This is a genomic window from Bradyrhizobium sp. BLXBL-03, from assembly GCF_051853015.1.
Classification (GTDB): domain Bacteria; phylum Pseudomonadota; class Alphaproteobacteria; order Rhizobiales; family Xanthobacteraceae; genus Bradyrhizobium; species Bradyrhizobium manausense.
This window is the reverse complement of record NZ_CP182470.1, coordinates 4,392,226-4,504,611: the sequence shown is the minus strand read 5'-3', so window position 1 is coordinate 4,504,611 and position 112,386 is coordinate 4,392,226. Positions and strand designations below refer to the sequence as shown.

At 64.1% G+C, this 112,386-nt stretch carries 106 protein-coding genes and 2 tRNA genes (2 of these 108 cut by a window edge); 45 read left to right on the top strand and 63 right to left on the bottom strand.

Annotation, left to right across the window (positions count from 1 at the left end):
- The 6 genes from ACNJX9_RS21705 to ACNJX9_RS21680 all read right to left on the bottom strand — a co-directional run.
- Positions 1 to 565, bottom strand: the 5' portion of a protein-coding gene (locus ACNJX9_RS21705) for an MBL fold metallo-hydrolase (protein ID WP_439404099.1). 233 nt of this gene lie to the left of the window's left edge; the window shows 565 of its 798 coding nt (coding positions 1-565); the start codon lies at positions 563 to 565; the stop codon falls past the left edge of the window.
- Between the two features lie 13 nt (positions 566 to 578).
- Complete coding sequence (locus tag ACNJX9_RS21700; RefSeq protein WP_439410099.1) at positions 579 to 1,355, bottom strand: TatD family hydrolase; 777 nt, start codon at positions 1,353 to 1,355, stop codon at positions 579 to 581.
- Positions 1,356 to 1,363: 8 nt separating this feature from the next.
- Positions 1,364 to 3,316, bottom strand: a complete 1,953-nt coding sequence (gene metG, locus ACNJX9_RS21695; RefSeq protein ID WP_439404098.1) for a methionine--tRNA ligase — start codon at positions 3,314 to 3,316, stop codon at positions 1,364 to 1,366.
- Between the two features lie 108 nt (positions 3,317 to 3,424).
- A complete protein-coding gene (locus ACNJX9_RS21690) occupies positions 3,425 to 4,471 on the bottom strand; it encodes a DNA polymerase III subunit delta' (RefSeq protein WP_439404097.1) in 1,047 nt (348 codons plus the stop codon).
- Complete coding sequence (tmk, locus tag ACNJX9_RS21685) at positions 4,468 to 5,154, bottom strand: dTMP kinase (RefSeq protein ID WP_439404096.1); 687 nt, start codon at positions 5,152 to 5,154, stop codon at positions 4,468 to 4,470. Before tmk ends, ACNJX9_RS21690 begins: the two co-directional genes overlap by 4 nt.
- A 2-nt stretch (positions 5,155 to 5,156) precedes the next feature.
- Positions 5,157 to 6,419 (bottom strand): D-alanyl-D-alanine carboxypeptidase family protein, encoded by a 1,263-nt coding sequence (locus ACNJX9_RS21680; protein WP_439404095.1) that lies wholly within the window; start codon positions 6,417 to 6,419, stop codon positions 5,157 to 5,159.
- 153 nt (positions 6,420 to 6,572) lie between these two features.
- Between ACNJX9_RS21680 and ACNJX9_RS21675 the strand changes: the two genes are divergently transcribed.
- Positions 6,573 to 7,547: an alpha/beta fold hydrolase gene (locus ACNJX9_RS21675; protein WP_439404094.1), complete on the top strand. Its 975-nt coding sequence runs from the start codon at positions 6,573 to 6,575 to the stop codon at positions 7,545 to 7,547.
- Here the strand turns inward: ACNJX9_RS21675 and ACNJX9_RS21670 are convergent.
- Complete coding sequence (locus ACNJX9_RS21670; protein WP_057755071.1) at positions 7,544 to 8,446, bottom strand: septal ring lytic transglycosylase RlpA family protein; 903 nt, start codon at positions 8,444 to 8,446, stop codon at positions 7,544 to 7,546. The genes ACNJX9_RS21675 and ACNJX9_RS21670 overlap by 4 nt on opposite strands.
- An 848-nt stretch (positions 8,447 to 9,294) precedes the next feature.
- Between ACNJX9_RS21670 and ACNJX9_RS21665 the strand changes: the two genes are divergently transcribed.
- Positions 9,295 to 9,423 (top strand): hypothetical protein, encoded by a 129-nt coding sequence (locus ACNJX9_RS21665; protein WP_271597404.1) that lies wholly within the window; start codon positions 9,295 to 9,297, stop codon positions 9,421 to 9,423.
- 26 nt (positions 9,424 to 9,449) lie between these two features.
- Here the strand turns inward: ACNJX9_RS21665 and ACNJX9_RS21660 are convergent, their stop codons facing one another.
- Positions 9,450 to 9,740 carry a hypothetical protein gene (locus ACNJX9_RS21660; protein ID WP_057755077.1) on the bottom strand — a complete coding sequence of 97 codons (291 nt, stop codon included), beginning with the start codon at positions 9,738 to 9,740 and terminating at the stop codon, positions 9,450 to 9,452.
- 137 nt (positions 9,741 to 9,877) lie between these two features.
- Between ACNJX9_RS21660 and ACNJX9_RS21655 the strand changes: the two genes are divergently transcribed.
- Entirely contained in the window at positions 9,878 to 10,456 is a 579-nt protein-coding gene (locus tag ACNJX9_RS21655) for a TIGR00645 family protein (protein ID WP_057755080.1), read from the top strand.
- A gap of 14 nt (positions 10,457 to 10,470) precedes the next feature.
- Here ACNJX9_RS21655 and ACNJX9_RS21650 read toward each other — a convergent pair whose 3' ends face one another.
- The 3 genes from ACNJX9_RS21650 to ACNJX9_RS21640 form a co-directional block, all read right to left on the bottom strand.
- On the bottom strand, positions 10,471 to 10,797 hold the full coding sequence (locus ACNJX9_RS21650; protein ID WP_057756665.1) for a DUF1476 domain-containing protein: 327 nt from the start codon (positions 10,795 to 10,797) through the stop codon (positions 10,471 to 10,473).
- 308 nt (positions 10,798 to 11,105) lie between these two features.
- The gene (locus ACNJX9_RS21645) at positions 11,106 to 11,297 is read right to left on the bottom strand and encodes a hypothetical protein (RefSeq protein ID WP_057756667.1); all 192 of its coding nucleotides are present in this window, start codon (positions 11,295 to 11,297) and stop codon (positions 11,106 to 11,108) included.
- A gap of 204 nt (positions 11,298 to 11,501) precedes the next feature.
- Complete coding sequence (locus ACNJX9_RS21640; protein WP_439404093.1) at positions 11,502 to 12,065, bottom strand: TetR/AcrR family transcriptional regulator; 564 nt, start codon at positions 12,063 to 12,065, stop codon at positions 11,502 to 11,504.
- Between the two features lie 116 nt (positions 12,066 to 12,181).
- Between ACNJX9_RS21640 and ACNJX9_RS21635 the strand changes: the two genes are divergently transcribed.
- On the top strand, positions 12,182 to 12,844 hold the full coding sequence (locus ACNJX9_RS21635) for a glutathione S-transferase (protein WP_439404092.1): 663 nt from the start codon (positions 12,182 to 12,184) through the stop codon (positions 12,842 to 12,844).
- 31 nt (positions 12,845 to 12,875) lie between these two features.
- Here the strand turns inward: ACNJX9_RS21635 and ACNJX9_RS21630 are convergent, their stop codons facing one another.
- A complete protein-coding gene (locus ACNJX9_RS21630; protein WP_439404091.1) occupies positions 12,876 to 14,969 on the bottom strand; it encodes an adenylate/guanylate cyclase domain-containing protein in 2,094 nt (697 codons plus the stop codon).
- 295 nt (positions 14,970 to 15,264) lie between these two features.
- On the opposite strand from ACNJX9_RS21630, the gene ACNJX9_RS21625 reads away from it, so the two are divergent.
- The 4 genes from ACNJX9_RS21625 to ACNJX9_RS21610 are packed head-to-tail and all read left to right on the top strand — an operon-like array spanning position 15,265 to position 17,796.
- Positions 15,265 to 15,570 (top strand): BufA1 family periplasmic bufferin-type metallophore, encoded by a 306-nt coding sequence (locus ACNJX9_RS21625; RefSeq protein WP_057755090.1) that lies wholly within the window; start codon positions 15,265 to 15,267, stop codon positions 15,568 to 15,570.
- 39 nt (positions 15,571 to 15,609) lie between these two features.
- Positions 15,610 to 16,512 carry an MNIO family bufferin maturase gene (bufB, locus tag ACNJX9_RS21620; RefSeq protein ID WP_439404090.1) on the top strand — a complete coding sequence of 301 codons (903 nt, stop codon included), beginning with the start codon at positions 15,610 to 15,612 and terminating at the stop codon, positions 16,510 to 16,512.
- Positions 16,502 to 17,287, top strand: a complete 786-nt coding sequence (locus tag ACNJX9_RS21615) for an HvfC/BufC N-terminal domain-containing protein (protein WP_439404089.1) — start codon at positions 16,502 to 16,504, stop codon at positions 17,285 to 17,287. Before bufB ends, ACNJX9_RS21615 begins: the two co-directional genes overlap by 11 nt.
- Positions 17,284 to 17,796 carry a DoxX family protein gene (locus ACNJX9_RS21610; protein WP_057755096.1) on the top strand — a complete coding sequence of 171 codons (513 nt, stop codon included), beginning with the start codon at positions 17,284 to 17,286 and terminating at the stop codon, positions 17,794 to 17,796. The genes ACNJX9_RS21615 and ACNJX9_RS21610 overlap by 4 nt, the downstream gene beginning before the upstream one ends.
- A 112-nt stretch (positions 17,797 to 17,908) precedes the next feature.
- Here the strand turns inward: ACNJX9_RS21610 and ACNJX9_RS21605 are convergent, their stop codons facing one another.
- Both ACNJX9_RS21605 and ACNJX9_RS21600 read right to left on the bottom strand, forming a co-directional pair.
- Positions 17,909 to 19,045 carry a patatin-like phospholipase family protein gene (locus tag ACNJX9_RS21605; protein ID WP_057755099.1) on the bottom strand — a complete coding sequence of 379 codons (1,137 nt, stop codon included), beginning with the start codon at positions 19,043 to 19,045 and terminating at the stop codon, positions 17,909 to 17,911.
- A gap of 70 nt (positions 19,046 to 19,115) precedes the next feature.
- Positions 19,116 to 19,940, bottom strand: a complete 825-nt coding sequence (locus ACNJX9_RS21600; protein WP_057755103.1) for a 3-hydroxybutyrate dehydrogenase — start codon at positions 19,938 to 19,940, stop codon at positions 19,116 to 19,118.
- A 191-nt stretch (positions 19,941 to 20,131) separates the two neighbouring features.
- Here ACNJX9_RS21600 and ACNJX9_RS21595 point away from each other — a divergent pair, with 191 nt between their 5' ends.
- Positions 20,132 to 21,019 (top strand): LysR family transcriptional regulator, encoded by an 888-nt coding sequence (locus ACNJX9_RS21595; protein WP_057755106.1) that lies wholly within the window; start codon positions 20,132 to 20,134, stop codon positions 21,017 to 21,019.
- Between the two features lie 40 nt (positions 21,020 to 21,059).
- On the opposite strand, the gene ACNJX9_RS21590 is transcribed toward ACNJX9_RS21595, so the two are convergent.
- Positions 21,060 to 21,776 (bottom strand): peroxiredoxin-like family protein, encoded by a 717-nt coding sequence (locus ACNJX9_RS21590; RefSeq protein ID WP_439404088.1) that lies wholly within the window; start codon positions 21,774 to 21,776, stop codon positions 21,060 to 21,062.
- 261 nt (positions 21,777 to 22,037) lie between these two features.
- Between ACNJX9_RS21590 and ACNJX9_RS21585 the strand changes: the two genes are divergently transcribed.
- Positions 22,038 to 22,520, top strand: a complete 483-nt coding sequence (locus ACNJX9_RS21585) for a cupin domain-containing protein (RefSeq protein ID WP_057755109.1) — start codon at positions 22,038 to 22,040, stop codon at positions 22,518 to 22,520.
- Positions 22,521 to 22,622: 102 nt separating this feature from the next.
- A complete protein-coding gene (locus ACNJX9_RS21580) occupies positions 22,623 to 23,828 on the top strand; it encodes an MFS transporter (RefSeq protein ID WP_439404087.1) in 1,206 nt (401 codons plus the stop codon).
- 29 nt (positions 23,829 to 23,857) lie between these two features.
- On the opposite strand, the gene ACNJX9_RS21575 is transcribed toward ACNJX9_RS21580, so the two are convergent.
- From ACNJX9_RS21575 to ACNJX9_RS21550, 6 genes are all read right to left on the bottom strand, one after another.
- Positions 23,858 to 24,328 (bottom strand): hypothetical protein, encoded by a 471-nt coding sequence (locus ACNJX9_RS21575; RefSeq protein ID WP_439404086.1) that lies wholly within the window; start codon positions 24,326 to 24,328, stop codon positions 23,858 to 23,860.
- Positions 24,312 to 25,229, bottom strand: coding sequence for a DUF2950 domain-containing protein (locus tag ACNJX9_RS21570; protein WP_439404085.1), 918 nt, complete (start codon positions 25,227 to 25,229; stop codon positions 24,312 to 24,314). The genes ACNJX9_RS21575 and ACNJX9_RS21570 overlap by 17 nt, the downstream gene beginning before the upstream one ends.
- Positions 25,226 to 26,938, bottom strand: a complete 1,713-nt coding sequence (locus tag ACNJX9_RS21565) for a DUF3300 domain-containing protein (RefSeq protein ID WP_439410098.1) — start codon at positions 26,936 to 26,938, stop codon at positions 25,226 to 25,228. Before ACNJX9_RS21565 ends, ACNJX9_RS21570 begins: the two co-directional genes overlap by 4 nt.
- 129 nt (positions 26,939 to 27,067) lie before the next feature.
- The gene (locus ACNJX9_RS21560; protein ID WP_439404084.1) at positions 27,068 to 28,948 is read right to left on the bottom strand and encodes a sensor histidine kinase; all 1,881 of its coding nucleotides are present in this window, start codon (positions 28,946 to 28,948) and stop codon (positions 27,068 to 27,070) included.
- 97 nt (positions 28,949 to 29,045) lie between these two features.
- Positions 29,046 to 30,278 carry an HlyD family secretion protein gene (locus tag ACNJX9_RS21555; RefSeq protein WP_057755120.1) on the bottom strand — a complete coding sequence of 411 codons (1,233 nt, stop codon included), beginning with the start codon at positions 30,276 to 30,278 and terminating at the stop codon, positions 29,046 to 29,048.
- Positions 30,271 to 30,681 (bottom strand): hypothetical protein, encoded by a 411-nt coding sequence (locus ACNJX9_RS21550; protein ID WP_057756676.1) that lies wholly within the window; start codon positions 30,679 to 30,681, stop codon positions 30,271 to 30,273. The genes ACNJX9_RS21555 and ACNJX9_RS21550 overlap by 8 nt, the downstream gene beginning before the upstream one ends.
- Positions 30,682 to 30,840: 159 nt before the next feature.
- Between ACNJX9_RS21550 and ACNJX9_RS21545 the strand changes: the two genes are divergently transcribed.
- Together ACNJX9_RS21545 and ppk2 are read left to right on the top strand one after the other, a co-directional pair.
- A complete protein-coding gene (locus tag ACNJX9_RS21545) occupies positions 30,841 to 31,293 on the top strand; it encodes a hypothetical protein (protein WP_439404083.1) in 453 nt (150 codons plus the stop codon).
- Positions 31,294 to 31,321: 28 nt separating this feature from the next.
- Positions 31,322 to 32,122 (top strand): polyphosphate kinase 2, encoded by an 801-nt coding sequence (gene ppk2 / locus ACNJX9_RS21540; protein ID WP_439404082.1) that lies wholly within the window; start codon positions 31,322 to 31,324, stop codon positions 32,120 to 32,122.
- 71 nt (positions 32,123 to 32,193) lie between these two features.
- Here ppk2 and ACNJX9_RS21535 read toward each other — a convergent pair whose 3' ends face one another.
- The 5 genes from ACNJX9_RS21535 to ACNJX9_RS21515 form a co-directional block, all read right to left on the bottom strand.
- Positions 32,194 to 32,628, bottom strand: a complete 435-nt coding sequence (locus ACNJX9_RS21535) for a hypothetical protein (protein ID WP_057755128.1) — start codon at positions 32,626 to 32,628, stop codon at positions 32,194 to 32,196.
- A 30-nt stretch (positions 32,629 to 32,658) separates the two neighbouring features.
- Complete coding sequence (locus ACNJX9_RS21530) at positions 32,659 to 34,359, bottom strand: aspartate:alanine exchanger family transporter (RefSeq protein ID WP_057755131.1); 1,701 nt, start codon at positions 34,357 to 34,359, stop codon at positions 32,659 to 32,661.
- Positions 34,360 to 34,376: 17 nt separating this feature from the next.
- A complete protein-coding gene (locus tag ACNJX9_RS21525) occupies positions 34,377 to 37,130 on the bottom strand; it encodes a decarboxylase (RefSeq protein ID WP_439404081.1) in 2,754 nt (917 codons plus the stop codon).
- Between the two features lie 133 nt (positions 37,131 to 37,263).
- Complete coding sequence (locus tag ACNJX9_RS21520) at positions 37,264 to 38,967, bottom strand: SulP family inorganic anion transporter (RefSeq protein ID WP_439404080.1); 1,704 nt, start codon at positions 38,965 to 38,967, stop codon at positions 37,264 to 37,266.
- Positions 38,964 to 39,644 carry a YoaK family protein gene (locus ACNJX9_RS21515; RefSeq protein ID WP_439404079.1) on the bottom strand — a complete coding sequence of 227 codons (681 nt, stop codon included), beginning with the start codon at positions 39,642 to 39,644 and terminating at the stop codon, positions 38,964 to 38,966. Before ACNJX9_RS21515 ends, ACNJX9_RS21520 begins: the two co-directional genes overlap by 4 nt.
- 133 nt (positions 39,645 to 39,777) lie before the next feature.
- Between ACNJX9_RS21515 and ACNJX9_RS21510 the strand changes: the two genes are divergently transcribed.
- Genes ACNJX9_RS21510 through ACNJX9_RS21500 form a run of 3 tightly spaced genes read left to right on the top strand, consistent with a single transcriptional unit; the run spans position 39,778 to position 42,946 of the window.
- The gene (locus ACNJX9_RS21510) at positions 39,778 to 41,466 is read left to right on the top strand and encodes an aspartate:alanine exchanger family transporter (protein WP_439404078.1); all 1,689 of its coding nucleotides are present in this window, start codon (positions 39,778 to 39,780) and stop codon (positions 41,464 to 41,466) included.
- Positions 41,467 to 41,510: 44 nt separating this feature from the next.
- Complete coding sequence (locus ACNJX9_RS21505; protein ID WP_439410097.1) at positions 41,511 to 42,362, top strand: dienelactone hydrolase family protein; 852 nt, start codon at positions 41,511 to 41,513, stop codon at positions 42,360 to 42,362.
- Between the two features lie 8 nt (positions 42,363 to 42,370).
- Positions 42,371 to 42,946 carry an invasion associated locus B family protein gene (locus ACNJX9_RS21500; protein ID WP_439404077.1) on the top strand — a complete coding sequence of 192 codons (576 nt, stop codon included), beginning with the start codon at positions 42,371 to 42,373 and terminating at the stop codon, positions 42,944 to 42,946.
- Between the two features lie 13 nt (positions 42,947 to 42,959).
- Here ACNJX9_RS21500 and ACNJX9_RS21495 read toward each other — a convergent pair whose 3' ends face one another.
- Positions 42,960 to 43,400 carry a response regulator gene (locus ACNJX9_RS21495; protein ID WP_439404076.1) on the bottom strand — a complete coding sequence of 147 codons (441 nt, stop codon included), beginning with the start codon at positions 43,398 to 43,400 and terminating at the stop codon, positions 42,960 to 42,962.
- 57 nt (positions 43,401 to 43,457) lie between these two features.
- Positions 43,458 to 44,081 carry a response regulator transcription factor gene (locus ACNJX9_RS21490; protein ID WP_439404075.1) on the bottom strand — a complete coding sequence of 208 codons (624 nt, stop codon included), beginning with the start codon at positions 44,079 to 44,081 and terminating at the stop codon, positions 43,458 to 43,460.
- A gap of 302 nt (positions 44,082 to 44,383) precedes the next feature.
- Here ACNJX9_RS21490 and ACNJX9_RS21485 point away from each other — a divergent pair, with 302 nt between their 5' ends.
- Positions 44,384 to 45,067 (top strand): helix-turn-helix domain-containing protein, encoded by a 684-nt coding sequence (locus tag ACNJX9_RS21485; protein WP_057755158.1) that lies wholly within the window; start codon positions 44,384 to 44,386, stop codon positions 45,065 to 45,067.
- Here ACNJX9_RS21485 and ACNJX9_RS21480 read toward each other — a convergent pair.
- From ACNJX9_RS21480 to ACNJX9_RS21470, 3 genes are all read right to left on the bottom strand, one after another.
- Complete coding sequence (locus ACNJX9_RS21480) at positions 45,056 to 45,772, bottom strand: MarC family protein (RefSeq protein WP_439404074.1); 717 nt, start codon at positions 45,770 to 45,772, stop codon at positions 45,056 to 45,058. The genes ACNJX9_RS21485 and ACNJX9_RS21480 overlap by 12 nt on opposite strands.
- A gap of 74 nt (positions 45,773 to 45,846) precedes the next feature.
- Positions 45,847 to 46,311, bottom strand: a complete 465-nt coding sequence (locus ACNJX9_RS21475; protein ID WP_057755165.1) for a potassium channel family protein — start codon at positions 46,309 to 46,311, stop codon at positions 45,847 to 45,849.
- Between the two features lie 129 nt (positions 46,312 to 46,440).
- Positions 46,441 to 47,532, bottom strand: a complete 1,092-nt coding sequence (locus tag ACNJX9_RS21470; RefSeq protein WP_439404073.1) for an AI-2E family transporter — start codon at positions 47,530 to 47,532, stop codon at positions 46,441 to 46,443.
- Between the two features lie 157 nt (positions 47,533 to 47,689).
- Between ACNJX9_RS21470 and ACNJX9_RS21465 the strand changes: the two genes are divergently transcribed.
- Complete coding sequence (locus ACNJX9_RS21465; protein WP_439404072.1) at positions 47,690 to 48,202, top strand: GNAT family N-acetyltransferase; 513 nt, start codon at positions 47,690 to 47,692, stop codon at positions 48,200 to 48,202.
- 65 nt (positions 48,203 to 48,267) lie between these two features.
- Here the strand turns inward: ACNJX9_RS21465 and ACNJX9_RS21460 are convergent.
- Positions 48,268 to 48,377 (bottom strand) — tRNA-OTHER (locus ACNJX9_RS21460).
- Between the two features lie 27 nt (positions 48,378 to 48,404).
- Positions 48,405 to 48,734 (bottom strand): hypothetical protein, encoded by a 330-nt coding sequence (locus ACNJX9_RS21455; RefSeq protein WP_439404071.1) that lies wholly within the window; start codon positions 48,732 to 48,734, stop codon positions 48,405 to 48,407.
- Between the two features lie 859 nt (positions 48,735 to 49,593).
- On the opposite strand from ACNJX9_RS21455, the gene ACNJX9_RS21450 reads away from it, so the two are divergent.
- Complete coding sequence (locus ACNJX9_RS21450; RefSeq protein ID WP_439404070.1) at positions 49,594 to 50,115, top strand: hypothetical protein; 522 nt, start codon at positions 49,594 to 49,596, stop codon at positions 50,113 to 50,115.
- Positions 50,116 to 50,310: 195 nt separating this feature from the next.
- Here ACNJX9_RS21450 and ACNJX9_RS21445 read toward each other — a convergent pair.
- From ACNJX9_RS21445 to pncA, 7 genes are all read right to left on the bottom strand, one after another.
- A tRNA-Ser gene (locus ACNJX9_RS21445) sits at positions 50,311 to 50,400 on the bottom strand.
- 338 nt (positions 50,401 to 50,738) lie between these two features.
- Positions 50,739 to 51,065, bottom strand: coding sequence for a hypothetical protein (locus ACNJX9_RS21440; RefSeq protein WP_057755178.1), 327 nt, complete (start codon positions 51,063 to 51,065; stop codon positions 50,739 to 50,741).
- 236 nt (positions 51,066 to 51,301) lie between these two features.
- The gene (ilvD, locus tag ACNJX9_RS21435; protein ID WP_439404069.1) at positions 51,302 to 53,152 is read right to left on the bottom strand and encodes a dihydroxy-acid dehydratase; all 1,851 of its coding nucleotides are present in this window, start codon (positions 53,150 to 53,152) and stop codon (positions 51,302 to 51,304) included.
- 519 nt (positions 53,153 to 53,671) lie between these two features.
- On the bottom strand, positions 53,672 to 54,949 hold the full coding sequence (locus ACNJX9_RS21430) for a DUF1236 domain-containing protein (RefSeq protein ID WP_439404068.1): 1,278 nt from the start codon (positions 54,947 to 54,949) through the stop codon (positions 53,672 to 53,674).
- A 76-nt stretch (positions 54,950 to 55,025) separates the two neighbouring features.
- A complete protein-coding gene (locus tag ACNJX9_RS21425) occupies positions 55,026 to 57,089 on the bottom strand; it encodes an NAD(+) synthase (RefSeq protein WP_439404067.1) in 2,064 nt (687 codons plus the stop codon).
- A gap of 130 nt (positions 57,090 to 57,219) precedes the next feature.
- A complete protein-coding gene (locus tag ACNJX9_RS21420; RefSeq protein WP_439404066.1) occupies positions 57,220 to 58,338 on the bottom strand; it encodes an alpha/beta fold hydrolase in 1,119 nt (372 codons plus the stop codon).
- Between the two features lie 13 nt (positions 58,339 to 58,351).
- Positions 58,352 to 58,978: a bifunctional nicotinamidase/pyrazinamidase gene (pncA, locus tag ACNJX9_RS21415; RefSeq protein ID WP_439404065.1), complete on the bottom strand. Its 627-nt coding sequence runs from the start codon at positions 58,976 to 58,978 to the stop codon at positions 58,352 to 58,354.
- A gap of 245 nt (positions 58,979 to 59,223) precedes the next feature.
- On the opposite strand from pncA, the gene glk reads away from it, so the two are divergent.
- The 3 genes from glk (at position 59,224) to ACNJX9_RS21400 (ending at position 60,840) form a co-directional block, all read left to right on the top strand.
- Positions 59,224 to 60,192, top strand: coding sequence for a glucokinase (glk, locus tag ACNJX9_RS21410; protein WP_439410096.1), 969 nt, complete (start codon positions 59,224 to 59,226; stop codon positions 60,190 to 60,192).
- 143 nt (positions 60,193 to 60,335) lie between these two features.
- Positions 60,336 to 60,539, top strand: coding sequence for a hypothetical protein (locus ACNJX9_RS21405; protein ID WP_057755196.1), 204 nt, complete (start codon positions 60,336 to 60,338; stop codon positions 60,537 to 60,539).
- 145 nt (positions 60,540 to 60,684) lie between these two features.
- Entirely contained in the window at positions 60,685 to 60,840 is a 156-nt protein-coding gene (locus ACNJX9_RS21400) for a hypothetical protein (RefSeq protein WP_271601281.1), read from the top strand.
- Between the two features lie 83 nt (positions 60,841 to 60,923).
- Here ACNJX9_RS21400 and ACNJX9_RS21395 read toward each other — a convergent pair whose 3' ends face one another.
- Positions 60,924 to 61,301 (bottom strand): response regulator, encoded by a 378-nt coding sequence (locus ACNJX9_RS21395; protein WP_237862328.1) that lies wholly within the window; start codon positions 61,299 to 61,301, stop codon positions 60,924 to 60,926.
- Between the two features lie 124 nt (positions 61,302 to 61,425).
- The gene (locus ACNJX9_RS21390; protein WP_439404064.1) at positions 61,426 to 62,244 is read right to left on the bottom strand and encodes a Spy/CpxP family protein refolding chaperone; all 819 of its coding nucleotides are present in this window, start codon (positions 62,242 to 62,244) and stop codon (positions 61,426 to 61,428) included.
- Positions 62,245 to 62,721: 477 nt separating this feature from the next.
- On the opposite strand from ACNJX9_RS21390, the gene ACNJX9_RS21385 reads away from it, so the two are divergent.
- From ACNJX9_RS21385 to ACNJX9_RS21360, 6 genes are all read left to right on the top strand, one after another.
- Entirely contained in the window at positions 62,722 to 64,062 is a 1,341-nt protein-coding gene (locus ACNJX9_RS21385) for an ABC transporter substrate-binding protein (protein ID WP_439404063.1), read from the top strand.
- 145 nt (positions 64,063 to 64,207) lie between these two features.
- Positions 64,208 to 65,146, top strand: a complete 939-nt coding sequence (locus ACNJX9_RS21380; protein WP_057755210.1) for a carbohydrate ABC transporter permease — start codon at positions 64,208 to 64,210, stop codon at positions 65,144 to 65,146.
- Positions 65,146 to 66,057, top strand: a complete 912-nt coding sequence (locus tag ACNJX9_RS21375; protein ID WP_057755213.1) for a carbohydrate ABC transporter permease — start codon at positions 65,146 to 65,148, stop codon at positions 66,055 to 66,057. Before ACNJX9_RS21380 ends, ACNJX9_RS21375 begins: the two co-directional genes overlap by 1 nt.
- Positions 66,058 to 66,077: 20 nt before the next feature.
- Positions 66,078 to 67,178: an ABC transporter ATP-binding protein gene (locus tag ACNJX9_RS21370; protein WP_271618868.1), complete on the top strand. Its 1,101-nt coding sequence runs from the start codon at positions 66,078 to 66,080 to the stop codon at positions 67,176 to 67,178.
- Between the two features lie 35 nt (positions 67,179 to 67,213).
- On the top strand, positions 67,214 to 68,203 hold the full coding sequence (locus ACNJX9_RS21365) for a hydroxyacid dehydrogenase (protein WP_439404062.1): 990 nt from the start codon (positions 67,214 to 67,216) through the stop codon (positions 68,201 to 68,203).
- A 170-nt stretch (positions 68,204 to 68,373) separates the two neighbouring features.
- On the top strand, positions 68,374 to 68,862 hold the full coding sequence (locus ACNJX9_RS21360; protein WP_057755222.1) for a hypothetical protein: 489 nt from the start codon (positions 68,374 to 68,376) through the stop codon (positions 68,860 to 68,862).
- Here the strand turns inward: ACNJX9_RS21360 and ACNJX9_RS21355 are convergent, their stop codons facing one another.
- Positions 68,863 to 69,360: a DUF1993 domain-containing protein gene (locus ACNJX9_RS21355; protein ID WP_057756686.1), complete on the bottom strand. Its 498-nt coding sequence runs from the start codon at positions 69,358 to 69,360 to the stop codon at positions 68,863 to 68,865.
- Between the two features lie 98 nt (positions 69,361 to 69,458).
- Here ACNJX9_RS21355 and ACNJX9_RS21350 point away from each other — a divergent pair, with 98 nt between their 5' ends.
- From ACNJX9_RS21350 to ACNJX9_RS21335, 4 genes are all read left to right on the top strand, one after another.
- On the top strand, positions 69,459 to 70,280 hold the full coding sequence (locus ACNJX9_RS21350; RefSeq protein WP_439404061.1) for a transporter substrate-binding domain-containing protein: 822 nt from the start codon (positions 69,459 to 69,461) through the stop codon (positions 70,278 to 70,280).
- Between the two features lies 1 nt (position 70,281).
- Complete coding sequence (locus ACNJX9_RS21345; RefSeq protein WP_439404060.1) at positions 70,282 to 70,782, top strand: hypothetical protein; 501 nt, start codon at positions 70,282 to 70,284, stop codon at positions 70,780 to 70,782.
- A 155-nt stretch (positions 70,783 to 70,937) separates the two neighbouring features.
- Positions 70,938 to 71,834, top strand: a complete 897-nt coding sequence (locus tag ACNJX9_RS21340; protein ID WP_439404059.1) for a DUF2147 domain-containing protein — start codon at positions 70,938 to 70,940, stop codon at positions 71,832 to 71,834.
- A 177-nt stretch (positions 71,835 to 72,011) separates the two neighbouring features.
- Entirely contained in the window at positions 72,012 to 72,368 is a 357-nt protein-coding gene (locus tag ACNJX9_RS21335; RefSeq protein ID WP_271620172.1) for a hypothetical protein, read from the top strand.
- 10 nt (positions 72,369 to 72,378) lie between these two features.
- Here the strand turns inward: ACNJX9_RS21335 and ACNJX9_RS21330 are convergent, their stop codons facing one another.
- Positions 72,379 to 72,783, bottom strand: coding sequence for a (R)-mandelonitrile lyase (locus tag ACNJX9_RS21330; RefSeq protein WP_057755231.1), 405 nt, complete (start codon positions 72,781 to 72,783; stop codon positions 72,379 to 72,381).
- Positions 72,784 to 72,801: 18 nt separating this feature from the next.
- Positions 72,802 to 73,500: a ribonuclease activity regulator RraA gene (locus ACNJX9_RS21325; RefSeq protein WP_057755234.1), complete on the bottom strand. Its 699-nt coding sequence runs from the start codon at positions 73,498 to 73,500 to the stop codon at positions 72,802 to 72,804.
- A gap of 247 nt (positions 73,501 to 73,747) precedes the next feature.
- On the opposite strand from ACNJX9_RS21325, the gene pxpB reads away from it, so the two are divergent.
- Genes pxpB through ACNJX9_RS21310 form a run of 3 tightly spaced genes read left to right on the top strand, consistent with a single transcriptional unit; the run spans position 73,748 to position 76,312 of the window.
- Positions 73,748 to 74,479, top strand: a complete 732-nt coding sequence (pxpB, locus tag ACNJX9_RS21320) for a 5-oxoprolinase subunit PxpB (RefSeq protein ID WP_439404058.1) — start codon at positions 73,748 to 73,750, stop codon at positions 74,477 to 74,479.
- A complete protein-coding gene (locus tag ACNJX9_RS21315; RefSeq protein ID WP_439404057.1) occupies positions 74,476 to 75,513 on the top strand; it encodes a biotin-dependent carboxyltransferase family protein in 1,038 nt (345 codons plus the stop codon). The genes pxpB and ACNJX9_RS21315 overlap by 4 nt, the downstream gene beginning before the upstream one ends.
- Positions 75,514 to 75,544: 31 nt before the next feature.
- Entirely contained in the window at positions 75,545 to 76,312 is a 768-nt protein-coding gene (locus ACNJX9_RS21310; RefSeq protein WP_057755242.1) for a LamB/YcsF family protein, read from the top strand.
- Positions 76,313 to 76,834: 522 nt separating this feature from the next.
- On the opposite strand, the gene ACNJX9_RS21305 is transcribed toward ACNJX9_RS21310, so the two are convergent.
- The 4 genes from ACNJX9_RS21305 to ACNJX9_RS21290 form a co-directional block, all read right to left on the bottom strand.
- Positions 76,835 to 78,442 (bottom strand): sulfite reductase subunit alpha, encoded by a 1,608-nt coding sequence (locus tag ACNJX9_RS21305; protein WP_439404056.1) that lies wholly within the window; start codon positions 78,440 to 78,442, stop codon positions 76,835 to 76,837.
- Positions 78,439 to 80,217 (bottom strand): NirA family protein, encoded by a 1,779-nt coding sequence (locus ACNJX9_RS21300; protein WP_439404055.1) that lies wholly within the window; start codon positions 80,215 to 80,217, stop codon positions 78,439 to 78,441. Before ACNJX9_RS21300 ends, ACNJX9_RS21305 begins: the two co-directional genes overlap by 4 nt.
- Positions 80,218 to 80,552: 335 nt before the next feature.
- Positions 80,553 to 81,716 carry a CmpA/NrtA family ABC transporter substrate-binding protein gene (locus ACNJX9_RS21295; RefSeq protein WP_439404054.1) on the bottom strand — a complete coding sequence of 388 codons (1,164 nt, stop codon included), beginning with the start codon at positions 81,714 to 81,716 and terminating at the stop codon, positions 80,553 to 80,555.
- On the bottom strand, positions 81,713 to 82,303 hold the full coding sequence (locus ACNJX9_RS21290; RefSeq protein WP_057755252.1) for an ANTAR domain-containing response regulator: 591 nt from the start codon (positions 82,301 to 82,303) through the stop codon (positions 81,713 to 81,715). Before ACNJX9_RS21290 ends, ACNJX9_RS21295 begins: the two co-directional genes overlap by 4 nt.
- Before the next feature lie 111 nt (positions 82,304 to 82,414).
- On the opposite strand from ACNJX9_RS21290, the gene rimO reads away from it, so the two are divergent.
- Positions 82,415 to 83,740, top strand: coding sequence for a 30S ribosomal protein S12 methylthiotransferase RimO (gene rimO, locus ACNJX9_RS21285; protein WP_439404053.1), 1,326 nt, complete (start codon positions 82,415 to 82,417; stop codon positions 83,738 to 83,740).
- 145 nt (positions 83,741 to 83,885) lie between these two features.
- Here rimO and ACNJX9_RS21280 read toward each other — a convergent pair whose 3' ends face one another.
- Entirely contained in the window at positions 83,886 to 84,827 is a 942-nt protein-coding gene (locus ACNJX9_RS21280; RefSeq protein WP_439404052.1) for a hypothetical protein, read from the bottom strand.
- A gap of 125 nt (positions 84,828 to 84,952) precedes the next feature.
- On the opposite strand from ACNJX9_RS21280, the gene ACNJX9_RS21275 reads away from it, so the two are divergent.
- The 3 genes from ACNJX9_RS21275 to ACNJX9_RS21265 all read left to right on the top strand — a co-directional run bounded on the left by ACNJX9_RS21275 (position 84,953) and on the right by ACNJX9_RS21265 (position 88,302).
- Complete coding sequence (locus ACNJX9_RS21275; protein ID WP_439404051.1) at positions 84,953 to 86,101, top strand: tetratricopeptide repeat protein; 1,149 nt, start codon at positions 84,953 to 84,955, stop codon at positions 86,099 to 86,101.
- A gap of 106 nt (positions 86,102 to 86,207) precedes the next feature.
- Positions 86,208 to 86,849, top strand: a complete 642-nt coding sequence (locus tag ACNJX9_RS21270; RefSeq protein ID WP_439404050.1) for a hypothetical protein — start codon at positions 86,208 to 86,210, stop codon at positions 86,847 to 86,849.
- Between the two features lie 256 nt (positions 86,850 to 87,105).
- Positions 87,106 to 88,302 (top strand): acetylornithine transaminase, encoded by a 1,197-nt coding sequence (locus ACNJX9_RS21265; protein ID WP_439404049.1) that lies wholly within the window; start codon positions 87,106 to 87,108, stop codon positions 88,300 to 88,302.
- A gap of 92 nt (positions 88,303 to 88,394) precedes the next feature.
- On the opposite strand, the gene ACNJX9_RS21260 is transcribed toward ACNJX9_RS21265, so the two are convergent.
- The 3 genes from ACNJX9_RS21260 to pcsA all read right to left on the bottom strand — a co-directional run bounded on the left by ACNJX9_RS21260 (position 88,395) and on the right by pcsA (position 90,895).
- On the bottom strand, positions 88,395 to 89,369 hold the full coding sequence (locus ACNJX9_RS21260) for a quinone oxidoreductase family protein (RefSeq protein WP_057755270.1): 975 nt from the start codon (positions 89,367 to 89,369) through the stop codon (positions 88,395 to 88,397).
- Positions 89,370 to 89,444: 75 nt separating this feature from the next.
- On the bottom strand, positions 89,445 to 90,173 hold the full coding sequence (locus ACNJX9_RS21255; RefSeq protein WP_271601255.1) for a TerC family protein: 729 nt from the start codon (positions 90,171 to 90,173) through the stop codon (positions 89,445 to 89,447).
- Positions 90,170 to 90,895, bottom strand: coding sequence for a phosphatidylcholine synthase (pcsA, locus tag ACNJX9_RS21250; protein ID WP_057756694.1), 726 nt, complete (start codon positions 90,893 to 90,895; stop codon positions 90,170 to 90,172). The genes ACNJX9_RS21255 and pcsA overlap by 4 nt, the downstream gene beginning before the upstream one ends.
- Before the next feature lie 140 nt (positions 90,896 to 91,035).
- Here pcsA and ACNJX9_RS21245 point away from each other — a divergent pair, with 140 nt between their 5' ends.
- A complete protein-coding gene (locus ACNJX9_RS21245) occupies positions 91,036 to 92,220 on the top strand; it encodes a UbiH/UbiF family hydroxylase (RefSeq protein ID WP_439404048.1) in 1,185 nt (394 codons plus the stop codon).
- 18 nt (positions 92,221 to 92,238) lie between these two features.
- Here ACNJX9_RS21245 and ACNJX9_RS21240 read toward each other — a convergent pair whose 3' ends face one another.
- Positions 92,239 to 93,192 (bottom strand): AEC family transporter, encoded by a 954-nt coding sequence (locus ACNJX9_RS21240; RefSeq protein WP_439404047.1) that lies wholly within the window; start codon positions 93,190 to 93,192, stop codon positions 92,239 to 92,241.
- Positions 93,193 to 93,299: 107 nt separating this feature from the next.
- Between ACNJX9_RS21240 and hspQ the strand changes: the two genes are divergently transcribed.
- Positions 93,300 to 93,632, top strand: coding sequence for a heat shock protein HspQ (gene hspQ / locus ACNJX9_RS21235; RefSeq protein WP_057755286.1), 333 nt, complete (start codon positions 93,300 to 93,302; stop codon positions 93,630 to 93,632).
- 95 nt (positions 93,633 to 93,727) lie between these two features.
- Here the strand turns inward: hspQ and ACNJX9_RS21230 are convergent, their stop codons facing one another.
- Positions 93,728 to 94,549 carry an invasion associated locus B family protein gene (locus ACNJX9_RS21230; protein ID WP_057755288.1) on the bottom strand — a complete coding sequence of 274 codons (822 nt, stop codon included), beginning with the start codon at positions 94,547 to 94,549 and terminating at the stop codon, positions 93,728 to 93,730.
- A gap of 259 nt (positions 94,550 to 94,808) precedes the next feature.
- Between ACNJX9_RS21230 and ACNJX9_RS21225 the strand changes: the two genes are divergently transcribed.
- The 3 genes from ACNJX9_RS21225 (at position 94,809) to ACNJX9_RS21215 (ending at position 99,469) form a co-directional block, all read left to right on the top strand.
- Positions 94,809 to 96,653, top strand: coding sequence for an extracellular solute-binding protein (locus tag ACNJX9_RS21225; protein ID WP_439404046.1), 1,845 nt, complete (start codon positions 94,809 to 94,811; stop codon positions 96,651 to 96,653).
- Between the two features lie 4 nt (positions 96,654 to 96,657).
- Entirely contained in the window at positions 96,658 to 98,160 is a 1,503-nt protein-coding gene (locus tag ACNJX9_RS21220) for an AMP-binding protein (RefSeq protein WP_439404045.1), read from the top strand.
- An 85-nt stretch (positions 98,161 to 98,245) separates the two neighbouring features.
- A complete protein-coding gene (locus ACNJX9_RS21215; RefSeq protein ID WP_439404044.1) occupies positions 98,246 to 99,469 on the top strand; it encodes a GGDEF domain-containing protein in 1,224 nt (407 codons plus the stop codon).
- A 189-nt stretch (positions 99,470 to 99,658) separates the two neighbouring features.
- Here ACNJX9_RS21215 and ACNJX9_RS21210 read toward each other — a convergent pair whose 3' ends face one another.
- The 4 genes from ACNJX9_RS21210 to ACNJX9_RS21195 form a co-directional block, all read right to left on the bottom strand.
- A complete protein-coding gene (locus tag ACNJX9_RS21210; protein WP_439404043.1) occupies positions 99,659 to 99,829 on the bottom strand; it encodes a hypothetical protein in 171 nt (56 codons plus the stop codon).
- Positions 99,830 to 100,164: 335 nt separating this feature from the next.
- A complete protein-coding gene (locus ACNJX9_RS21205; RefSeq protein ID WP_439410095.1) occupies positions 100,165 to 101,295 on the bottom strand; it encodes an acyl-CoA desaturase in 1,131 nt (376 codons plus the stop codon).
- 297 nt (positions 101,296 to 101,592) lie between these two features.
- The gene (gene mfd / locus ACNJX9_RS21200; protein ID WP_439404042.1) at positions 101,593 to 105,111 is read right to left on the bottom strand and encodes a transcription-repair coupling factor; all 3,519 of its coding nucleotides are present in this window, start codon (positions 105,109 to 105,111) and stop codon (positions 101,593 to 101,595) included.
- Positions 105,108 to 105,398 carry a succinate dehydrogenase assembly factor 2 gene (locus ACNJX9_RS21195; protein WP_057755405.1) on the bottom strand — a complete coding sequence of 97 codons (291 nt, stop codon included), beginning with the start codon at positions 105,396 to 105,398 and terminating at the stop codon, positions 105,108 to 105,110. Before ACNJX9_RS21195 ends, mfd begins: the two co-directional genes overlap by 4 nt.
- A 257-nt stretch (positions 105,399 to 105,655) precedes the next feature.
- On the opposite strand from ACNJX9_RS21195, the gene recG reads away from it, so the two are divergent.
- On the top strand, positions 105,656 to 107,764 hold the full coding sequence (gene recG / locus ACNJX9_RS21190; RefSeq protein ID WP_439404041.1) for an ATP-dependent DNA helicase RecG: 2,109 nt from the start codon (positions 105,656 to 105,658) through the stop codon (positions 107,762 to 107,764).
- Here recG and panE read toward each other — a convergent pair.
- From panE to glmS, 4 genes are all read right to left on the bottom strand, one after another.
- Positions 107,761 to 108,690, bottom strand: a complete 930-nt coding sequence (panE, locus tag ACNJX9_RS21185; protein WP_439404040.1) for a 2-dehydropantoate 2-reductase — start codon at positions 108,688 to 108,690, stop codon at positions 107,761 to 107,763. The two genes, recG and panE, sit on opposite strands and share 4 nt — an antisense overlap.
- Positions 108,691 to 108,749: 59 nt before the next feature.
- Positions 108,750 to 109,604: a DUF1932 domain-containing protein gene (locus ACNJX9_RS21180; RefSeq protein WP_439404039.1), complete on the bottom strand. Its 855-nt coding sequence runs from the start codon at positions 109,602 to 109,604 to the stop codon at positions 108,750 to 108,752.
- A gap of 108 nt (positions 109,605 to 109,712) precedes the next feature.
- Positions 109,713 to 110,483, bottom strand: coding sequence for a DUF502 domain-containing protein (locus ACNJX9_RS21175; RefSeq protein WP_439404038.1), 771 nt, complete (start codon positions 110,481 to 110,483; stop codon positions 109,713 to 109,715).
- 79 nt (positions 110,484 to 110,562) lie between these two features.
- Positions 110,563 to 112,386: the 3' portion of a glutamine--fructose-6-phosphate transaminase (isomerizing) gene (gene glmS / locus ACNJX9_RS21170; RefSeq protein ID WP_439404037.1), read on the bottom strand. 3 nt of this gene lie beyond the right edge of the window; only the last 1,824 of its 1,827 coding nucleotides appear in the window; its start codon lies off the right edge, out of view; its stop codon occupies positions 110,563 to 110,565.

Sequence of the window (112,386 nt, the reverse complement as noted above, 5' to 3'; positions counted from 1 at the left end):
CGCGTGGGATGTCATTGAGGTCCGGCGTGTAAGCGGCATCGCCGATACGATAGCCGAGCGCAGGAATGTTGCCGTGCTGGACCAGGAAGGCCGTCATCGTCACGGCGCCGCCCTTCCCAAGAATAGTCTGGCTCTCGCCCGCCTCGATCGAATGCCGTGTCAGGATCGGCGGGTAGTCGCTGCCCTCCGGCGAAATGAAGCAATAGGAGAACCGCGCCATGATGTCCTTGGCGGTCGACTGGTTGAAATAGGTCGGGATGCGGCGGCGCATGTGCATGACGACCGAGCGCAGATCGTCCATGCCATGGGTCTGGTCGGCGTGCTCGTGGGTGAGGAACACCGCGTCGATGTGGTCGACGTTGGTCGAGAGCAGTTGCTCGCGCAGGTCCGGCGAGGTGTCGATCACGATCCGCGTCGTGCCATGCTCGGACTTCCGCTCGACCAGCAGTGAGCAGCGGCGGCGGCGATTCTTCGGATTGGTCGGATCGCATGCGCCCCAGCCGAGGGCGGGACGCGGAACACCGGCGGAGGAGCCGCAGCCCAGGATCGTCAGCGTCAGCGTCATGCGGCTCAGAACCTCAAGCTTTCACCTTGGAGAACAGGCGGAAGAAATTGTCGGTGGTCTGGCGAGAAATCTCGTCCAACGACACCCCGCGCGTTTCGGCCAGAACCTTGGCGACCTCGACCACATAGGCCGGCTCGTTGCGCTTGCCCCGGAACTTGCCCGGCGCAAGGTAGGGCGAGTCTGTTTCAACCAGAATACGGTCAGCAGGCAGTTCGGCCGCAAGCGCGCGCAGCGTATCCGACTTCTTGAAGGTCAAGATGCCCGTGAAGCCGATATAGAGCCCGAGCGACACCGCCTTCAGTGCCAGCTCACGCCCGCCGGTGTAACAATGCAGCACGGCGCGAAACGATCCCTTGGCCGCCTCCTCTTCCAAGATGCGGGCGCAGTCCTCGTCCGCCTCGCGGGTATGGATCACCAGCGGCAGGCGCGTGGCGCGCGCGGCGGCGATATGGGCACGAAAGCCCCTTGCCTGCGCCGCGGGCGACCCGTCGTCGTAGAAATAGTCGAGCCCGGCTTCGCCGAGCGCGACCACCTTGGGATGCCGTGTCAGCTCAATCAGCTCGTCCGGCGAGATGCCGTCTTCCTCATCCGCGTTGTGCGGATGGGTGCCGACCGAGCAATAGACGTCGTCATAACGCTCGGCGATGGCGAGAAGCTGATCGAGCTTTCGCACCCGTGTCGAGATCGTGACCATGCGGCCGATCCCAGCCGCGCGGGCACGCGACACGATGCCGTCGATATCCTCCGCAAAGTCCGGGAAATCCAGATGGCAGTGACTGTCGACCAGCATCATGCGCCTCAGGCCGCCGGATCGATGTAGCGCGGGAAAGCCGGCGTCGGCGCTGGCAGCGTGGTGCCGGGCGCGATCCGCTTCTCGCCGCCGAGCATCGCGAAATTGCGCTCAGCCGCCGGGATACCGAGGCTGTCGAGCAGCAACCCCGATGCGGTCGGCATCGCCGGCTGGGCCAGGATCGCGATCTGACGCACGACTTCCGCGGTGACGTAGAGCACCGTCTTCTGCCGGACAGGATCGGTCTTGGCGAGTGCCCATGGTGCCTCACCCGCGAAATAGCGGTTGGCTTCCGCGACCACAGCCCACACGGCGTTGAGCCAGTGATGGATCTGCTGTGTCGCCATGGCTTCGCGCGATGCGGCAATCATGCCATCGGCCATCGCCAGGATCGCCTTATCGTTGTCGCTTAACGCGCCGGGCTCCGGCAGCACGCCGCCGAGCTGTTTGGCGATCATCGACAGCGAGCGCTGCGCGAGGTTGCCGAGATCGTTGGCGAGGTCGGCATTGATGCGCGCGACGATGGCCTCGTGGTTGTAGTTGCCATCCTGGCCATAGGAGACCTCGCGCAGGAAGAAATAGCGCATCTGGTCGACGCCGTACTGGTCGGCGAGATTGAACGGGTCGACGACGTTGCCGACCGACTTCGACATCTTCTCACCCCTGTTGAACAGGAAGCCATGGGCATAGACCCGCTTCGGCAGCGCAAGGCCGGCCGACATCAGGAAAGCCGGCCAGTACACTGCGTGGAAGCGGATGATGTCCTTGCCGATGATATGCACGTCGGCCGGCCAGTAGCGCCAGTTCTTATCGCTTTCGTCAGGGAAGCCTACGCCAGTGATGTAGTTGGTCAGCGCGTCGACCCAGACATACATCACATGCTCTTCGTTGCCGGGCACCTTCACGCCCCAGTCGAAGGTGGTGCGCGAGATCGAGAGATCGCGCAGGCCACCCTTCACGAAACTCACCACCTCGTTGCGGCGCGCATCCGGGCCGATGAATTCGGGATGGTCCGCGTAAAGCTTCAGCAGCTTGTCCTGATAGGCCGACAGGCGGAAGAAATAGCTCTTCTCCTCGACCCATTCGACCGGCGTGCCTTGCGGCCCGAGGCGTACGCCATCGTCGTTCAGGCGTGTCTCGTCCTCGGCGTAATAGGCCTCATCACGCACCGAGTACCAGCCCGAATAGATGTCGGCGTAGATGTCGCCATTCGCTTCCATGCGACGCCAGATCTCCTGGCTCGAGCGATGATGCTGCTCTTCGGTGGTGCGAATGAAGCGGTCGAACGAGACGTTCAGACGCTGGTCCATCTCCTTGAAGCGGTTGGCATTGCGGGTCGCGAGTGCGGACGGGGACAGGCCCTCGTTCTGCGCGGTCTGAACCATCTTCTGGCCATGCTCGTCCGTGCCGGTCAGGAAGAACACGTCCTTGCCGTCGAGCCGGGCGAAGCGCGCCAGCACGTCGGCCGAGATCGCCTCATAGGCGTGACCGATATGCGGGCTGCCGTTGGGATAGGCGATGGCGGTCGAGATGTAGAAGACATTGTCGCGGGCGGGCGCAGCAGCGACCACATCCGCTTTCGATGCGGTCACCGGCTTCGGCGCCTTGGGTTTCGACACTTTGGGCTTCACCGTCTTCGGCGGCTTAGCGACGGGTGCCGGCGCGGCGATCACGGCGGGCTCAGCCACCTTCGCCTTCTTGACCGCGTTCTTCGCAGGAGCCTTTGCTGGCTTCTTCACCGCTTTCTTGGCGATGACCGGCGCCTTGGCAGCTTTCTTGCTGGCCTTCTTTGCCGTCTTTGCAGCGCTCTTCTTCACGCCCTTCTTGGCGACGGCCTTCTTGGTCTTCTTGACCTTCTTGGCAGCCTTACGCGCCAGCGCCTTCACGGCCTTTTTGGCGGCCTTCTTTGCAGCCTTCTTGCTGCTCTTGCCCTTGGCGGCTTTCTTAGCGCGTGTTGCCACGACAAATTCCTTTACCGGCTTCTCGAATTTTGGAAACGAACTGCGTTAGGTTGTTATTCTGAGCATGCTCCTCTCGGAAAACCGCTACACACTTTTCCGGATCATGCTCTAGCGCGTTGCGTCCGCCAGCCAGCCGAACACCGAGAAAACCAAGGGCTTTCGCTCCAGATTGTAGGTTTCGGTGTCGCGCGCGGCGCGGACGATCTTTTCCCATACCTCGCTCAAGCGCGCAAGGCGCGGCAGGTTCTGGTTGGCATTGGCTTCGTCTGCATGCAGGCGCTCCGCGATCCAGCGATCGATGCCGTCGACGAAGGCGGCAAGGGCCACGCGGTCGCTGGTGCCGAGGGATTCACCAAGCGTGTGCAATTCACGCGGATCGACCTCCGGCAACCGTGCCAAGAGCGCGGCGGTGCGCTGCTGGAGCTTCAGCGCATCGCCGCCGAGCAGCGTCAGCGCGCGCGAGACACTGCCCTCGGAGGCCTCCGCTGCCTCGCGCAGTGCCAAATCAGTCGGCGGGATGTCGGCGGCCGCAGCTGCTGCGGCAATGACCTCGTCGGTCGGCAGTGATCGCAGACGCAGCTTGCGGCAACGCGACTGGATGGTGGCGAGCACGCGCGCCGGAGCGTGGCTGACCAAAAGGAACAGCGATCGCTGCGGCGGCTCCTCGAGGATCTTGAGCAGCGCGTTTGCCGCATTGGGATTGAGCTCGTCGACGGTGTCGACGACGCAGACGCGCCAACCTTCTGCTGCAGCCGTCGAGCCGAAGAATGCGATCGTCTCGCGAGTCTCGTCGACCGTGATGACCGTGCGCATCACACCACGGTCATTGGCGGTGCGCTCCAGCGTCAGCAGGCCGCCATGCGAGCCGGCTGCGACCTGTCGCGCCACGGCATCATCAGGATCAATGAAGAGATCTTCGGCGGTCTGCACGGCCGTCGCCAGGGGTTGGCCATGGGCGAGCACGAAGCGCGCCATACGATAGGCCAGCGTTGCCTTGCCGATCCCTTGCGGCCCGCCAATCAGCCAGGCATGCGGGATACGCCCGCTGCGATAGGCGGTCAGCAGCGCCGCCTCGGCCTCGCGATGGCCGAACAGAAGGCTGGTCTCGCGGGGATGCGGGATAACACTCTCGCGCTCGGCCTGACGCGGGCTCATGCCGAGATCACCGAAGCCGGCGTCGGCAGGAGGCGTTCGCGCAGCGCGGCCCAGACGCGACCAGCGACCGTATCAGGGTCGGAATTGGCATCGATCAGCACGCAGCGCGCGGGATCGTCGACGGAGATCTTGCGATAGGCCTCGCGCAGGCCCTGGTGGAAAGCGAGCTTCTCGCCTTCGAACCTGTCAGGCGTGCTGCTGCCGCGCCGCGCCGCCGCGCGCGCCAGGCCAATCTCGACCGGCAGATCGAGGATGAAGGTCAGATCGGGCTTGAGATCGCCGATTGTGACCCGCTGCATGGCGTTGATCAGTCCGGCGGGTACGCTGCCGAGGCTACCCTGATAGGCTCGTGTCGAGTCGGCGAAGCGGTCGCACAGCACCCAGACGCCTTGTTTGAGCGCAGGCTCGATCACGGTGTGGACGTGGTCGTCGCGCGCGGCCGCGAATAGCAGCGTCTCGGCTTCGGGCCCGAGCAGCTTGCCCATCCCCGACAGCACCAGATGGCGCATGATCTCGGCGCCGGGCGAGCCGCCGGGCTCGCGCGTGACCAGGATCCGCAGTCTGGCCGCACTCAGACGCTCGGCCAGCTTCTTGATCTGGGTCGACTTGCCCGTCCCCTCACCGCCTTCAAAGGTGATGAAGCGTCCGCGCCCGGACGGCCGCTGTCCCGTGCTCTCACTCATGGTCAGAGCTTCTCGGCGCCTGCGCGGAACATGCCGATCACGAGCTCGCTGGCGCCGTCGATCGCGCGCCGCATGGTCGAGCCGGTGCCGATCGATTCCGCAGCGTAGACCGGCGTTTCCACCGCGATATTGCCGCTGCGCCAGACCTTGACCACGCCGACCTGCTGGCCTTCCCGAACCGGCGCGCGCACGGGACCGCTATAGACGACGCGCGCGACCAGCTTGTCGCCGCCGCTCTTGTGCACCATCACCTTCACCGGCACTTTCGCAACCAGCTTCACAGAGCGACTCTCGCCCCCGAAGACCTTTGCGTAGCCGACCGGTTCGTCGGCCGCGATCAGGGTGCGGGTCTCGAAGTTGCGGAAGCCCCATTCCAGCATCTTCTTGGCTTCGGTGGCGCGATCCTCGGGGTCTTCGAGCCCGTTGACCACGACGATCAACCGCGTGCCGTTCTGCACCGCCGAGCCGACCATGCCATAGCCGCCTTCCTTGGTGTAACCGGTTTTCAGGCCGTCGGCGCCTTCCATCGAATTGAGCAAGGGATTGCGGTTCGGTTGGCGGATTTTGTTCCAGGTGAACTCCTTCTCGCCGAACAGTTTGTAGAACTCCGGAAAGTCCAGGATGATGTGACGCGCGAGCATGCCGAGTTCGCGCACCGTCATCTTGTTGCCGGGGTCGGGCAGGCCGTTGGAATTGGCGAAGGTCGACTTGGTCATGCCGAGCTCGCGGGCGCGCTTGGTCATGAAGTCGGAGGCAAAGATCTTCTCGTTGCCCGCGATGCCTTCGGCGAGAGCGATGCAGGCATCGTTGCCACTCTGGATGATCGCGCCGTGCAGGAGGTCGTCGACCGAGACCTTGCTGTTGATGGCTGCGAACATGGTTGAGCCGCCCGAGGGCGCCCCGCCCCTGCGCCAGGCATTCTCGCTGATCCGGTATTCGTCGGTCAGCTTGATTTCGCCCTTCTTGATCGCGTTGAACACGACCTCCGCGGTCACGAGCTTCATCATGCTGGAGGGCGCGCGCAGCTCGTCGGCGTTCTTCTCGAACAGCACGCTACCGCTGGAGGCCTCGATCAGGATCGCCGTGGGGGCATCGCCGTCAAAGCCGGGATCTTCGGTTTTCTTGGCGCCCTGGACGCTCTGGTTGGCGGCATAGAGCACCCCGCCCCAGCCGAGGCTCACGGCAAGCGCCGCCGCGACCAGCCCGCGTGCCAGCGCTCCGGCGGTGAACCGGGGATGGCGGAGCGGGATCAGATGAAATGCCATGGCGAAGCCCTGAGAGCGGCGTTCTAACAAACGGAACCGGTGCGAACAACACGAGGATCGGGTGCTTGCTCCGAGATTGCACGATTCTCGTCGCATCCCTATCGTGGCACCTCATGTTTCCCGACCAAACCCCTGAAACAAGGCGGAAAAGCGATGTCCACGACTCGTGTGATCAAGGCCAATGGGATCGACCTCTTCATCCGCGAAGCCGCCGGCCAGGGACCGCTGGTTGTGCTGTGCCATGGCTGGCCGGAACTGTCATATTCGTGGCGACATCAGATCCCGGCACTGGCAGCCGCCGGCTTTCACGTCGTGGCTCCCGACATGCGCGGCTTCGGCCAGAGCGCGGCGCCGCCGGACGTATCCGCCTATTCGATCTTTGACCTGGTGGGCGATGTCGTCGGACTGGTCCAGGCGCTCGGCAAGACCAGGGCGATGGTGGTCGGCCACGACTGGGGCGCGCCGGTCGCCTGGCATGCGGCCCTGTTCCGGCCGGATATCTTCACGGCCGTCGCAGGCCTGAGCGTGCCGCCGCCGTTGCGCGGACGCGGCAGGCCGCTCGAACTGCTGCGGCAAGGCGGCATCACCAACTTCTACTGGCAGTATTTCCAGGCGCCCGGTGTCGCCGAGGGCGAGTTCGAGCAGAACGTCGCCCGCACCATGCGGATCGTGCTCGGCGGCCGCGGTCTTGCCGACCCCAATGCCGCGATGTTCGTGCAGGAGGGCAAGGGCTTTCTCGGCCATGCGACCGCCGACGAGCCGCTACCGGCGTGGCTGAGCGAGGACGATCTTGCTCATTTCACCGAAAATTTCCGCAAGTCCGGCTTCCGCGGCGGGCTGAACTGGTATCGCAACATCGACCGCAATTGGGAGCTGACCGCGCCCTGGCAGGACGCGCAGATCCGCCAACCCTCGCTCTTCATCGCCGGCGCGCAGGATGCCGTCATCACCGGACTGATCGGTGCCAAGCGCGTCAACGAGCTGGAGCGCGTGCTACCCAATCTCACGCGAAAGATCATCATCGACGGCGCGGGCCATTGGGTGCAGCAGGAGCGGCCCGACGAGGTCAACGCCGCGCTGGTCAGATTCCTGCGCGAAGCGTCGTCACCCTCGGCGGCGCGCGATTAGTACAGGCCGCGGCCGGTCAGGATGCTGCGGGCCTCGGCTGCGCCGTCATCTGAGGCGGAAGGACCGCTGTCGGAGGCATAGCGGCCGTCCTGATCATAGGACACCTGGCGGACATTCTGGAGCGCCCGGCCCCGGCTGCGGCTCGAGGCCGACATCTCCGAGGTTGCGTTGATCGAGGCGACGTCCGCTGCGCTATTGCCAAGGCTATAGGGCCGCCCTTCCGGCATCGGGACTTCGCCCCTGATAGCACCGCGGTTCGACGAAGGCAGCTCGGGCACGAATGGCCGCGCCGAGGCGACCCGGACCATCGAGGGCGACGGCGCCGGCACGCCGGTGCGCAAGGTCGCCATCAGCTGGCGGTCATCCGAGCCTTCCAGCGGCGCCCGGCCGACATATTCGACGCGGACCCTGGCGACGCCATTGCCTTTGAATTCAAGCAGTTCGGCGGCTTTGTTCGAGACGTCGATGAGACGGTTGCCGTGATAGGGACCGCGGTCATTGACGCGCACGACCAGCGACTTGCCGTTGGAGAGATTGGTCACCCGCGCATAGGACGGCATCGGCAGGGTCGGATGGGCTGCCGTCAGCGAGCCCATGTCGAAGACTTCGCCGTTGGCGGTCAGACGGCCGTGGAAATCGTCGCCGTACCAGGACGCCGTGCCCTCGGCCCGGTAGTTGACGTCCTCCTCCGGCACGTAGGTCCGGCCGGCGACGACGTAGGGCTTACCGACGCGATAGGTGCCGCCGCCTTTGGGCACGGGCTCGCCCCAGGCTACGACTCGCGGGCTCGACGACACGCCGTATTTGGGATCGACCCGGCTGGCGAACTTGTTGGACGAGGCGCAGTTGGCAAGCGCTAGGCAGGTGGCGACCGCCGCAACACATCGCGCGGCCCGCATCACCGAATCTGACCGTCGGATCCCCATTCGCCCCAAATACCATTTCGCCGGAGACGAACCCAACCCGCTTTCCTGCGGGGGTGCCCTGCGGACGTCAAACTCCGCGCGGCCCACCACCGTCCGGAGACGGTAACGATAACGCAACCCGAACACGGCGGAAATGGGGAGCGCACAACCTACGCACCGGGATGGTAAACAGGACGTTCGCAATTCTCCGTTCATCTACGGGGCGCGAGGACCGTGGCGCCGGCTCGTCTGTGCCAGTCCCGCACAAGCTGTTGCGCCAAAAGCTCACTCCACCCCCGATATCGCTGGCTTCACCGGAATTCTTTTGACTGTGCAAGGCTGCCCGCGTTTTCTCGCGTGCAGGGGCGGGATTGGAATTAGCGATGATCGAGACGGTTTCGGCACTGATGGGTCTGGTAAGCGCAGGGATCTTCCTGGCCCATGCGTTTGAAGGCTACCGCACGAGGGCCTGAAGGCACTCGCGCGCGCGACATTGCACTACTTCTTCACAGCGGCACGTTCGGACAATTTTAATCAATTCGATCGAGCATCGAGCATCGAGCATCGAGCATCGAGGACGAGAGCAGCAGGTGTCCCATGCGCAAACATGACCTCGTATCCGATGGCTTTCTGGCATTGACCGCAGGCGGTCTGGTCCTGCTCTGCTCGAGCCTCGTGGCGCTGGCCTTCGGCTAATCCTCCAACCACCCTGCGGCATTTTCGGATTGCTGGGCCATGGCAGCGCAGCAGGCGCTGTGACCCGCTCCCATTTAGTTGATTGAATTTTCGTGTTCGGCGCCTCGACCAATTTCAAGAGGCCACCGCCAGCTAAGGTGACGAACATGCTCGCCGAGAAATTCATCCTGGTTCTGGAATCGCTGATCCGCGGCGGTCGGACCTATCCCGACGGAAGCCCCCGGGTCATCAGCACCTCTGCGCACGTCCCGGTGACGCTGCCAAAGCAGAAATAGCTGCGCTCCGCCACGCGCTCGCCCCGCTAGCGCAAGCCCAACGGAGAGCTGCGATAGAGGCTGTCGCGGGCTTCATTCGCGCAGACGAAGCTGCCGTCGAACCCCTGGCCATACAGCCTCTGTCCCTTGCGGTAGTAGACGCCCTTCTTGAAATCCAGCCACACCACCTTGTCGCCGGGGCAATGGCGCCGGGCCTGGTCCTCATAGCGAAACGGCGTCAGCGGTGTCGCCGAGACGCCCGTAGCGCCCACGCCGAAGATGATCGCACTCGAAAGCGCGACATGACCTACGACCTTGCCAAAGCGGCTGCGCAGCACTGCCCACCTCCCCGTTTTCCACCTCTACGATAGCATGAGACGACGCGAGCTCCAGCAACCGACCCGGGGCGCCGTCTTTCTCCGGCCATCGGGGCGAGGTACATGGGAGCAGCGTCACCTCCATCATCGGACATTGCATGTCGGTAGAGCCCGAAACCACCACCGGTCCCCGCCCGCCCTCGCCGCGCCTCGGCCTGTTGCCGATGATCATCTTCGGGTCGCGCTGGCTGCAGCTGCCGCTCTATCTCGGGCTGATCGTGGCGCAATGCGTCTACATCGTACTGTTCCTGAAGGAGCTCTGGCACCTTTCCTCGCACGCGCTCGATCTCACCGAGCAGGAGATCATGATGAGCGTGCTGGCGCTAATCGACGTCGTGATGATCTCAAACCTGCTGGTGATGGTGATCGTCGGCGGCTACGAGACCTTCGTCTCCCGGCTCGACCTCCAGGGCCATCCCGACGAGCCGGAGTGGCTCGGCCACGTCAACGCCAGCGTGCTCAAGATCAAGCTCGCGATGGCGATTATCGGCATCTCCTCGATCGCGTTGCTGCGCACCTTCATCGAGGCCGGCAATCTCGGATCAAACCGCGCCAGCCTCACCGAGAACGGCGTGATGTGGCAGGTGCTGATCCACATCACTTTCGTCGCGTCGGCGATCGGCATCGCCTTCGTGGACAGGTTCAGCGATACGACCACGCGCAAGCACCAGGAGTGAGGTGCTGGTCGACGTCAAGCCTGGCGCGAGGCGACTTCGAGCTGCCCCAGCGCCTGGTGCAGGCACTCCTGCATCTTCTGCGCAATCTGCTCGCGTGAAATGCCCTTCTCGGCGAGGTCGCTCGAGACCTTGTTGATGGTCTCGTCCATGGTCTGATTCGCCAGACCGTCGGTCACCAGCTTCGTCGCGTAAGCGGCGGCGGCATCGCCGCTGAGTCCGAGCTCGCCTGCGGCCCACAGCCCGAGCAGCTTGTTCGACCGGGCCGCAGCCTTGAACATGAGCTCCTCGTCATGGGCGAATTTGGCCTCAAAGCCCTGCTCGCGCTTGTCGAACGTGGTCATGGTCAGCTCCATTTGCGCTGTCACTGGGTGGGATCTGGATCGGGGAGCGAACGTCTCCGTGGTTCTGGTCATCTGAGGATCAATTGAATCTTCCGGCCGAAGGCGTTCGCCGTCAAGCGTCGCTTGCACCGGCAGGCAGCGTCAGGCCCCGACCGGCCCGGCTGGCTAGACGATTTGCCGCATGGCCTCGGGGAGATCGAGAGCCGACGCGTGAACAGAGAGCTTCGGGAATTTCGACGGCTTGAGCGCCTGCGCCTTGCGTCCTTCGAGCCGGCGCTGAACCGGCGGCGCACAGCAGCCGCGGACTGTCAGGCCTTTGCTGCAGCCGCCTCGCGCGCCAGCCGCTCGGCCTTCAGCCGCTCGCGATTGGCGTGAAACGCCTTCTGCGCCTCCTCATGGTCGCGCATGGCCTTCTCGGCCTCGATCCGGCGAGCCGCATCGCGGGCCTGGCGCTGTTCCGGTGTCAGGGGTTTGCGTCGGAAGGAAAGGTCTTCAGTCATGGCGAGGCAACGCGGCGCTGGGGAATAGGTTCCCATTGGACGCTGACCCGGTGCCGTTCCGAGCGAGCTCGTTTGCCAAAATGTCGAAAACAACCCCATGCACAGTAGCTCGCGCGGCTCTGCGGCGGGGCCTTTGGTCGGATCCACCGGGGTCCCTTCCGGGCCGAAGTCGGCGCAGCTGCCTGCTTGGTGGAACGCTGGGATCTATGCCGGCAACAGGCCCGCGGCGCGATAGCTCTCGATCACGCTGTCGAACAGGGCGATATCCGCGCGGCTGCGCGCCATCAGCTGCGCGCCGGCGACGGCCGCGAAGATGGCGCGGGCGCGCGCCTGGCTCTGCTTCGGGCTGACAACCCTTGCGGCGGACAGGACCTTGGCGAGCCACGCCACGTTGACGTCGGCGAAAGCCTGCACCTCGGTCTTCACCGCATCCGGCAGGTCGTCATATTCGGCGGCCATGAAGCTGCACATGCAGATGCGGTTGTCCCGCGTCAGCGCGGTGCGAAACACTTCCGGATAACGGCTCAGGCTTTGCCTGGGATCACCGCTTTCGGCCAGCATCGCCTCGAGCTCTGCCGCGGTGTCCTCCCAATAACGCCGCGCCACTGCAGCACCGAGCTCGGCCTTGCTGGGAAAGTGGTGATAGATGCTGGCGGCCTTGATGCCGACCTCCGCGGCAAGGTCGCGAAAGTTCAGGCCGCCATAGCCATGGGCCTGCGCGGTGCGCCTGGCCGCCGCCAGGATCGCCTCTTTGGCATTCGCACTCATGGGTCCCTTCATCACCGATCCGTCAGCCTACCAACTGACAGATAGGCATTGACCAGGTAAAGCACAAAGCTTAACGTCTACCTACCAAGTGACAGGTAGGTAACGAGGACACGCCGATGAAGATCTACGACTTTCCGACCGGCCCCTATCCCGCCCGCGTCCGCATCGCGCTGGCCGAGAAAAAGCTGCAGTCCCGCGTCGAATTCGTGCTCGTCAATTTGCGCAAGGGTGAGCACAAGCGGCCCGACTTTATCGCCAGCAAGAACTATTCGGGCACCCTGCCCGTGCTCGAGCTCGACGACGGCACGCTGATCGCCGAGTGCACGGCCATCACCGAATATCTGGACGCGCTCGACGGCGCGCCCACCCTCACCGGCACGACGCCGCGCGAAAAGGGCGTGATCCACATGATGAGCAAGCGCGCGGAGCTGGAGCTGCTCGACGCCATCAGCGTCTACTTCCATCACGCCACGCCCGGGCTCGGACCTCAGGTCGAGATCTACCAGAACAGGGAATGGGGCCTGCGCCAGCGCGACAGGGCGATCAAGGGGATGCACTATTTCGATTCGGTGTTGCGGCAGCAGCCCTTCGTTGCCGGCGAGGCCTTCTCGATGGCCGACATCACCGTGATCGGTGGGTTGATCTTCGCGAAGCTCGTCCAGCTGCCGGTGCCCGGCGAATGCGAGGCACTGTCCGCCTGGTACACAAGGATGCAGGCGCGGCCGAGCGTACGGGATCAGCTGGCGCTGGTGCCGCCGCCGCGGGAGGCCGCGGCTTAGACCTGGCACGCTGGCTCTGCGCGTGAGGACGCTATTTTGAGTTCAAGGTGGTGACCGGCCGCCAAACTGTCGGCTTATTCTCCAGGAGCTCGCTGCAACGCGCGAGCATTGCCTTCGCCGGAATATCTTGCGGCTGATCCAACAGCACCGTCTCGAAATCAACGATGGCGCCCTCGAGATCGCCGCTTCGATATTTGGCAAGACCGTGCTCGTAGCGCGCGATCCACGTTGTGGCCTGGCGCTCTGCGTCAGCCCTCCCTGCCAGGCCGATCAATTCATGGACAACGATCCCCTCTTCGCGGCCATAGACTGCGATGCTGTCGATCTCGCGTGTGATGATGGCACCACGGGCAAGGCGCTCGGTTGCCTCGCCGATCAGAATTTGCGTGCCATAGCTCTTGTTGGCGCTTTCCAGGCGGCTTGCCACGTTCACGGCGTCGCCAATCACGGTGTAGTTCAGCCGCAGCTCGGAGCCGATATTGCCGACCAGCATGCGGCCGGAATTGATGCCGATGCGGATCTGCAGGGGATGGCCGAGATCGTCGGTGAGGCCGGATTCCGCGATGGCGCGGCGGATGCCGAGCGCGGCGCGGCAGCAGCGCTCCGCATGATCGGCTTGTGGCTGCGGCGCGCCCCAGAACGCCATCACGGCATCACCGATGAACTTATCGATCGTCCCGCCATTGGCGACGACGACTTCCGAGGCAAGGTCGAGATAGCGCGACAGCAAGGGCACGACGCGGTCGCCCATACGCTCCGAAAGGCCGGTAAAGCCGGCCACGTCCACGAACATCACGCTCAATTCCTGGATCGCGCCACCGGGCTTTGCCTCGACGCCCTGGCGCAACAGCGCCCGGACGAGATCGGCCGGGATGAATTTACGGAACGCCGAAAGACCGGCGGCCATCTCCGCGATCGCGCCCGACAAGCTTGCAATCTCCTTCAGTCGCGAGGGATGACGGCGCACCAGCTCCAGCGCAAAGGTTTCGACATGGCGGATCTCGCCGACGACGCGGGAGAGCGGGGCTGCGATCACCGTGCGGGCGAGCAAGGCGGACGCGAGAGCCGCAAGCACTGCGCCGACAGCGAGGCCGAGGATCAGGCGCCGTAACGTCGTCTCGACCGGACCGAGAAACTCGGCCTCCGGAATGATGGTTGCGAGCCGCCAGCCGGGAAACGGCAGCGGCGTGAGTGCGAATTCATAGGCGGCACCGTCTGAGGTGAGCCGGCTACGCCAGCTTTCCTTGCCGCCGCCGGCCTGGGCCAGCGCCTTCTGCGCCAGCGGCAGCAACTTCTGGTCACTGTGCGCGGGATGCAATTCATCGGCGTCCTTGTCGGGCGCGGCGACCAGTTCGCCGCTGCCATCGAAGATGAAGGCTGTTCCGGTACGCCCGACCTCGAGCTGGGCAAGGAAGCGCGCCAGGCGGGTATATTCGATCATGATGGCCAGCACGCCCTGGCGCTCCTGATAGACGTCGATCGGACCTGCAAAGGCGATCGACGGACGCTCCCCGATCGGATGGTCCGTGACCTTGAACCATGCGGGCTCTTCGGCCTTCAGTCCGGTCTTGAACCAGGTGCGATCGGCAACATGGAAATCGGTCGGCTCGAAACGGCGGTTGGCAAATTCGATATCGCCGGGCACGACGTCGTATTCGTCGATGCGGCGCTGGCCGGCATGATCGGTGAGCGAGATCTCCATCATCTCCATGCGGCCGTCGCCGAGCTTGTGGGCGGCAAAGAACGCGCCGTCGGGCCAGCCAAACGCGACCCAGGAGATCGTCGCCTGAGATTGCAGTTGAGACAGAAACACGAATTCGCGCTTGTCGGCCTCACGGGTATCGAGGACGTTTTGCAGAAAAAGTGTGCGGATCGCGGTGTGCGCCGCGCGCGCTTCGTCGACGATCGCGCCGACTTCCTTGCGAACGGCGGCGACGATTTGCTCATTGATGGTCGAGGCAAGTTGCCGGCTGGTCGCCTCCGCCGTGCGCCACCACAGGAGGCTGGACAAGGCCGCAGTCAAGAGGATCGCGGTCAAAACCAGCGCCGACACGGCGAGACGGATGCTGACCGACAACCGCCGCAGCGCCTGGCCTGATGTCACGCGTCCGTGGCTGGCGTCCATGACTTGATCCGGCGGGTTGACGAGGCGAACTGCTAACCTCCTTCGCAGGCCCGCAGCCGTTCGTTACGTCTCGCAGATGCCAGCAGTCCCGGCCAATGCGCGCCGGCTAAGGTCTCCATAGAGACTAGGCATTGGAACTATCTCCCCACCTGCCGCTAATTCGCCGCCCAGCGCACGACATCGTGCGCGTCACCAACTGTCTCACCAACTCGTGAGCAGCCTTTCCGGTAACGCCGGCTGCGGCGAGGACGAACGAGACCCTGGGCCCAATGCCCTACTCCAGAGGAGAGATCTCATGTCTGCCAAGACCACCATCAGTTCGCTCGTACTCGCCGGCGCCGTCTCCACCGCACTCGCAACCCTCGCCTCCGCCGCTCCCCTGACCAAGGCCGAGGCCGACGCTGCGATCGCAGCCAAGAAGGAAAAGTGCTTCGGCGTGGCGCTGAAGGGCCAGAACGATTGCGCCGCCGGACCGGGCACGACCTGCCAGGGTACTTCGACCGCCGATTTCCAGGGCAACGCCTGGAAATTCGTGCAGGGCGGCACCTGCGCCAGCATCGAGCTGCCTGGCGGCAAGAAAGGCTCGCTCAAGCCGGTCTGAGGCGAGGCGGCACTAATGCAAACGGCGCGGAGGAGCGACATGGACGCAACGATCAGCCCCCGGACGTCTGCGGCCGTCCCCCTCCGCTTTTCGCCTCCCCTCGGCGGCGTCGCCGGAACGAGCTTCAAGCCCGAGCATCTCACCGCAATCCTCGACGAGGGTCCGCAACGCGGCTTCTTCGAAGTCCACGCCGAGAATTACATGGGCGCGGGTGGACCGCCGCACCGGATGCTGGAGCGGCTGCGGCGCGATCATCCGCTTTCGCTGCACGGCGTCTGCATGTCGATCGGCGGACCTACGCCGCTCGACCGCTCCCATCTGGCACGTTTTCGCGGCCTCGTCGCGCGCTATCAGCCCGCCCTCGTCTCCGAGCATCTGGCATGGTCGACACACGAGACCAGCTTCTTCAACGATCTCCTGCCGTTGCCCTACAACAAGGCGACGCTCACTCACGTCTGTGCCCATATCGACGAGGTGCAGGAGGCGATCCGGCGGCCGATCCTGCTGGAAAATCCCTCGACATATGTAGCGTTCCGCAACTCCACGATGTGCGAAACCGACTTCATCCGCACCGTCGCCGAGCGTACCGGCTGCGGGCTGCTGCTCGACGTCAACAATGTCTTCGTGTCCGCGGCCAACCACTGTTTCTCGGCACTGCAATATCTCGCCGACTTCCCCTTGGCGCGCGTCGGCGAAATTCACCTTGCCGGCCACGCCGAGCAGCGCGACGAAGGCGAGCTGTTGCTGATCGACAGCCATGACGGTCCGGTCGCGGACGCAGTCTGGAAGCTGTTCGAGGTCGTGATCGGGCGCTGCGGGCCCGTTCCGACGCTGATCGAATGGGACAGCAACATTCCCGATTGGCCGGTCCTGAAGGCCGAGGCCGCGGCGGCACAGACGATCCTGGATCGTCATGTCAGGAGGCTTCGTCATGCAGCCTGAACCGCACGCCTCCTACGCGGCCGCGTTCGCGCCTGCCTTGCTCGATCCTGTCCGCGAGGTCCCCAGCATCGTGACCGGGCCGTGCGGCAAGCCGGCGGTCACGTGCTACAACGTCTATCGCAACAACGTCACGGTCAGCCTGATCGACGCGCTCGCCTCGATCTACCCGGCCGTGCAGCGCCTGACGGGTGCAGAGTTTTTCCGCGCCATGGCGCGTTTCCATGTCCGAGAAACCCCGCCGAACTCCCCGTTGCTGTTCGACTACGGCCGCGATTTTCCCGCCTTCATCGAACGCTATGAACACGCTCAATCGCTGCCTTGGCTCGCCGATGTCGCCCGGATCGAGCGGGCGTGGCTCGACGCCTATCACGCCGCCGACAGCGCACCGCTTTTGCCATCCGCATTGGCCACCATCGCGCCCGATCGTCTTGCCGGCCTCGTCTTCACGTTGCATCCGGCGACGCGCGTGGTGCGCTCGCCTTACGCGGCGGTGACCATCTTTGCCGCCAACCGTGGCACCGAGTCTGCCGACGACAGCATCGACGCATCCTTACCAGAAGATGCCCTGATCACGCGGCCGGACGTCGACGTCGTGGTGCAACTGCTCCCGCCCGGCGGTGCGGTCTTCCTGACTTGCCTGATGTCGGGATGCATGCTGGCAGAAGCCGCCGCTGCGGCGCTGGAGGAGGCACCCGACTTCGATCTCGCCACCAACATCGCCGGCCTGTTCGAGGCGGGCGCCTTCGCCTCGCTGACGTCTGGAGACGCAAGATGATCTCGGAACAACGTATCGCGCCTGCAACTGCCCTGCCCTCCATCGGCGTGCTCGTCGACAGGGCCAATGGTCTTGTCCAGGCGATCGCGACTCCATCCATGGTGCAGCTCGCACTGCGCCTGGCATTGGCGGTCCCGTTCTGGCGTTCGGGCATCCTCAAATGGACCGGCTTCTTCAAATTGAGCGACGTTGCGGTGACGCTCTTCACCGATGAATTCATGCTGCATCTGCCCGGCGGCCCCTATCATTACCCGAGCCCCGCGACGATGGCCTTCCTGTCCGGCTGCGGCGAGATCATGTTTCCGGTCCTGCTCGTGCTCGGCCTCGGCACCCGCTTTGCCGCGCTCGGGCTCCTGTTCATGACCATCATTGTCGAGCTCACCGTGCCCGACGGCTGGCCGGTCCACATCACCTGGGCGGCAATGGCGCTCGGCATCATGGCCTATGGACCGGGACGCATCTCGCTCGATCATTTGCTTTGCCGGTTCGTGATGCGTCACGACAGATAGCGCGGAGACGCCCCTCAACCTACGCATCCATACCAAACGAGAGGACGTCCGTGGTCACATCACCACGGACGTCCTCTCGTCAGGGTAAGCGCCAATTATCCGATGGCCTTGCTCATTCGGCTGCCATCGGCATCATCTCCTGCTGGTCATGCAGGATCACGCCCGCCAGAGGGTCGAACTCGCCTTCCCAAGGCCTGCTTGCCAGCGCCGCCTGGGTATGTGCGTAGCCAGCCTCCCAGCGCCTCATGATGCCGGACGGGCTGAAGTCGATATCCTTGGTGTGCGTCTCGTGATCGAGTTGCGGGGCGAGCAGACGCACCACGTGCATCCGGGTCGGACAGCCATAGCTCATCAGTTCGCGGGCAACAGGATTGCCGCGTTCGTGCTCGGGGAGCCTCGCGGCCAACTGGTTGATGACATGACGCAAACGATGCGCCTGCTGCTGGCGCGTGATCTGGCTGGCGATACGGCTGGAGTACTGGACGTCCTTGTGGCGGTTCAGCACCTCGGCCATTGTGCTAGGCTCGGCGCCCACGGGATTCCAGAGGTGCACGGCGAAGATCAGCGAGTTCTTGCGCGGGTTGTCGTCGAACACCGCTTCCGTCGGCGTGTTGGAGAGGATGCCACCGTCCCAGTAGAGCTCGCCATCGATACGCACGGCCGGAAACGCCGGCGGCAGCGCACCTGACGCCATCACGTGCTTCACCGTCAGCTCACCATCGCGGCTGTCGAAATAGCGCATCTGGCTCGAGCGTACATGGGCCGCGCCCACGGTCAGCCGCGGCGTGCAGCGATTGACCAGGCTGAAGTCGACGAGCTCGTTCAGCGTCTTCTCGAGCGGCGCGGTCGAATAGAAGCCTGCGTGGTCAGCACCCAGCGGATAGGAATCGCCGGCATGCGCCAGCGGATTGGGCCGGAAGAAGCCCGGAATGCCGCTGGTGATGGTCGACCAATAGGAGAGCTTTTCGTTGAAGCCGGGGAATGCGGTGCGGAAGCTCCAGGCCGGGCTCTGCTCCATCCGCTTCCAAAATACCTTCAGCCGCTCAAGCCGATGCCGCGGCTCATTGCCAGCGATCAGGCTGGCATTGATCGCACCGATCGAGGTGCCGATGATCCAGTCCGGCTCGATGCCGGCCTCATGCAGGGCCTGGTAGACGCCGGCCTGGTAGGAGCCGAGCGCGCCGCCGCCCTGCAGCACCAGCACGACCTGGCCCGGCAGGTCCTTTGAATTGCCTTGCATGCCGTTCATGTCTCGCTCCTGAGGGGCTTCCAATCGCTGGATATTCGTCAGCCGTCGCGGTTTGTTACGCCTGTTCATGTCAATGCGCGGTCCAGCCGCCATCGACCGGCAGTGCAATGCCGGTGATCGAGCCCGCGGCCTCGGTCGAGAGAAACACCGTGAGAGCGCCGAGCTCTTCCACCGTGGTGAAGCGCTTGTTCGGCTGCTGGGCGAGCAGGACGTCGCGGATCACCTGGTCGCGGGAGATACCATGCGCCTTGGCCTGCCCATCGATCTGCGCCTCGACCAGCGGGGTATAGACATAGCCGGGACAGATCGCGTTGCAGGTGATGGCTTCCTCGGCGGTCTCCAGCGCCGTCACCTTGGTCAGCCCGACGATGCCATGTTTGGCGGCGACATAAGCCGCCTTGAAGGGGGACGCGATGAGGCCATGCGTCGAGGAGACGTTGATGATGCGACCGAACCCGTTCCGGCGCATCGCCGGCAGTGCGAGCCGCGTGGTGTGGAAGGCGGACGACAAGTTGATTGCGAGGATCTGGTCCCACTTTTCGACCGGAAACGCCTCCAACGGCGCAACGTGCTGGATGCCGGCATTGTTGACAAGGATGTCGAGCCGACCGGACTGTGCAACGGTCGCCGCGATCATTTCGGCGATCGAATTCGGCCGGGTCATGTCGGCCGGCGAAAAGCTCGCCTTGACGCTGAACTCGGCCGCGATCTGCTCGCGGACTTTGCCGATCTCCGCGGCGCCGCCGAGCCCGTTCAGGACAACATCGGCCCCTTCAGCCGCGAGCGCCCTGATGATGCCGAGCCCGATGCCGCTGGTCGAACCCGTCACCAGGGCGACCTTACCGGCGAGTGTTCGTGCGGTCTGAGACGCTTGCGGCTTGAGGGGAATATTCATGGCTGATCCTCCAATGACGACGGGGCGGCCTCCTGACCGGACCCTTGACTGATGCGAATTGTGAGCGATGGCCGCAAGAAGCGGAAATGCCGGATGGCTTCCGAAACGATACGCGTCCGCTATCGGACGCGGGATGTCATTCTACGTCCCGATCGGCTAAGTTCCGTCCCGATCCTGCTGGGAGCCGATCCATGGAAATGCACCAGGTCCGCTATTTCCTCGCGGTAGCGCAACTGCTGAACTTCACGCGCGCCGCCGAGGAATGCAACGTGACGCAGCCCTCGCTGACGCGGGCCATCAAGCAGCTCGAGGCCGAGCTTGGTGGTGACCTGTTTCGCCGCGAGCGGCCGGCCGCACAGCTGACTGAGCTCGGCCAACGGATGCATCCGCTGTTGAAGCAGTGCTACGAGGCCGCCGCCGGCGCACGCTCGCTCGCCTCCTCTTTCAAGAGCGGCGAAGTCGGTGCGCTGCGCGTTGCGCTGACCCATGCCATCGATCTTTCCCTGCTGATTCCACACCTCAACCAGATCAGGCGGCAGTTCAACCGGCTCGAATTCCGCTTCTTGCGTGGCTCGAGCCGCGAGGTCGCGGATTATCTCAAGAAAGGTGAAGCCGAGCTCGGCATTGCCGCCGAGATCGACGGGACCTGGGAGCGGCTCGACGTCTGGCCGCTATTCACCGAGAATTTCGACCTCGTGATCGCAAAAGACCACCGGCTTGCGAGCCAGAGCACGATCGAATTCGACGATCTGCGCGCCGAGCAAATGTTGAGCCGAAACTATTGCGAGCATGCCAGCCGGATCTCCTCGAGCTTGCGCGAGCACGGCATCGACGTCGATCACGGCCATGAGATCTCCTGCGAGCGCGACCTTCTCGAGCTCGTCGAGGCCGACATCGGCATCGCAATGGTGCCGCGCACATCACCGCTGCCCGAAAATCTCAAGCGTGCCGCGGTGAGCGGCCTCGACGCCCGCCGCACCGTTAACCTCTACGGCGTCGCCGGCCGTCAGCGGACGGCTGTGGCCAACGCGGTGATGCGGATGCTGCGCGGCGCGGATTGGCGGGCGATTGCGGGCTGAGCTTGCCCTCCTGTCGCAAGGGACTTTGCGACGGCAAACCTCAATTCTCCCGGCTCGCGCTCTCAAGCGCGGCGAGCAAATCGTCGATCTCCATGCGCTTGCGAAAATCGGGATCGACGAAGCGCGCCTTGACGAGGCCGTCTCGACCGACCACGAAGACAGCCGGGATCGGTAGCATCCAGCCGTCATTGCCGTGGAATTTGGCCATGTCCTGGTAGGACAATAACCGCTGGATTTCGGTGCCGAGCCAGATCGCCAGATTGAGCGACAGCGCATAGCCGTTGTCGAGGTCGGTGAGCACTGGAAACGGCACGCCCGACTCCGCAATGAACTTTTCGGTATATTCCTGCGTCTCCGGCATGATCGCGACGATCTGCGCGCCCATCGCACGGATCCGATCCTGCGCCTGGATCACGGCGCGGACGTTCAACCGGCAGTAGGGACACCAGTGCCCGCGAAAGAACATCACGGCCACAGGCCCGCGCGCAAGCAATGATGGCAGCCCAACGAGTCGCCCCCGATCGTCGGGCAGCATGAAGGGCGGCATCACCTCGCCCGGACGCGGCGCGTTCTCGCCGCCCCCGTTCTGGCTCAATCGGTCCACCAGGCGATCGACCGCCTCCCCGTAAGCGGGGAATATCTCGCGGCCGGCCTCCGCATAGGCACGAAGCTGCTCGTTCAGCGTGCCCTCCATGTCGCGGCAGCGTTGAAAGGCAAGTTTGAGCCGTTCGGCATCGGCGGGGGTCAACGACGTCATCTTCCGCTCCGGCACGTGGTGCGAGGGACATTATTTTGCGTTCTGGCCACCCTGCAAGGGGGCATTGCCATCCGACGCCAGATCGTCGGCCGGTAGAAATGCCATTCCACGATTGGTTCGATAGCCGCTGCCTATCGCGCCGCGATAGCGCGGGGCTATCGCGTCGAGAGCGAGACGGCATTTCATTCAGCGCGCGTCTTCGGCGAGCCTGACGCCATTGCCAATGACCATCGCGGTTGCGGCCAACAACGGAGACCATCCATGATCACGCATTCGAGACTGTCACTTACCCTCTTGCCCGCCGTCGCTTTGGCCGGCGCGGTCATGTTCGCGATCCAACCCGCCTCTGCCGGCGAATGCCCGGCCGACAAGATGAAGCCGAATGCCCGGCAGATGGTCGATTACAAGCCCGTCGGCGTCACCGACGTCACGCTCGGCTCGATCGACCTCGAGAAGCAGCCGGCCAACATCAGGGATCGCGAGCTGCGCTTTCGCAAGCTGACGATCGAACCCGGCGGCATCGTGCCCTGGCACAGCCATGACGACCGTCCGGCACTGATTTTCGTGCAGCAGGGCGAGATCGTCGAATACGCCTCCAACTGCGTCGATCCGATCGTGCACAAGGCCGGCGATATCAGGCCTGAAGTCTTTGGGACCTCGCACTGGTGGAAGAACCTCGGCAAGCAGACCGTCATTCTCTATGTCGGCGACGTCCGCAAGGATCAGCACGACCACAATATGTAGCGAGTGCATCAAGCCCCTGCCCTCGTTACTGGATGTGGCGCCCGGAATGCTGCCCCGCGTGCCGGGCGTCACATCGTCCTTCTCGTCAGGAGATGCAGTGTCATGACTGATTTGTCCGCCCGCATCAGACCGACCACCATGACGATGCATGGACCCTCGCCGGGCGTCGCCTTCCGCTCGCTCGTCATCGGCTTGAGCGCATTCCTGACGGTCGTCGATCTCTTTGCGACGCAGGCGATCCTGCCGTCCCTCACACGCCATTACGGGGTGACGCCGGCGGCGATGGGCTTTGCGGTCAACGCCTCCACCTTTGGCATGGCCATCTCAAGCCTCGTCGTCGGCTTCTTCAGCCCTCATATCGACCGGCGGCTTGGCATTCTTCTCAGTCTCACGCTGCTGGCCATCCCGACCAGTCTGCTTGCGGTGGCGCCCAACCTCGCTGTCTTCACGGGTCTCCGTATCGCGCAAGGCCTGTGCATGGCATCGGCGTTCGCGCTGACGCTCGCTCATCTCGGCGAACAATGCAGCGCGATGGATGCCGGCGGGGCCTTTGCTGCCTACATCACGGGAAATGTCGCAAGCAATCTGATCGGGCGACTGATCTCGGCCGCGGTCGCCGACAGCCTTGGGCTGTCCTGGAATTTCTACTTCTTTGCCGCACTCAATCTGGCCGGCGCTGCTCTGGTCTATTTCACCATCAATCGCGTCCAGCCAATGCATGTGATGTCCACGGCCGCCTCGCCGCTTGCCGCCATGTTCGCGCACTGGCGCAATGAACGGCTGCGCGCGGCCTTCGGCATCGGCTTTTGCATCCTGTTCGCCTTCATCGGCACCTTCACCTTCGTGAATTTCGTCCTGGTGCGGCCGCCACTCTCGCTCGGCATGATGGACCTTGGCCTCGTCTATCTCGTCTTCCTGCCCTCGATCGTCACCACTCTTTTGGCCGGCAAGGTCGCCACGCGCATCGGGACACGGCCGGCGATCTGGGGCGCGCTCGCCCTCGCGGCGCTCGGCGTGCTTTTGATGCTGCGCCCGCATCTTGCCGAGGTGCTCACCGGCATGGTCCTGGTCGGCGTCGGGACGTTCTTCGCTCAAGCCGTAGCGACCAGCTTCGTCGGGCAGGTCGCGACCGAAGACCGCGGCGTTGCCAGCGGCACCTACCTGGCCTGCTATTTCCTTGGAGGTTTGACCGGTACCGCGGCACTCGGACAGATCTTTGACCTGATGGGATGGACCGCGTGCGCGATCGGCGTCGCGGTTGCCCTCGGTTCAGCCGCGCTTTTGACGCTCAAGTTGAGGATCGCCTGAGGCCAACCTCATGGCACGCGCGATGCGGCTCACCTCAGCGAGATCGTGATCTCGCTGATATTGGCCGCAAGCTCGAGCCCGGCCTTTGGGCCCTGCAGCACGATGGTGACGCCCTTCTCGTTGCGGAGCTGAACGCCATTGACGCCGCCGACCAGCGCAAAGCCGCCGCCGACCGAGCTGTAGGTGCCGGCGAAGTCGCTGACGTCGCTTATATCAGAGGCCCAGCCATCGAAGCGACCGACCGTGGCGCCGGCCGTGATGCCGAGGCTCAGGCCGGTGATCTTGAATGGATAGGTCTTGCCGCGATAGGTCAGCACACCGCGGCCGACGCCGCCACCGACCAGCAGGCCGGCCTTGACGATCTTGACCCTGACATGGCCGGCCGCCTGGGCAAAGGACGGCGTCGCCGGCGCTGCCAGCCCGATCGCGAGCAGCAGGACCGCGATCAGACGGAACGGGCGACGGCGGACGGCGCTGCGCCATTCAGGGTTTTGCGGCATCGACCTTCTTCCAGGTCTGATCGGGATCGAACAGCGTGGTGCGCGCGGCGATGAACTCGGTGCGGTTGCCGAGATCCTTCTGGTAGACGGTGCCGGCATGATTGACCAGGAAGGTCATCACGCCGGAATTGCCATATTCGGCGGGCCAGGCGATCAGGGCGAAGCCGCCGATCATCTTGCCCTTGACGACATAGTTGAGCGCACCACCCGGCGCATCGCGTCCCTGCCCCTTGAGGATGCGGAAGTAGTAGCCGTGATAGGGCGCGGGACCGACGTCGCTTGCCTCATAGCCTTCCTTCGAGGCCGCTGCCGCGAAAGGTCCGAGCGGGCTCGGATCGCTGTCGTCACGCCAGAACAGCCCGTCCTTCTTGCCGGGCGACGAGACGAAGCGCTGGGCGTAGACGCCGACGCCCTCGCCGCGGTCCTTGTCCGCGTATTCATTCTGCGCATCGACATAGGCGAGCGCAGTCTGGATCGCGTCGAGCTCGTTGCGGCCGATGCGCCGGCGAAGCACCTCGATGCGGCCCTCGTCCGTATCGAATTCCCAGCCGTTCCTGGTGTTGACCAGCGGAATCGGGAACGGGAAATCATCCGGTCCGAGCAACAAGGTCGCAGTCTTGTTGCCCTCCGTCTTGATGCCATGCTTGGCGTCATACATCGACGAGAAGCGTGCCCGGATGTCCTTGTCGGCGACCTCGTCGCCTGACGAGACGATGTCCTCGGCTGCCCGGCCCAGCACTTTCAGGATGTCTTTCGGGCCCCCCTTGACTGCGTCGGCAAGTGCTGCGGCAGCGTCCTCCGGGGACTTGTAGGATTCCTGCGCTGATGACGGCGAGGCGAACAGTGCGAGCACGACCACGCCCGGCATGATCGCACGATGGACCCATGTCGCGCCGTTCATGGCATCACCTCCGTAGGGATTTTCGCGCCGCCGGCGAGCCAGTCGCGGTAGGTGCGGAATGTCAGCCCGAGCTTGTCGTAATAGACCCTCAGATAACCGTCGCTGCCGCGGGTCACCGCGTCGGGCATCACCTGCTCGACCTCCTGCGCCATCACGCCGACATAGGCCTTGGCGCTGCCGATATAGCTGAAGCGATAATAGCCGAGCCCGTTCGAGAGATGGCCGAGCAGGACGATGTCGTGCTTGAGCGCGAGATCGGAACGCCGGCCACCGCCGCCGCCTCCACGACCTCCTCCGCCTCCGAAGCCGCCGCCTCCACCGCGCGCGGCCATTCCTCCGCCACCGCGCCCGGCCATGCTCGGCCCGCCACCGCCGCCGCGCGGCATGCTCGCCATGCTCGCGCGTCCGCGTGCCGATGCCGCGGCTGCCGACCGGCCGGACGAGACGTTCATGGCGCCGCCGCGATTGCCACCACCACCGCCGCCGGCTCGGTTGGCTGCCTTGGCGCGGTCGCCACCGCCTTTGTTGCCGCCCTTGTTGCCACCCTTGGCACGATCACCGGCGCCGGCACGATCACCACCGCCAGGCCGATCGCGCGTCCCTGCGCTGGCACGATCGCCTGCACCCGGACGATCTCCGCGATTGCCGGCACCGCCGCGATCACCGGCGCCGCCACGATCGCCGGCGCGATCACCAGCCCGATCGCCTGCCCGATCACCGACACGGTCGCCTGCACGGTCGCCCGCGCCGCCCTGACCGGGACGCAGCACCTGGTTGCCGTCGCGGCCGCGAAAATCCATGCGGTCCGACGCGCCGGCCCTGATATTGTTGTTGCCGAAGCGCTGCTGGACGTTGACGTTGTTGTAACGCACCCCGCCGCGATGCGCCGGATTGTGCTGCCAGCCGTTGCCGATGTTGGTGGTGCGATGATTGACGTAGACGTTGCGGTTACCCCAATTGCAGCCGCCGCCCCAGTAATTGCCCCAGCGCCCGATCGCCCAGGCGGTGCCGAAAGCGATGCCGGCTGCGACCACGCCCGCACCGATATAGGAGGGGTAGCCCCAGTAGTACGGCGGATATTCCGCATAGGGCCAGGTGCCGTAGACCGTCGCCGGATCGTAATACGGCACATACATCGTCGCAGGGTCCGCCTGCTGGATGACGACGACCTGCTTGCCTTCCTGCGACTGGACGCTGACCTTCTGTTGCTTGGTGGTGACCAGCTTCTTGTTGTCGTAGGCCTTGTTGCGCAGACGCTGGATTGCATCCATCACGTCGGGCTGCTGGGCGAGAAAGGCGTCGCCGAGCTTCTGGGTCCATTCGAGCTTGTCGCTCATCATGGCAAGAACATCGGCGGTGCTGGCGAGCGCCTTGACGCTGTCGTCCCAGCTCTGCTTGTCGACCTGCGTCTTCAGCGCGTCGCCCTTGAGGTTCTTGTTATCCTTCAGCCAGCGATCGGCCTGCACCACTTCGAGCGGATAGGTCGATGCCGCCAGCACGTTGGCCAGCAGTTCGTCGGGATAGAGCGCGATCGGCGCGACCAGCGCCTCGAGCTGCTCTGGTTTCAACAGCTCGGCGGCAGCGGCCGGTGGCGTTGCGGGCTGCGTCTGCGCAGCCGGTTCAGCCGGCGTACTAGCTTGAGCCATTGCCGCGGCAGGAACCGCCATTACCAGCGCAAGCGCCATCAGGATCTTGCCGCAGCGAAACATCACGACCTCCACGAAGCTTTCCGCCCGCGACCATCGGGCCGGGGCATCGGCGTTTGTTGATCGAGATCAACGAAACGGAGCCTCCGCGCTGTTGCGACGCGACAGACAATTGGATCCGGATGCCGGTGATCAGCGGAGGAGTGGCAGGCGGATGGTGAACCGTGCCCCGCCCGCCGGCTGGTTCGTTGCGCCGATCGTGCCCTGGTGGGCCTCGACGATGGTTTTCGCGATCGCAAGCCCCATGCCCATGCCTTGAGGCTTGGTGGTGAAGAAGGGATCGAACACATTGGCGAGATCGGGGGCCGTCACCCCCGGCCCGGTATCGACGACATTGACCTCGGCCTCCCGAGCGGCGCGTGCGGTCCAGACGCGGACCTCACGCTTGCCGGTGTTCGCATCGGAGATCGCGTCCATCGCATTGATAATCAGGTTGAGAACGACCTGCTGAAGCTGGATGGGATCGCCCTTGACATGCAGATCGATCAACACCGGCGTGTAGGTCAGCGTGATCCGGCGTCCATCGGCAACGGCCCTGGCCAGGCCAACCGCTTCCCGGACCGTGTCGTTGAGCTCGATATCCTTGATCTCGAACGGCGTCTTCTTCAGGACACTGCGCAGCCGGCGGATCACCTCGCTTGCCCGCTGATCGTCCCGCCTGATATCGGCGAGGATCAGCCGGATCTCGTCGATGTCGGGGGAATTGCCCTGGAGCATGAGCTCAGCCGTCTCGGTGTTGGTCAGGATCGAGCCCAGCGGCTGATTGAGCTCATGCGCGATCGAGGTCGTCAATTCGCCGACGGCCGAATAGCGGTTGGCGTGGGCAAGCTCGGCAAGCCGCTGGCGCGATTCGATCTCTGCGCCCCGGCGGCGATGACGCTCATGCAACAATCCACTGATCAAGCCGCCCTGCACCAGGATGATGGCGGCGATCAGCAGCATCTGCCAGCGATAGCGCTCCCACACGGTCGGCTCGCGAAACAGAATTTCGCTGTCGGGAGGCAGACTGCTTTCACTGATGCCCCAGCGCTGCAATTCGCGCCAGTCGTATTTCGGCCGCCCGAATTCGATCGGCTCGTACCTGATGGCAGACGGCTTCTCGCCTCCGAGGACGCGTATCACGGCATCGACCGTCGTTCGGCTGATCTCCGCCGTGAGCTGCATCGGGCCGCCAACGGTGCTGCCGCCGAAGAAGGGGTCCTGATAAGAGAAAATCGGCGCGTTGGCGACCGCGCGCAGGCTGCGCAGGGCGAGGTCTCCCTCGTGGACGATGCCGGCGGCATCAACCGACATTTGTCCCCAGAACAGCACGGCATGGGGCGGAAGCCCGGCCGCGCGCTTGAGGATCGCCTCGAACGGCAGGTCAGAATACCAGACGAGCTCGAGACGATTTCCCAGCGGCTTCAAATCCTGCTTCAACTGGTCGGTCCAGAATTTCTCAAGCGGCGATGCTCCGATCACAATGGCCGCGGTTTTTGTGTCCGGCAGGACGTGCAGGATGCTTTCAAACACCGCCATGAAATCGAGACGGGCCGACACAACGGCGTCGTTGTCGGTGAGCTCAAGGCGGTCCACCAGCCGCTCCTCGACCACGGCCAGCACCATCGGCGTATCGGGAAACAGCTTCGCGCGATATCGCTGCGCGAACCGCGCCGCCGGAGCACCAATGCTCAACACGATGTCGGGCGGCGCGCCCTCGTAGAGCGAATGCAGATACTCGACGAAGGGCGCTTCCGGACCAGGATTGTTGAAACGCGCGCTGAGCAGCGTGTGTTCCTGGATGTCGAGCGGCCAGGGCGATCGCTGCTCGAGCCCGGCCTTGATGCTTCGCGCATACTCGCTCCAGGGGCGGAATTCGCGCCCGAAGGAATGCAGTATGAGCACACGCTTGAGTTCGCCGCGCGCGCTGGGCTCGGCGGCATCGGCGCGGCCGGAGAGAACGGCCAGCAACAGACTGAGCCAGAGCCAAACCGGCCCCAGCTTGACCGACATCCGGGATTTGCGCCCGCTCATCTCGCCTCCGCCGGCGGCCTTTTCCGGCCGCTTCTGACTCATAATTCTAGCGGGAGACGCACCGGCGTGACAGACCTAAGCGACCTGGTTCCGCCCCTCAATGACCGCTCAGGACCAGCGTCTTGATCGGCATCAGCAAGGCCTGGATGCGCAGCAGCAGCGCATGCACGAGGCCGACGCCATCGACGACGTGGAGCGCGATGGCCCGGCTGGTGCTGGTATGCGCCGCGGAAATTTCCTCGTGATTGCTGGTATAGGCATTGACAATGCAGCTGCTGCCCGGCGTTACGCCGTCGAGACCATTCTTGTAGAGCGGCTCGAGGAACGCGAGGATCGTGCCAGGTTTGGGACCGTTCTGGGCTTCAATCAATTGCTGGCCACCCGCGAACTGACCGGCCGCGATATAGTCCTGCACTGACGTGATGACCATGGGAATGATCACCCAGGGCTTGGAGATGCAGCTCGCTTCCGCAACCATGCCTTCCTTCAAGACGCCCGCCTCGATCTGGCCGAAGCCAGCCTGAAGCGCGGTCTTGCCCGCGCCCTCGGGAACGAGAATGCCGGCCGGTCGCATGATCTGCGCGACGAGGTCGCCGGGACGAAGAAAGAATTGCTCGACGCGACCGTCGACGCCTGCCCGGATCGTGGTCTTGTCGAGATCGACTTGGGCCTGATCAAGCGCGGCTGCGGCACTGGCCTTCTGCGCCGGCAGCAAAATTGAGACCTGCAGGCTTGCGGACTCTTTCGCGGCGGTCGCGGCGTCAACGCCGGATTGACGCTGATCGACCAGCACCTGCAGCTTTTCGATGTCGCGTTGCGGAACAATGCCGGGATTGCGGCGCTGCAGGTCGCTCTTGACGTCGAGTTCATCCTTTGCCTGCTGAAGATTGGCTTTCGCCTCGCCAATTTGCGCTTCTGCCTTGACTACGTCGGCCTGCGCCGTCTGCATCGCTGCGTCGACCTCGGCAACCTTCCGCCTGGCAGTTTCGAACGCAGCCCGCTGCTTGGAGCTGTCCAACGTGAACAGCACGTCGCCCTTCTTCACGGCCTGGCTGAAACTGACTTTCACGTCCTCTACGCGTCCCGATCCCTCAGGCAGGATCGGCACGGTTCGATAGTAAAGCGTCGCCGAGTCCGTCGCCGGGTGGAAATAGAAGATCATCGTGATCAGCGAGATCGTCAGCATCAGGCAGCCGGTGATGCCCCAGCGCAGCTCATACCAGACCGAGAAGAACGTGATCTCCTTCCCGAAGCGCTTGCCCTGGCCATAGCGGCGATAAAGATAATCAGGCACGATCGTGAGGAGCGAGCAGAACATGAGCTCAAACATGGCTGTGCTCCTTCTCCTTGGCGGGAACCGGCGTTTCGGCCGGCGGCGGTGCTTCAGCTGGTTCGTTCGCTTCTCCCGGTGCCGCGTCGGCAATTTTCTCGACCGAGTCAGCGATGCTGCGCAGCGGCGTTCCAAAGTCGGGAATATCGATCAACGCCAGCAGCAGGCCGGCGATCCAGAAGATGTGCATATGGGTGAACAGCGAGATCAGGCCCAGCACGGCAACGAACTCGAATTGCAGTTTCTGCGACTTGTGCGCCATCCGCTCGGGCAGGCTGTGCAGCCTCCAATAAAGCGTGCCGACCCACAGCACGGTTCCGACCAGGAATATGCCCATCACCACCATCAGCGTGTCGGTCCCGCTCCCCGGCGCGAGATAGAACGGTAGATGGTGCGGAGCCATCGGATGGAGCTGATCGTTCAATTGCCTCTCCCGGTCAAACGCCTTGGACGGCACTGTGTTCGGCCAGCCTCCCAGATTGCTTGATTTGAATCAAGGGAACGCCTCACGCCGGACCTAGCGTTGGTCAACGCTGTTCGAACATCACAGGGAGCCGCAGCCATGCCCGGGCTTGACGATCTCATTCCCAGCGCGACGCAGATCCGCAAGGAGGCCGCGCTGAAGGAGGCCGAGAAGGCGGAAGAATATGTCCGTCTCGCTGCGGCCGCCGAAGCCGAAAAGCGCGCGCTGATCGAGCGATTGAGCAAGCCCTCCGGCAAGACCGAGGAGGAGAAGATCAAGCTCGCCGCAACCATCATCCAGCGTGCCGTGCGCAACGGCCTGACCGAAGTGATGGTCTATCGCTTTCCCAACTTGCTCTGCACCGACAAGGGGCGCGCCATCAACCAGATGGAAAAGGGTTGGGAGAATACGCTGACCGGCATCCCCAAGGAGATCTTCCAGCTCTGGAAGGACCATCTCCAGCCACGCGGCTATCGCATCGCCTACCAGGTCATCGAGTTCCCGGGCGGCATGCCGGGCGACATCGGCGTGACCATTTCATGGGACGACTGATAACGACGCTAGCGGCGAAAGGACAGGCATGGCCAAAAACGAGCCCGCCGAGAAGATGAAGCGCAAGGCCTATGAGAAGGAGCTCGAAAAGCTCCAGGTCGAGCTCTGCCACCTCCAGGAATGGGTCAAGGCCCAGAAGCTGAAGGTGATCATCATCTTCGAGGGCCGCGATGCCGCCGGCAAGGGAGGGACCATCAAGGCCTTGACCGAAAAGGTCAGCCCGCGCGTCTTCCGCGTCTGCGCCCTGCCCGCGCCTTCCGACCGGCAAAAATCCCAGCTCTTCCTGCAACGCTACATCGAGCAATATCCCGCCGGCGGCGAGATCGTGATCTTCGATCGCAGCTGGTACAACCGCGCCGGCGTCGAATATGTCATGGGCTTCTGCTCGCCGGCCGAGCACCAGCGCTTCCTGGAATTGTGTCCACTGGTCGAGAAGTTCGCCGTGGACGCCGGCATCATCCTGATCAAGCTGTGGCTCGAGGTCGGGATGGAGGAGCAGGAGCTCCGCTTCAAGGCGCGGATCGAGGATCCGCTGCGGCAGTGGAAGCTCAGCCCGATGGACACCGAGTCATTTGGCCGCTGGTATGATTACTCCCGCGCGCGCGACATGATGTTCGAGGCGACCGACACCAAGCATGCGCCCTGGCGGCTGATCCGCTCCGACGACAAGCGGCGCGCCCGGCTCAACGTCATCTCGCATATTCTGCAGACGATCCCCTACAAGAAGATCAAGCGCGAGAAGGTCAAGCTGCCGCCGCGCTCCCACAAGGGTCGCTACAACGACCAGGCCAGCCTGCGCGAACGGAACTTCGTCGAAGAGCGATATTGACGCGCACGATCGCCACATGAAAACGGGCTGCGGTGACGCAGCCCGTTTTGTTTGCGCAAGCCTTGCTCCCGCTATTTCAGCTTGATCGTGACGCCGCCGACCGCGGCCGAGACCTCGGCCCCAACCTTCGGCCCGCTGAGCTGAAGGATCACGCCATTGGCGTTCTGCAATTGCACCGCGCCGGCGCCGGCCGCAACGGCCCCACCTGCTCCGCCCGCGGCATAGGAGCCTTCGATCGACTGCGGCCCCTTCAGGTTGAGCGCGCGGCCGACCAGTTTGGTCGTGGAGGCACCGACCGTGAAGCCGACGCTCATCCCTGATACCGTGAAGGGATATTTGTGGCCCCTGTAGAGCAGCACGCCCTCCCCGCCGCCGACGCCGACGATGAAGCCGCCCTTGGTGAAGACCACGGCGACCTGGCCGGTATCGGCACGCGACGGCGTGCCGAAGCCGGCCACACCGACGAGCAGAGCGGCGAGAGCGAGGCGCGTTGCAGACTTTCTCATGAGTAGTTTCCCCTTTGCAGTCACACTGAGTTACTGAGCCAAGATCATTGCGAAGTAGCCGAACACCGTGAGCAGGATGCCCGAAACGGCATAGCCGACCGGGAATCCGATCCAGGGTACGGTGCTCTGGATTTCCACCGCCGCCTCGCGGCACGGGCCGGAGTGCGACCGCGCGCCGGCCACACCGCCCATCAGCACGGCCGGATTGATCTTGAAGATGTGGTACCCGATCGCCCAGACGATGAAGGGCGGGATCGTGCAGGCGATGAAGCCGACGATGAAGATTTTCAGCGCCACCGCGCCCGTCAGCTGAGACAGCAATCCGGCGCCTGCATTGATGCCGACAATGGCGACGAAGACCACGAGCCCGAGATCCTCGAGCACGTTGCGTGCCGCATTGGGCGTATTGCCGAAGAAGCGCAGCCGCGACACGATCGATGAGACGAGGACGCCTGACAGCAACAGGCCGCCGGCATTGCCGAGGCCGATCTTGGCACCGAAGGCCGGGAAATCGATCATGCCGATCAGGAATCCGATGATCATGCCCGCCGAGAGCGTCAGCAGGTCCGTCGAGGTGTTGGTACGCGCGATGCGTCCCCACATCTCACCGAGCTCGTTCACGGCCCCCTTCAGGCCGACCACCGAGACGATGTCCATCCGCTGCAACTGGGTTTTCAGACCAGCGGGGATTTGCACGCCCCCGCGCTCGACCTTGGTGACCTGCAACTGGCCGGCGATGGCCGTCTCGCGGAAGGATTCGAAAGTGCGCCCCACGACATCCTTGTTGAAGACCACGATTTCGGCCTGATCCATGGGGATGCCGAGCGTCTGGGCATCGGCCACTTCGGGGCCGATCAAACCCATCTTCTCGGTGAGATGCTCGGTCGAGCCGCCCAGAGCGATAATGTCGCCTTTTTGCAGCACGAGCTCGGGATCGGCACCTTGCGGTTCGCCGTCGCGCCCGACATTGACGATCCGGTATTCCGGATTCATCATCCGGAACTTGGCAATGCTGAGTCCGACTGTTGCGGGATTCTCCAGCCGATAGGCGCGCAGGCCAAACTGGCGATAGCCGGTCAGGCCGCCGCCTTCGAGATCCTTGACCCCGAATTCCTTCTCATACTGCTTCGCGGCGGTCCTGGCGTCGACGCCCCACCAGCGCGGCAGATATTTGCAGATCAGGATGATGCCCACGGTGCCCCAAATGTAGGTGATGCCGTAGGAGAGCGCGATCATGCCCGAAGCCGCTTCGGGAGTCATGCCCGCGGGCAGCTTGACGACTCCCGCGGTCACGGCCTGTTCGGCCGATCCGATCGCGGCCGACATGGTCTGCGAGCCCGCCAGCATGCCTCCGGCAGCGCCCACCGGCAGGTCGAAGAGCTTTGCGCCGACCACGACGAGAGTAAGGCCGATGACGCTCGACACCACGGCGAGAACGGTGAATTTGAGGCCATCGCCGCCAAGGCTGTTGACGAAGGACGGGCCGACACGCAAGCCGACGCCATACATGAACAGGTAGTAGAACAGGCTCTTGGCGAAGTTGTTGAGCTCGAGCTTCACGCCGTAGGTGGACGCCCAAACCGAGAGGCCGGCACCCACCACAATGGCGCCGGCGACCATGCCGAGGCCATAACCCTTGACGTTGGCCCGACCGATCCAAACGGCGAGGCCGACGGTGAAAAACAGCAGCAGATACGGGTTCTGCTGAAGGAATGTGAAAAATCCCTGCATGGCAGTCCCTCCGATACTTATGAAGCCGCCTTGAGCTTCGGCTGCGCGCCGGGCTTGGGCCGGCCGATCTTCGCCAAGGCTTCGGTGCGCACGAGCTTGAGCCCTTCCTTGGCGTCGTAACCATGGATTTCCTTCACATCGAGCTTGCGCATGAAGTCGATGGTCTCCTGGGTGATGACTTGGCCGGGCACCATGATCGGGAAGCCCGGGGGATACGGGATCACGAAGTTCGCCGAGACCAGCTCGGGGCCGGCCTTCAGCCGACGGTCGATTTCGGGATCGTTGAGGCGGATATGCTCGCAGCCCGCGACGTCGTAGGCGGCATAGAAGCCGCTGCGAATGTCGCCCTCGTTGGTCTTGGTGCCGGAATCCCCGCGGAAGCTCGGATGAAAGTGGGAGAAGTTCGGCAAGTCAGGCACGTCCTTCATCAGGCTCTTGACGCGCGCCTCGAAGGTCTTGCGCGCGTTTTCGCCGCCCTGCACCAGCCCGCGGTCGACCTCGCTTGCGATCTCGGCGAGAACCCGAATGAGATGCGCAACGTCGCTGCGGGTGTTGTTGATGTTGGACTGGACCAGGACCGAGTTGCGCGAGGTCTTGTTGACCTGAATGTTGTACTCGTTGGCCAGAATGCCCTTGAACTGGGTACCGTCATAGCCGGCCATGCCGCACACCAGCGTCATGCGGGTCGGGTCGAGGCAGAACTCGTCCTCATCCAGGCTCTTGAGCGTATTCGCCCAGTTCACGCCGGGAGCGAGAAAATCCGTGAAGCCGCTCTGGCGGTATTGCGCCGGCACCATGGCGTCGGCGCCGAGGATGCGGAAGTATTTTGAGAGCAGCGGATTGTTGTTGACCGCCTGGCGGATCGCCAGCGCGATCTCGATCGCATTGGCGACGAGCCCATAGCCCTCCAGCTCCATCTGCCGCCGCGAGATGTCGAGGCTGGCGATGAGCTGCTGGTTCGGGCTGGTGGAGGCATGCGTGAACACGGCCTCCTTGAACTGCTGCTCGACCGTGTGGAATTCGACGTCCTTGACCGACAGCATCGAACCCTGTCGGATCGCCGACATCGACTTGTGGGTCGAGTTGGTCTGGTAGACCCGCAGGCGAATCTGGCGCGGATCGGGAACGAGCCTTGTGCTGAGCAGCACCTCATCGGTCGGGTTCTTGCCGAGCTGCGCCTTTTGCTTCTCATAGGCATCGACCGACTTCGGATCGCGCATCCACGCCTCGATCTCGTTGGCGGCGCCGAGGCCGGTGCGGCGGCGCAGGAACGGCGAGAAACGCGCGAAGCCGAACCAGGCCTCGTCCCACAGGAAGATCAGGTCCGGCTTGATGGCGAGACATTCCTCCATCACCCGGCGGGTGTTGTAGATGTGGCCGTCGAAGGTGCAGTTGGTCAGGTCCAGCATCTTGACGCGATCGAGCCGGCCCTCGGCCCTGGCGTTGAGCAGCGCCTGCTTGATCGTCTTCAGCGGCACCGCGCCATACATCGAATATTCCGTCATCGGGAAGGCTTCGACATAGAGCGGCTGCGCACCGGCGAGCACCATGCCGTAATGGTGCGACTTGTGGCAGTTGCGATCGACGATCGCGATGTCGCCCGGCGCGAGCAGCGCCTGCACCGCCATTTTGTTCGAGGTCGAGGTGCCGTTGGTGACGAAGAATACGCGGTCGGCGCCAAGCGCCCTCGCCGCCTTTTCCTGGGCCTTCTTGATGTTGCCAGTCGGCTCCAGCATGCTGTCGAGACCGCCAGTGGTTGCGCTGCTCTCGGCCAGGAACAGGTTCGGACCGTAGAACTCGCCCATGTCGCGGATCCAGTCGGATTTGAAGATCGACTTGCCGCGGGCGATCGGCAGCGCGTGGAAGGTGCCTATGGGGCGCTGCGCGTATTTCTTGAGATTGTCGAAGAACGGCGTGTCGTAGCGATCCTGGATGCCTTCGAGAATCGACAGATGCAGCTCCAACAGCTCTTCCACCGAGTAGAAAATCCGGCGAACGACATTGGTTTCAGGATTGCCGGCAAGCTCTTCGACGTCCCGATTCGAGATCATGTAGATGTCGAGCTCTGGCCTGACGCGGTTGATGATCTGGGCGAGGCGCAAGGCGGACGCATCGGATTCATCCTTGAGGCCGGCCATGGCCGTTAGCGAACGGAGGACCGGCGCGTCGTGCCGCGAACGAAGGCCAAAGCCCTCGTTGATGACGACAGCCCCCAGATTCGGGTTGAGCATGGTCGCGCAGAACGCGTCTTCCAGACTTCCGACGATGACGGGTTCGTAGATGAAGCCATCCTCCGGACGGCGCAGCTTGCGCCATTCGGCCGCGAGAGCCGGCCATTGGCTGGACGATATGCCGGTGACGATCAAAGTCTCGAAATAGGGTCGGCGCGCCTTATGCCCGGCGAAGGTGGGCGAGATCAGTTCGGGCGCATCGCCATTGCCGTCATCCTTCGCATTCCAATCACCGGCATGCTGGCGGAACGATCGCGTGGCCAACGCCTGAGTGATCCGGGTCGCAAGCGACCGCGACGCGGCCGCATCGCCTGACGATGCTGCTTCGCGCAGGGCCGCCATCAATTGCAGGCCGGGATAGCCGTGGAATTCTTCCGTCACCGACAGACTGGCCAGCGCCTCGTCATAGGAAGCGCGATCGCCGCCGCGCGCCCAGACTTTGGCAGCCTCGACCAGATCACGCCAATCGTCCGCCCGCGCGCCGGGACCGGAGAAGAACTGGTCGATGCGCTTCTGCGCCGCCTTGGTGTCCTTGGACATATGTCTCTCCCGATCCTGACAGGCAAAAGGTGATGCGGGATCGTGCTTTGCGCGCCTGTCGCTCCATTGATCCAAGTCAACGGTCGCGCGCATTCTCGGCAGGCGCTATGCCGTTCGCATTGCAACAAGCTCGTCAAGCCGTTCGCTGAGCCGGACCCCCTGTGCTTTCGCCGAGCACGCTGTCGAGCGAGCGCAGCCACTGACTGCTGTCGGTCTTCTCACTGAGCCCCTCGGCGCGCAGGAGGTCACGAAGCTGCGCATGCGCGCCGACGATGCAGAGGCCCACTCGGCGTGCGGCAAGCTCGTCGTAGAGATCGTGCAGCATGCGCGCGCCCGCCAGATCGATCGTGGGCGACGCCGAAAGGTCGCAGGCAACCAGATGGATGCCCGGCGAACTTCGCAGCGCGGTCAGGACTGCATCCAGGATGGTTTCCGCGTTGATGTAGAGCAGCGACGCCTCGGGGCGAAACGCGATGATTCCAGCGAGCGGCTCGACATCCGCATGCCGCGCACTGTCCGAATAGCGGCCACTGCCCGGCAAGCGGCCGAGAAATGCGACGTTCGGCCGCGAGGCGCGCGCCAGCAGCAGGAAGATCGACGCGATCGAGGCCAGCAGGACACCCTGGAGGATGCCGAGGAACAGCACAGCGATCAGGGCGATCGACGCAGCATAGAAGTCGATCCGGCTCACCTGCCACATCCGCACCAGCGCACGGATATCGACCAGCTTGTACACCGCGGCAAAGACGATGGCCGCGAGCACCGCCTTGGGCAGGTTGGTCAGCAGCCCCGTGAAGAACAGAAGACAGAGCCCAAGCGTGACCGAGCAGATGAGGAGCGCCAGAGGCGTTCGCGCACCGGCGCTGTCATTGACCGCCGATTGCGACAAGCCGCCGGCGACGGGATAGCCATGGCCGAAGGCGGCCGCGAGGTTCGCGGCGCCGAGCCCCAAGAACTCCTGACGGACGTCGAGCGGATAGCCGTGCTTGACAGCAAAGCTCCGCGCCGCCGAAACGCCCTCGATGTAAGCCAAGAGCACGCAGCCGGCGGCGAGCGGAAACAATTCGTCGAACTCAAGCAGGCCGAACGTCGGCATGCCCAGCGCCGGGAGCCCTTCCGGGATCTTCCCGGTAGCGGGCACACCGAGGCCCGGCAAGCCTGATAACGTCGCCACCACGATCGCAAGCGCCACCACGGTGATACCGACCGGCTTGCCAGGCCATAGCCGCTCGCCGAGCAGAAGCAGCAGGAGGGCGACAGCACCGATCGCGAGCACCAGGAGATCGAGATGACCGAGTTGACCGACCAGCTTGAAGGCACGGTCAAAGAAATTGTGCCCGCCGCCGGCGACGCCGAAAAGGCTCGGCAACTGACTCATGATGATGGTGAGCCCCGCCCCCGCCTTGAATCCGACAAGGATGCTGTCACTAACGAGCCGGACCAGCACGCTGAGCTTGAACAGCCAGGCGATGAAGCAGAGCATTGCAACGCCGAAAGCCGCGAGACTTGCGATCTGCGCATACTTCACGGCATCGCCACCGGCGAGCGTGCCGACGGTCGCGGCAATCATCAGCGAGATCGCCGAGGTCGGGCCAACCGCCAACTGCCGCGAAGTCCCCAGCAACGCATAACCAATGCCGCCGAGCATATAGCCATAGACACCGATCTGCGGCTGCAGGCCGGCAAGTGCGGCGTAGGCCAACGAGACCGGAATGGCGTAAGCGGCGAGTGTGACGCCGGCGACGGCATCGGAGGGAAGCCATTCGCGACGATAGGCGGCAAGCCAGCCGGCCGGTGGAAAGAACCGCGTCCATTTCGATTCGGATGGCGCATTCATGTGACCACCTCGCGTGGTGTGGCTTCGCAGCGCAACAGGACAATCAGGAGTGCGACCACGGGAATGCCGAGCGCGAGGCTGGGAATGGTCTCGGTCGCGAAAGCCCCGGCGGCTGCGCCGCAGCCGAACACTGCGCATAGCGCGAAGAAGATGGCCGACTTGCGCAGCGTCCCCAGCGGGGCACCTCCGTAGGCGACCGCGAAGATGTTCTCAATGGTCTGACGCATGTTGCCGGTGATCATGACCGTGCTGCAGGCTGCGCCTTCGACCTTGATGAATATGGCCGATTGCATGGCCGCGACCATGGAAATGCCGAGCGTTCCGGCAACATCCGGCAACCTGTTGTGCAAGATTCCGATCACGATCAAGAAGACTATCTCGACCAGGACGCTGAGCGCACTGGCCCGCTCGCCGGCCACGCGGCGCAGCCAGGCGGCCATGACGATGCCTGCGGTGAAGGCCAGGATGGGCGGCACGAAATGCAGTGCCTTGGTCCAATCGCCGGCCATGGCGTTGACCCAGAGAAAGATCACGTTGGCGGTCTGGGCGTTCGCCAACACGCCGTGGATGATCCATGTGTAAGCATCGATGAAGCCGCCGGCGAAGGCCAGCAGCAGGACAATCTCGACCGTTTCGTCGCGGCGGACCGCGCCGGCGGCAATGTTCAAGGTGCTCATGTCGACAATACGGCGCGTAAATCCTTCATCGTTTCATAGACCCCGCCGCGTCCTCGCCGGGGCTTGATCTGGATCAAGCAATCTCCTCCCGCAGCAAATCAAATCGCGGCAAAAGCGCCGGGGAACGTCGACCATGGAAACCGTCAGGTGGATCATCGTCACCGCACCGGAAATCTTCCTGCTGCTGGCGATTGCCATCGGCACCATCCTGGGGCGGATCAAGATCAGCGGATTCTCGATCGGCACCACCGCCTGTATCCTTGTTGTCGCTGTCTTGATCGGACAGCTCGGCTCCTTCTCCTTTCCACCGATCCTGCGGGCGATCCTGTTCAGCCTGTTCGTCTTCACGATCGGCTACCGGTCCGGGCCGGAGTTCTTTGCCTCCTTGAGCGTCCGGACACTGGCGCAGGTCGCGCTGTCGCTGGTGATCGGCGCAACGGGCCTCGTGCTCGTGCTCATCTTTGCACACCTGCTCAAGCTCGATACCGGCACCGCCGCGGGCCTCACCGCCGGCGCGCTGACCCAGTCCTCGGTGATCGGCACCGCGTCGGGCGCGCTGGCGCAGCTCGGCCTCGCACCCGACATCTTGAAGCAACAGGAAGCCAATATCGCGGCCGGCTATGCTGTTACTTATGTGCTCGGCTACATCCTGACGCTGCTGTTCGTCCCATTCGTCGCGCCGCGGCTGATGCGGGTTGACCTCAAGGCGGAGGCCAAGAAACTCGAGACCGAGCTTGCCGGTGGCGTCCCCGCGAAGACGGATAATCTCTCCTACCGCAAATTCCAGGCACGGGCCTATCGCGTCTCGGCCGCCGCCGGCCGCACCGTCGAAGCCATTGAAGCCGAGATCGGCGGACGTACCGTCGTCGAGCGGATCGTCCGCCAAGGCGCTGATGTCGGGCCGCATCGCGACGTCGTGCTCGAAAATGGTGACGACATCGTCCTGACTGGCCCGACCGCAGCGATCGTCGCCGCCAAGCCGGTCATCGGCACCGAAATCGATGCCGACGAATTGTTGCGCAACCTGCCTGGCAACGTCGTCGAGGTGCTCGTAGAGAATCGCAAGCTGCACGGCAGGTCGCTCCGCGAGGTGGTCGACATCGTCGGCGATAGCGCGCGCGGCGTCTTCCTGCGCGCCCTAACGCGGATGGGCCGCGAAGTGCCACTCGGGCCCGATACGCGCGTCTATGTCAGCGACGTCATGACGCTGGTCGGTAGCACCGGCAATATCGCGCGGGCGACGGCGCAGGTTGGTTCTGCCCTCAACACGAGCGATCGCACAGATATTGCTTTTCTTGCCGCCGGCATTGCCGTCGGTCTTCTGGCCGGCCTCGCCAGCCTCAAGGTTGGCAGCGTGGCGCTGACGCTCGGCGGCGGAGGTGGCGCGTTGATTGCGGGCCTGGTCTGCGGCTGGCTGCGTTCGCGCAGGCCGACCATGGGCGCGATGCCGCCAGCCGCCCAGCAGACCTTGAGTGATATCGGCCTTGGCGGTTTCATTGCGGCGATTGGCCTCGGCAACGGCCTCGCTGCCTGGTCGGCGATCCAGGCCCATGGCCTGCTCCTCGTCGGCATGGGCGTGGTCGTCACCCTCGTCCCGATGACGGTTGGAACGCTGGTCGCCTACTACGTGCTGCGGATGAACCCGGTCGTGACGTGCGGCGCGCTGGCCGGCGCCATGACGGTGGATGCCGCCGTGACCGGTGCCTGCGATGTTGCCGAGAGCAAGACGCCGGTGCTTGGCGTTGCAGTGCCATATGCGGTCGGCAACGTCGTGCTGACGGTGCTCGGTCCGATCGTCGTCGCCGCCACGTATTCGGGATGACGGAGGGCATGATGGGTCCCCTGGCTGCAATCCTCCGCCGGTTCATGACTGCCGTCCTTGTCCTTCTCGTCCTTGCGGTGCGCGGGCATGCCGAGGACGACGTACGGATCCAGGAGGAGATCTGGGCTCTGCCGCTGCCGCTGCCAATGTTCGCTTACTTGGTCCGACCGGTTGGTGACGGTCCCTTCCCGCTGGTGATCATGAACCATGGCGTCTCGCTGAATGAGACCGATCGTAGCTTCTTTCCGCTGGTCGAATTCCGCGACGCCGCCAAATGGTTCGCCAAGCGCGGCAATCTGGTGGTGGCGCCGGTCGGAAGCGGCTATGGCGCCGCCGCGATCGATGTTCCCGAACGGGCGCTGTACGGCCCGTTCTTCTCCAAGATCGGCAACTGCATCAACCCAAACTTCCACGATGCCGGGCTCGCAGTCGCGCAAGTCGACCTCTGGATCATCGACTACATGGCGGCCGAGAAACGCGTCATTCCGAAAGACGTCGTCGTGGTCGGGCAATCCGCCGGCGGCTGGGCGGCGATCGCCCTGTCGAGCCTGAACCCGCCGCCGGTGAAGGCGATCATCACCTTCGCCGCCGGCCGCGGCGGCCGTGTCGGTGGCAAGCCCAACAACAACTGTGCGCCTGACAAGCTGGTGGAAGCGACCGCCGATTTCGGCAGCACCTCGCGCGTGCCGATGCTTTGGATCTACATCGAGAACGACACGTTCTTCGGCCCCGAATTGTCAAAGCGGATGCGCGATGCGTTCACGGCCGCCGGCGGCAAGGCCGAGTACCATTTGATGCCGCCATTCGGCCACGAGGGCCACTTCTTCATCGGCTCGCCGGACGCGATTCCGCTCTGGACGCCACTGGTGGCCAAGTTCCTCGACGCGCAGAAATAGAGACAGCCATGCCCAACGTTCCGTTGACTGCCGTTCTGGCCCTGGTCGCTGGCGCGGTGATGTCTTCAGCCAACTCGGCGCCGAAGAAGGCAGACAGCGACACGGCCGCCGAATTCGCCGCCCGCGGCCAGCGGGAGGCCAAGGATATTACCTATGGCGACTGGCAGAAGCTCTGCTTCAAGCCCGGCGGTGCGCCGACCCTGTGCCGGACGTCGATCACTGGAACGTTCCCGACCGGCCAGATGGCCGTGCGTATCGACCTGATCGAGCGCGAAGACAGCTCGGCGGCCCGACTACAAATCTTCGTTCCCGTCGGCATGTATCTTCAGCAGCCGGCGACTCTAAGCGTCGATCGTGGCAAGGCCGTCCGCGTGCCCTATAGCTGGTGTCTGACCAACGCATGTATCGCGGCCGACGTTGCACCGCCGAGGATCATCAAAGAGATGGATGTGGGACAGGCCTTGGTGCTCGAGGTCGTCGATTCAAACCTGCTGGCAATGACGACGTCGGTGCCGCTCGCGAATTTCGCCTCGGTTCACAAGGGCCCACCGGCGAAAACGCTGGAGCAATATGTCGACGAATGAAGGGTCTGGCAGATCAGGCGGCCGATGCACGCATCACCGAGGCGATCAGCGCTTCCGCCGAGAACGGCTTTGTCAGGTATGCAACGCAGCCTGATGCGATCGCAGCGGCATGATTTGCCGCGCTGTCATTGCCGGTGATGTAGATGACCGGCGCGACAACCCCCTGCCCTGCCAGTCGGAGCCGCAGCTCAATGCCGGACTTTCCGTCAAGATTGATGTCGAGCACGATGCAGATCGCCTCCTCGAACCTGCCCTGATCGAGCAAGGCGTTCGCTGAGTCGAACAGCGTCGCAACGAACCCGTGCGCACGAAGCAGCCTGCTAAGGCTGGTCCGCATCGAAGGATCGTCATCGACGACGAAAACTGTTGCGCGGGACGGCAAGGGAGCGACCTCTCGGGCCGGCACTATTGTAGCGCGACGCTCGCATGGCAGCACCGCCCCACGAACTTTCATATTGTCCCTTGGGGCAGTCCCGTTGCCGCAAACCACGATCCCGGCGCGATCAGAGAGCTAATCGCCCTTCGTATCGAGCAATCCAAGCCGTTCCGCGATCGAAACAAGCTCTGCAAGCGAATGAACTTGCATCTTCTCCATCACCTGGTGGCGGTGGGCCTTCACGGTCCGCTCGGTCGTCCCCAGTTCATAAGCGATCTGCTTGTTGATCTTGCCGCGGACGATGAGATCAAACACCTGTCGTTCACGCTGGGTCAGCCTGGCGAGGTGCGCGCGAAATACCTCCAGCTTGCCACGTTGACTTCGCACCGCGTCCTGCCGCACCAGCGCGCGTTCGATCGCGTCAAGCAGCAACTCTGACGAGACCGGCTTGGTCAGGAAGTCTTCCGCTCCGGCCTTGATCGTCCGCACCGTGGTTGCCGTATCGGCATGTCCGGTCAGGAAGATGATGGGCAGCGTCGAGCCCGATGCTACCAGCCGGCTCTGTAATTCGGGGCCGCTCAGTCCCGGTATCCGCACGTCGAGCAGAATGCATCCGGGCTGATCGTCACCTGGCGCGGCGTCCAGCAGGTCCTGCGCCGATGCATAGGTCGCGACATCATAGCCGGCGAGCTTCAGCCGGCGTTCTATCGCCGTCCGGAACGATGCGTCGTCATCAACTACGTGGACCAGGCCGGGCACTCTTCACCTATCGCGGAGTTCAACGATGACGAATGAATGACCGAAGCGATATTCGGCAAATTGAACGAAAATCAAAATATGTGCTTCCTCACGAGATCCCTTCCGGAGGCGGCAAAGGACTTCTCAATCCGCGCAAGTAAGTCCATTCGGTCCAGGGGTACCATGTACCTTGGGACAATGGTTGGGAATACCGCGTTAGTCGTAAATCAACTTCAGCGGGAATGGGATAGCGCGGCCGCATCTCCTGCGACGAGATTTTCTGCCCGACGGACCAATTCGGCGTAGAGCTGAGGAGTTGGCCTATGTTCGTTCGCATCACCACTGATTCCGCCCCGCGCCCCAATTCACTCCGCGACCTCGGCATGACCAGCTCTTCAACTGCGCTGGTCAGCCTGAGCGAATTTTCCTACAAGAAAGGCGCTGAAGTCTACGGCGAGAAAGAACCCGCCGAATATGTCTATCAGGTCAAGTCCGGGGCTGTGCGGAGCTACAAGCTGCTGTCGGACGGTCGCAGGCAGATCGGCGCCTTTCATCTCACCGGCGATATCTTTGGGCTGGAGAATGGCAGCGAGCACAGATTCACGGCCGAGGCGATCGTCGATACCACAGTACGTCTCGTCAAGCGGCAGAGCCTCGAACTGGTCGCCGAAAATGACGCGATGGTCGCCAGGAACCTGCTCAGCATGACCACGAACAACCTGCAGCATGCGGAAGATCATATGCTGCTGCTCGGGCGCAAGACCTCGCTGGAGCGCGTTGCGGCGTTCCTGCTCGAGATGGACAGGCGGCTGACCGCGGCAAGTGTCATGGCGCTGCCCATGTCGAGGCGCGATATCGCCGACTATCTCGGCTTGACGCTGGAGACCGTCTCACGCGCCTTGTCGCGTTTGCACGAGCTCGGCATCATCGGCTTTATCGGCAACACACAGCGTCAGATCGTGCTGCTGGACCGGCACCAGCTTGCAAGCCTCGATCTACCGGCTTGACCTGACGGGAAGTCGCTCATGGACGGTGTGCGAAGCACCATCCAGGATCGTCCGCGCCACGTCCGTTGTCCCGGTGATGATGATCTGCACACCGATGCAGAGCAGGAGGAACGCCGACAGCTTGGTAACCACGCTGGTGCCCTCCTCTCCGAACAGGCGCGCCATCGCGCTCGACTTGCGGTAGGCGTGGTATATTGCCGCGGTCACGGCGAGGGCAACCGCCAGCGAAACGATCGACGATCCAAACATTGCATCCAGGCTGTCGGTCCGGCTTATTCCGATGGCGATGGCGGTTGCTATCGTTCCAGGTCCTGTCGTGAGCGGGATCGTCAGCGGAAAGAACGCCATGCGCTTCATGGTTGCAAGATCGGCGGTCGCCTCCGCGTGGGGGCCGGCCGCACCGGACGTGGCGTTGAGCATCGACCAGCCGGTTGCGGCGACCACGAGGCCCCCGGCAATCCGCAGCGCTGGTATGGTCACGCCGAAGAAGTTCAGAATCTGGCTGCCGAGAAATAGCGAGGCTAACAAAACAGCGAAGGCGTATCCGGCAACGCGCAGCGCAAGATCCGCGCGCTCGTCCTCAGAGAGGCCTCTCGTCCGGTCCAGGAAGATGAAGGCCAGTCCGTAAGGATTGATGATCGCAAACAGCGCGCCAAAACCGAACAAGAAATCGGCAACCCAGCGGGATGTCACGAAATTGGGCATCTGGCCTCAGCTCCGCTTGCGCCACCAAAGGTGCTTGTACGAGCCAGGCCCGCACGGGACGCTGCCGGTCGCGTTCACGGCACGTGTTCCTTTCCTCTGACGACATCGTCCTTGATCAGTCCGACGTGGTCGAGCGTCTTGCGCAAGACCTCGAACAGGATTGCGGCCGACCAGCCGAACAGCAGCACGCCGTTCATCGCGGTCAGCGGCCCGATCAGCCGCCATTCACGCACCGGCGTGATATCGCCATAGCCAAGCGTCGTGTAGTTGACGAAAGCAAAATAGACGAGGTCGCTCTCGGGAGCGGCCACGGCCCGGACGAGGGCATAGGTCCATGCCCATATCAGGACTTCCAGCGCATGCGCGACATTCAGAACCGCCGCGGTCGCAACCATCACGCCCATCAGGTGCAATCTTGGCCGCTCGACCTTGCGAAGGCCTGCGCTGCGGGCAATTGCGACGGCGACGAGCGTAACAAGTGCGTGAATGCCGATGTTGACCGCGCTGATCAGCGCGCCGACCGTCAATTGCAACAGCATAGGGTTCGACCAGACCTCAATCGCGCAAGCTGTCCCGGACAGCCGACGCCCCTCTCCGGCATCGACCGCCCTCTGAAGGGCGCCGAACAGCCATCGAAGAGGCGCTGCAATCGTCGACGTTGATTTGGGTCAACGGTCGGCAACAACGTCCGGCACCGGCGCGGCCCGCTCGATGCGGATCCAGGCGGCCGCAAGCTCCCAGGCAACCGCCAGGATGATCGGCCCGATGAAGAGCCCGATGATCCCATGCGCGAGCGTTCCGCCGATCACCCCGATCAGGATCACGAGCGTCGGCGTGGTCAGCCCGCGCCCCATCACCAATGGCTTCAGGATGTTGTCGAGCAGGCCGACGACCACGAAGAATATCGTCAGCGGCAGTGCTGCAGTCATGTCCTTGTCCATCCAGATCCAGATGACCACGGGGAGAAGAACGATGACCGCGCCGATCTGCACGATCGACAACAATAGAACGAGGATAGCGAGCAAGCCCGCGCTCGGAATGGCGGCGAGCTTGAAGCCGATGCCGGCGAGCAACGCCTGGATGATCGCAACGCCGATCACGCCCTGCGACACTGCGCGGATGGTGGCGCCGGAAAGCTCCAGAAAATGCTCGCTCTGTTCCGGCACGATCCGGAACAGGAAACCGCGGATCGCACCGGCAAGCTGCGGGCCGTAGGGAAAGAGGAGCCCGGTGACCAGCACCGACAGCAGGAACTGAAGCGTGCCGATGCCGGCGCTGCCGACGAAGGACAGCATGAAGCCAGCAAGCGGCTTCAGATACGGCGTCACCTCCTGCAGCACCGCACGGACATTGGTGTAGGCCAGATTCCAGAAATCGTAGAGCTGCTGGCCGATCAAGGGCCAGCTCTTGATCTGCTCAGGTGCGGCCCGCAGCGCGAGTTCGCCAGCACTGATCTGGCTTGCGATGTCCCTGATCCCGTCGACGGCACTCAAGCCCAGCCACGCCGCGGGGCCGATGACGATACCGAGCATGATCACGGTGAGAATGGCCGCCGCGATACGCGGGCTGCCGCCGAGGATTTTGGCGAGCCAGCTGAAGGCCGGATAGAACGCCACCGCCAGCACCGCGCTCCACGTCAGGATTGGCACGAACGGCTTGATGATCAGGAAGGTCCACGCCACCAGCAGTCCGAGCAATCCGAGCCGGATCACGAGCTGGATGACGCCGTCGGTCGTCAGAACTTGTCGAATTGTCTTCAAGCGCGGTGCCTGTGTGCTCAGGAGCCTGCTCAGCGTAGCGGCTCCGCTCGTGCAGCCGGCTTGATCCAGATCAAGCAGTTCCGCCGCAGTCACCAGCCTGATCGCCGGATGCGGACGACGGTCGTCGTCTCCGCCTCACGAACGCAGCGAGACACCGATGATCGATGCCGCGAGCTACACGCGCCGGGACACGTTGCGCGACGGCACGTCCGTCGAAATTCGGGCGCTCCATCCTGAGGACGAGGTCGAGATGCTCGCGGCGCTGGGACAGACCAGCGCGCAGTCGCGGCGGCGTCGGTTCTTCGTCCCGAAGCAGCATTTTTCGGACAGGGAGCGCGACTTCTTCATGGAGATCGATTTCGAGCACCATGTCGCGCTGGTCGCTTGCGTGGACGATGCGGGCATCGTCGGCGGCGGTCGCTACATCGTCGCAGAGCCAGGCCGCGCCGAAATGGCCTTCATGGTGATCGACGCCTGGCAGGGGCGCGGCATCGGTGGCCTGCTCCTGCGTCACCTGATCGCGCTGGCGCGCGACGCCAGGCTGGGCGAACTGACGGCAGAGGTGCTCCCCGAGAATGCAGCCATGCTCCGCCTCTTCGATAGATTTGGATTCGTGCGCGCAAAGGGCTGGGATCCCGATGCCATCCACCTGGAATTGAAGTTGACCTAGATCGGATCAAACTCCAGTTAATTCAGCCAATTAGACAGAATTATTGACGCTGAAATTGAACCTGATGGCGGAAGGTGGGATTCGAACCCACGGTACCCTTGCGGGCACGCCGGTTTTCAAGTTCGGGCGGCGCAGTGTCGCCCTGTGTTGGCACGTCCAACTAGTCCGGATTTCCTCGCGTTTTGGCAGGGCGACAGTCCAGTCAGTCCATCGCGTGTCGCCAAACTTGGGTCCGAGGAGGACGTCGATAATCGTCCTTCTCGGGATCCTCGGCACGGTCGTCGCAGCACTGCTGCGGGCCAATATACGCGTATGGGCGGCGCTTGCGCTCGGCCTTTTCGTGATCGGGTTGTCGGCCGCGCTCATTGCCTTCGTTCAGCCCTGTGGATCTGGACGGGATCTCGCTATCGGCCATGCTCTGCTGGCGGGGGATGCGGTCGACGATGACGGCAGGCCGGCGGTATTTCTGACAATCAAACGCTCGTGGCCCGGCGCGGTTCTTGTCCGGTGAACGCGCGCCGGGCCTAACCATTCCCCGCTTCCCCCGTGAGGTTTGGCTAAGGTGAAGATAAAACGATTCTCGGACAGCTTATACTTGTTTGTGCAAGCCCCAGAACGCGGTCAGCAGACAGGTGATGGCCCCCGTTCCGAGCAACAAGAGAACGCTTTCCTCACCCACGACGCGCAGTAGCTCGCAATCGTTCCGAGATACCACTAATAATCGATAATTCGACTCTCGCGGGTGTCGGGCTTCGATGGCGGGATGTCCGTCTCATCAAGCACGAAACCGTGCCCGGCACCGGAAGCTTCAAGGTGCGCTTCGCTGATGGGCGCCGAAGTCGTTGTTTCTACTTCGACGACCTACAGTCGCGACGGCTACGTCCGGGGCAAGTGCCCCGCGAACAAGCATTCGATTGGGCCAGAATGTTCGCCCGAATTATGCGCGGCGTGATCGATCGCTGGGGCCCGCCAGCGAACCGGCGGGCCTAGGACCATCTATCGCCCTAGAGAACGCCACACCCAAACGGCCGATTAAATTTAGAACACTGTATCTTTTTGGACTGAGGGATTGAATTCCGAGCAGAAGGATATGAACCGGCGTGCCGGGTTGAGTTTGGTGCGTCGGGCGGTCTCGGAGCGTCTCGTCTCCAGCCCCCGAGATGCTCGGGACCGTTCGTCTGAAATAAATCCCGCGACTCACATTTGTTGTGGCGGGAACTAGTGGTGCCGGGAAGATTCGGTAAACCGGGGCTGGCTGATACTTCACTTAAATTTTTCACCCGGAAGTTTTGACCAATGCGCGGGCCGCAGCTGCCCCCAGCTGCGGCCTTCGTATTCTGCGAATTCCGCTTTCGGAGATCCAATGCCCAACGAACATTGCTTGATCGTACATGCTGCTGGAAGACAATTGGACCTGCTCCGCGGAGAAGCTTCGCGCATCGCAAAGGGAAAACAGATTAACTGGTGGACCGATCGCGGCGACGCCGGTACACGCTTTTGCTTTGAAGACGCGAATGCGAAAGAGACGTTCGCGCTCACTTGCGACAATTTCGGCATCCGTTGTCGAGACGACTAGCACAAAAGAAGCCGCCGACCCTGTGAGCCGGCGGGAGTCTCTGAACGCCAAGTATCAGCGCCTATTGGCGGGGATCCCCGACAGCGCCGACGTCGATCTCGGTCTGGTCAGGTTGCCGGCCAACGCCCTCATTTTTCCTGCCCTGCCCGATCCCGGCGAGCCGCTCGACCTTTCGAAGCCGCGCAACCCGCGCAACTTATCGAAGGAATTTGCCAGGCGCGCCGAGCTCATCGGTTTCGGCGGCATTCGCTTTCAAGGCTTCCGCGGCATTCACTCGACCGCTCTGCTCGATGGCAACATTCCGGTGCATCGAGTAGCAGAGCGAGCGCATCGGTGATGATCCGGCGGTCTTGTTGAGAAACTATTCGAAGCGGAAGCAATCGAAGCAGGCCGACGCGTCAATCGCGCCGACGCTAAACACCTTGGCGAAGGGCTTTCTTGCCCCTTACGGTCGTTGGGTACAGTTCGCTCATTGTTCAGAAGGCGATGGAAAACAAATTTCAAAAATACTTTTTTTATATCAAGCACTTACTGGCGGAAGGGGTGGGATTCGAACCCACGGTACCCTTGCGGGCACGCCGGTTTTCAAGACCGGTGCCTTAAACCACTCGGCCACCCTTCCAAGACTGGCTGTCAAGTCTGGCTGTCGCTTAACGTAGTCGGCCGCGCAAGGCAACGCGAAGTTAGGGCTGTCCGCATCGAGCCGGCCCACCAAATCCGAGCTGTCAGGCGCGCGTCAGGCTGATCTTCTAGCCTGGCAACACTTGGGGAGACTCAATAGCGCTTCCCCTCAGCCATCCCCGCCATTGGCGATGCCACCCAGGGCGTCGCTGGTCGCGAGGCCCGGTCGGATTCGTCTCCATGTCCGGGCCTCGTTCGGCTTGCCGCAAAGGAAAACGCGGCGCCCCTAAAGGACGCCGCGCGAAGTCTGTTGCTGAGTTTGGTGTTGCCCGCCTCAGCTCAGTAGCCGCAGGACGCGCAGCCCATCTGCACCGGCGCGTAATAGGAATAACCCGGCGAGACCATCTCGACGCGCTGGCGCGTCGCGTATTGCGGCGGGATCTGCTCGTACTGAACACCGGGCGGCGCCACCATCACGGTCTGCGGGACCATCACGGTGCGATACTGCGCCGGCGTGCGATGCGCGACGACGGCGCCGGGTGACACCATCACGGTTTCGTCGACGGTGCGGTATTGCGGGGCGACGTATTGCTGCTGATAGCACGTCGTGCACGGCTGCGGCGGCGCGTAGCAATTATAGCAGCCGGCAGAAGCTGCGCTCGTCATCGCAATCGCGGCGACGACTGTTCCGAAAACAACAGCAAGAGTACGAGACATTATGGTGGTGCCCCAATTGCCTGAAATGGATGTGCGAAGGTGGCCGCACTATAAGCCGCAAAACGCATCTCTGCCGAAGTTCGTCGGGGCATCCTTAATGCGAACGGCCGGCTTTCGCCGACCGTTCAGAACTTGTTGACCATGCGCGAGCGCGAGAGTCACGCTCACGCCGATGCAGAACGTGCTTACTTCGTGCGACGCTTGACCTCACGCACGGCGCCGCGCGCAGCGCTGGTGGTCAGCGCAGCGTAGGCCTGCAGCGCGGTCGAGACGCTGCGCTTGCGCGCCGCGGGCTGCCAGGCGGCATCGCCCTTCGCCTCCTCCGCCGCACGGCGGCTCGCGAGCTCCTCGTCGGAGATCTCGAGATTGATGCTGCGGTTCGGGATGTCGATGGCGATGCGATCGCCAGTGCGCACCAGAGCGATGTTGCCGCCTTCGGCCGCTTCCGGCGACAGATGGCCGATCGACAGACCCGAGGAGCCGCCGGAGAAGCGGCCGTCGGTGACGAGTGCGCAGGCTTTGCCGAGGCCCATCGATTTCAGATAGCTGGTCGGATACAGCATTTCCTGCATGCCGGGGCCGCCGCGCGGGCCTTCATAGATGATGACCACGACCTCGCCGGCGACGACCTTGCCGCCCAGAATGCCTTCAACGGCCGCGTCCTGGCTCTCGAACACACGTGCGGGGCCGGAGAATTTCAGGATCGAAGAATCGACGCCTGCGGTCTTCACGATGCAGCCGTCCTGGGCGAGGTTGCCGTAGAGCACCGCGAGGCCTCCGTCCTTGCTGAAGGCGTGCTCGATGTCGCGGACGACGCCCTTCTCGCGATCGGCATCGAGCTCGTCGTAGCGGCGATCCTGGCTGAAGGCGACCTGTGTGGGGATGCCGCCGGGCGAGGCGCGATAGAAGGTGCGCACAGCCTCGCTCTTGGAGCGCTTGATGTCCCAGCGCTCCAGCGCCTCGTTCATGGTCGGCGCATGCACGGTCGACACTGACGTGTCGATCAGTCCGGCACGGTCGAGCTCCCCGAGAATGCCCAAAATGCCGCCGGCGCGATGCACGTCCTCGACATGGACGTCGGCGACCGATGGCGCGACCTTGCAGAGCACGGGCACGCGGCGCGACAGGCGGTCGATGTCCTGCATGGTGAATTCGACCTGCCCTTCATGGGCGGCGGCAAGGAGATGCAGCACGGTATTGGTCGAGCCGCCCATCGCGATGTCGAGCGTCATCGCGTTCTCGAACGCCTTGAAGTTGGCGATGTTGCGCGGGAGCACGGAGGCATCGTCCTGCTCGTAATAGCGGCGGACGAGGTCGACGATGGTGTGTCCGGCCTCGACAAAGAGGCGCTTGCGGTCGGCATGGGTGGCGACAACCGTGCCGTTGCCGGGCAGCGCGAGGCCGAGCGCCTCGGTCAGGCAGTTCATGGAGTTGGCGGTGAACATGCCCGAGCAGGAGCCGCAGGTCGGGCAGGCCGAGCGCTCGATCACCTTGACGTCGTCGTCGCTGACCTTGGAATCGGCCGCAGCCACCATGGCGTCGATGAGATCGACCGCCTTGGTCTTGCCCTGGAGCTTGACCTTGCCGGCCTCCATCGGGCCGCCCGAGACGAACACGGCTGGGATGTTGAGGCGCAGCGCGGCCATCAGCATGCCGGGCGTGATCTTGTCGCAATTGGAGATGCAGACGAGGCCGTCGGCGCAATGGGCGTTGGCCATATACTCGACGCTGTCGGCGATCAGCTCGCGCGACGGCAGGCTATAGAGCATGCCGTCATGGCCCATGGCGATGCCGTCGTCGACCGCGATGGTGTTGAACTCCTTGGCAACGCCGCCGGCCTGCTCGATCTCGCGGGCAACCAGCTGGCCGAGGTCCTTCAGGTGGACGTGGCCGGGCACGAACTGGGTGAAGGAGTTGACGACCGCGATGATCGGCTTGCCGAAATCGCCGTCCTTCATGCCCGTCGCGCGCCAGAGGCCGCGGGCGCCTGCCATGTTGCGGCCGTGGGTGGTGGTGCGGGAGCGATAGGCTGGCATGGCGGTTTCCGTCCTCGGGGTTGGGTGGCGCGGGCGGGAAATATGGAGCCGCCTCGCACCTTTCCGGCCGGATAGCGCACGGGGTGATCAGGCGCAACGGGAACTTGGATCGGACAGAGCTCCCCTGCTCCCGCCGCGAGCTTGGAGGCGAACGTCGCGAGCGCCGTGATGAGCGGCCTTACACACCTCAACCTCGGTTCGCGCCAAACGCACGATGCGGCTGCACATGATGAGCCAAGAGCGCAACGGTATTCTCGTCCGTAGTGCTCCGGAATGGAATCCTATCGGGACCTCGCGTACATCACGCTCATCGATCGGCGGCCACTTCCAAGGGCATCATCCTCTGATCGCGCACTATGGGGTTGGGGGACCACATGGGGCGGGGGATTGAAGGCTGGGGCAAGGTGACGAGGTCCGGACTCCTAGGCACTCCGGACCTCGAAGCTTTTTACTTCGAACGCAATTTCGCGCCCCCGGCTTTATGAGCCGCGCGGCGCGAAATCGTTGAGCGTCCCGCGCTCAGCGGGTTTGCGGCTCGATGGTCACCGTGCAATCGCCCTGCCCCTGCGTTGCGACCACGATATCGCCAGCGGCGGCGCCGAGCGGAATCGGGGCGGATGAGCCGCCGCCGGGCATCTGAACCGTCACGCTCAGTGAATCGGTCCGCGCACTCGAGCCCACCGTTGACGGTTCGACTTCGGCCACGTTGCCCGAGGCATCACGCCGCATGATCCGGCAATTGACGCTGCTGCTTGCGTTGCTGCCGCCGGTCGCGGCCATGCTGGTTGATGCACTGCCGCTCATCTCCGCGCGGGCTCGCGACGGATCGCGAGGCACCTGGCTGACGATGCGATGCGTCCGCGGATCCACGATGACGACGTCATCATCCGTCGCGAAATACTCATAGTCGCGATATTCCGGCTCGATCGAGACGATCTCGGGCGGCAGCCTGTACAGATGCACGTGCGGGGGAATTGTCTCGCCGGCGCGGATCGAAATGTTCAGGTTGCGCTCCGGCTCCGCCAGGCGCTCGCGGCTCAGTCGTTCCGAGATTTGCACCTGCTTTTCGGAGTTCACCCGGGTCTGCTGGCTGACCTGCGTGTTGGTCTGGCTGGTTTGATTGGCTTGATTGGTTTGCGTCCCGGTGGCGGCCGGTGCGCTCTGTGCATTGTTGGTTGGCGGCGTCCGGCTCGTCTCGGTTGCGCTGGCCGGCCGATTGCCTTGTTGCGCAGGGCTCTGCTCCGCGGCGTTGCGCGGAGGTTGGGTCTGGTTACGCTCGCCCTGGTTGGCCGCGGCTCCCGTGCGCTCGTTCTGCTGAGCAGCGGGACCGCTCTTGGATTTCTCGGTCTCGGCGGTTGATTTCTGCGGCGCAGACTTGTCCGACTTGGTCTCGGCGCGGTTCTTGTCGGCGTCGTGTCCCGATTTCGCGCTCTCGGCCTCACGGTTGCGATCCTTCGATGGCTCGCGGGATTCTTGCGCCTGCTCCCTGGCATTCGGCGCGTTGTGCTCGGCAGCGGTGGCCGGCTGACGCTTGTCCTCGCTCGCCTCGTGCTTGGCAGCGCCGCCTTTCTCCTCGCGGGCGGCGCCTTGAAGCTTCTCCTGCCCACCCTGCACGCGTTCCTGGGCGCGTTCTTGGGCGCGTTCCTGGCCGGCGCCACCGCGCTGCGGCGCAGCGCTCTTGGCCGGTTCCTCGGTCCGTTTCTGCTCGTCCTTGCGCTCGGGCGCCTGAGCATAGGCAACGCCGGATGCGAGCATAAGTCCAATCGCCGCGGTCGATAACATCAAGTGCTTACGCATGGTCCCTCTCCTGGACAAATCGCAATGACAGACGCGAACGCTCTGTCGGTACGAATGTTCCTGAGCGGGAACGTCGCTATTGAGTTTCGGTCGGCACTGAGGTCGAGGGGTTGGGCACGTTCCGCTCGAGATCCTCAAGCCATGCCGCCGCGCTCGAATCCGACGGTGCACGCCAGTCGCCGCGCGGCGAGAGCGAGCCGCCGGCTGAAACTTTTGGCCCGTTTGGCATCGCCGAGCGCTTGAACTGGCTGAAGGCGAAGAAGCGGCGCAGGAACACCTCGAGCCAGCGGCGGATCTCCGCAAGGTCATAGGCTCTGCGCTTGTCGGCCGGGAATGCCGGGGGCCATTCGCCCGCGGCGACATCCTTCCACGCCTGGAGTGCCATGAAGGCGATCTTGGACGGCCGCATGCCGAAGCGTAGCGTGTAGAACAGGTTGAAATCCTGCAATTCGTAGGGCCCGACGGAAGCCTCTGTGCTTTGCGGCTTCTCACCCGGTTTCACTGGAACCAGCTCCGGCGAGATTTCGGCCGCGAGGATCGAGGCCAGGGTTGCATTCACGTCGGCGCTGAACTGCTTCGATGTAATCACCCAGCGGATCAGATGCTGGATCAGCGTCTTCGGCACACCGGCGTTGACATTGTAATGCGCCATCTGGTCGCCGACGCCATAGGTGCACCAGCCGAGCGCGAGCTCGGAGAGATCGCCTGTGCCGATGACGATGCCGCCATGATGGTTGGCAAGGCGGAACAGATAGTCTGTGCGCAGACCCGCCTGCACGTTCTCGAAGGTGACGTCGTAGACCTTCTCGCCTTTGCCGAAGGGATGGCCGATATCCTTCAGCATCTGCGTCGCCGTGGTGCGGATGTCGAGTTCCTGCCAGGTGGTCTGCAACGCCTTCATCAGTGCCAGCGCGTTGGTCTTGCTCTCGCTGCCTGTCGCGAAGCCCGGCATGGTGTAGGCGAGGATATTCTCGCGCGGCAGGCCGAGCAGGTCGATGGCATTGGCGGCGACGATCAGCGCATGGGTGGAATCGAGGCCGCCGGAGACGCCGATCACGACACGCTTGATGCCGGTGGCGCGCATGCGCTGCACAAGGCCCGCGACCTGGATGTTGTAGGCCTCGTAGCAATCCTGCTCGAGCAAATGCTCATCGTTCGGCACGAACGGGAAACGCTCGACCTTGCGCAGGAAGCCGATATCCGCAGACGGCGGCTTCAGGGCAAATGTCACTTTCCGGAATAGCGCCTCGCGCTGGCGGCGATTGTCGTCGAACGTGCCCATCAAGGCGCGCTCCTGCCTGAGCAGGTCGAGGTCGACGTCGGCCATCGTGATCTGGCCGTCTTGCCTGAAGCGCTCGCCCTCGGCCAGCAGCACGCCGTTCTCATAGATCGAGGTCTGGCCGTCCCAGGCGAGATCCGTGGTGGATTCCCCGGCGCCTGCAGCGGAATAAACATAGGCCGCAAGGCAGCGCGCCGAGGTCGACTGGCAGAGCAGCGCACGCGAGCGTGCCCGCCCGATCGTGATCGGGCTGCCGGAGAGGTTGATCAACACGCTGGCGCCGGCCAGCGCCAGCTCGGAGGCCGGCGTCACCGGAATCCACATGTCCTCGCAGATCTCGACGCCGATGGTGAGGCCAGGGACATCCTCGGCCGCGAACAGCAGGTCGGTGCCGAATGGCGCCCGGAGCTTGCCGATGGCGATCGCCTCGCCGGTGACGCCGGCGCCCGAAGCGAAATGGCGGCCCTCGTAGAATTCGCGATAGGTCGGCAGATAGCTCTTGGGCACGACGCCGAGAATGCTGCCGCGGTGGATGACGACGGCGCAATTATAGATGCTGACGCCGAAGCGCAGCGGGGCGCCGACGACCAGCACGGTCATCAGGCCTGCAGAGGCCTCGACGATCGAGGCCAGCCCGCGCTCGACCGCATCGAGCAGCGGATCCTGTTGGACGAGGTCCTCGATGGCGTAGCCGGACAGGCACAGCTCGGAAAACACCGCGACCGCGACCGACCGCGCGTCGCAGGTCTTCGCCGCCGCGATCACCGCCTCCGCGTTGGCCGCGGGATCGGCCACATGGGAGGTGGTGACGCAGGCTGCAACGCGCGCAAAGCCATGGGCGTAGATCGAGTGGAAGCTCATCGCGCAAAGGACCCTTAAATCTTGCCAGAAGCCAGCCTCGGCCGACGCTGGAGTCTATGTAGCCCATCGACCCGGCCCCGTGCAGGCCATCGGCCATCATGCATAACGGATCTGCAAGCCACGCCTGATGTCAGGCGCTGCGCGCCAGCAGGCCGGCGAGGTCGTTGCGCAGCCATTCGGCGATGCGGGGCCAGGCATGGGCATGGGTCCGCGCCCCCATGAACAGGCCGAGATGGTCGCTCGGCTCGGAGCGTGCTGCAATGAAAGCCGGCGGCGTGCCGAGGAGCTTCGCTGTGGCAAATGCCTGCGCGACCGGTACGACGTCGTCGTCAAGCCCGGCCAGAAGGAACACCGGTGCCCTGACATCCCTCAGATCGATCGCGCGGCCGAGCGCCATGAACTGGCCTGATGCGATCCGGTTCTCGCGAAAGATCCAATTCACGATCTGAAGATAATAGACGCCGGGCAGATTGAGCGTTTCGCTGTTCCAGCGATCGAAGCGCGCCAGCAGGGCCGCCCCCTCCTCGTCCGAGAGGTCTCGCTGCAACGCCGCTGCGACGTCGTCGGGGCCGGGCGCCTTCGACCAGACATGGAGCATCTCCTCGCCACTGACATTACCGCCACCGCGGGCGACGAGCTGATCGTAGACCATCTCGGGTGCATTGCGGGCAAGCTGCGCCAGCCTGGACTCGACCGAGAGGTCGACCGGCGCACCAACCAACACCAGCCGCCGCACCTTGGCCGGGAAACGCGCTGCGTAGAGCAGCGACAGCCAGCCGCCCTGGCACAGGCCGACCAGATCGACCGGCGCGCCGATCTCGTCGACGGCGACGTTGAGATCGGACAGATAGCTATCGATCGAGAGGTGGCGCATCTCAGGCGTGGCCGAGCGCCAGTCGGTGAGATAGACCCGATCGATACCGCCCTGTTGCAGCGACTGCACCACGCTGTGACCGGATGCGAAATCGGCAATCAGGGCCCGGTGCAGCGCATAGGGCGCACACACCAGCGCCGGCTGGCCCGATTGCGTCCGCGCGCAATCGCGCAGCCGCATGGTGGCAAGCTCCAGCGCCACGGTGCCTGATGTGGTCCAGGGCAGCTCGCTCTCGCTCTGCTCGGCCGGACGGCGCTCCAGCCACCAGAAGCAGGCGTCCATCGCGAGCTTTGCCGCCGCAAACGGCCACAGCATGGGGTCATCGGGGCCACGCCCCGCCTCGCCGGGCCGCTCTCCGCTCTTCTCCGCCGCCATTACCTGATGATCCTCACAGGAACGGCTCCAAGCTGATGGTGGAAATGCCGACTTCCTTAAAGCTGCGATGGGTCGCTGCGACCGAGCCGTTGAGGTCGATGCCGCGGCAAGCGTCCTCAATCACCACAACTTCGAAGCCAGCCTTGCGGGCATCCTCCGCGGAAAAGCGGACGCAAAAATCGAGCGCGAGGCCAGCCACGAAGACGGTCTTCAGCTCGCGCTCTCGCAAATAGCCAAGGAGGCCGGTCGGCGTCTTCTTGTCGTTCTCAAACAGCGCCGAATAGGAATCGATCCCGCGGCGAAAGCCCTTGCGCACCACCAGGCTTGCCCGCGTCAGGTCCAGATCCCGATGAAATTCGGCGCCAGCCGTGCCCTGGACGCAATGGGTCGGCCACAGCACCTGGGTGCCATAGTCGAGCTCGATGGTCTGAAACGGCTGCTTGCCCGGATGGTTCGCCGCGAAGGAGACGTGGTCGCCCGGATGCCAGTCCTGCGTCAGCACCACATTGGCGAATTTTTGGGCGATCCGGTTGATGGCGGGCACGACCTTCTCACCGTCGGGAACGGCGAGCGCCCCTCCGGTGCAAAAATCGTTCTGCACATCGATCACCAGCAGCACGTCGCGGTCGGATATCTTCATCGAGAGGGTCCCAATCGCAAGTCTAATGCCATCCGCCCGGCGCATCGGGCGCCGGCCGCTCTCGCCAATGTCGACCTTCCCGGGCGGCTTCGCAACCACCGCCTTGAATGCAACGCTTTGCGGACGACCGTGTTGACTAGCTGTACCTGACCGCGGAATCTCTGATATCCGCCGCAATACGGATCGGAGCAACGAAGCAGAGGAGATGGGTTCCTGTGGCCAAAGGCCACGGCAGCCACAAGGCCATGAGTATCGGCAAGACAGGAAACATTCTTCTCGCCGATATCGGCGGCACCAATGCGCGCTTCGCGCTGAGCAATGGCGAGCAGATCGGACCGATCGACTATGTGAAGGTCGCCGACCATCCAACGGTCCGCGAGGCCATCACCGACGTGCTGCGGCGGGCCGACAGCGAGAAGCCTGTCAGGGCCGTCCTCGCCGTCGCCGGCCCCGTCACCAATAATCGCTGCGTCATGACCAACAGTCCCTGGGTGATCGACGGCAACGAGCTCCAGCCGGCGCTCGGCTTCGACAGCGTCCATGTGCTCAACGATTTCGAGGTGGTGGCCTGGTCCCTGCCCGCCCTGCAGCCGGCCGACCTGATTCCGCTCGGCGGGCAGGACGGCATGCCTGGAGAGCCACTGCTGGTGGTCGGGCCCGGGACCGGTTTTGGCGTCTCCTGCCTGGTCGAGCGCCACGGCTCCCGGCTCGCTGTCGTCACCGAGGCTGGGCATGCCACCTTGCCGGCGGAGAACGAGCGCGAAGAACGGGTGATCGCCGCGATGCGCCGGCGCTTCGGCCATGTCTCGATCGAGCGCGGCGCCCTGTCCGGTTCTGGGCTGCAATCCCTCTACGAGGCGATAGCCGAGGTCGACGAAGCCCAGGTGCCGCAACGCGACGCAGCTGGCATCACCAAGGCCGCGCTGGACGGTTCTTGCGAGCTCAGCCGCGCGACGCTGGAGATGTTTTGCGCCATCCTCGGCTCCGTCGCCGGCAATCTCGCGGTGACCTTCGGCTCCAGGGGCGGCGTCTACATTGCCGGTGGAATCGTGCCGCGCTTTCCGGGATTCCTTTCGGCTTCAGCGTTCCGCGCGCGTTTCGAGGCCAAGGGGCGCTTCCAGGATTACTTGCGCAACATCCCGACGCGCCTCGTCATGAAGCCTGATGCAAGCTTCGTCGGCCTGAAGATGTTCGCCGACCACAATCTCGATTGAGGGCGGCCGCCTCGCATCGGCGCTCTCCAGCGCTTCACAGCTGAATGCAGCCAATTCGCGGTTCCACGCTGATCGTGCTTGCCCTCAGGCGTCCGATAGGAAACAATCCTGGCGTGTGTGGCGTAACGTGCCGGGGGCGTGACATGCGTAAGCAGGATGTTGGATTCGACTATCACCGCTATCACCGGCTGCTGACCGAGGCAGACGATGAAACCAAGCGGATGGCGCTGATCGAGCTGCTGATCGAGGAAAAAGCGCGGGACCGCCTGGCTGCACAGCGCGCCTCGGACCGCGCGGCGATGACGGCCCACACCATCGCGACGGTGCTGCGGGGCGGCCGCAACTAGGGCTTGCAAGGCCTGCTGCCTGCTGCGAGGAGTCCGCGATCGATTGCGATTCCGTTAAGGATCCCTGGCAATCCTGTATCAAACTTTCTGCTCTAGAAGTTCCCTCACCTGATGCAATTCAGGATCAAACAGAGGGGGAATGACCATGAGCATGATTTCGCTCGCCGAAATGCCGGCTGCCATCCAGACCCGGTCGAACGATTATTCTTTTAAAGCGATTGCCATCTTCTGCTGCCTGGGCCTCATTGCCTCCTTCAGCCTGATGGCCCAGGGCGTCGACCTCAGCGCCGGCCTGATGTGAATCCCTGACGGATCGTCCGTCGCGACATGGCCGCCCCTTCCGGGCGGCCATTTTCGTGCCCGATGCCTGCACCGTCGACAGAGTCAGTGCGGGACTTTGGCAGGCATGTCCGGAAACAGCGAGTCGATGATGCTCTTGAGCTGATCGAGCGCAATCGGCTTGCGGAGAATGGGTCGGCGCCGGAGCAAGGACGGCAGCAATTCCGGCCCGTAGCCGGTGGCAAACAGAAACGGCTTCCCGCGCCGCTCGATCAGATCGGCGACCGGATCGACATAAACACCCATCAGATTGATGTCGAGGATCGCGAAATCGTACTGCGCGGTCATCGCAAAGGCGCTCGCATCGCGGACATTGTCTGCTTCTGCGACGACATGGTGGCCAAGCTCTTCCACCATGTCAGCCATCATCATCCGGATCAACGCCTCGTCTTCGACCAGGAAAACGGAGAGTCCGTCCGCCATATCAACCCCGCAAGCCTCGCTGCAAAGCTAAGCATACCCGATTTGCGAAAAGGATACACGAATTCGTGGCCTTCAATTCCACGAACGCATGCAATCCGATTCAGGCTCGATCAATCCAGTCTGGTCAATCCAGCCCGCGCTCATGGCTGAGGCGAACCATCTCCTGGATGAACACCTGCTTCTGCTTGTCATCGAGGCTCGAATACAGCGGCTCGGCCGCATCGGCGACATTGCGCTGGTCGGCAGCGCGGTCGATCAGGAACTGCGCCTCGTTGCGCATCTGCTCGATGATGTCGTCGGGCGGATCGCGCTTGGCCCGCTCCATCCGCAGGTTGAGTCGCTCAGCGCCATTGTGCCCGAGATAATGCATGGCACTGGAGAAGCCGAACCAGTGCTTCTCCTGATCGGGCGTGAGATTCAGCTCGGTCTTGATCCGCTCGATATAGGAATCGCTGTTGGCGACGATCTGTTCGGCGGTCAGTTGCGGCGCGCCGGGCTGGGTCAGGACCGTGACGTCCTTGTTGTCCTTGCTGTCCTTGCTGTCTTGGGGGGCGTTCTTGGCTTCCTTGGTCGGCTTGGCCCCCTTGGCGCCTTTTGCCGCCTCCTTGGCGCCTTTGGCATCCTTGTCCTTGGCAGTGCCCGGCTGCTTGGCGTCCTTGCCTGAATCCTTGCTGGCGTCCTTGGCGGCCGGCGCCTGGCCGCTGTTGTTGTTCCCGACGCCGAGCACGCCGGTGAAGACACCGACCACGCCGCCGATGGCGCCGCCGAGGACGCCTCCGACAGGACCGGCCGCCTTGTTACCGGCTGCGGCGCCGTCCTGGACGCCCTTGACCAAACCTTGTGCATTCGCGACTGCGGTCGCGCCGACGAGGAGTGTCAGTACGGACCCGAGCGCAAGCCATCGTCGCAGGCCAAGCCGCACAGGCGGCGCCGGGTTGATCATTTGGGTCTCCATCTCGGTCTGCTTGCCTTCTTAAGGAAACGGCAGGCGCCCTGCCGGCTGCAACTCTACAGTTTTCGCCGAGCCAAGGTCTAGCTACGGACCATCACTGTCCCGTTGGAAAGACCTTCGGCGGCAATGCAAGCTCATTTGGAACTGCGGCGTAATTGCGCACGGAGCAATTGGCGGCTTCGCCCGACGTGTGCGTCGCAATAAGGGCTGCCGCGGCTCACGCCGCGACGCAGCCGCTGTCGCGTCCCATACACAACGTTAGTTCTAGAGAGCGGTGCATCAGGCTTTCTCGACAGATGCGATCAATCATGATCTGATCGCGCTACCAATTTGCCGCGTCCCCTGCGTGACTTAGCGCTGGAGACAACGAGGCCAACAAGAAACGTCCAACAATAAAATCAAAGAACAAACTTGGGAAATTCAGAGGAAACGACAGAACAATAAACAACACCAAGACGAGGAAACGAGATGTCACGCAAAAAGCTGACACGACGTCAATTTGTAGCTGCCACTGCAATGTCCTCCGCGGCGCTGATCACGGCGCCGTATGTCCGGGGCGCTTACGCTGCCGGTAAACTTTCGATCGGCTTCTGGGACCATTGGGTGCCCGGCGCCAACCAGGCCTCGACCGATCTGGTCAACGAATGGGCCGCGAAGGAAAAGGTCGAGGTTTCGATCGACTACATCACCAGCAACAACAAGAAGATTGAGCTGACCGCGGCGGCCGAAGCACAGGCCAAATCGGGTCACGACATTCTTCAGATGCCGAGCTGGTGGCCGCACGCCTATTCCGAGAATCTCGAGCCGCTCAACGACGTGATGGAGCCGCTCATCAAGCAGAACGGCGAGGTGAACGGCACGGTCAAATATCTTGCGCAGTCGGGCGGCAAATGGCTCGCGGTGCCGGCGACGCCCGGCAGCCAGATCAAAGGCCCCTGCACGCGCATCGACCTGATGAAGAAGTTTGCCAACATCGACGTCCAGGAAATGTATCCGGCCGGCAGCCCGCCCAAGGCGGACAACTGGACCATGGATACGTTCCTGAAGGCCGCGGAGGCCTGCCAGAAGGGCGGCTTCCCGTTCGGCATCGGCCTCGGCGAAACCACCGACAGCGTCGACACCGCCGGCGCGATCTTCCAGTCGTTCGGCGCCGAACTCGTCAACGCCAAGGGCGATATCACGATCAAGACAGACCAGGTTCGCCAGGCCATGGAGTATTACAAGAAGCTGATCGCGTTCCTGCCCCCGGACGCGCCGTCCTGGGACGACGCATCGAACAACAAATGGCTGATCTCCGGACGCGGCGCGCTGATCATGAATCCGCCCAGCGCCTGGGCGGTTGCCAAGCGCGATGCGCCCCAGGTTGCCGAGCAGTGCTGGACTCACGGCTTCCCGGCGGGCCCGAAGGGACGTTTTGCACCCTTCCTGCCTTACTTCTGGGGCGTCTGGAGCTTTGGCAAGAACAAGGAAGCGGCCAAGAGCCTGCTCGTTCACCTGTCCTCGCCCGCGGCGATCGAGAAATTCGTCGCGGTGAGCGGCGGCTATGACCTGCCGGCCTATGCGAACCTGACGAAGCTCAAGACCTGGGCCGAGGAAGGTCCGCCGAAGGGGACGCTGTTTCACTATCCGGACCCCTACCAGCAACAGACGCTCTCGATCGCGGCCTCACCGGCGCCGCCGAAAATCGCGCAGCAGATCTACTTCCAGGCGACGTTGACCAAGATGGCGTTGCGCTTTGCCCGCGGCGAAACGCTGGAGCAGTCGCTCGCCTGGGCTGAGGGCGAGTGCGAAGGCTTCATGCGGAGCTAGACGGCCAATGCGGATAGCTTGCGCGACCCTGCGCAAGCTATCCGTGCCGCCGACATTGCTGCCCGCATGAGAGCGAAGCCGATCCCACGACCGGCTTCGCCGTTCGACCGTTTGTTCACAAGGAAGCTGATCCAAGGAACCTGATATGGCCGATGTCGTCGTTGAGCAAGGTCGCATCGCTCGTGCGACAGGCGCGCGGAAGGGATCGAGCCTGCGCAATACGCTCGGGCGCAAATCGACGGTTGCATTCCTCCTGACGCTGCCGCTGATCCTCCTGATCGCGCTACTCGTGCTCTATCCCGCCTTCTTTTCGCTCTATCTGGCGACGCTGAACAAGGCGATGACGAAGTTCGTGGGCCTCGGCAACTTCACCTTCCTGTTCAAGCGCGAGACGTTTTGGATGGTGGTGAAGCAGTCCTGCATCTTCGCGATCACCGCCGTGATCTTCAAGGCACTGATCGGCTTCATCGTCGCCCATTTCGTCCACAACATTCCCGGCAAGAAGCAGCGCAAATGGCGCGGCATGCTGCTGGTGCCCTGGGTTATTCCGCCGGCGATGAGCACGCTGGCCTGGCTCTGGCTGTTCGACCCCTCTTACAGCGCCTTCAACTACACCCTCTCCTACTTTGGCGTCGGCCCGATCCCCTGGCTTGGCGAGACTTTCTGGGCCCGCTTCTCCGTCATCCTCGTCAACGTCTGGTACGGCGCGCCGTTCTTCCTGATCATGTATCTGGCCGCGCTCAAATCGGTTCCCGACCAGCTCTATGAGGCGGCAGCGATCGACGGCGCCAATTGGTGGCAGAAGATCTGGTACGTCACGCTGCCGATGATGCGCAACATCATCGCCATCACCACGCTGTTCTCGCTGATCGTCACCTTCGCCAATTTCGATATCGTGCGCATCCTGACCTCGGGCGGACCGCTGGACACGACGCATCTGTTCGCCACCTGGGCATTCCAGGTCGGCATCCAGAGCAGCGACATTCCGCTCGGCGCCTGCGTCTCGCTGTTCATGGTGCCGATCCTCGCGGTCGCGGCGATCTTCATCCTGCGCGACGTCTCCAAACGCGGGAATGAAGCCTGATGAGCACGATGGCAATCGACAAAGCCGGACCGAGCCGCAAGGTCAAATACGGCAGCATGAGCCGGGATCGCGCCTGGGCCCTGCGCTGGTCCTATTTCTTCCTGGTGCTGTTTGCGATCTTCTTCCTGACGCCGCCAGTTTACATGCTGATCACCTCGCTCAAGAGCAGCGCGGAGATTTCGGCGGCGACCAATCCATGGTGGGTGTTTCATCCCACCCTGTCGAACTATGTCGAGCTGCTGACCTCGAACCAGTTTTTGCGCTTTTTCTGGAACTCGTCGATCATCTCGATCGTGGTCGTGATCGTGACCATGCTGATCAGCATTCCCGCTGCGTTTGCGCTGGCACGAATGAAGTTCTGGGGTTCGGCAACGCTGGCTACCGGCGTCTTCCTCACCTATCTGATCCCGGACAGCCTGTTGTTCATTCCGCTGTTCAAGATGCTCGGAGTCATCCAGGACCTGACCGGCATTACGCTGCTGAATCGCTGGTATGTGCTGGTATTCATCTATCCGACGCTGACCGTGCCGTTCTGCACCTGGATCATGATCGGCTATTTCGCCTCGATTCCGAAAGAACTGGATGAGGCCGCGATCATCGACGGCGCCTCCTGGCTCCAGACCCTGCTGCGGATCTTCATTCCGGTGGCACTGCCCGGGCTGATCGCGGCGACGATCTTCGCCTTCACGGTGTCATGGGCCCAATTCCTCTATCCTCTGGTGTTCACGACGTCGGTTGACCAGCTGGTGCTGCCGGTCGGCATCACCACGACGCTGATCAAGGGTGACGTCTTCAACTGGGGGCAGATCATGACCGGCGCGCTGCTCGGCGCGGCGCCGCCGCTGATCATCTACGCCTTCCTGATGGACTACTACATTGCCGGCCTGACCGCCGGCGCGACGAAGGGTTGAAATCGAGGGGTTGAAGTGCAATGGCCGACGTTTCCCTGCGTAAGGTGATCAAGCGTTACGACGATGTCGAAGCGGTACGCGGCATCGATCTTGATATCGCCGACCACGAGTTCATCGTGCTGGTCGGGCCGTCGGGTTGCGGCAAGTCGACGACGCTGCGCATGATCGCCGGCCTCGAGGACATCAGCGACGGCGACATCATGATCGGCGGCGACGTCGTCAACGACGTGCCGCCGAAGGACCGCGACATCGCCATGGTGTTCCAGAACTACGCGCTCTACCCGCACATGACGGTCGCCGAGAACATGTCGTTCGGGCTGCGGCTGAAGCACTATCCCAAGGCCGAGATCAAGGCGCGGGTGACGGAAGCCGCCCGCTTGCTCGACATCACCGACCTGATCGACCGCAAGCCGAAGCAACTCTCGGGCGGCCAGCGCCAGCGCGTCGCCATGGGCCGTGCCATCGTGCGCAACCCAAAGGTCTTCCTGTTCGACGAGCCGTTGTCCAATCTGGACGCCAAGCTCCGCGTTCAGATGCGGATCGAGATCAAGAAGGTGCACCAGAAGGTGCGCACCACGACCGTCTACGTCACCCACGACCAGGTCGAGGCGATGACGCTGGCCGACCGCGTCGTGGTGATGAACAAGGGGCGGATCGAGCAGATCGGTACGCCGAACGAACTCTACCACAAGCCGGCGACGCGCTTTGTCGCAGGTTTCATCGGCTCGCCCGCGATGAACTTCATTCCGTGCCGTCTGGAGGATGCCGGCGGCACGCTCCGGATCCGCCTCACCGACCGCATCGCCTTCGCGCTGCCGCCGGCCCGCGCCGCACGCTACAACGCTTTGCCGCGCAGCGACAGACTGCTGCTCGGCATCCGACCCGAACATCTTGCGGAGTCGCATCCGCATCTGGAGCCGGGCGTGGAGACCTTCGACACCGTGCTCGACGTCACCGAACCGATGGGGATGGAGACGCTGGTCTATTTCGGCCTCGACGGCACGCCGGTGTGCGGCCGCGTCAATCCCAATGCCGGCGCCAAGGACGGGGCTCCCATGCGTTTGGCGATGGACCTCAACAATATGCACCTGCTAAACGAGGAGACCGGCGTCGTGCTGTGATGCCGGTCTAGGAAGCTCGAAGCAGGCGGGGAGCGATGGCGACCAACAAGAAGAAGATTTTCGTTACACAAACCTTGTCGCAAGGGGCACGCGCTCTCCTCACCCAGCGGGACGATATCGAGCTCGTCGAGTTTGCGAACCTGATCTCCGCCAAGGATTTCGAGGCCCTGCTCAAGAGCCACGCGCCGGTCCACGGCGTGGCGCTTGGCGCCACCGCCTTTGGCGAGACCGAGCTCGAGGCCGCCCGCGACATGAAAGTCGTGACCCGCATCGGCGTCGGCTACGACGCTGTCGATGTGCCCGCGCTCTCCCGCCGCAAGGTGCCGCTGATGGTCGCGGGCAGCGCCAACTCGCCTTCGGTTGCGGAAGCGGCGCTGTTCATGATGCTGACGCTGGCCAAGCGCGCCAATGAGATGCATGCCTGCGTCAAGGACGGCAAATGGGCCGAGCGGCTCAGCATGCTGCCGTTCGATCTCTACGGCAAGACCGTGCTCATCATTGGCTTCGGCCGCATCGGCAGCCGCACCGCAAAGCGCTGTTTGGCCTTCGAGATGAAGGTACAGGTCTACGATCCCTATAAGCCCGCCGCCGATATCAAAGCGGCCGGATGCGAGCCGGTCACCGACCTCGACGCCGCGCTGCCTCTCGCCGATTTCGTCACCATCCACTGCCCGAAGACGCCGGAGACCGTCGGCCTGTTCGACACCGCGCGGATCGGTCGGATGAAGCCGAGATCCTATCTGATCAACACTGCGCGCGGCGGCATCGTCAAGGAGGCCGCACTCTACGACGCGCTGGTGTCCGGCAAGCTCGCCGGCGCGGGTATCGACGTGTTCGAGGTCGAGCCGCCACCGGTCAGCAATGCGCTGTTCGCACTGCCCAACGTCATCGTGGCTCCGCACGTCGCCGGCGTGACCGTCGAGGCGGTCCAGCGCATGAGCGAGCAGACCGCGCGCAACATCCTGAGTGTGCTGGACGGCGATCCGATCAGGCAGAACATCATCAATCAGGACGTGCTCGGCTGAGGCAAATCCGAAGCCGGTCGACCTGTCCGACCGCCTTCGGAAGGCCAAAATGCGTCCCATTTTGGTGCAGATCGGGCCCCAACTCAGCCTTAATCGAACCCGCGTAATGTATCCGGCAGCGGCGGCAGTGGGACAGACTTGCCGGCCGCGTCGCGCTGGAGGATGGACCCTTGTCAGAGATCGACCCGACCGACCAAGCGCTGGCGACCATCGCCAGCATTTTCGAGCACCCCGAGCAGACCCTTGTTGTCCGTGAAACCGAGATCATTCGCGAGACCGAGATAGTCGCCGTCGGTGAGCACTCGGCTGTTGAGGAGCATCACGTCGTCGACGAGCATGACGAGCATCCGGTGGTCGAGGAGCAGCCGCTGGTGCCCGATCACACCGACGCCGACGGCTACAGCAAGGTCGGTCCCGGGCCGATGGTGGCGATCCGCCTGAAATGGACGGTCCATCGCGGCGACGACGGCCAATATTATGTGCACGAGACCATCGGCGAGCAGTCCGCTCCTGTGGTCAGCGGCCCGATGACCAGCGAGGCCGCCGTGCATTTCGTCGACGAACACGAGAGCGAGGCGCACCGGCGCTTCGAACTCCTGCGCAGCGAGATTTCCGGCCGCAGCTCACTTGCCGATTACGAGCGCAAGGGCGAGGCGTAACTACTTACGCCCGAGGAAATCCTTCTTCACCAGCTCGACGCCCGCGTGCCGCAACAGGTCGTAGGCAGTCGTGACATGAAAGAAGAATTGCGGGATGCTGTTGGTGAGCAGCAGCGTCCGCCCGGTAAAGGGCAGTTCGGTCCCGTTCTTCAGCTTGAAGAAGACCCTAAGCTCCGCCGCCGCATCGATGTCGGCGCGCGGCAGGCTCTCAATGAACTCGATTGAGGTTGCGATCCGCGCCTGAAGCCCGGCCATGTCGTGCTCCAGCGGCGGCAGCGCGACCGGCTCGCACTGCGCCAGCAAGGCCGGCGCGACGGTGGCATGGCGGCAGGCTTCACCAACCTGCTGCGCCAGATCGTACATGTTCGGCGCCATCCGCATGCCGAGCAGCACAGCCGGATCGAACTTGCGAGCCTCGGCATAGACCACGCCTTTGTCCAGCAGCGCGGACAGGTTGCGCAGATACGGTACGAAGAGGCCGACCGAGGCCTCGTATATCGAGATCGTCACGCCGGGATTCCCTTCAATTCCGTCTCGCCAGAAACTGGCATCTGGTCTAAATCCACGTCCACGAGCTGCACAATGGCAGCTTGGGCATGGGTGGGAAAGAGATGACTGTTCGAATATCGCTTCGAATATCCGTTCGAATCTTGGCGGCTTTGGCCGCGATGGTGCTGGCAAACCTCGCAGCTCAAGCGGAGCAGCCGGCTCCCTCACGGCTCGACGAGATCATCAAGCGCGGCACGTTGCGCGTCGGCATGACCGGCGACTACAAGCCCTTCACCTATCTGGACAAGGCGACGCAGCAGTTCTCCGGCTTCGACGTCGACATGGCGGAGGCTTTGGGCAAGGCGCTCGGCGTCAAGGTCGAGTTCGTGCCGACAGCCTGGCCAAAGCTGTTGAAGGATTTCGAGGCCGACCAGTTCGACATCGCGATGGGCGGCGTCTCCGTCACGCTCGATCGCCAGAAGAAGGGCTACTTCTCGATCCCGATCATGCGCGAGGGCAAGACGCCGATCGCGCGCTGCGCCGACGTCGGCAAATACCAGTCCATTGCCGACATCGACAAGAAAGGCACCCGAATTATCGTCAATCCCGGCGGGACCAATGAGCGTTTCGCGCGCGCCAACATCAAGGACGCCGATATCACGGTCTTCCCTGACAACACCGAGATCTTCCATGAGATCGCCAAGGGCAACGCGGACCTGATGATGACGGACGCCTCCGAGACCCGCTACCAGCAGAAGCAGAACTCAGGCGTGCTCTGCGCGGTGCATCCGGATAAGCCCTTCGACTTCTCGGAGAAGGCCTACTGGCTGCAGCGCGACATGGCGCTGAAAGCCTTCGTCGACCAGTGGCTGCACATCTCCATGGAGGACGGCAGCTACAGGAAGATCTACGCGGCCTGGTTCGACTAGCATGCGGCTGACGATCGCGTGGGCGACCGCACTCGCGCTGGCGGGAGCCGGCAGCGCATTCGGGCAGACGCCCTTCACGCCCACGACGGGCCCCGCCTGCAAGGACCAATCCAAGGAAGGGTTCGGTCTGTGGACCTGCCCGGGACCGGCCGGCTACGTCGTGCGCTTCGCCGACGAGGGCAACATCGTCTCGCTCACGATTGCGCCGATGCGCGCGATCGAGAAGGTGCAGGGACCGACGGCGCAATGGCGCGGCGCCGGCAAGGCTTTTGGCGACAAGATGCAGTGGATCATGCGCGACGGCGTTCCCAAGGCCGCGGTGATCCGGACCTGGAGCCGGGTCGGTGACGACGAGCGTCAAGTCCAGGAGCTCGCGGTGTTCGCGATCAACGGCGACAAGGCCTGCCTCTTCGGCGCAGTCGAGATCCACGCCGACAAGGCCAACGCGGTGGCCCTCGCCCGTGCCGAGCAGGCCGCCGATTCGCGCTGCCCGGAAAAGTAGCTGGGCCACCCGTCCAACTCTCGACCGGGTTCGGCGTTATTGAACCCGGGACCCCCGGCAGACGACTCACACGGAGACAGTGATCTAGATCACTTTTTGCAGGTGAACCGGGGCGTAAGCGTCGGTGCGGGGACCAGCTTTTCGGGAGATGGAAAATGAGGAAGCTGTTGGCCACGGCCGCATTCCTTTTGGCGAGCACCGCAGCGCAGGCGCAGTACACGTTCGAGTATGGCGGGCGCACCATCCGCATCGATCCGGACCGCGGCACGGTGCAGATCCCCGGCGTGTATGACAACACCGGCCAGGGCAAGGCCAAGAAAGCCAGGAAGAACGATACCAAGCAGGACCTGCAGGCGCCGCAGCAGGCCAAGGTCGATCCGCAAGCGCCGGCTGCTCCCGCACCGGCCCAGGCTCCGCTTGCCGCGCCTCCGGCCGCGGAACAGGCTCCCGCGCCGCCCGCCCCGGCAGCCGCAGCACCCCCGCCCGCGCCGCCCCCGCCGGCAGTTCCACCTGCGGCAGCAACCGCCAGCACCGCTCCGGCCGAAGACATGGTCCCGCCGCCGCAACCGGCTCCGACCGCAGCCCCAGCGGTGGCTGCGGTGCCGCCCGCACCACCCCCGCCACCGGCGCCGACCGTCGCCGCCGCGCCTCCGGCACCGGTCCAGCAACCAGCGCCCGCGCCGGCTCCTCCTCCAGTTCAGGCCGCCGCCGTCGCACCGCCGCCCCCCGCAGCCGCCCCCGCACGCGATCTCAATTCGCCGCTCGGCGTCTGGCTGACCGAGGAGAAGGAAGGCAAGGTCCGCATCGAACAATGCGGCAATAATCTGTGCGGCTATTCGGTCGACAGCAAGTCGAACCAGAATGGCGAGCAGGTTTTGATCAACATGAAGCCCGGCAAGGACCAGAAATGGTCAGGCCGCATCCTCGATCCCAACAGCGGCTCGACCTACGATTCGACCATCACGTTGCGGGGCACGGACCGCCTGCGCGTGCAAGGCTGCGCCTTTGGCGGCATGTTCTGCGGCGGCCAGACCTGGACGCGCGTGAACTAGATCGCGTTCGACAATTTCGAGAAAGACTGGGGGTCCGTGATCCGGGTCCCCCTTGCTTTGCGACGGTGCCCGTGATGTGCGTCAGCTCACAGAGGATCTGGCGCGCGTGACAGTCCTCACATCGCGGATTCCGCGGCGGTGACACGATCCCAGCATAGTCAACCAAAGGGGCGTGTCATGAACGGATTTCGCAAGGGTCTCTTCGCCATCATTATCGCGATCGCATTGCCGATCGCGCAGGCGGATGCCGCGGGCTCAACCTTCGACGGGACATGGAATGTTCGCATCTCGTCGTCCAGTGAAACCTGCGGCAATGGCGCGACGGTCGCGATCGGCATCAACAACGGCCAGATCGCCTCGAGCAGCGCGGCGGTGACGGCGTCAGGCCGCGTGGCCGATGCCGGCAGCATCAACGTCACCTTGAGCACCGGCGTCAAGCACGCCGTCGGCTCCGGCCGGCTCAGCGGTACCTCCGGCTCCGGCACATGGCGTGGCGCCATGTGCTCGGGCACGTGGACCGCAGAGCGGATGTAAGCGGCGCGCTCTAGCCCAGCGGCGCGCCGTATTCGGAGTCCGTCACCGGCTCGAGCCAGGTCGAATAGACGCCGTCGAGGGCTTCCTGCATGGCGATATGGCACATGCTGTTATCAGGCGAGGCGCCGTGCCAATGCACTTCTCCTGGCGGGATCCAGACGGTGTCGCCGGGACGGATCTCCTTGACCGGGCCGCCCTTTGTCTGGACGCGGCCGACGCCCGAAATCACATAGAGCGTTTGGCCGAGCGGATGATGGTGCCAGTTGGTGCGGGCGCCGGGCTCGAACGAGACGCGCGAGACATTCAGCCGCGCCGGCGCAGGCGCCATGTTGATGGGGTCCTGCAACACGGTGCCGGTGAAGTGTTCCTTGGGCGCGCGGCGGGTCGGCCGCGCACCTGCGAGCGTGATGTCCATGGGGTTCCTCGTTTCCTGTTACTTCTTGCTGGCGGCGTAGCGCGCCTTGGTCTCGGCGTTCATGGGATAGAGCCCCGGCAGCACCGCGCCGTTATTCACCTCGTTGACGATCCAGGCTTCCATCCGCTCCTGCTCGCCGCCCTCGGCGAGAACGTGCTCGAGCATCGCCGCCGGAATCAGCACACAGCCGTCCTGATCGGCGACGACGATGTCGTTCGGGAATACGGCGACGCCGCCGCAGCCGATCGGCTCGCCCCAGCCGACAAAGGTGAGGCCTGCCACGGACGGCGGCGCGGCATAGCCGTCGCACCACACCGGCAGATTGGTACCGAGCACGCCCTCGACGTCACGCACGACGCCGTCGGTGACGAGCGCGGTGACGCCGCGCTTAACCATGCGGGCACAGAGGATGTCGCCGAAGATGCCGGCATCCGTGATGCCCATGGCATCGACCACGGCGATGCAGCCCTCGGGCATCGCCTCGATCGCGGTGCGGGTCGAGATCGGCGACGACCAGGATTCCGGCGTCGCCAGATCCTCGCGCGCCGGCACGAAGCGTAGCGTGAAGGCCGGTCCAACCAGGCGCGGCAGTCCAGGGCGCAGCGGACGCGCGCCGCGCATCCACACATTGCGCAGGCCCTTCTTCAGCAGGACCGTGGTGATGGTGGCGGTGGTGATGCCGGCGAGGGTCTTGCGGGCTTCGGGGGACAGCGACATGTATGAGAACGAGCTCCGAGGTGCAGGAAAGAACGCGCGCATCTTGCGAGCCGGGGGCTTCCCGTCAAGGGCCAAAGCCCTGACAAGAATGCGGCCCAGCCGGGCTGGTTATGCGACACGATAACAACGCCTTATCGCCGCACCCGGCATTAATTTATTGGACTTGCGGGCGCATTTACGCGAAGCAGGGTTGAGGCGGAGCTCAAGGTCGAGCCCGCATTTTCTCAAGGCCCGAATTCGACCGCTCATGGCCGCGACGCTTCCCCCGCCCCGCCTTCTGCCCAGTGGCGACAGCGCCGTCACGGTCGAGTTCAGCCGCACCATCGACGACGCCGCCAATGAGCGCGTGCTCGCGCTCGACAAGGCGCTCGCAGCTCAGCCCATCGAGGGCATCTCCGAGACGATCCCGACCTATCGCTCGCTGCTGGTGCATTACGACCCCGGCAAGATCGGCTTTGACGCGCTCGGCGAAAAGCTGCTTGCGATCGCCAGCCGACCGCTGCCGCCGACCACCAAGGCGCGGCGCTGGCGCATTCCCGTCGCCTATGGCGGCGAGCACGGCATCGATCTCGAGGATGTCGCAAAGGCACTGAACACCACGCCCGACGACATCGTCGCCCGCCACGCCGGCGGCGATTATCGCGTCGCCATGATCGGTTTCACGCCGGGCTGGTCCTATCTCAGCGGCCTCGACAAATCGCTGCATATGTCGCGGCGAGAGAGCCCGCGGCTGTTCACGCCGGCCGGCACGATCTCGATCGGCGGCATTCAAGCGGGCATCCAGTGCCTGGCCGCGCCGAGCGGCTGGCACCTGCTCGGCCGCACGCCGGTCAGGACCTATCAGCTCCACCGCAATCCGACCTTCCTCACCGAGCCCGGCGATCGCGTGACGTTCTTTGCGATCGACCACAAGACGTTCGAGGAACTGGACCGCGCCGCGGAAGCCGGCGAGATCATCGCCGAGCGGGTCGACGCATGAGCCGGCTCATTGTCGCCAGCATCGGTCCCGCAAGCTCCGTCCAGGACGGCGGCCGCTTCGGCGCGCAGCGCTATGGCCTCACCGTCAGCGGCGCGATGGACCGGCTGGCGCTGGCCGCGGCGAATACGCTCGTCGGCAACGCGCCGTTCGCAGCCGCCGTCGAGATCGGTCCGTTCGGCGCCACCCTCACGGCCCGTGACGGCGCGGTGCGCATCGCCATGTCAGGCGCACCGCGCAATGCCGATATCGCCGGCAAACCGGTGGCGATGGACACGTCCGTCACACTGAGGGACGGCGAGACGTTGACGCTGGGCTTTGCCCGCGGCGGCGCGTTCACCTATCTCGCGATCGAAGGCGCCATCAAGGGCGAAGAGGTGTTCGGCAGCCTCGCGGTCAACGCCCGCGCCGGGCTCGGCAGCCCCTACCCGCGGCCGCTGCAGGCCGGCGACGAATTCACTGTCGATGCCGCGAGCGGCGCGCCGGAGCTGCGGATCGAATTGCCGAAGCCGGTGAGCGGTCCGATCCGCGTCGTGCTGGGACCGCAGGACGACGAGTTCGACGACGCCAACAAGGCGCTGTTCCTGGATAGCGAGTGGAAGATCTCGGCGACCTCGGACCGTATGGGTTATCGGCTCGAAGGCCCCGCGATCAAGCATTTGCAAGGTCACAACATCGTCTCGGACGGCACCGTCAACGGCAGCATCCAGGTGCCCGGCAACGGCGCGCCGATCGCGCTGATGATGGACCGCGGCACCTCGGGCGGCTACCCCAAGATCGCGACGGTGATCACGGCCGATGTCGGCCGCCTCGCCCAGACCTCGGCGGGGACGGCGTTCCGCTTCAAGGCGGTCAGCATGGCCGAGGCGCAGGACGAGGCGCGCAAGTTTCAGCAGCTGATCCGCACCCTGCCCGATCGCCTGCGCTCGTCCGACACCGTCGAGCTCAACATCGAAGCACTCAGCGATGCCAATGTTGCGGGCTATGCGGTGAGTGCCATGGATGCCGGGACCTGGCAGGTCGTGGCGGAGCCGTAAGCGACAACAAGGCCAAAGGCGGAGAGCAACCATGAAGACGATCGATCTCAATTGCGACCTCGGCGAAGGTTTTGGCGCGTGGGAGATGGGCAACGACGCCGCCATGATCGAGCTCGCAAGCTCGGTCAACGTCGCCTGCGGCTTCCATGCCGGCGACCCCGACATCATGCGGCGGACGGTGGAGCTGGCGAAGGCGCGCGGCGTCTCGGTCGGCGCGCATCCTGGCTATCGCGACCTGCACGGCTTCGGCCGGCATCCGATCGCGGGCCTCAAGGCCTCCGAGATCGAGAACCTCGTCGCCTACCAGATCGGCGCGCTGCAGGCGATCGCGACCGCGGCCGGTCACAAGGTGACGCATGTGAAGGCGCATGGCGCGCTCTCCAATGTCGCCTGCGAGGACGACATGACGGCGAAAGCGATCGCCGCCGGCATCAAGGCGGTCGACCCCAGCCTTATCTTCGTCGTGCTCGCCAATTCGAAACTGGTGAAGGCCGGCGAAGCGGCCAACCTGCCGATGGTGCACGAGGTGTTTGCCGACCGTGCCTATGAGGACGACGGCAACCTCGTCTCGCGCAAGAAGCCCGGCGCGGTGCTGCACGATGCCAAGGCGATCGCGGAACGCGTGGTGCGCATGGTGCAGGACGGCGCGGTGGTGTCGGTCACAGGCAAGGTGATCAAGATGCGCACGGACACGGTGTGCATCCACGGCGATACGCACGGCGCGGTCGAGATCGCGCGCACGCTGCGCCAGGCCTTGAAGGATGCGGGGATCGAGGTCGCGCCATTCAAGCGCGGGTGAGGGACGCCGTCATTCCGCGATGATGCGAAGCATCGGACCCGGAATCTCGAGGTTCCGGGTTCGGCTGCGCCGCCCCGGAACGACAACTCAGAACGGGTGCGCCGAGAGCGTGCCGAAGAGAAGCACCGCGATGAGCGCGCACGCGCCGAGGATGCCGATGTGCCGCGCGCTCGCCTTGGTCCTGCGCGAGACCGATCGCGCATAGAGATGAAGTCTGGCTTCCGCCGATAATTCCCGGATGGTCGATTTCCAGCGCACCATCTCGCCAGTATGAACGATTCACCACGACGGCTGTAAGACGGTCGTGCAAATAGCGATAGACGTGTTTCCCTAGCGTGCTTTGCAGGCGAAAATTCTCGGAACTCGTGGGTTCCAGGAATCCTATTCGTTAAAGTCCGAGCCAAATGGAACCCGTTCCGGTGCCACCCAGATCAAACGCTCGAAAACAACCCCATGCACAGTAGAACGCCGCCGCCGGATCGATTGCGCGGCGGCGGCGATTCACGCTGATCTCGTCGCGCCTTAGTACACGTCAGCCTGGAAACGGCCCTTCTTCTTGAGATCGGCGACAAAGCTGACGGCCTCATCGGTCGAGCGCGCACCGAACTGGGCGACGATGTCGACCAGCGCGCGCTCGACATCCTTGGCCATGCGCTTGGCATCGCCGCAGATGTAGAGATGCGCGCCCTCGGCGAGCCACGTCCACAGCTCGCGGCCGACCTCGCGCATGCGGTCCTGCACGTAAAACTTCTTCTCGCCGTCGCGCGACCAGGCCAGCGACAGGCGCGTCAGCAGACCGGAGGTCTTCATGGCGTTGAGCTCGTCCTGATAGAAGAAATCGCAATCGCTGCGCTGATGGCCGAAGAACAGCCAGTTCTTGCCCGGGGCGCCGGTCGCCTTGCGCTCGAGCAGGAAGGCGCGGAACGGCGCAATGCCGGTGCCGGGACCGATCATGATGATCGGCGTCTTCGGGTCCTGCGGCAGGCCGAAGCCGTGGGCCTTCTGCACATAGACCTTGAGCTTCTCGCCCTCGGCGATGCGCTCGCCGAGGAAGGTCGAGGCGACGCCGAGGCGTTTGCGCTTGCCGACGATATAGCGAACGGAATCGACTGTCAGCGACAGTTTTCCGGGCGTCGCATTGTGCGAGGACGAGATCGAATAGAGCCGCGGCTGCAGCGACTCCAGCGCTTCGACAAAGGCTTCCGGATGCGGCCGCGTGCCGGAGAATTTCTGGAGCGCCGCCATCACGTCGAGCGTGGCGGCATCGCCATCGGGATCCTCGCCCTGCGCCAGAGCCCTTGCCTTCTCGCGCTGCGCCCCGCCGGTGATGAAGGAGATCAGCTCGAACAGCGTGTCGGGCGCCGGCGACAGCGAGACGTCGTCAATCAATGCTTCGCGCAATGTCTTGCCGTTGACCTCTGTGGTGTGCGATGCGCCGAGCAGCGCGATGATCTGGTCGACAAGGCCGACATCGTTGCGCGGGAAGACACCAAAGCTGTCGCCGACCACGTAGTCGAGCTTGCTCTCGGCGAGATCGAACTCGACGTGGTAGGTCTCCTTCTCCGACTTGCCCTTGTTGAGCAGGCGGCGCGACAGGAAGGTCGCGGTCACCGGATTGTCGCGTGAGCGGCCCGGCTCGGCGATGGTCACGGTCACGGCAGGTGCTGCCGCAACATCCGTCTTGTCAGCCACCTTGGCCGCCGGCGCCTTGTCCAGCTCCTCGTAGAGCTGTTTCAGCATCCGCGCGGTCTCCTTGCCGCCGGGGACGCAGAGATTGAGCCGCGCTTCGCTGCGGCTGGCAATCGCCTCCGAATAGTCGTGGCAATTGTAGCCGCACTGGCCGCAATCCTGCTGCGCCATCGCCGCCATCATCTTGCGGCGGACGGGGCGCCCTTCCGCAAGCTTCATGCGATCGGCGATCGGCATGGTCTGGTCGTGCCAGGGCGCTTCGCCATCATCGCCATCGCCACTTGGCATGACAGCGGCGCCCTGCTCCGCGGACAGCGGCGTCGCCACATCGGGCGACAACAGGCCGGCAAAGAATCCGTTCAGCCAGGAACGCTGCGCGTCGGAGAACGGCGCGCTGGCGGGAATGATATCGAGCTTCGGCGCAGGCGTGATCTGGTTCATGCGGACACCTGTGCATCGGCAAGCTTGCGCAGCGTTTCGCCGTCATGGCGGCGCGCAAAGGACAGGAAGGTTTCGTCGGGCGACGAACGGTGAGCGAGATAGGCCTTGAGCAGCGCCTCGACCGTCTTCGGTGCGTCCTCGGCCTTGAGGTCGTGGTAGACCTCCTGCCCGACGTCAGCGTCAGGGCCGAACCCGCCGCCGGTGAACAGGTGATAGCCCTCGACCGTGTCCTCTTCGCCGACAGGCACGCGTGCGCCGATCAGCCCGATGTCGCTGATGTAGTGCTGCGCGCAGGAATGATGGCAGCCGGTGACGTGAATGTTGACAGGCTTGTCCATGGCGACACGCGGCTCGCACCAGTCGCCGATCTCGGCCGCATTGCGCTTGGTGTTCGAAGCGGCAAAGCGGCAGCCCGCATTGCCGGTGCAGGCGACCAGTCCGGCGCGGATATGGGAGGCCTCGACCGCGAGCCCGATGTCCTTGATCGCGGCAACCGCAAGCGCGACGTTCTCGTCACGCACGCCTGATATCAGCAGGTTCTGCCAGACCGTCAGCCGAACCTCGCCATCGCCGAGATCGCGCGCGACCTTGGCGAGGCCCCGCATCTGCTCGCAGCTCATCTTGCCGAGAGTGAGCGACACGCCGATCCAGTTCAGGCCGTCCTGCTTCTGCTTGTGCACGCCGATATGGGCCATGCGGTCCGCCCCGGGCCGCGCGACAAACGCTTCTTCCGGCACCCGCGTGAACGTGGTCTTCAGCCGCTCCTCGACAAGCTTGAGGAAGCCGTCATGGCCCATCGCGTCGAGCACGTATTTCAGCCGCGCCTTGTTGCGGTTGGTGCGATCGCCATGATCGATGAAGACGCGCACGATGGCATCCGCAACTGATGTCGCCTGCTCGGGCTTGACGATGATGCCGGAGTACTTTGCAAAATCCTTGTGGCCGGTGATGCCGCCGAGGCCGAGGCGGAACCAGACCCCGGGCTCGACGCCGAACCCGTCCTTCACCTCATAGGCCGTGAAGGCGATGTCATTGGTCTCCTCCAGCACCGCGATCTTACCGGCACCATCGAAGGCGACGTTGAACTTGCGCGGCAGGCCGTAGAGCGAGCGGTCATTGAGGATGTGGTAGTGCCACTCGCGCGCGAAGGGCCGCGTGTCGATCAGCTCCTGCGGATCGATGCCGGCCGTGGGCGTCCCCGTGACGTTGCGGATGTTGTCGGCGCCGGAGCCGCGCGAGCACAGGCCGAGATCCTGGATGCCTTCGATCAACCTGGTCGCGTTCTTCGGCGGAAGCTCGCGAAGCTGCAGGTTGGCGCGGGTGGTGACGTGGCTGTAGGGCCCGCACAAGTCCTCGGCGAGATCGGCAAGACCCGTGAGCTGCCAGTGCTTCATGATCCCGTTCGGGATGCGCAGGCGGCACATGTAGGAATCCTGCGTCGGCGCGACGTAGAAGATGCCGTAATAGCGCCAGCGGAAATTGTCCGCCGGGCTTGGCGGCGCGTTGTCGAGCGCCTGCTGGCGCAGCCGCGGATAGGCATCGAACGGATGCTCGTCGCGCTTGAACTTCTCCTGGTCGGCGAGCTTCTTGCCTGCGGCGATGACCTTGTCCTGCGCCTTGATGTGCGCGGCATCGGGACCAACAGGCTCGGCATTCGCCTTGCCAGCGCCGCCCAAACCACGACCAACCTTGCTGATCTGCAGGCCGGTCGTGAAACCTTCGAGATAGCGTTTCTGCTCGTCGGTGAAGTCGACTGCGAGCGTTTCGATTTTCATGGTCGGTAACGAAGCTCCTGCGGCCACCAGCGCGGCATCGACGGAATTGAGAATGACCCGCGAGGAACTCAGCTGGCTCGAAGCCTGCTTCGCTACTCCACGGTCCAGTCAGCTTCGTTGCTGTGGGACTTGGCTCAGCAGGCGTCTGCGACAAGCTGGCCGCACTGCACCATACAAGTTGCGTGCCAGCCGCATTGAAATAGAAAGATACGCGATTTCAATAAGTTATTGAGCGGTCCGGGAACTTCCCGGGGACCGCCCTTCACGAAATTCGAGCAGCGGGCTTAAAATTTAGCCGATGGTCCCGAGCGCCTTAAAAGGGTGCAGAGCCCGAATCAAGCCTTCCAGCGGCCAACCTCGAAGGCTTCAAGGTGCCCTCTGATGTTGTCGGGGTCGAAGGCCGGGCCGACAAACGCGCTGAACGGCGCGGGGGGATCGGTAGGCCGCGGAATACTGAGGGCCGCGTCGTAGAGATCGGGCCTGAACACGGCCATGGCCGTGTTGACGCCCTCAGCCGTCAGCGCCGCCTGCCCCCAGCGCACCATCTGCGCGTAGAGCCAGGCGGCCTGGACCGGGTCCGGCCGTCCTGCCCCTTCACGTCCGACCAGGAGATAACGGTCGCTCTCGCGCATTGTGCCATCCGGCGAGATCTTCAGTCGCCCATCGAGTGTGCGCTGGATGACTTCGGCATCGACGCCGATCCGCTCCGGCTGCGCCAGGATACGCGCGGCCTCGGTCCGGTTGTCCGGATGCTCGATGAACTCGGCGGATTTTACGGCCGCACGCACAAGCGCTGCCACCACATCCGGATTCTTGTCCGCCCAGTTTTGACGCACGGCCAAAACCTTCTCTGCCGCGCGCGCAAGAAAGTCGGAGACGAAGTGCAGGATGTGACCAACGCCGAGATCGACCGCGATCGAGTTCCAGGGCGCGCCGACGCAGAAGGCATCGACATGGCCGCTCTTGAGGCTGTCGACCATGAAAGGCGGCGGCAGCACGACCAGGCGGACGTCCTCGTCGGGATCGACGCCGGCCGCCGCCATCCAGAACCGCAGCTGGTAATTGTGGGTCGAGAACGGAAAGGTCATGCCGAAGGTCAATGGTTCGGCGCCAGCCTTGCGGCGCTTTGCCACCACCTTCGCCAGCGCCTTTGCTGTGGCCATCGGATCGACGCGGTCGCCGGCGATCTCCTCCATCAGCGCGGCGTGCAGCGCCGGCGAGACCGTGATCGCATTGCCATTGATGCCGAGATTGAACGGCGCCGCGATCGGCACCTTGACGTGACCGAGCCCGAGCGAGGACGCGATCGCGACCGGCGCGAGCAGATGCGCCGCATCGAACAGGCCGATATTGAGCTTGTCGCGGACGTTGGACCACGACACCTCGCGCACCAGCTCGACCTCCAGCCCTTCGGCCGCGGCAAATCCCTTGTCGACGGCGACGATCAGGGCGGCGGCATCCACCAGCGGAATGAACCCGATGCGAAGGGGTGCGGTCATTTCAGCATCTCCGACGCGGTGATGATCGACTGCGCGATCTCGCCGATTTTCTTCTTCTCGCGCATGGCAGTGGAGCGCAGCAGCACATAGGCCTCGTCCTCGGTGAGGCCCTTGACCTTCATCAGGATGCCCTTGGCCTTCTCGATGACCTTGCGGTCCTCGAGCTGCGACTTGGTCCGCTCCAGCTCCTGCTGGAGTTTTGCGAAGGCGTTGAAGCGCGACACGCAGAGGTCGAGGATCGGCTTGATGCGTTCCTTCTTCAGCCCGTCGACGATGTAGGCGGACACCCCCGCCTCCACGGACGCCTGGATCGAGGCGGAGTCGCTCTGGTCGACGAACATGGCAATCGGCCGCTTCACGGCACGGCTGACCTGGAACATCGCCTCCAGCACGTCGCGGCTGGGGTTTTCCAGATCGATCAGGATGATATCGGGGTCCACCGCATAAATACGGGCGAGCAGGCTCTGCATCTCGCGGATATGGACCACTTGCGTGAATCCGGCCTCCCGCAAGCCCTCCTCGAGGATCGCGGCCCTGACCGGGCTTTCGTCGACGATCACGATCTTGGGCGACTGTTCGGCGCTCATGGCTCACTCACGGCAGGCGATTCATCCATAGCATGCCGGAGCGCCATGCAAAGGGTTGTAATTATGAGCAATTGGGACTAGCTCAGGCCTGTCAATCAGGCAGATTTGGATATGGATCAGACGGCTGCGCCCAAGGTCAGCTTCGTGTCACTCGGATGTCCCAAGGCATTGGTGGATTCCGAGCGCATCATCACGCGCCTGCGCGCCGAGGGCTACGAGCTCGCCCGCAAGCATGACGGGGCCGACATCGTCATCGTCAACACTTGCGGCTTCCTCGACAGCGCCAAGCAGGAATCGCTCTCGGCGATCGGCGAGGCCATGGCCGAGAACGGCAAGGTCATCGTCACGGGCTGCATGGGCGCGGAACCGGAAGCGATCGAGCAGGCCTATCCCGGCGTGCTCTCGATCACGGGTCCGCAGCAATATGAGAGCGTGCTCGATGCCGTGCACCGCGCGCTGCCGCCGGCGCACAATCCGCATCTCGATTTGGTGCCGCCGCAGGGCATCAAGCTGACGCCGCGCCACTACGCTTACTTGAAGATCTCCGAGGGCTGCAACAACCGCTGCACCTTCTGCATCATCCCGAAGCTGCGCGGCGACCTGGTCTCGCGTCCGGCCAATGACGTGCTGCGCGAGGCCGAGCGCCTGGTCGGCGCCGGCGTCAAGGAGCTGCTGGTGATCTCGCAGGACACTTCGGCCTATGGCGTCGATCTCAAATATGCCGAGAGCCCTTGGAAGGACCGCCAGGTCCGCGCCAAGTTCCTCGATCTCGCGCGCGAGCTCGGCGAGTTCGGGGCCTGGGTCCGGCTGCAATATGTCTACCCCTACCCGCATGTCGACGAGGTCATCGCGCTGATGAACGAGGGCAAGGTGCTGCCCTATCTCGACATCCCGTTCCAGCATGCAAGCCCCGAGGTGCTGAAGGCGATGAAGCGCCCGGCCGCGCAGGACAAGACGCTGGCGCGCATCAAGCGCTGGCGCGAGGAATGTCCTGATCTGGCGCTGCGCTCGACCTTCATCGTCGGCTTCCCCGGCGAGACCGATGCCGATTTCGCCTATCTGCTCGACTGGCTCGATGAAGCCGAGATCGATCGGCTCGGCTGCTTCAAATACGAGCCGGTCGCGGGCGCGACCTCGAACGCGATCGCCAATCCGGTGCCCGAAGAGGTCAAGCAGGAGCGCTACAACGCGCTGATGGCGCGGCAGCAGAAGATCTCCGCGCGACGCCTCAAGCGCAAGGTCGGCACGCGCCAGCAGATCATCATCGACGAGGTCGGGCCGACGGTGGCGAAGGGTCGCTCCAAGGCCGATGCGCCTGATATCGACGGCGCGGTGTATCTGTCGAGCCGCCGCCCCTTGCGCGTCGGCGAGATCGTCACTGCGAAGATCGAACGCGCGGACGAATACGATCTGCACGGCAGCGTCGCGGGGTTTTGAGGTCCTCAGCCCGTCTCAGCCCGGCTGACGGGCGAGCGCCGCGCGAAGCGCGGTCCGATGACAGGCTCCGCGAAGCAATCCAGAGTCCCTCCGTGGAGACAGCCTGGATTGCTTCGCTGCGCTTGCAATGACGATGTGGAGGCAGTCAGGCTTCCACCAGCCATTTCGGCACCCAGCGCTCCGGCCGCGGGGCGCGGGCGAGATCGGCCTTGGCCTCAGCGAGCAGCGCCGGCTCACCGCCGATGGTTGGCCACAAATCGTATTCGAAATTCGGCATGACGCGGCCGTCGGCGTAGAGGCCGAATTTCATCGCGTACCACAGGCCGAGCTCGGGCTGGACGCGGCGCATCTCCTCGCGCAGGTCGCGCAGCAGGGATTCGATCGAGGCGGCTTCCTCGAAAGGCTGCGGGCCGCGCGATAGCACGCGCGCCTCGTATTGCTGACCAACGATCGCGACCTCGAAATGGGTCTTGTCCCACGCATTCCTGCCCTTGGGCAGATGCGCGGCGAGGCGCCAGCCGAGCTCGGCCATCATCCGGTGATTGGCCCAATATTCCTCGCGGTCCCGGCTCCACTTCTCGACGAAACCGCGGAAGTCGGGCAGCTCCCCGTCCTCGCAAGCAACAGGTTCGCCGGCCGGGCGCCGGGCTAGCCATTGCGCAAGCTCAACCGTCTGCGGCTTGACCTCGTCATGCGGCCGCAAATCGTGCCAGGCCTTGTCGAATTGCTGCGACGTCAACTTTCCGAGCAGCGCGTCGAGCGACGGCGCGAGCAGCTCGTAATCGCCCTCCGAGCCCAGCCCCACGATCGGGGGATCGTCGCGGTCGAGGCCGGCGCCATACCAGCCGCCGACGGCTGAGCCGTCAGGCAGGCGCATGAACAGCGCGAAACGGTCGCGCAAAGGACTGCCATCGAAGATCGGGGCCTGATCGGAGAATTGGCCTTGCAGGGAGAAGCAGCCGACGCTGCCCCAGGGGCGACCGTTCAGCCAGCCGGCAAAATCCAGCAGCAGAGGCGGCGCCTCGATGCCCGGCGGGAACGCGCCGCGAACGCTGTCGAGGTCGATCGGGTAAGGCGTGTCGGACAAGGCTGAAAACTATCTTGGTGGTCCCGTCCCCTTTGGTCTGCCCCGGCCCAAGTCCGGTTCGAACCGATTCGTATCCCGAGATCACAAACGCGCTAGAGGCTCATAGGTTTCTGCGCAGCGATCAGATGACATGCAATCACAAGATCGATATCCGGCCAGCGCTGCGCGCTCTGGCAACCGCCTTGACCCTGCTCGCGTTTCCGGCCGCAGCGCAATCCCCATCGGCCGCGCAGGGGCGGCAATGGTGTTTCGGTTCCAAAGAGGTCAATGACGAGCAGCGGCTGGCGGGTTGCTCGGCCGTGCTGCAGGCCAATCCGTCGAATCAGCGCGCGCTCGCCAACCGTGGCGAGATCTATCGGCGCAAGCGCGAGACCGAGCGCGCGCTGGCCGATCTCAACCGCGCGGTCGATCTCGACGAGACCGATGCCATCGCGTGGTTCAATCGCGGCATCGTCCACGACGATCTCGGCGACCGCGACCACGCCATCATGGACTACACCCGCGCCATCCGCCTCGCTCCCGATGACGCCTGGTACTTCAACAACCGCGGCAATTCCTACATCGGCAAAGGCGACTACGAGCATGCGCTCGCCGACTACAACAAGGCGATCAAGCTCGATCCGAAATTCGCGCTCGCCTTCTACAACCGGGGCAGCGCCTATCGCGAACATGGCGAGGCCGATCGTGCGCTGGCCGATCTCGACATGTCGATCAAGCTCGATCCGGCCTATGGCCCGGCCTATGGCAACCGCGCGCGCATCTTTCGCGATCGCGGCGATCGCGATCGCGCGCTCGCCGATTTCGCCAAGTCGATCGAGCTCAACCCGGACAACGACCGCGATTTCTATGCGCGCGCGAACATGTATTTCGACACGCATGATTATGCGCTGGCGCTCGCGGATTACGATCGTGCGCTCAAGGCCAATGCAAGTCATGCCGGCGTATTCAATTCGCGCTGCATGACGCGTGCGATCCTCGGCCGATTGCAGGAGGCGCTGGCCGATTGCGAGCAGTCGCTGCGGATGGCCCCGAACGATCCTGACACGCTGGACAGCCGCGCCCTCACCTATCTCAAGCTCGGCAATCTCGACGCGGCGATTGCCGACTACGACGCCGCGCTGCGCGCAAAGCCGAAGCTCGACTCATCGCTGTACGGACGCGGGCTTGCGAAGCGAAAGCAGGGCGACACCGCAGGCGCCGAACGCGACATCGCGGCGGCGAAAGCGATCAACGCCGGGATCGCCGAAATGTTTTCGCATTACGGTATCGAGTAGCCCTCACTGCCGTCTTCGCGTGCGAATGTGACACTATAGTGCATTCACGCAGAGGTCACGGACTCGTCCTAATCCTCGCGCGCTTTCAACGCGAGCGAGGATTTTGATGAGCCGCCTCCCGGACATGCTGCGCACGCAGCGCTTCGACGATTACCGCTTCTACCACCAGAGCACCGTCAATCAGACGCTGCACCTGTTCAGCGCGATCATCTTCCTGGCTTGCTATGCGCTGCTGTTCAGGGATCCCGCGCTCGCCGGTTTGGTCGGCTGGCTCGCGATGCTGACGCGGCAGACCGGGCATTTCTTCTTCGAGCCGAACGGCTATGACGCGGTCAACGACGTCAGCAATGAATACAAGGAGGCCGTGAAGGTCGGCTACAACCAGACCCGCAAGATCATCCTCTTGCTGGTCTGGGGCAGCGCGCCGATTGCGCTGTATGCATACCCGAGGCTGTTCGGCCTGTTTGCTGCACCGGTCGATCGCCTCGACTTCATCCGCCATGTCGGCGTGCTCTGGCTCGCGATCGGCGTCGGTGGCGCCCTGGCGCGCATGCTGCAGCTGTTCGTAGCGCGCGGCGTCGCGACGGGACTGGTGTGGGGCTTCAAGGTGCTGACCGATCCCTTCCACAACATCGCGCTCTACTGGAATTCGCCGCTCAAGCTGATGCGCGGCGAGCTGATCGACAGCGCGATTGCCGATGCGAACTGGGGCGACGAGGCACCCGAGGAAGCCGCGCATCCGACCTGAGCGATGCAGGCCAGCCAAAACGACCGGCTTGACAGACCTGTCCTTCGGCTGTACGGACGCGCCCCATGATCAAGTCTCGGACCCACCGCCGCGCAGCTTTCCGTCGTCGCTCCAGCGACGATGATGGGTTGCGCCATGTCCGACGACGCTGCTGAACCAGTCATTCAGCTTCAGTTTTCGAGAAGGCCGCACCCGCAAAGTGCGGCCTTCCTGCTTTTTGCGTCCCGTTTTCAACCCGCTTCCAGAGGAGCTCGACATGACCACCGCCACCCATCCGTATGACGCGCTGATGGACATCACTGCACGGCCCAAGGCCGTGTTCGTGCGCGGCGCCGGCTCATACCTCTGGGACGACAGCCGCAAGCGCTATCTCGATTTCGTGCAGGGCTGGGCCGTCAACTGCCTCGGCCACTCCCCGCCAGCGGTTGCGGATGCGCTCGCCTCGCAGGCCAAGCGGCTGCTGACGCCGAGCCCGGCCTTCTACAACGAGCCGAGCCTCAAACTCGCGAATGCGCTGGTCGAGACCAGCGCATTCGGCCAGGTGTTCTTTGCCAATTCCGGCGCCGAGGCCAATGAGGGCGCGATCAAGCTCGCGCGCAAATATGGCAGCCTCTACAAAGGCGGCGCGTTCGAGATCATCAGCTTCGAAGGCGGCTTCCACGGCCGCACGCTGGCGACGATGTCGGCTTCCGGCAAGAAGGCGTTCGAGCCGCTGTTCGAGCCGAAAGTATCAGGCTTCAAGAAGGCGAAGCTGAACGATATCGCCTCGGTCGAGACGCTGATCAACGGCAACACCGTGGCCGTGATGCTGGAGCCGATCCAGGGCGAGTCAGGCGTGTGGCCGGCGACCGATCAGTTCCTGCGGGAGCTGCGCGCGCTGACCGAAGCGCACGGCCTGCTGCTCATCCTTGACGAGATCCAGACCGGCATGGGCCGGACCGGAAAGCTCTTCCATTACGAGCACACGGGCATCGCGCCTGACATCATGACGCTCGGCAAGGGCATCGGCGGCGGGGTGCCGCTCGCGGCGCTGCTTGCGACCGAACGCGCCTCCTGCTTCGAGCACGGCGACCAGGGCGGCACCTTCAACGGCAATCCGGTGATGTGCGCGGCCGGGCTCGCGGTGCTGGAACAGGTCAGCAAGCCGGACTTCCTGAAGCAGGTGACCGAGACCGGCTTGCTGCTCGAAAGCGAGCTGCAAAAAGTCTCGGTGCGGCACGGCCTCGGCGGCGTGCGCGGCCGCGGCCTGTTGCTCGCGCTCGACCTCAAGCTGCCGATCGCACCCGGCATCGTTGCGCAGGCGTTCGAGGCCGGCGTGCTGCTCAACGCACCGCAGCTCGACACGTTGCGCTTCATGCCGGCGCTGAACGTCACGAAAGCTGAGATCGCCGAGATGATCGGTTGTCTCGACGAGATCCTGACCAAGGCCGGTGCGGCGCGACGGGTGGCGTGAGACAGATCATCATTCCCGGGCGGTCCGCAGGACCGAGCCCGGAATCCCGAGGTTCCGGGTTCGATGCTTCGCATCGACCCGGAACGACGAGCTCACGGCTTCAGGATCGACGCGCCCGTCGTCTTGCGGCTTTCCAGATCGATATGCGCCTTCGCCGCGTCCTTCAGCGCATAGGCGTGGTTGATCGGCACGTGCAGCTTGCCGTTGATGACGGCGGAGAACAGCGTATCGGCGCCTTCCAGCAGCTCCTTGCGCGTGCCGATATAGTCGTTGAGCTTCGGCCGGGTCGCAAACAGCGAGCCGTGATTGTTCAGCTCCGCGATCGAGAACGGCGGCACCGGGCCTGAGGCGTTGCCGAACGAGACGAACATGCCGCGCGGCTTCAGGCACGACAACGAGCCCGGGAAGGTCGATTTGCCGACGCCGTCATAGACGACGTCGCAGCCCTCGTTGCGGCTGATCTGCTTGACGCGCGCGACGAAGTCTTCCTCGTTATAGAGGATGACGTGATCGCAGCCATTGGCCTCCGCGAGCTCGGCCTTTTCGCGCGAGCCCACCGTGCCGATGACATGCGCGCCGAGCGCCCTCGCCCATTGGCAAGCGAGCAAGCCGATGCCGCCGGCAGCGGCATGGATCAGCACGCGGTGATGCGGCTCGACCTTGAAGGTCTTGTGCAGCAGATACCAGACGGTCAGGCCCTTCAGCATCAGCACGGCGCCCTGCTCGTGGGTGATGTGATCGGGCAGCTTGACCAGCCTCTCCCAGGGGATGTTGCGCTCGCTCGTGTATGCGCCGAGATTATGGTAGTAGGCGACGCGATCGCCGGGATGAAAATTGGTCACGCCCGGGCCGACGGCGACGACCTCGCCCGAGGCCTCGTTGCCCGGGATGAAGGGCAGTGCCGGCGCCTTGTAGAGGCCGGTGCGATAGTAGACGTCGATGAAGTTCAGGCCGACCGCGTGCTGGCGGATGCGCACCTCGCCGGGTCCCGGCGCCGGCAGCTCGACGCTCTCATAGACCAGCGCTTCGGGGCCTCCGACCTTGTGCACACGGACCGCTTTGGTCATCACCTGACCTCCTCTTCGCATCGGCCAGCGAAAGACATCACGCCCGCCTTGTCAACTCGCCCCAGAGTGGAACGGTTACGGCTTGCCGGCCTTCCTGCGGTTGCGCTTGGCCAGCACGTTGAAGAATTCCACCGCCGCCGAGAACGCAATTGCGAAATAGATGTAGCCGCGCGGAATGTGGAATTTGAATCCGTCCGCAACCAGGGCGACGCCGATCAGCACCAGAAATGCCAGGGCCAGCATTTTGGTGGTCGGATGTTCGGCGACGAATCGCGCCACGGGTCCTGAGGAAATGTACATGATCAGGCAGGCGATCACGACGGCCGCAATCATGATCTCGAGGTCCTGGGCCATGCCGATCGCGGTGATGATCGAGTCAAGCGAGAACACGATGTCGATGATGACGATCTGGACGATCACCCAGAAGAAGGCGCTGCCGGCGGACTTGCCCTCGCCCTCCTCCTCGTCGGCGTCGACTTCAGCATGGATCTCGTGCGTCGCCTTCGCGATCAGGAACAGGCCGCCGCCGATCAGGATGAGGTCGCGCCAGGAGAAGTCGTAGCCTTGAAGCGAGAACACCGGCGCGGTCAGGCCGATCAGCCAGACCAGCACGCTGAGCAGGATGATGCGGAAGACCAGCGCCAGCGCCAGCCCGATCTGGCGGGCGCGACGGGCCTGCGGTTCGGGAATGCGCGAGACGATCACCGACAGGAAGATGACGTTATCGATGCCGAGCACGATCTCGAGCGAGGTCAGGGTGAGCAGCGCTGCCCAGGCCTCGGGGCTGGTTAACAGATGCATCATTCGAACGATCTCACAAGGCGGATCAAGGCGTCGCTGAATGCGATCCAGAACGCGATCGCGCAGAGCGCCACCGTCACGCCGGTGCCGACACGGAAATCCATCTCCAGCACGTAGAAGGCGAGCACGCCCCACAGCACGATCAGCGACATCGTCAGCCAGCGCAGTCGCACGACGCGAACCGGATGCAGCACATGGAACGGCACGAAGGTCAGCACCACCAGCGCCGCGACCAGCAGCGTCGACGACAGTGGCGGCCAGTGCAGCAGGAACAAATAGAACGCCGCTGCATTCCACAGTGCCGGAAAGCCGCGGAAATGATTGTCGTCCGCCTTCATGCGCAGATCGGCGAAATAGAGCGCGCTGGTGACGATGATGGCGATCCCGAGCAAGGGCGCCGCAACCGGCAGCAGCATGCCGCTCGCAACGATCGCATAGGCCGGCACAAAGACATAGGTGACGAAATCGACCACGAGGTCGAGCACGTCGCCGGACCAGTTCGGCTGCACGGTCTTGACGTCGAGCAGGCGCGCGATCGGCCCGTCGATGGCGTCGATGATCAGGGCAACGCCAAGCCAACCGAACATCGCGGCCCAATGCTCGCGCACGGCCTCGAGCATCGCGAGCAACGCGATCGCCGCGCCGAAGGCGGTGAAGATGTGCACCGAAAACGCCGCGGCACGGACCACCGGCGTCGGCTTGAGCGAATCCTCTTGGCTGTCCATCTGGGTTTCCATGACTTCTGCTACCAGAACGGGACCGGTTTGCACATCCGCCAGCGCGGCATTGCGCCGCGCAACCAGTCATAAAACGCGGCAAAATAGGTGGGCTTGAATTTGCCGCAGGGCGTGTCAAATGTCGTTCCATGACAGACGCATCGACACTTTTTGACGCAAGCGTCATCGGCGGTGGGCCGGCCGGCCTTGCCGCGGCAATTGCGCTCGCGCAGCGAGGAGCGCGCACCGCGCTGGTCGCCCGGCGCCTGCCCTATGCCGACAACAGGACCACCGCGCTGCTCGGTGCCTCCGTCGACCTGCTGGAGAGCCTCGACGTCTGGCCCCGCTGTAGTGACAAGGCCGCGGCGCTCGAGGTCATGCGCCTCGTCGACGACACTGGCCGCCTGTTCCGCGCGCCGGAGGTCCGATTCTCCTGTCACGAGATCGGGCTCGACGCCTTCGGCTACAACATCGACAACCGCTCACTGATGCTGGCGCTCGAAGCGCGCGCGGCCGAGCTCTCCAATCTCGTTCGTTTCGATGACGAAGCCGAGAGCGTCGTCATCGAAGCCGATGACGTCGCGATCCGCACGGCTGGCGGACAGTTTCTAGCCGCCCGGCTCGTGGTCGGCGCCGACGGCCGGCATTCGCTGTGCCGGGAGGCCGCCGGCATTGCGATGACGAGGCGCGAACTCACGCAAACCGCCCTGACCTTCAACGTCGGTCATATCAGGCCACACCGGAACGTGTCGACCGAGTTCCACACACCCCGCGGCCCCTGCGTGTTTGTGCCCCTGCCCGGCAACCGCTCCAGCGTGGTCTGGGTCTCCGCCCCCGCCGAGGCCGAGCGGCTTCGCGCCCTCGGCGACGATGATCTCTCCGCCGCGATCGAGAAGCAGTCGCATTCCATCCTCGGCCGCATGACGGTCGAGCCGGGCCGCAATCTGTTTCCACTGGCGATCGAGCGGCCGCAATCCTTCGCCCGCGACCGCATCGCGCTGGTCGGCGAAGCCGCCCATGTGGTTCCTCCGATCGGCGCCCAGGGCCTCAATCTCGGCCTGCGCGATGCGGCCGACATCGCCAGGCTCGCCGGCGAGGCCATCGCATCAGGACAGGACCCGGGCGCGAATGAGGTGCTCAGGCGTTACGACCGGGCGCGGCGGCCTGACATTCTGAGCCGGACCTTTGCGATCGACATCGCCAATCGCTCGCTGCTCAACGACTTCCTGCCGCTCCAGCCCATCCGCGCCGTCGGCATGCATTTGCTGGGTGCCATCGGGCCGCTCCGCCGGTTCGCCATGCGCGAAGGGCTGACGCCGACGTGGCGCAAATGACTTGGCGGCGATAGCTGTCTACGGAAACACCAACCGTCCCGTCTGCAGCAGCCACATCACGCTGGTCAGCGTGACCACCGACGCGAACGTGCCGAGCAGCACGGCGACGGACGCGGATTCGATCCAGGCATCGTTTTGCCTGGCAATCACGAACACATTCAGCGCCGGCGGCAGCGAGGCCATCAGGACGGCGGTGGCGGCCCAGGGCTGCGCGAACGGGCCGAACGCCAGCATCAGGCCGAACGCGGCGAGCGGATGGATCAGGAGCTTGACCGCGATCACACCCGGCACCTCCCAGGGCACGCGATCGAACGGCCGGAGCGCTACCGTCACGCCGAGCACGAACAGCGCGGTCGGCGCCGCCGCGTTCTGAAGGAAGGTAATGGTGCGGTCGAGCGCGACCGGCAACTCGATATGCAACGCGGCGACAGCGGCGCCAAAACACGCCGACATGATCAGCGGGTTGAGCACGATCTGTTTCAGCACCACGCCGAAGGCGTGGATGATCGAGGGATGGTCGCGGTCTGACAGCTCGATCAGAAGCGGCACGATCGTGAACAGGAAGATGCTGTCGCAGCAGAAGATCAGCGCGGTCGGCGCCGCCGCCTTTGACCCGAGCACGGCGAGCGCAAGCCCCGGCCCCATATAGCCGATATTGCCGTAACCGCCGGAGAGGCCGGCGAGCGTCGCCTCACGCAGCGTCAGCTTCCCGAGCACCTTGCCGACCACCAGCGCGATGGTGAACGCCGCCACCGTCGACAGCGTGGTCGCCACCAGGAACGGCGGGTTGTTCAACTCCGAGAACGGGGTCTTCGACATGATCGCGAACAGCAGCGCGGGCAATGAGACGTAGAGCAGGAAGAAGTTCATCCATGCGAGCCCCGATTCCGGCAGCGACTTGACCTTGCCGCAGGCAAAACCAACGAAGATCAGGCCGAAATAAGGTAGCGCCAGATTGAGGATATCGGCCATTGATGAAGTGTTTTCTGAAGGCTTGGGGGCTATCCGCCCCTTAACGGTAGGTTAATTCCACCTTTAGGCCACTAGCATCGGCCACAATCCTGGTCTATCGACGGAGGATGATTAAAGCGCGGACAGCCAAATTCCAGATCGGACAGGTCGTGCGCCACCGGATCTTCTCGTTCCGGGGGGTGATCTTCGATATCGATCCGGAATTCAACAACACCCAGGAGTGGTGGCTGTCGATCCCCGAAGAGGTTCGGCCCCACAAGGATCAGCCGTTCTACCATCTGCTCGCGGAGAACGCGGAGTCCGAGTACGTCGCCTATGTCTCCGAGCAGAACCTCCTGCCCGACGACTCCGGCGAGCCGATCCGGCATTCCCAGGTGGCCGAGATCTTCATCAAGAACAAGGATGGCGGTTACCGCCCGCGCAATCCGTCGCTGAACTGACCTTCCCTTTTCCTGACCCGAATTCGGCCGGCAAGCGGCCAGCAAAAAAGGCGCCCGATCGGGCGCCTTTTTCATGTCCGGGATTCGATCCCCGATTACTTCTGAGCGGCCGGAGCTGCGCCGGGTGCGCCACCCTGCTGCTCAAGCTTCTTGCGCTGCTCTTCGGCCTTCTTCTGAAGCTCTTCCTGCAGCTTCTTCTGGGTTTCCTCGAACACCTTCGGATCGGTCGGCGGACCGTCATAGGCCTTCTGGAATTCACCGGTGAGCGGCAGCGGCAGGGTCAGCGGCGCGCCGTTGGCGTTGATCGCCTGCACCACGAGGTTCTGGCCCTTCTTCAGGTTGGCAATCAGGTCGGGCGTTGCCTCGTAGTCCGACATACAGCCGTTCTGGAAGCAGATCACATACGGGCTCTGCAGCGGCGGGTTGTTGTCGACGATGATGCGGGTCCCGTGCACGAGCTGCATGCCGAGCGGCAGCGTCACGCGCAGGATCTTCTTCGGCTCGCCTTCCGGCTCGATGATCACAGCAGCGATGACCGGCTGGCCTGATTCGATGCGACCGTCCTTGCCGGTGAAGCAGACCTGCTTGGCGTTGGCATCCTGGCCCTTGAGACAGAACTTGGTCCAGGGCGCGTAGATCAGCTGGATCTGCTGATCGGCGGGCTGGCCACCCTGCGCTGCCGGGGCGCCCTGCTGGGCCGGAGCCTGCTGGGCCTGGGGAGCCGGCGCGGGCGCCGGGGCCGGAGCAGCCTTGGGGGCAGCCTTCGGAGCGGCTTTCGGGGCAGCCTTGGGCGCGCCCGGGGCCGGTGCGGGGGTCTGGGCTTCGGCGGCAAACGGCATGGCCAATGCCGTCGCCGTCAACAGAGCGAGAACTCGCCCGCGCGGCCGGACGGACGCGGCCAAATAACGGAAATTCATTGCAGAAAACCCTTTCTGAACGGGAAGTGCCCGAACCGCTCCGAAGCACCGAACCAAGCCGCCTTGGGCGCGGCTCTCTCCCCGTCAATTGAGGCGGATAAGTGACGGGTTCGGCGCTCTTGCGCGATTGCGTGCCTTCTTAACGTGGTCGACGGAAAGATCAATGCCGACAAGCGTCTTTGGCCACATCCGACTGGGCGCCCAGTGAAATCCCTGTGATAGGATTCGCCCACACCACCCCTCGAATCAACGTGTCCGAATGTTCATGTTCCAGCGCCTGCTCGAGGGGCCCGGTCTCCGTCTTTCAAGCCTCGCCGTGATCCTCAGCGTCGGCCTGATTGCAAGCGCTGGCCACGCCGAGGAGGCGCACGCGATCGCCATGCACGGCAAGCCGGCGCTGCCGGCTGATTTCACCCACATGCCCTACGCCAATCCCGACGCCCCCAAGGGCGGCCGGCTGACCTGGGGCATTCTCGGCACGTTCGACAGTCTCAATCCGTTCATCGTGAAGGGATTGGCGGTGCAGCCGATCCGCGCCTACGTGGTCGAAAGCCTGCTGGCGCGCGGCCAGGACGAGCCGTTCACGCTCTACGGCCTGCTCGCCAAATCGGTCGAGACCGATGACGAGCGGAGCTACGTCACATTCCACATCGATCCCCGTGCCCGGTTCTCCGACGGCAAGCCGGTCACCGCCGTGGACGTGCTGTTCTCCTGGCAGCTGCTGCGCGACCACGGCCGTCCCAACCTCCGGCAGTACTATTCCAAGGTCGCCAAGGCGGAGGCACCCGATCCCCTCACCGTCCGCTTCGATCTCACCGGGGCCAACGACCGCGAGATACCGCTGATCCTCGGGTTGATGCCAATCCTGCCGAAGCACGCAGTCGACGTCGCGACCTTCGAGGAGACGACGCTGTCAGGGCCGATCGCCTCCGGCCCCTACCGCGTCACGGCGGTGAAACCCGGCGCCAGCGTGACCCTCACACGCAATCCCGATTATTGGGGCCGCGATCTCCCTGTCAATCGCGGGCTGTTCAATTTCGACGAGATCCGGCTCGACTATTATCGCGAAGCCAACGGCCAGTTCGAAGCGTTCAAGCGCGGCCTCTATGATTTCCGCGTCGAGAACGAACCGTTGCGCTGGCACGACGGCTATGACTTTCCCGCTGCCAAAAGCGGCGAGGTGATCCGCGATACCTTCAAGCCGGGCGTACCGCAGCCCTCTGAATTCCTGGTGTTCAACACGCGGCGCCCTGTCTTCGCCGACATCCGTGTGCGCCAGGCGCTGACGCTGTTGTTCGATTTCGAGCTGGTCAACCGCAACTATTTCTTCTCGCTCTATTCGCGCGTCGCCGGCTATTTTGCCGGCTCCGAGCTCTCGGCCTATGCGCGGCCCGCGGATGCGCACGAGCGCGCGCTGCTGAAGCCCTTCGCCGCGCAGATCCCCCAAGACATCATGGATGGCAGCTATCGTCTGCCCGTCACCGACGGCTCGGGCCGCGACCGCACGACGCTGCGTGCGGCGCTGAAGCTGCTGTCGGACGCCGGCTACGATCTCGATGGCACCGTGCTCCGCAACCGCCAGACAAAAGCGCACTTCACCTTCGAGATGCTGGTGACGACCCGCGACCAGGAGCGCATCGCGCTCGCGTTCCAGCGCGACCTCAAGCGTGCCGGCATCGATGTGAGCGTCCGCGCGGTCGACCCGGTGCAATTCGACCAGCGCCGATTGTCCTACGAGTTCGACATGATCCAGAACCGCTGGGACCAGTCGCTGTCGCCCGGCAACGAGCAGTATTTCTATTGGGGCAGCGCCGCCGCCGACAATCCGGGGACCCGCAACTACATGGGCGCGAGGAATCCCGCGGTCGATGCCATGATCAAGGCCCTGCTCGAGGCCCGTGATCATACGGATTTCGTCGATGCGGTGCGGGCGCTCGACCGCGCCTTGATGGCGGGCTTCTACACAATCCCCCTCTTTAACGTATCCGAGCAATGGATCGCGCGCTGGAATCGGATAGAACGGCCACAAGCCACCGCGCTCTCAGGCTATTTGCTGGAGAGCTGGTGGTCCAAGGGTGAGCCTCAAGCCAGTCCAGCGAAGTGACGCCGTGAACCAGCCAACCGTATCACCGACGCTCGACACGCTGTTCCAGCGGACGCTGATGCGGCAGCCGCACGCGCCCGCGTTGCTCGACCCCCTCAACAAGTCCCGCATCACCGGTCACCAGCCGCGGCGGATGACCTACGCCGAGGCCGACACCGCCATCGAGGCGCTGTCGGCGCATTTCGTCGAATCGGGCCTGCCGGCCAATTCGGTGGTCGCAATCCAGTTGCCCTCGACCGTCGAGTTCGTGCTGACGGTGCTCGCCGCTCATCGCGCCGGCCTCGTCGTGGCCGTGCTGCCATTGCTGTGGCGACAGGCGGAACTGGCGGCCGCGCTCAACCGCACGGCGGCGCGCGCCATCGTCACCATGAGCAAGGTCGACAGCGTCAGCTATGCCGATCTCGCGATGCACGCAGCCGCCGAGGCGTTCTCGATTCGCCACGTGTACGGCTTCGGCACTGATTTGCCCGAAGGCATGGCCTCTCTCGACGAGGTGCTGGCGCGGCCGCCCGGCACCACCCGCGCCGTGATCCAGGACGGCCGCAAGGCGGCAATGATCTCCTTCGATGTCACGGCGGAAGGCTTCCGCCCGGTGCCGCGGCCACATTTCAGCCTGATCGCGGGCGGGCTCGCGATGTCGCTGGAAGCCGACATCAAGCAGGGCGCGACCGTGATGTCGGCCTTTATGCCGATGTCGTTCGCGGGTCTCGCCTCCTCGCTCGCGGTGTGGCTGCTCTGCGGCGGCACGCTGGCGCTGCACCATCCGTTCGAGAGCGAGGTGCTGGAGCAGCAGGTCAACGAGCACGCCTGCGACGTGCTGATCGCGCCGGCCCAGCTCGCCCTGCGCCTCGGCGATTCCGGTCTGGCGGCGCGGATGCCGACCTTGCGCAACGTCATCGGTCTCTGGCGCGCGCCGGAGCAGGTGGCGGCGAGCGAGGCCTGGATCGCGCCGCATGCGCCGCTCACGGATGTCTATCTGTTCGGCGAGGCAGGGCTGTTCGGCGCCAGGCGCGGCGAGGATGGCGTGCCCGTCGCGGTGATGCCCGGCCCGCACGGCGCCCCGCGCGAACAGTCCGGCTCCTCGATCGCGGGCGAGATCCTGCTGACGCCGAAGGGCACGCTCGGCCTGCGCGGCCCGATGGTGCCGATCGCGGCCTATGCGCCGCCGCATCCGGTCGGCGAGACGCTGACGGCACAGCCGCCGCGCGACTATGTCGACACCGGCTACGCCGCCCGGATCGACCGCGCCTGCGGTGCGATCTGCATCACCGCGCCGCCATCGGGCATCATGGCAGTCGGCGGCTATCGCTTCCTGTCCAACGACCTGCAGGAATGGGCGCGGCGGCTCGGCCAGGGCGCGCTGCTGACAGCCCTGCCCGACCGGCTCTCGGGTCACCGGCTGGCGGGCCGGGCCCAGGACAATGCGAGGGCCCGCGAGGCGCTCAGTGAACTCGGGCTTAACCCTCTGATGGTTGAGGCTTTTCGCGATCGCTCCGGCCCGGTTTGAGAGCAGTTTTGCCGGGAACATTGACGCCGCATTAAGGCGGCCGGACTAGATTGCGCAGCATCGATTGCGTGATCCGAGTTTCCTGATGTCCCAGGCGGGCCCGATCCTCTTTGTGTCCAATTCCGAGCGCCCGGCCTTCGTTGCGGCGCTGGACGAGGCGCGTCTGTTTCCTGTTGTCGACAGCGATTGGGCGAGCGCCTCGCGCGCGGTCGAGGAGGTGCAGCCGGCCGCCGTCCTTGCGGCGATGTCCGGCGGGCACGAGCCGTACATGCCCCTGCTCGCGAAGAAAATCGCCGATCAGCCGCTCTATCTGCCGATGGTCGCGCTGGATGCGCCAGGCGCGCTGCCCCACAATGCGCTGCCTTTCGCCACACGCAGCAATGCCGCCGAGCGCCTGATCGCGCGCCTGCGCGCCGCCATCCGCGTCCGCACGCTGCACGCCACCGTGCTGCGCCGCCTGCCGGAAGTGAGGGTCGCGATGCCCGAGGCCGATCCGGTGCGCGATGCCATCGTGCTCCTGATAGGTCGCGGCGCCGCCTACCCCGCGCTATCGGTTGCGCTCGGCGAACGCACCGGCGTCGTCGGCGCGCTCTCGATCGAGGCTGCCGCCAAGCATCTCAATACGCGTGAGATCGACGGTGTGGTTCTGTCCGACGGTTTCACCCCCCGCGTCACCGACGCCTTTCTCACGGTGCTCGCGGAGGATACGCGCTTCCGCAACCTGCCTGTTGTCGTCACCGCGCACCAGCTCACGCAGAGCTACGACCTGCCCAATCTCGAGCTGATCCCGGGCGAGCCCGCCAAGATCGCCGCCAACGCGCTGCCCCTGATCCGCCAGCACGCCATGGCGGCGCAACTGAGCCGCACGCTGCGCTCGATCGATGCCGGCGGCTGGCTCGATCCGCGCAGCGGCCTGTTGACGGTAGAAGCCTTCGCGCGCGATTTCGCCAAGGCTGTGGAGCAGACGCTCGCCCGCGGGGGCGGCCTGTCGGTCGCGCGCTTCGCCTTCGATCCCGGTAATCCGCGCGCGCAGCTCGATGCTGCTCGGATCCTCAGCCGGCTGATGCGGCAGATGGACTTTGGCACGGCGCAGAAGGACGGCTCTGTGATCGTGGTGTTCGCCGAGACCGACTTCCGCACGGCGCACATGATCGCCCGCCGGCTGTCGGCGGTGATGAAGCACACGTCGAACGGCAAGCACGAAATGCGCAGCGATCCCGTGGTATCGGTGGATTCGCTGTCGCCGTCGGATACGGCAAGGTCGCTGCTGGCACGGCTGTCGGCGGATGCATCAAGGGCGGCGTCGTAGTTTTTGCCGCACCTGATTTTACGGATCACCCATTCATAGGACCGTGGGCTGCCCATGAGATCCCACAGAATCTGAAAATCAACCCCATGCAAAGTACCGTCAATGGCTAGAGGCGAGATGCTGCGGATTTTACGAAATGCATTTGACCCGTCGGGCAAAACAGCAGTATAGTGGCATCATCGAAACAGGTCAGTCGGCCCGCACGGAGAAATCCGCTGCGGGCTTTTTCATTTTGCCCAGGAGAAATAGCGTGCCGACAATTGAGAAAAAGCCTCTACCGCCGATCGGCTCCGGGTCTGTCACGATCAATCCGTCAGACAAGGAGACATCACCAGTCGCGCGCGCGACGTCATCGATCACTACGTGTCTGGCAAGGGCACCAAAGCGCTGATGTCATGAACCGATTGACAATGTTCCCCATATGTTCCAAAACACGTCTGGAACAACCTTTGGCTGAAAAGACGTATGACAGTTAGATGCGCCTCAATGTCTTGGCCTGCGGCGCAATCCGTAAAATTCGCAACTGCATCATGGCTGGGGCTCTGCTCATGGCGTCAGCCGCCTGCGCAAAGGATTACAGAATGGACTACGGCATTGTGTGGGAATCCAGGCGGAGATTCTTACGCCGCCTTTTGCGCGAACTGCGCGTCTCCCAATTCTAGAGGAACGCCACCTCCAAAAGAAATATCGGCGCGCTAAACGCGCCCCCTGGACTTAGCGTTGGTCGCCAAAGCTGGAGCGGGCGCGGCCAGGAGAAACCCGACGGAGTCGTTGAGGAGCTCGTAGGCGCGGTCGACGATGTCGTCCAGGGAGATCGTCTTGGCGAACATGCGCTGTGCTTCGGCCAGCAACTGATCGCGGGTCGGCATGCTGGACAGGCGCAAATCGGCCTGATGCTGCAACTGGCTGAGCGTGTCCCGGACCGACAATTCAGTCTCGTGGATGGACGTTCTGATCGCATGCGCGATGTGCTCGGGGTTGAAGCGGGCGGCGAGCTGCTCGGCCGCCTGCTTGACCACCCGTGATCCCAGCCGATGCTCATTGCGCAGAACCTGACTGGGCGGCATCTTCATGTCCCTGACAATGCCGAGCCAGGACAACGCCACCAGCACATAATAAGTGAGATCGATCTCATACCAGTGGAAACCCTGCCGCGCGCTGGCCTGATAGGCGTGATGGTTGTTGTGCCATCCCTCGCCCATCGTCAGCAAAGCAAGCAGCCAATTGTTGCGGGAGTCATCGCCGGTCACATATCGCTTGCGCCCGTGAACATGCGCGAGCGAGTTGATGCAGAACGTGGCGTGATAGAGCAGCACCGTGCTCCAGAGGAATCCGACCACGAGCCCCGACCATCCGGCAACAAGGAAGCACAACGCGGCGAGCACGACGGAAGGCAACAGCTCCAGCCGGTGCAGCCACATCAACTCCGGATACGAGGCCAGATCTGCGACCTTCACCAGGTCGGTCGCATCATGCTGCCGGTAAAAGATCCAGCCGACATGGCTGAACACAAACCCCTTGTGCCGGGGTGAATGTACATCCTGCACTGTGTCCGAATGCAGATGATGATGGCGGTGCTTGGCGGCCCACCACAGCACGCTCTTCTGGGCGCTGCTCTGGGCAAGGAAGGCCAGGATGAACTGGAACGCCCGGCTCGTTGCGTAGGATCGATGCGAGAAGTACCGGTGATATCCGCCGGTGATCCCGAACATGCGCACCCAATACAAAGCGGCGCACATTGCAATCGCCTGCCACGTGATGCCGGACCAGATCGCAGCAACGCATCCCGCGTGAATCAAGACGAACGGCAGCACCTGCGGATACATGACATCGTCGTGGCCGTGCTCCGTTTCCTGCTCTGATTCCCGGTTCGAACCGGCATTGATAGACACGCGCGCGACCTCGACTGTTTCGACGTGCGGGCCAACCCGCAAACCGGTGTAAAAAAAACCGCGGCCGGTAAACCAGTCGCGGATCGACGGATACGGTACGCAGGACTCAGTTAGCGAATTCGGAATCTGGCGGCTGCTTCGTCATTCCGCAAGTGGCCCTATGTCACTGTTTTCAGCCTTGGCGCGGCGCAGCCTATATCATGGTGCGCCGCCTCCGCAATAATACGGACGCTACGCCGCCTTCTTGCTCGTCGCGAGCTGCGCCAATTGCCGCATGATTTCCGTCGTGCCGGCAAGCCGCTCTTCCGGCGTCTCCCAATCCTGCAGGAACACCACCTTCATGTCGGGCCGTACCTTGGCGGCCTGGCCGTGGCTCTTGATGAACGACACCAGGCGATCGGGATAGGCGAAGGAATTGTCGCGGAAGGTGATGACGGCGCCCTTCGGGCCGGCATCGATCTTCTCGACATTGGCGTTTCGGCAGAACGCCTTGATCGCGGCAACCTTGAAGAGATAGCGCACCTCGTCCGGCAGCACGCCGAAACGATCGCGCATTTCGGCGCCAAAGTTCTCGATCTCCTCCTCGCTGTCGAGATCGGCGAGGCGCCGGTACAGCGACAGGCGCACCGAGAGATCGCCGACATAGTCCTCCGGAATGAGCACGGGCATGCCGATGGTGATGGTCGGCGACCAGCGATCGGCGGCGGGCTCGGACACGCCGGCCTTGAGGTTGACGATCGCCTCCTCCAGCATCGATTGATAGAGCTCGAAGCCGACCTCCTTGATGTGGCCGGACTGCTCTTCACCGAGCAGGTTGCCGGCGCCGCGGATATCAAGGTCGTGCGAAGCGAGCTGGAAGCCGGCGCCCAATGTCTCCAGCGACTGCAGCACGGTGAGGCGGCGCTCGGCCTGCGCGGTGATCTTCTGCTGCGACGGCAGCGTGAACAGCGCATAGGCCCGCAGCTTGGAGCGGCCGACGCGGCCGCGCAGCTGATAGAGCTGGGCAAGGCCGAACATGTCCGCGCGATGCACGATCAGCGTGTTCGCGTTGGGAATGTCGAGGCCGGATTCGACGATCGTGGTCGAGAGCAGGATGTCGAACTTGCCGTCGTAGAACGCGGTCATGATGTCCTCGATCACGGCGGGCGGCATCTGGCCGTGCGCGACCGCGACCTTCATCTCCGGCACGTTCTTGTCGAGGAAATCCTTCACCTCGGCGAGATCGTCGATGCGCGGCACCACGTAGAACGCCTGGCCGCCGCGATAACGCTCGCGCAGCAGCGCCTCGCGGATCATCAGTGGATCGTGCGGGGCAACGAAGGTGCGGACCGCAAGGCGATCGACCGGCGGCGAAGCGATGATCGAGAGCTCGCGCACGCCGGTGAGCGCCAGCTGCAGCGTGCGCGGAATCGGGGTTGCCGACAGCGTCAGCACGTGCACCTCGGAACGCAGCGCCTTCAGCCGCTCCTTGTGGGTGACGCCGAAATGCTGCTCCTCGTCGACGATGACGAGGCCGAGATCGCGGAACTTGATCGCCTTGCCGAGCAGCGCATGGGTGCCGACGACGATGTCGACCGAGCCGTCGGCGATGCCCTTCTTGACCTGGTTCAGCTCCTTGGTCGGGATCAGGCGCGAGGCCTGCGCCACGTTGACCGGAAAGCCCTTGAAGCGCTCGGTGAAGGTCTTGGCGTGCTGGCGCGCCAATAGCGTGGTCGGCACCACGACCGCGACCTGCTTGCCTTCGAGCGCGACGGCGAACGCCGCGCGCAAGGCAACCTCGGTCTTGCCGAAGCCGACGTCGCCGCAGATCAACCGGTCCATCGGACGGCCGAGCTCGAGATCCTTGAGGGTGGATTCGATGGCGCCGAGCTGGTCCTCGGTCTCGTCATAGGGGAAGCGCGCGCAGAACTCGTCATAGAGGCCCTGCTGCACCGGCAGCTTCGGCGCCTCGTGCAGATGGCGCGCGGCGGCGATCTTGATCAGCTCGCCCGCGATCTCGCGGATGCGGTTCTTGAGCTTCGCCTTGCGGGTCTGCCAGCCGGAACCGCCGAGGCGATCGAGCTCGACATCGGTCTGGTCGGAGCCGTAGCGTGACAAGAGCTCGATGTTCTCGACCGGCAGGAACAGCTTTGTGTCGGCGGCATAATGCAGCTCGAGACAATCATGCGGCGCGCCGGCGACATCCAGCGTCTGCAGGCCGATGAAGCGGCCAATGCCGTGGTCGACGTGGACGACGATGTCGCCGGCGGTGAGGCTCGTGACTTCCGAGATGAAATTGTCGAGCTTGCGGCTGGCCTTGCGCGGCCGCACCAGGCGGTCGCCCAGAATGTCCTGCTCGCTGATGACGGCGATCTCGTCGGTCTCGAAGCCGCTCTCAAGGCCAAGCACGGCGAGCATGGTCTCGTTGCGGGGCGTCGCCTGCACCGTGCGCCAGGAATTGACACTGGTGGTGTGCGTCAGCTTGTGGTCGCGCAGCATCGAGGTCATGCGGTCGCGCGAGCCTTCGCTCCACAGCGCGATCACGACCTTCTTGCGCTGGGCCTGCAAGGCCATGACATGAGCGACGACTGACTCGAAAACGTTGACCTTGGAGTCGTTACGTTCTGGTGCAAAATCGCGGCCCTTGCGCGCGCCTGCATCGACGACGCTGGTGCCGTCGGCAGGCACCGAGAATGCCGTCAGCCGGATCAGCGGCATGTCGCGTTCGCGCTTGCCCCATTCCTCCTCGGTCAGATAGAGCCTATCAGGTGGCAGCGGCTTGTAGATGGCGCCCCCGCCGGGATGCTCCATCGCATCGCGGCGCGCCTCGTAATAGTCCTGGATCTGCTTGAAGCGCTCGCGGACAGCGTCCTCGGCCTGCGGCTCGATCGCGACGGCGGCACCTTGCAGATAGTCGAACAGCGTGTCCATCCGGTCCTGGAACAGCGGCAGCCAGTGCTCCATGCCGGGATGGCGGCGGCCTTCGCTGACCGCTTCATACAGCGCATCATCGCGCTCGGGCGCGCCGAATTCGGCGACATAGCCCATGCGGAAGCGGCGGATCGTGTCGGTGACGAGCTGGAATTCCGAGATCGGCACCAGATCGAGCGAGCGCATGTCCAGCAGCGTGCGCTGGGTCTCGGCATCGAAGGACCGGATCGATTCCAGGCTGTCGCCGAAGAAGTCGAAGCGAACAGGCTGATCGAGGCCGGCCGGAAACAGATCGAGGATGCCGCCGCGCACGGCATATTCGCCGGGCTCACGCACGGTCGACGACCTGACGTAGCCATTGTGCTCGAGCCAGGCGACGATGGTGTCCATCGGCACGACGTTGCCGGGCGCAACCGACAGCGCCTGCGCCGCAACCAGCTCGCGCGCAGGCACGCGCTGCACGACGGCGTTCACCGTTGTCAGCACGATCAGCGGCTTGTCGCTGCCGGTGAGCGCGGCGAGCCGGGCCAGCGTGGTCAGGCGCTGCGCCAGAATGCCGCCGTGCGGCGAGACGCGGTCATAAGGCTGGCAGTCCCAGGCCGGAAAGGTCAGCACCGGCAGGTCGGGCGCGAAGAATTGCAGCGCGCGTTCGAGCTGCTGCATCCGCCCGCCGTCGCGGCAGACCACCGCGAGGCTGACAGCCGGCTGCTTCGGCCGTGCCGCGATGGCGCGCGCCAGATCCGAGACGATGAGGCCTTCGGCCCCCTCGGCGACATTGGCAAGCGTCAGCGCGCGGCCGGGCGTAAGCAGCTCGGCCGGTGATTTCATTCCTTGCTTCATACGTTGCCGTCCGCGATCGGATAGGCCTTGATGCGGGCGAACAGCGCGCCGGTGACATCTTCTGGCAGCAGCTTGTCACCGGTGATGGCGGCATAGAGATCGGGATCGTTGACCTCGAGCAGGGTCTCGAGCTCGGTCAGCTCCGCGTCCGTGAGGTTGCCGATCTCGGCATCCGCGAAGCGGCCGAGGATCAGGTCCATCTCGCGCGTGCCGCGGTGCCAGCAGCGGAACAGAAGCCGCTTGCGGCGATCGTCCAGCCCGTCGCTCGATCGTGTCGTTCCCGTCATGTCTCAAATCCAGTCAAACGCCGAAAGCCCGGACGTGCCGGGCCGGGGTGATATAGCCATTGGAACTGGCTGTGTCAGCCCTTTGTTATTGCAATTGTTTGGAGACCGTCATTGCCGGGCTTGACCCGGCAATCCATCGTCATTGAAAGATGGATGCGCGGGTCCCAGCTCCGCCAAAGGCTTCGCCGGGCTTTCGATCTTGGGCCGGCGAAGCCCTAGCGAAGACGGCAAGCCCGCGCATGACGAATGTTGCGAGAATGCGCCCCAGCCTGCTCAATCCGCTGTTTGCTCCCGTGACCAGCCTGCCCGGCGTCGGTCCGAAGCAGGACAAGCTGCTGCAATATCTGCTCAGCCGGAGCGAGACGCCGCGGCTGGTCGACCTGCTCCTGCATCTGCCGAGCCAGGTCATCGACCGCCGGGCGCGGCCGAAGATCCGCGAGGCCAGCGTTGGAACCATGGTGACGCTGGAGGTCACCGTCGACCGTCACCGCCCGCCTCCGCCGCGCAATGCGCGCGCGCCGTATCTCGTCTACGCCAGCGACGATACCGGCGACGTCGTGCTGACGTTCTTCCGTGCCAAGCCCGGCTATGTCGAAAAGCTGCTGCCCGTGGGCGAAAAGCGCTACGTCTCCGGCACGCTGCAGATGTATGACGGCATCCCGCAGATCGTCCATCCCGACCGCGTGCTGGACGAGGAAGCGATCGCAAAACTCTCCGGGATCGATCCCGTCTATCCGCTCACCGAGGGTCTCGCGCTCGGCTCGCTCCGCCGCGCCATTGCGCAGGCCTTGCAGAAGCTTCCGGCCTTGCCGGAATGGATCAGCCCGGATGTGCTGCGCCGCTGCAATTTCCCGCCCGTGACCGAAGCGCTCCATCGCGTGCACCAGCCGGTCGAGTTGACGGACATCCTGCCCGATCAGCGCTTCTGGTCGCGCCTGGCCTTCGACGAGTTGCTGGCCGGCCAGCTCGCGCTCGCTCTGATCCGCGCGCAGCTGCGGCGGCCTGCCGGCGTGCGCAACGCCGGCGATGGGCATCTGCGCCACAAGATCATCGACGCCCTGCCCTACGCGTTGACACCTTCCCAGCGCAATGCCGCCGCGGCCATCGCCGACGACCTGAAGCAGCCCGTGCGCATGCTGCGTCTGCTCCAGGGCGACGTCGGCTCGGGCAAGACGGTGGTGGCCCTGCTGGCCGCCGCGGCCGTTGCCGAGGTCGGCAAGCAGGCCGCGTTGATGGCCCCGACGGAAATTCTCGCGCGCCAGCACATCAAGACCATTGCGCCGCTGGCCGAGCGCGCCGGCATGCGGGTGGCGATCCTCACCGGCCGCGAAAAAGGCAAGGAGCGGCGCGAGATCATGACCCAGCTCGCCGACGGCGAGATCGACCTGCTCGTCGGCACCCATGCGCTGATCCAGGACGACGTCGTCTTCCATGGTCTGGCCCTCGCCATCGTCGATGAGCAGCACCGCTTTGGCGTCCGCGAGCGGTTGGCGCTGACGTCAAAGGGCGAAGCCGTCGACGTTCTCGTGCTGAGCGCAACGCCGATCCCGCGCACGCTGGTCCTCACCTATTTCGGCGACATGGACATCAGCGAGCTCCGCGAAAAACCCGCCGGCCGCCAGCCGATCGACACCCGCGCGGTCGCCATGAGCCGGCTCGGTGAGGTCATGGATGGCGTCGGCCGCGCGCTCGACTCCGGTAAGCTGGTCTACTGGATCTGCCCGCTCGTCGAGGAATCCGAGGCCGAGGGCACCGAGCATCTCACCAACGCAACGAAACGTTTCGACAGCCTGCAAAAGCGTTTCGGCGATCGCGTCGGTCTGGTTCATGGCCAGATGAAGGGCACCGAGAAGGATCGTGTCATGGGCCAGTTCGCAGCCCACGAGATCGGCCTTCTGGTCGCGACCACCGTCGTCGAGGTTGGTGTCGACGTGCCGGCCGCCACCATCATGGTGATCGAGAATGCCGAGCGCTTTGGCCTTGCCCAGCTGCACCAGCTGCGCGGCCGCATCGGCCGCGGCTCGGAGGCCTCGACCTGCATTTTGCTTTACAGCGAGCCGCTCGGCGAAATGTCGAAGGCGCGGCTGAGAGTGATCCGTGAGACCACCGACGGCTTTCGCATCGCCGAGGAAGACCTGAAACTCCGCGGCGAAGGCGACGTGCTGGGCGTCCGCCAGAGCGGCCTGCCCGGCTATCGCATCGCGCGCTCGGAGGTGCACGGCCAGTTCATCACGCAGGCCAGAGACGAGGCGCTGCGCATCATGAAGGCCGATCCGAAACTGAAGGGCGAGCGCGGCGAAGCGCTGCGCTGTCTGCTGTATCTCTATGAACGGGACGAGGCGATCCCGCTGATCGGGGCGGGTTAGCTCGCCGCTCGCCGCCGTCCGACTTCATAGGCCGCCACGTGGGCTCGCGCCAGATCCAGCAGCGGCGTGTCGACATTCAGCTTGCGGGCCCGGTTGGCCATATCGCCCAGGATATGCTCGGACTCGGTGATCGAGCCGCGCTCGATGTCGCGCAGCATCGAAGCCTTGAGCGGCGAGTCCAGGGTCGTGAACAGTTTTCGGTCAAACTCGATGAACGGGGCGCGCGGCTCGAAACCCGAGGCGGTCGCAACAGTGCAGCATTCCGCGAACAGGCGGAAGATCGATTGCTCGCCGTTCGGGACAGCCAGGATGTCGCCGATGCTGGCGCGCATCAGGCAGGTAACGCCGGCGAGCGTCGAGAGCTGGACGAACTTCTCCCACATGTCCTGCATGATCGCTTCGCTGGCGCGCACGTCGATCCCAGGGACCTGGAACAGCTTCTCCAGGGCAAGGGTGCGCTCACTCAGCGAACCCCCGGTTTCACCGAAGACGATGGTCTGATTGGCCATGAACTGAACGACACGGCCATCCACATCGAGCCCGGCGCTGACATTGGCGAGCCCACCGAGAACGCGCTCGCCACCGAACCGCGCCGTCAGGGCGTCGATGTGTTTCAGCCCGTTCAGGATCGGCAGTATCATCGTGCTCGGGCCAACGGCCGGGGCAAACTGGCTCATGGCGTCGTCGAGCGAATAGGCCTTCACGCCGAGGAGCACGACGTCGAAGGGCTCGCTGAGCTCGTTCGCCATCAGGATCTTCGGCTGCACGGCAAAGTCGCCGTGCGGGCTTTTGATCCGCAATCCATCCCGCCGCAATTGCTCGGCGCGCCCGGCCCGCACCAGAAAGGTCACGTCGGCGCCCGCTCGGACCAGGCAAGCTCCGTAATAGCCTCCGAGCGCTCCTGCGCCGATCACCAGCACTCTCATCTGAACTCCTATGCCATGTTCCCGGCAGGCCAAAGCTTTGGCCGCCGAACAAGTGAAGATCAGGCCTTCTTTGCAGCACCGGTCGCGAACGCCTTCAGGAGCGACGCATCGACTGCCTCGCCTTTGGCATCGGCGGCCAGATGCTCGAACCATCTGGCAAAGCCTTCGTAGATCTGGCTCGCCGGATGATCGGGCCCGAGGAACCCCGATATCTCTTGCATTTCCGCGACCCAGCGATAGGCCTTCGGGATCATGTCGGGCAGTGCGACCTCGAGCCGGGCCAGGATCGCGGGCTGGCTGAGCGCGAGCTCGTCGCGCAGTGCATCGGCGGCCCCCGCCTTGGTCGCCGCGATCACCATGGCCGAGCCGATGCCGGCGAGGCCCTTGACGATGCCAGCATAGGACATTTTTAGCGCTGAGGCAGCACCCACCGGACCTTCGACGATGCGGATGTCGAGCCCCAAATCCTTGAGCACGGCGAGATCCCTGGCGTGTTCGCCGGACATGTAGAAGGCCGGGCTCTTGCCGCCCGGCTGCGGCGGGAAGCCGATGATGCCGCCATCGACGAAGGGCGCCTGCGCCGAGCCGATGATCTCCTCGATCCGCTTCACCGTGTCGACATTGACGGCGTTGCAGTCGACCACGACCGGCTTCTTGTGGCGCTTCACAATCAATGCGGCCAGCCGCTCCGCCAGCGCCTCCGCCTCGCCCGGCGGCACGATCGAGAGAATGATATCGGCATCCGCGATCGCATCGTCCTCGGCGCCGATCATGCCGGCATCCGCCGCGCGTTTCAGCGTCGCCTCGCTGCGTCCCTTCAAAGACGTCAGCACGCGCGCGCCGTTCTCGCTGAGGCGACGGGCCACCGCGCTGCCCATGGCACCGGGGGCGAGGATCGCAATGGTCGTTGGCATCGGGGGCACTCCAGTTCGACGTCCGAGCGCTGCGCTCGGTCCGACCGGAACAATAGCAGAGGACAAGAACGCCAGCGTGACCGCAGGCCATCCCGCCGGGGAATAGCCCTACTCCGCCTTCGCAGGCTCAGGCTGGAGCGTGGAGGCATTGGCAATGCGCGCGGCATTGGCCATGCCCGCGAGCGCGGCGGCCTTCTTCGGGTCCGGTGCCGAGCCGGGCTGCACCACGCCGGCGGACATGATCAGCGTTGCGGCATCCTCGGCGGTGAGGTCGACCTCGATGATCTTGCTCTTGGGCACGTAGAAGAAGAATCCGGTGGTCGGGTTCGGCGAGCACGGCAGAAATACCGAGACATGTTCGTCCTGCCCCGGCAGGCTGCGCGAGATCTCTTCGTTCGGCGATTGCGAGATCAGCACGATCGACCACATGCCGGGCGAAGGAAACTCGACCAGGCCCACTTTGCGGAAGCTCGAACCCTTGCCCGAGAACAGCGTCTCGAACACCTGCTTCAGGCCGCGATAGATGGCACGAACCGCAGGGATCCGGCCGAGGAAAGTCTCGCCGACATCGACCAGCGTGCGGCCGATCAGGTTCGCCGCGAGGAAGCCGACCAGCGTCAGCGTGAAGAATGCGACAATCAGTCCCCAGCCGGGAACGCCGTAAGGAAGATAGGTTTCCGGCCGGTAGGCCTGCGGCACGAAGGGTCGCACCACGCCGTCGACCCAGGTGACGAACCACCAGACCAGATACAGCGTGATTGCAATCGGACCGGTGACGATCAGCCCGGTCAGGAAATAATTGCGAAAACGACCCATCAGGCCGGTATGCGGTTCCGGAATGGGATCAAGTGGCGCAGGCGCGTCGTCGCGGGTGGTCATTCGGGTTCCAGGTCGGTCGCTTCGTCCAAGCTAGGGGCTTCTAGCAGGTTTTGGAAGAGTGCGACGTGATCCCTTCTGCCTATTCCACGGTCACCGATTTCGCGAGGTTGCGCGGCTGATCGACGTCGGTGCCCATCACCACAGCCGTATGATAGGCCAGCAGCTGGACCGGAACGGCGTAGACCATCGGGGTGAAGGCCGCGGCCATGTCGGGCAAGACGATGGTGACGAGCGAATTCACCGTCGCTTCCGCCGCCCCCTTGGCGTCCGTCATCAGGATGATGTTGCCGCCGCGGGCGGCGACCTCCTGCATGTTGGAGACGGTCTTCTCGAACACGCGATCGTAGGGCGCGATCACGACAACAGGCATGGTCTCGTCGATCAGCGCGATCGGGCCGTGCTTGAGCTCACCGGCGGCATAGCCTTCGGCGTGGATGTAGGAGATTTCCTTCAGTTTCAGCGCGCCTTCGAGCGCCAGCGGGAAGCTGGTGCCCCGACCGAGATAGAGCACGTCCCGGGATTTTGCGATCCGGTGCGCGAGCTTCTCGATCTGAACCTCATTGGTGAGCGCATCCGACATCAGACGCGGGATCTCGACGAGACCGTGAACGAGCTTGGTTTCGTCCTCATCGGACAATACGCCGCGCGCTTTGCCCGCGGCAATGGCGAGGTTTGCCAGCACCATGAGCTGGCAGGTGAACGCCTTGGTCGAGGCGACGCCGATCTCGGGGCCGGCCAGCGTCTGCAGCACGGTCTCGCTCTCGCGCGCGATGGTCGAGGTCGGCACGTTGACAACGCCGATGGTGTGCGCGCCCTCTGCCTTGGCGTAGCGCAGCGCCGCCAACGTGTCGGCGGTCTCGCCGGATTGCGAGATGAAGATCGCTAGATCGCCTTTGCGCAGCGGCGCTTCGCGGTAGCGGAACTCGGAGGCGACATCGACCTCGACCGGCAGGCGCGCAAAGCGCTCGAACCAGTATTTGGCGACGATGCCGGCATAGCTCGCGGTGCCGCAGGCCGTGATGTTGATGCGCTGGATATCCTTGAAGTCGAACGGCAGCTTGACCGGCAGCGAGACGCGCTCGGTCGCCATGTCGACATAGCGCGCCAGCGTGTGGCCGACCACTTCCGGCTGCTCGTGGATCTCCTTCGCCATGAAATGGCGGTAGTTGGCCTTGTCGACCAGCGAGGTCGAGGCGGCGTGCTTGATCTTGTCGCGTTCGACGGCCTTGCCGTCCTTGTCGAAGATCGTGGCGCTCTTGCGGGTCAGCACCACCCAGTCGCCATCCTCGAGATAGCTGATCGTGTCGGTGAACGGGCCGAGCGCGATCGCATCCGAGCCAAGATACATCTCGCCGTCGCCATAGCCGATCGCGAGCGGCGGCCCGTTGCGGGCGCCGATCATGAGGTCGTCGTCGCCGGCGAAGATGAAGCCGAGCGCGAAGGCGCCGCGCAAGCGCGCCAGCGTCAGCTTGACTGCTTCCACCGGCTTGCTGCCGCGCGTCAGGAGATCGTCGACGAGGTGCAGCACGATCTCGGTGTCGGTCTCGGTGTGGAACACCGTGCCCTTCGTCTCGAGTTCCTCGCGCAGCTCGCGGAAATTCTCGATGATGCCGTTATGCACGACCGCGACGCGATCGGTCGCATGCGGATGGGCGTTGTTGACGGTCGGCTTGCCGTGGGTGGCCCAGCGGGTGTGACCGATGCCGGTGGTGCCCAGAAGCGGCTCAGCTTCCAGCCGCTTCTCCAGGTTCTTCAGCTTGCCCTCGGCGCGGCGGCGCGCGAGGTGCTTGCCTTCGAGCGTGGCGACGCCCGCGGAATCGTAGCCGCGATATTCGAGACGTTTGAGCGAATCCACCAATTGCTCCGCAACCGGCTCGCGCCCGAGAATGCCGACAATCCCGCA

Coding starts and splice junctions, on each gene's coding strand:
- ACNJX9_RS21700 (WP_439410099.1), bottom strand. CDS start 1,355: ATGCTGGTCGACAGTCACTGCCATCTGGATTTCCCGGACTTTGCGGAG.
- ACNJX9_RS21690 (WP_439404097.1), bottom strand. CDS start 4,471: ATGAGCCCGCGTCAGGCCGAGCGCGAGAGTGTTATCCCGCATCCCCGC.
- tmk (WP_439404096.1), bottom strand. CDS start 5,154: ATGAGTGAGAGCACGGGACAGCGGCCGTCCGGGCGCGGACGCTTCATC.
- ACNJX9_RS21680 (WP_439404095.1), bottom strand. CDS start 6,419: ATGGCATTTCATCTGATCCCGCTCCGCCATCCCCGGTTCACCGCCGGA.
- ACNJX9_RS21675 (WP_439404094.1), top strand. CDS start 6,573: ATGTCCACGACTCGTGTGATCAAGGCCAATGGGATCGACCTCTTCATC.
- ACNJX9_RS21670 (WP_057755071.1), bottom strand. CDS start 8,446: ATGCGGGCCGCGCGATGTGTTGCGGCGGTCGCCACCTGCCTAGCGCTT.
- ACNJX9_RS21665 (WP_271597404.1), top strand. CDS start 9,295: ATGCTCGCCGAGAAATTCATCCTGGTTCTGGAATCGCTGATCCGCGGC.
- ACNJX9_RS21655 (WP_057755080.1), top strand. CDS start 9,878: ATGTCGGTAGAGCCCGAAACCACCACCGGTCCCCGCCCGCCCTCGCCG.
- ACNJX9_RS21650 (WP_057756665.1), bottom strand. CDS start 10,797: ATGACCACGTTCGACAAGCGCGAGCAGGGCTTTGAGGCCAAATTCGCC.
- ACNJX9_RS21645 (WP_057756667.1), bottom strand. CDS start 11,297: ATGACTGAAGACCTTTCCTTCCGACGCAAACCCCTGACACCGGAACAG.
- ACNJX9_RS21640 (WP_439404093.1), bottom strand. CDS start 12,065: ATGAGTGCGAATGCCAAAGAGGCGATCCTGGCGGCGGCCAGGCGCACC.
- ACNJX9_RS21635 (WP_439404092.1), top strand. CDS start 12,182: ATGAAGATCTACGACTTTCCGACCGGCCCCTATCCCGCCCGCGTCCGC.
- ACNJX9_RS21630 (WP_439404091.1), bottom strand. CDS start 14,969: ATGGACGCCAGCCACGGACGCGTGACATCAGGCCAGGCGCTGCGGCGG.
- ACNJX9_RS21625 (WP_057755090.1), top strand. CDS start 15,265: ATGTCTGCCAAGACCACCATCAGTTCGCTCGTACTCGCCGGCGCCGTC.
- bufB (WP_439404090.1), top strand. CDS start 15,610: ATGGACGCAACGATCAGCCCCCGGACGTCTGCGGCCGTCCCCCTCCGC.
- ACNJX9_RS21615 (WP_439404089.1), top strand. CDS start 16,502: ATGCAGCCTGAACCGCACGCCTCCTACGCGGCCGCGTTCGCGCCTGCC.
- ACNJX9_RS21610 (WP_057755096.1), top strand. CDS start 17,284: ATGATCTCGGAACAACGTATCGCGCCTGCAACTGCCCTGCCCTCCATC.
- ACNJX9_RS21605 (WP_057755099.1), bottom strand. CDS start 19,045: ATGAACGGCATGCAAGGCAATTCAAAGGACCTGCCGGGCCAGGTCGTG.
- ACNJX9_RS21600 (WP_057755103.1), bottom strand. CDS start 19,940: ATGAATATTCCCCTCAAGCCGCAAGCGTCTCAGACCGCACGAACACTC.
- ACNJX9_RS21595 (WP_057755106.1), top strand. CDS start 20,132: ATGGAAATGCACCAGGTCCGCTATTTCCTCGCGGTAGCGCAACTGCTG.
- ACNJX9_RS21590 (WP_439404088.1), bottom strand. CDS start 21,776: ATGACGTCGTTGACCCCCGCCGATGCCGAACGGCTCAAACTTGCCTTT.
- ACNJX9_RS21585 (WP_057755109.1), top strand. CDS start 22,038: ATGATCACGCATTCGAGACTGTCACTTACCCTCTTGCCCGCCGTCGCT.
- ACNJX9_RS21580 (WP_439404087.1), top strand. CDS start 22,623: ATGACTGATTTGTCCGCCCGCATCAGACCGACCACCATGACGATGCAT.
- ACNJX9_RS21575 (WP_439404086.1), bottom strand. CDS start 24,328: ATGCCGCAAAACCCTGAATGGCGCAGCGCCGTCCGCCGTCGCCCGTTC.
- ACNJX9_RS21570 (WP_439404085.1), bottom strand. CDS start 25,229: ATGAACGGCGCGACATGGGTCCATCGTGCGATCATGCCGGGCGTGGTC.
- ACNJX9_RS21565 (WP_439410098.1), bottom strand. CDS start 26,938: ATGTTTCGCTGCGGCAAGATCCTGATGGCGCTTGCGCTGGTAATGGCG.
- ACNJX9_RS21560 (WP_439404084.1), bottom strand. CDS start 28,948: ATGAGCGGGCGCAAATCCCGGATGTCGGTCAAGCTGGGGCCGGTTTGG.
- ACNJX9_RS21555 (WP_057755120.1), bottom strand. CDS start 30,278: ATGTTTGAGCTCATGTTCTGCTCGCTCCTCACGATCGTGCCTGATTAT.
- ACNJX9_RS21550 (WP_057756676.1), bottom strand. CDS start 30,681: ATGGCTCCGCACCATCTACCGTTCTATCTCGCGCCGGGGAGCGGGACC.
- ACNJX9_RS21545 (WP_439404083.1), top strand. CDS start 30,841: ATGCCCGGGCTTGACGATCTCATTCCCAGCGCGACGCAGATCCGCAAG.
- ppk2 (WP_439404082.1), top strand. CDS start 31,322: ATGGCCAAAAACGAGCCCGCCGAGAAGATGAAGCGCAAGGCCTATGAG.
- ACNJX9_RS21535 (WP_057755128.1), bottom strand. CDS start 32,628: ATGAGAAAGTCTGCAACGCGCCTCGCTCTCGCCGCTCTGCTCGTCGGT.
- ACNJX9_RS21530 (WP_057755131.1), bottom strand. CDS start 34,359: ATGCAGGGATTTTTCACATTCCTTCAGCAGAACCCGTATCTGCTGCTG.
- ACNJX9_RS21525 (WP_439404081.1), bottom strand. CDS start 37,130: ATGTCCAAGGACACCAAGGCGGCGCAGAAGCGCATCGACCAGTTCTTC.
- ACNJX9_RS21520 (WP_439404080.1), bottom strand. CDS start 38,967: ATGAATGCGCCATCCGAATCGAAATGGACGCGGTTCTTTCCACCGGCC.
- ACNJX9_RS21515 (WP_439404079.1), bottom strand. CDS start 39,644: ATGAGCACCTTGAACATTGCCGCCGGCGCGGTCCGCCGCGACGAAACG.
- ACNJX9_RS21510 (WP_439404078.1), top strand. CDS start 39,778: ATGGAAACCGTCAGGTGGATCATCGTCACCGCACCGGAAATCTTCCTG.
- ACNJX9_RS21505 (WP_439410097.1), top strand. CDS start 41,511: ATGACTGCCGTCCTTGTCCTTCTCGTCCTTGCGGTGCGCGGGCATGCC.
- ACNJX9_RS21500 (WP_439404077.1), top strand. CDS start 42,371: ATGCCCAACGTTCCGTTGACTGCCGTTCTGGCCCTGGTCGCTGGCGCG.
- ACNJX9_RS21495 (WP_439404076.1), bottom strand. CDS start 43,400: ATGAAAGTTCGTGGGGCGGTGCTGCCATGCGAGCGTCGCGCTACAATA.
- ACNJX9_RS21485 (WP_057755158.1), top strand. CDS start 44,384: ATGTTCGTTCGCATCACCACTGATTCCGCCCCGCGCCCCAATTCACTC.
- ACNJX9_RS21480 (WP_439404074.1), bottom strand. CDS start 45,772: ATGCCCAATTTCGTGACATCCCGCTGGGTTGCCGATTTCTTGTTCGGT.
- ACNJX9_RS21475 (WP_057755165.1), bottom strand. CDS start 46,311: ATGCTGTTGCAATTGACGGTCGGCGCGCTGATCAGCGCGGTCAACATC.
- ACNJX9_RS21465 (WP_439404072.1), top strand. CDS start 47,690: ATGATCGATGCCGCGAGCTACACGCGCCGGGACACGTTGCGCGACGGC.
- ACNJX9_RS21455 (WP_439404071.1), bottom strand. CDS start 48,734: ATGGTTAGGCCCGGCGCGCGTTCACCGGACAAGAACCGCGCCGGGCCA.
- ACNJX9_RS21450 (WP_439404070.1), top strand. CDS start 49,594: ATGCTGCTGGAAGACAATTGGACCTGCTCCGCGGAGAAGCTTCGCGCA.
- ACNJX9_RS21440 (WP_057755178.1), bottom strand. CDS start 51,065: ATGACGAGCGCAGCTTCTGCCGGCTGCTATAATTGCTACGCGCCGCCG.
- ilvD (WP_439404069.1), bottom strand. CDS start 53,152: ATGCCAGCCTATCGCTCCCGCACCACCACCCACGGCCGCAACATGGCA.
- ACNJX9_RS21430 (WP_439404068.1), bottom strand. CDS start 54,949: ATGCGTAAGCACTTGATGTTATCGACCGCGGCGATTGGACTTATGCTC.
- ACNJX9_RS21425 (WP_439404067.1), bottom strand. CDS start 57,089: ATGAGCTTCCACTCGATCTACGCCCATGGCTTTGCGCGCGTTGCAGCC.
- ACNJX9_RS21420 (WP_439404066.1), bottom strand. CDS start 58,338: ATGGCGGCGGAGAAGAGCGGAGAGCGGCCCGGCGAGGCGGGGCGTGGC.
- pncA (WP_439404065.1), bottom strand. CDS start 58,978: ATGAAGATATCCGACCGCGACGTGCTGCTGGTGATCGATGTGCAGAAC.
- glk (WP_439410096.1), top strand. CDS start 59,224: ATGAGTATCGGCAAGACAGGAAACATTCTTCTCGCCGATATCGGCGGC.
- ACNJX9_RS21405 (WP_057755196.1), top strand. CDS start 60,336: ATGCGTAAGCAGGATGTTGGATTCGACTATCACCGCTATCACCGGCTG.
- ACNJX9_RS21400 (WP_271601281.1), top strand. CDS start 60,685: ATGAGCATGATTTCGCTCGCCGAAATGCCGGCTGCCATCCAGACCCGG.
- ACNJX9_RS21395 (WP_237862328.1), bottom strand. CDS start 61,301: ATGGCGGACGGACTCTCCGTTTTCCTGGTCGAAGACGAGGCGTTGATC.
- ACNJX9_RS21390 (WP_439404064.1), bottom strand. CDS start 62,244: ATGATCAACCCGGCGCCGCCTGTGCGGCTTGGCCTGCGACGATGGCTT.
- ACNJX9_RS21385 (WP_439404063.1), top strand. CDS start 62,722: ATGTCACGCAAAAAGCTGACACGACGTCAATTTGTAGCTGCCACTGCA.
- ACNJX9_RS21380 (WP_057755210.1), top strand. CDS start 64,208: ATGGCCGATGTCGTCGTTGAGCAAGGTCGCATCGCTCGTGCGACAGGC.
- ACNJX9_RS21375 (WP_057755213.1), top strand. CDS start 65,146: ATGAGCACGATGGCAATCGACAAAGCCGGACCGAGCCGCAAGGTCAAA.
- ACNJX9_RS21370 (WP_271618868.1), top strand. CDS start 66,078: ATGGCCGACGTTTCCCTGCGTAAGGTGATCAAGCGTTACGACGATGTC.
- ACNJX9_RS21365 (WP_439404062.1), top strand. CDS start 67,214: ATGGCGACCAACAAGAAGAAGATTTTCGTTACACAAACCTTGTCGCAA.
- ACNJX9_RS21350 (WP_439404061.1), top strand. CDS start 69,459: ATGGGTGGGAAAGAGATGACTGTTCGAATATCGCTTCGAATATCCGTT.
- ACNJX9_RS21345 (WP_439404060.1), top strand. CDS start 70,282: ATGCGGCTGACGATCGCGTGGGCGACCGCACTCGCGCTGGCGGGAGCC.
- ACNJX9_RS21340 (WP_439404059.1), top strand. CDS start 70,938: ATGAGGAAGCTGTTGGCCACGGCCGCATTCCTTTTGGCGAGCACCGCA.
- ACNJX9_RS21335 (WP_271620172.1), top strand. CDS start 72,012: ATGAACGGATTTCGCAAGGGTCTCTTCGCCATCATTATCGCGATCGCA.
- ACNJX9_RS21330 (WP_057755231.1), bottom strand. CDS start 72,783: ATGGACATCACGCTCGCAGGTGCGCGGCCGACCCGCCGCGCGCCCAAG.
- ACNJX9_RS21325 (WP_057755234.1), bottom strand. CDS start 73,500: ATGTCGCTGTCCCCCGAAGCCCGCAAGACCCTCGCCGGCATCACCACC.
- pxpB (WP_439404058.1), top strand. CDS start 73,748: ATGGCCGCGACGCTTCCCCCGCCCCGCCTTCTGCCCAGTGGCGACAGC.
- ACNJX9_RS21315 (WP_439404057.1), top strand. CDS start 74,476: ATGAGCCGGCTCATTGTCGCCAGCATCGGTCCCGCAAGCTCCGTCCAG.
- ACNJX9_RS21310 (WP_057755242.1), top strand. CDS start 75,545: ATGAAGACGATCGATCTCAATTGCGACCTCGGCGAAGGTTTTGGCGCG.
- ACNJX9_RS21305 (WP_439404056.1), bottom strand. CDS start 78,442: ATGAACCAGATCACGCCTGCGCCGAAGCTCGATATCATTCCCGCCAGC.
- ACNJX9_RS21300 (WP_439404055.1), bottom strand. CDS start 80,217: ATGAAAATCGAAACGCTCGCAGTCGACTTCACCGACGAGCAGAAACGC.
- ACNJX9_RS21295 (WP_439404054.1), bottom strand. CDS start 81,716: ATGACCGCACCCCTTCGCATCGGGTTCATTCCGCTGGTGGATGCCGCC.
- ACNJX9_RS21290 (WP_057755252.1), bottom strand. CDS start 82,303: ATGAGCGCCGAACAGTCGCCCAAGATCGTGATCGTCGACGAAAGCCCG.
- rimO (WP_439404053.1), top strand. CDS start 82,415: ATGGATCAGACGGCTGCGCCCAAGGTCAGCTTCGTGTCACTCGGATGT.
- ACNJX9_RS21275 (WP_439404051.1), top strand. CDS start 84,953: ATGACATGCAATCACAAGATCGATATCCGGCCAGCGCTGCGCGCTCTG.
- ACNJX9_RS21270 (WP_439404050.1), top strand. CDS start 86,208: ATGAGCCGCCTCCCGGACATGCTGCGCACGCAGCGCTTCGACGATTAC.
- ACNJX9_RS21265 (WP_439404049.1), top strand. CDS start 87,106: ATGACCACCGCCACCCATCCGTATGACGCGCTGATGGACATCACTGCA.
- ACNJX9_RS21260 (WP_057755270.1), bottom strand. CDS start 89,369: ATGACCAAAGCGGTCCGTGTGCACAAGGTCGGAGGCCCCGAAGCGCTG.
- ACNJX9_RS21255 (WP_271601255.1), bottom strand. CDS start 90,173: ATGATGCATCTGTTAACCAGCCCCGAGGCCTGGGCAGCGCTGCTCACC.
- pcsA (WP_057756694.1), bottom strand. CDS start 90,895: ATGGACAGCCAAGAGGATTCGCTCAAGCCGACGCCGGTGGTCCGTGCC.
- ACNJX9_RS21245 (WP_439404048.1), top strand. CDS start 91,036: ATGACAGACGCATCGACACTTTTTGACGCAAGCGTCATCGGCGGTGGG.
- ACNJX9_RS21240 (WP_439404047.1), bottom strand. CDS start 93,192: ATGGCCGATATCCTCAATCTGGCGCTACCTTATTTCGGCCTGATCTTC.
- hspQ (WP_057755286.1), top strand. CDS start 93,300: ATGATTAAAGCGCGGACAGCCAAATTCCAGATCGGACAGGTCGTGCGC.
- ACNJX9_RS21230 (WP_057755288.1), bottom strand. CDS start 94,549: ATGAATTTCCGTTATTTGGCCGCGTCCGTCCGGCCGCGCGGGCGAGTT.
- ACNJX9_RS21225 (WP_439404046.1), top strand. CDS start 94,809: ATGTTCATGTTCCAGCGCCTGCTCGAGGGGCCCGGTCTCCGTCTTTCA.
- ACNJX9_RS21215 (WP_439404044.1), top strand. CDS start 98,246: ATGTCCCAGGCGGGCCCGATCCTCTTTGTGTCCAATTCCGAGCGCCCG.
- ACNJX9_RS21205 (WP_439410095.1), bottom strand. CDS start 101,295: ATGTATCCGCAGGTGCTGCCGTTCGTCTTGATTCACGCGGGATGCGTT.
- mfd (WP_439404042.1), bottom strand. CDS start 105,111: ATGAAGCAAGGAATGAAATCACCGGCCGAGCTGCTTACGCCCGGCCGC.
- ACNJX9_RS21195 (WP_057755405.1), bottom strand. CDS start 105,398: ATGACGGGAACGACACGATCGAGCGACGGGCTGGACGATCGCCGCAAG.
- recG (WP_439404041.1), top strand. CDS start 105,656: ATGCGCCCCAGCCTGCTCAATCCGCTGTTTGCTCCCGTGACCAGCCTG.
- panE (WP_439404040.1), bottom strand. CDS start 108,690: ATGAGAGTGCTGGTGATCGGCGCAGGAGCGCTCGGAGGCTATTACGGA.
- ACNJX9_RS21180 (WP_439404039.1), bottom strand. CDS start 109,604: ATGCCAACGACCATTGCGATCCTCGCCCCCGGTGCCATGGGCAGCGCG.
- ACNJX9_RS21175 (WP_439404038.1), bottom strand. CDS start 110,483: ATGACCACCCGCGACGACGCGCCTGCGCCACTTGATCCCATTCCGGAA.